Origin of the sequence: Flavobacterium urocaniciphilum (assembly GCF_900110615.1) — a bacterium.
In the GTDB taxonomy this organism is placed as follows: domain Bacteria; phylum Bacteroidota; class Bacteroidia; order Flavobacteriales; family Flavobacteriaceae; genus Flavobacterium; species Flavobacterium urocaniciphilum.
This window is the reverse complement of the sequence record NZ_FOEI01000003.1, coordinates 1-115,343: the sequence shown is the minus strand read 5'-3', so window position 1 is coordinate 115,343 and position 115,343 is coordinate 1. Positions and strand designations below refer to the sequence as shown.

The window sequence follows — 115,343 nt, the reverse complement described above, 5'->3', positions numbered from 1 at the left end:
AGAACTCAAAACAAAAAATGGCCCGATTTTTCTATTGGTTATACTAAAGGATTTGGAAATTTAAAAGGAGTAACTACATCTAAAAATTTTAATGAATCGTTTGAAACGGCTTTAAATTTTAGGTTTTTAAAAGATTTTGTTTTTGAAATTAATTACGATAACTATATAACAAAAAACAATAACAATAATAAAACCTATTTTGAAATAGCTAATTCTTCTTTACGATACAACAAAAAAAATAGTCCTTTAACTTTTGAAATTTTTGTAAATAATATTTTAAATACGAAAATAAAAAACAACATTAGTATATCAGATTATATTATTTCTGAAAACAAAACCTTCATTTTGCCAAGAATTGTAATGTTATCATTAACTTATAAATTGTAAATCAAATTATAATAAAAAAACCTGTTACATTCTTGTAGTGTAACAGGTTTTTTTATTTGGAAAATCATCCAAAATCTTAATTTCAAATTAAACTAAAAAACGCTATCTTTACCCTCAAAAGTAAATTTTGACCAGTAGTTCCAATTAAGGAGCGATCAATATATATATTATGGCATGTACAAGTTGTTCAACCTCAGACGGGAGTTCTCCGAAGGGGTGTAAAAATAATGGGACTTGCGGCACCGATAGCTGCAACAAATTAACTGTTTTTGATTGGTTATCTAATATGCAATTACCTGGAGGACAAGAGCCTTTCAATTGTATTGAAGTTCGATTTAAAAACGGTAGAAAAGAATTTTTTAGAAATACTGAAAAATTAACTTTAAGCATTGGCGATGTTGTTGCTACTGAAGCACAATCAGGTCATGATGTAGGAATTGTTTCTTTAACAGGTGAATTGGTGCGTGTTCAAATGAATAAAAAAGGTACCAATCCTGATTCTGAAGTGCCAAAAGTATACAGAAAAGCGACTCAAAAAGACATCGATATTTGGCAAGATGTTCGAAACAAAGAAGAAGCTATTCAGGTTAGAGCACGTGAAATTGCGATTACATTGAAGTTAGAAATGAAAATTTCTGATATTGAATTTCAAGGTGATGGATCGAAAGCAACGTTCTATTATACAGCTAGTGATCGTGTCGATTTTAGACAATTGATTAAAGAATATGCAAGCGAGTTTAAAATCAGAATTGAAATGAAACAAGTAGGTTTCCGTCAAGAAGCTGCCCGTTTAGGAGGTATTGGTTCTTGTGGAAGAGAATTATGTTGTTCGTCTTGGTTAACCGATTTCAGAAGTGTAAATACTTCAGCAGCTCGTTATCAGCAATTATCCTTAAATCCGCAAAAATTAGCAGGTCAATGTGGTAAATTAAAATGTTGTTTAAATTATGAGTTGGATACGTATTTGGACGCTTTAAAAGGGATGCCCGATATGGATACCAAAATCTTAACTGATAAAGGCGATGCGTATTGTCAAAAAATAGATATTTTCAAAAATTTAATGTGGTTTTCATACGCTAACGCGCCTGCTCATTGGCATGTATTGAAATCAGATCAAGTAAAAGAAATTGTTGCTTTAAACAAACAAAACAAGAAAATTGCTCAATTAGAAGATTATGTTGAGGAAGTTTCTACTTTAAATATTGAAAAGAAATTTGAAAATGTGGTAGGTCAGGATAGCTTAACGCGATTTGATCAGCCAAAGAAAAAATCAAATAACAATAAAAGAAAAAAGAAACCGTTTAAGAAAAATGAAAAATAATTTTTTAATCAAATCCTTTTTTGGTTTGTTTTTTGTGTTAGTGTCTTGTGATGAAAAACAAGTTTTTGACGAGTATAAAGAATTCGACGGAGCTTGGAAAAAAAATCATAAAGCAAGTTTCACTTTTGAACAAAAAGATACCACTGGCGTTTATAATTTATTTTTAAACATTCGAAACAATAACGACTATCCTTATAATAATTTATTTGTAATTGTTTCTATGAATCAACCCGATGGTAAAGTATTAGTGGATACGTTGGAATATGATATGGCATATGATGATGGAACGCTGATGGGAACTGGTTTTTCAGATATTAAAGAAAGTAAATTGTGGTACAAAGAAAATTATAGTTTTCCAAAAGCAGGAAAATATACTATCGATATAGAACATGCTGTTAGACAAACTGGTAGAGTAAAAGGTCTGCAAGATTTACCAGGTGTTACCGAATTAGGATTAAGAATTGAAAAAAGATAAAACAATACAATAATATGGCAACAAATAATAGTCAAGTCAATTATTCAGATTACGTAAGAAAATTTTGGAAACTATTTTTATATAGTTTTGGAGGTGTAATTTTATTTTTCTTATTAGCATCTTGGGGATTTTTTGGTAAAATGCCATCCTTTGATGAATTAGAAAATCCAGATACTAATATTGCTACTGAAATCATTTCTTCAGATGGCGTTACATTAGGAAAATTTTATAAAGAAAACAGAACACCTGTAAAATATCAAGATTTACCAGATCATTTAGTAAAAGCATTAGTAGCTACTGAAGATGAGCGTTTTTATGAACATTCTGGTATTGATGCGAGAGGAACTCTTAGAGCCATTTCAAGTTTAGGAAGAAGCGGAGGAGCAAGTACCATTACGCAACAGTTAGCCAAAAATTTATTCCATGGTGAAGGTTCTAAATTTTTACCTTTCCGTATCATTCAAAAATGTAAAGAATGGATTATTGCAACAAAACTAGAACGTCAATATACGAAACAAGAAATTATTGCATTATATTTAAACAAAGTAGATTTTGTAAATAGTGCGGTTGGTATTCGTTCGGCAGCTAAAATTTACATGAATAAAGAACCAAAAGATTTATCAATAGAAGAAAGTGCTTTATTTGTGGGAATGTTGAAAAATCCAGCCTTATTCAATCCAACAAAAGAAAAAAGAAAAGAAAAAGTATTAAACAGACGTAATACGGTTTTTGATCAAATGGTTAAAAATAAAGTGATTACTAAAGAAGTAGCTGAAGCATTAAAAAAACGTCCTGTTAAAATTAACTTCAAACCTGAAAGTCACGCAGAAGGTACTGCCACTTATTTTAGAGAATACTTACGTGAACATTTGAAACCTATCATCAAAAAAATTGAAGAAGAAAAAGGGGAAGAAATTGATTTATATACTGCTGGATTAAAAATTTATACTACAATTGATTCTCGTATGCAACAGTATGCTGAAGAAGCGGTTGAAGAGCATTTATCGAATTTACAACCAGAATTTAATCGTCGTCAGAAGAAAAATCCAACGGCACCCTTTTTAGATATCACTCCAGAAGAAACGCAGAAAATCATGAATCAAGCCATGAAAAACTCTGAAAGATGGCGAGTAATGAGTATCAATGGAAAGTCGGATGCTGAAATCAAACAATCTTTTGAAGTTCCAGCAAAAATGAAAATCTTTACTTGGAAAGGAGAAAAAGATACAATTATGAAACCGATTGATTCTATTTTGTATTACAAACATTTCCTTCAAACAGGTATGATGGCTATGGAACCACAAACTGGTCATGTTAAAGCGTGGGTGGGTGGTATTAATTACAAATATTTCCAATACGATCACGTTGGACAAGGAGCTCGTCAAGTTGGTTCTACATTCAAACCATTTGTTTACGCAACAGCAATCGACAGATTAGGAAAATCGCCATGTGATATGATTATGGATTCGCCATTCACGATTTTAAAAGGTGATAATAATGATAAAGATTGGACACCAAACAACTCAGACGGAAAATTCAGAGGATTGGTTTCTATGAAAAAAGCATTAGCTAATTCTATCAATACAGTTTCAGCTCGATTAATTCACGAAGTTGGAGCACCAGCGGTTGTGGATATGGCTAAAAATTTAGGAGTAACTGCTAAAATACCAAACCGTCCAGCAATTGCATTAGGTGCGGTTGAAATTACAGTAGAAGAAATGGTTGCTGCCTTCAGTACTTTTGCTAATGAAGGAGTTTATATCAAACCACAAATAATTACTAAAATCGAAGATAAAAATGGTGTGGTTATTTATCAACCTGTTCCAGAATCTCATGATGTAGTAAATAAAGACGTAGCTTATACAATTATTAAATTAATGGAAGGAGTTACCGAATCGGGTACAGGTTCACGTTTACGTTGGGCTGCATCAGCACCGTCTAACTTTTTAACAGGTGTACCTTACAATATCAAAGGACCAGTTGCAGGAAAAACGGGAACTTCTCAAAACAATTCAGATGGTTGGTTTATTGGAATGGTTCCAAATTTAGCAGCCGGTGTTTGGGTAGGAAATGAAGATCGTTCAGCCCATTTTGAAGCAACAAGCATGGGACAAGGTGCTACAACTGCCTTACCAATTTATGGTATTTTCATGCGAAAATGTTTAGCAGATAAAACGCTTAATGTATCCACAAAACCTTTCGAAAGACCAGCAAATATGTCTATAAAAGTAGATTGTGCACCAGAACCAACAAGAGTAATTGATTCAACTGCTACCGATTCAACCGCAGCTCCAGTTGATGCACAACCTGATACAGATGGATTAGATAATCTATAAATAAATTATGATTTCAAGAAAAGTAAACAACGTACAACAAGCTCTTGAAGGAATTCAAGACGGACAAACAATCATGCTAGGAGGTTTCGGACTTTGTGGCATCCCAGAAAATAGTATTGCAGAATTAGTAAACATGAATGTTACTGATTTAACTTGTATTTCTAATAACGCAGGAGTTGATGATTTTGGATTAGGATTACTTTTACAAAAACGTCAAATTAAAAAAATGATTTCTTCTTATGTAGGTGAAAATGCCGAATTTGAAAGACAAATGCTTTCAGGTGAATTAGAAGTAGAATTAACGCCACAAGGAACTTTAGCTGAAAAATGTCGTGCTGCTCAAGCTGGAATACCAGCATTCTTTACGCCAGCAGGTTACGGAACTGAAGTAGCTGAAGGGAAAGAAACTCGTGAATTTAACGGTAAAATGCACGTAATGGAATTGGCTTATAAAGCTGATTTTTCTATTGTAAAAGCATGGAAAGGTGATGAAGCTGGAAATTTAATATTCAAAGGAACAGCACGTAATTTCAACGCTTGTATGGCAGGTGCTGCCAAAATTACTATTGCTGAGGTTGAAGAATTAGTGCCAGCAGGAACGTTAGATCCAAATGAAATTCACATTCCTGGCATTATGGTAAACCGTATTTTCCAAGGTGAAAAATTTGAAAAGAGAATTGAGCAACGTACAGTAAGACAAAAATAATTAGCCAATTGGTCAATCTGCCAATGAGAAAGTTTAAATCGGCATATTGAAAAATTGAAAATTGACACATTAAAAAAATGGCATTAGATAAAAATCAAATCGCAAAAAGAATCGCACAAGAAGTTAATGATGGTTACTATGTAAACTTAGGAATCGGAATTCCAACTTTAGTTGCCAATTATGTTAGACACGATATTTCGGTTGAATTTCAATCGGAGAATGGTGTTTTAGGTATGGGTCCTTTTCCATTTGAAGGAGAAGAAGATGCTGATATCATCAACGCAGGAAAACAAACTATTACAACTTTACCGGGAGCAAGTTTTTTCGATTCTGCTTTTAGTTTCGGAATGATTCGTGCACAAAAAGTAGATTTAACTATTTTAGGAGCTATGGAAGTTGCAGAAAATGGAGATATTGCCAATTGGAAAATTCCAGGTAAAATGGTTAAAGGAATGGGTGGTGCAATGGATTTAGTAGCTTCAGCTGAAAATATTATCGTTGCCATGATGCATGTTAATAAAGCTGGAGAATCTAAAATCCTTAAAAAATGTACACTTCCATTAACAGGTGTTGGTTGTGTGAAAAAAGTCGTTACTGAGTTAGCGGTTTTAGAAATCACTCCAAAAGGTTTTAAATTATTAGAACGTGCACCAGGAGTTACAGTAGAAGACATCATTAAAGCTACTGAAGCTGATTTAATCATTGAAGGAGATATTCCAGAAATGAATATTAATTAATTCAAATTGAAATAGAAATTATAATTTAAACCTGATAGTTTTTTAAATCTGTCAGGTTTTTTCAAAATAGTATGAGAGCAAAAGTTATTTTAAAATCAGGTAAAGAAAAATCAATACTAAGACGTCATCCATGGGTTTTCAGCGGAGCAGTTTATGGCGTAACACAAGAATTAAATGATGGAGAATTGGTTGATGTAGTCGATGCTCAAAATAATCATTTAGGAACAGGTTATTTTAGTGATAAAGGAAGTATTGTTGTTCGATTGTTAACGTTTGCTAATGAAACTTTTTCTGATACTTTTTGGAAAGAGAAATTTCAATCGGCTTGGTTTTTACGAACTCAAATTTTAGATTTTGATGTAACCAATGCTTTTCGTGTTATTCATGGTGAAGGTGATGGAATTTCGGGTTTAATCATCGATTTTTATAATAACAATTGGGTTATTCAAGCGCATTCAACTGGTGTTTTTCTTCAAATGGATAAAATTGCAGAAGCGATTCAAACTAGTTTCCCTGATAATTGTGATACTATTTATTGTAAAAGTTCGGGCACCTTACCAAATACAGGAACGGATTATTTCTTATTTGGTTCCAATTCGGAAACAGTTGCTAAAGAAAATGGTATTTTATTTTCAGTAAATTGGGTGGAAGGTCAGAAAACAGGTTTCTTTTTAGACCAACGAGACAATAGAAAATTATTAGCCGAATTCTCAAAAGGTAAAAAAGTTTTAAATACTTTTTGTTATACTGGAGGTTTTTCTATTTATGCGATGAGCGCTGGAGCAGAACTAGTCACTTCAGTAGATATTTCTCAGAAAGCTGTAGATTTAGCTGCAAGTAATATGGAATTAAATTTTCCTAATTCGAATCATAAAGCGGTTGCCGATGATGTGTTCAACTTTATGAAAGAAAACCATCAGATATACGATGTAATTGTTTTAGATCCACCAGCATTTGCAAAAAGTATTAAAAGTAAGCACACAGCAACTCAAGCGTATAAACGTTTAAATATAGCAGGTTTAAAAGCGTTAGCACCTAATGGAATTTTATTTACGTTTTCTTGTTCTCAAGTCATAGATGATGTGTTGTTTTATAACACAGTAGCAGCAGCTGCCATTGAGACCGGAAGAAATATTCGTGTGTTACACAAATTAGAACAAGGTCCAGATCATCCAACCAATATTTACCATCCAGAAGGACATTATTTAAAAGGATTAGTATTGTTTGTAGAATAAGATTATAGTTCTTAAAAAAGTATTTTACAACTTGTTTTTAAAATAAAAAAGCCTTCAAATACTTGAAGGCTTTTTTATTCTATAATGGTAAAAATTATTTACTTAAAACTATTTTCTTAGTTGTTTTAGAAGAACCATTTTCAATTGTAATCATGTAAACACCTTCAGATAAATCTGAAATATTTAATTGATCAACTGAACTATTCATTTCTTTAGTAGTAATCATTCTTCCTTGAATATCGTATAATTTAATTACCGATTTGTTGTCTAAAACAATAGATCCTAAATCAATATTAATGATTCCAGAAGTTGGGTTAGGATAGATTTTTAATTCTGATAACATATTATCTTCTATAGAAAGAGGAGGTGTAATACTACAAATATTTAATTTAACAGAATTAACTACTCCACCGTCTCCATTATAAGCATCAACTACAGTTAATGTCCAAGTACCTTGTGCATTTAAACCGTTAAATGTCGATAATGATTCAAAAGGAATAACGTTACCAGTTAATGCTGGTGCTGTAGATGTACATAAAACTGGATCACCAGAATCGTCCATAACACAATTAACATTATCATTATCACCACAAGGCTCACTTAATAAAGTAATTACAGGGCTACCAATAGATGCTGGACCTGTCAAATATACTTTGAAGTCTTGAATATACGTGTGTGTAATATTTAATTCAACATTAATATCTCCAATTGTTAAAGAAGATCCTACAGTTACTGGAATAGTTGCTGTTGCATTAGCAGTTGTAGCGATTGTTGCATTTGAAAAATCTGTAGCTGTAAATACATTTCCACAAGATAAAACTCCAGTTTGGAATCTATAAACTGTAGCAGAAGCAGCCGGCGCATTTCCACATCTGTTTGTAGGTAATACTCTCCAATAATAATATGTTTCTTGACTTAAACCTGATACGATATATGAAGTATTTAATGTATTTACATCTAAAAATAATGTTGCAAATGTAGGTGATGTTGAAACTTGTAAATTATAATTTTCAGCATTTGTATTTGCATTCCAAGTTAAATTAACTGTTGTTGCAACAGTTGTTTGGTTATTTGTTGGTGTATTTAATGCAATAGCACTAAATGTATTACTATAGATGTTTAATTGTCTTGTTCTTGTTTCAGACTCAGTTCCATTATTACCAACAATTCCAACATTATATGAACCAGGAGTTACATTTGTTAAGTTTGAAATAGTCATTGTTACAGGACCATTAGAATTTCTAGATGTCGGTGAAAAAACAGCAGTTGCTCCACTTGGTAAACCAGTTGCAGAGAAAGTTGTTGTCATTGCACTTGATTGCGTATAGTTAAAAGTATATACAGCATTTTGATTAGCACATACAGTTAAATCATCAGAAGTTGGAACTAATGCAAAAGTTGAAGTTAAACCTGTTATAACTAAAGAGTAATTTTGTTTTCCTGTTACTAAATTTCCTTTATGAGTAATTGTAATCGTATAATCACCGTTTGCAACTGGACTATCAATTTTAACTAATTCTACATTATCAATTGCATTATCTTGTGTTCTGATTGCATCTGCAGTTATATCATCATTTAATTTCCAAGGGAAATAAGTAGTTGCATTTCTGGTAATTCTAATATCTAGGTCATTAACTAATGCTTTTGTTAAATCATTTGCAGCTCTTTCACCATTATTAGGATCACCTGGAACGTCTGTCCATGTAATTGAAGCAGCTAATGGAGTAGTTCCTAAAGCTTTAACGTTCATTGTAAAAGATTGACCTTGATTTAAATTTTGTTCTGAAATCCAAGCTGACAAACCGTTTCCAGTAATAGCTTGAGCAGCAGCTTTGGCATTTAATAATCCCCATCCAAAAATTGCATCTGGACCAATTGTACCAGCATCATCTGCAGTATGACAAGCTAAACCTTTTAAGGTAGCAGCTTTCATGAATTTTGTAGTTAAATTATTATAATGTTGTTGTAATAATATTAATGTACCTGCAACGTTTGGAGATGCCATAGACGTTCCTGTCATTGAAGTAGTTGCTGTATTTGAAGTACTAGTTGTAGAAGTTAAACCTGTACCATTTCCTGTAATATCTGGCTTAATTCTTCTGTCATCTGTTGGACCTTGACTACTTGAAGTATTTATTGCTACTGCAGCAGTTAAATTTCCAACCGCATCAACAGAAGCGTCTTGTGCATTAGCAACTATTAAATTATTTTTTGCTGTTTTATTTCCTACTAATTTATCATAACCATAAGAGATAGGTTCAGCATTGTTTTGATTAAGACCATCATTACCTGCTGATACTACCATTAAATAATATGGTGATAAATATGCAATTTCATCCCAATTTGCAGCGTCTTGACTATATGTTCCAATATACCATGCAGGTAATGTTGTACCAGATTGGCTTGTAACGGGAACACCATAAGAATGATTTGAAACTAACATACCTTCTAATACTTCTGAAAGTACTTCAGATTCATCATCTGTCCAATCAAAAGTTCTTCCTGTTGCTTGATATGCCATACCTCTAATTGAAGTAGGACCATCAGCTAAAACAGTTCCTGTTACGTGAGTGGCATGAGCAACGTATGTTGTTCCACTAGGATCATCGATAGATTCAACTCTACCTCCGAAATAATTATGTGTTGTTCTAACTTTTCCACCGTCCCAAACACGAGCTACCATTCCTTGTCCGTTTAGATTTAATCCTAAACTTCCTCCAGTATTTAATTGTAAAGCTCTTGTTGATTTTGCCGCAGCTTGATTTTCAGTAGCAAAATAAATTGGATAGCCATCAGGAGTTAATTTCATCAATTGATGAAAATTTCCTTCTTTATCAGTATAACTTAAAGGTATATTGTTAACTAAAGCATATTGATAAGCTCTTGCTTTTTCACTTGCTTCTAATTCTTTAAATTCAATTGATCTCTTTTTAATTAAATCAATATCATAATCTTTGGTTATGTTTTTAACATCTTTAGAAGATTGAGAAAATCCCATAAATCCAATGCTAAAAATAAATAACGATAAAATTTTATTTTTCATTTTTTAACTATTTTGGTTGTTTTTATGTAGTTAGGCGAGCAAATATATTGTTTTTTATCTTAAATTCAACATATTTTAATGCATAACCATTAATATTAACAATTGTTATTCAATTATTTACAAATTAAACAATTGCTTTTTTAATAAAATCTCAAAATATTTTTATGTTATAAATTTGCAAAGAAATCGTTTCCTTTATCATCTGTAATAATAAAAGCAGGGAAATCCTTAACTGTAATTTTACGTACAGCTTCCATTCCTAATTCTTCAAAATCTACCACTTCAACAGATAAAATATTTTCTTTTGCTAAAATGGCTGCAGGTCCACCAATAGATCCTAAATAGAAACCACCGTATTTATTACAAGCATTCATAACCTCTTTACTTCTATTACCTTTTGCTAACATTACCATGCTTCCTCCAGCTGCTTGGAATTCATCTACATAAACGTCCATTCTTCCTGCTGTTGTTGGCCCGAAACTTCCTGAAGGCATTCCATCTGGTGTTTTCGCCGGACCAGCATAATAAACTGGATGGTTTTTGAAATATTCTGGCATTGGTTTACCAGCATCTAACAATTCTTTAATTTTTGCATGAGCAATATCACGTGCAACAATTAAAGTACCATTTAATTTTAATCTTGTTTTAATTGGGTATTTCGATAATTCTGCTAAAATTTCCGACATTGGTTTATTCAAATCTATTTCTACAGCTGGCTCTAAATGTGGAGCAGTAGCTGGTAAAAACTGACCTGGATTGGTTTCTAATTGTTCTAAGAAAATTCCATCTCTCGTGATTTTTCCTTTAATATTTCTATCTGCCGAACAAGAAACTCCCATACCAACCGGACAAGAAGCAGCATGACGTGGTAAACGAATAACGCGCACATCATGTGTTAAATATTTTCCTCCGAATTGTGCTCCAATATGACTTTCTTGACAAATTTGTTGCACTCTTTTTTCCCATTCTAAATCTCTAAATGCTTGACCAGCCATATTACCAGAAGTTGGTAAATTATCATAATAACCAGCTGAAGCTTTTTTAACAGTAGCTAAATTCGCTTCTGCAGAAGTTCCTCCAATAACAATTGCTAAATGGTAAGGCGGACATGCAGATGTTCCTAAATCCATGATTTTTTCACGGATAAATTCTTCCATCGATTTATCATTTAACAACGATTTTGTTTTTTGATATAAGAACGTTTTGTTTGCAGAACCACCACCTTTTGTTAAAAACAAAAATTCATAAGAAGCTCCTTTTTTTGCATAAATGTCTATTTGTGCAGGAAGATTAGAACCTGAGTTTTTTTCTTCGAACATTGAAATGGGTACAATTTGCGAATAACGTAAGTTTTTATTGGTATAGGTATTGTAAATTCCTTTCGATAACCATTCTCCATCATCAACACCTGTGTAAACATTTTCTCCTTTTTTAGCAACTACAATTGCTGTACCTGTATCCTGACAAGATGGTAATTGACCTTCCACTGCTACTGCAGCATTTTGTAATAAATTATAGGCAACAAATCGGTCGTTGTCTGTAGCTTCAGGATCTTCAATAATATTTCTTAATTTCTGTAAGTGCGCTGATCGTAACATGAATGAAACATCATCCATAGCTTCTTGAGCTAGTAATTCTAACCCTTTTGGATCTACGACTAAAATTTCTCTATCTCCTAATTGCTCTACTTTTACGTAGTCTGAAGTTAATTTTTTGTATTGTGTATCGTCTTTTAAAATTGGATACGGTTCTTGATATAAAAAGTCCATTGTATAGTGTGTTTATAAATGTAAAGTTACGGATAATTTTAAAAAAATCTTTATGAGTTATAAACTCTTAGCGGCTTTGTTTGAGTTAATTATTTCACAAAAAACCAACTTGCCACTGCAATTGCTGTAATAACACAAATTAGGTCAACTAATAACATGGTTGCTAATGTATAACGAGTGTTTTTCACATTAATACTTCCAAAATAGACAGCAATTACATAAAAAGTTGTTTCGGCACTACATTGAAAAATAGAGCTTAAACGACCCGTTAATGAATCTGGTCCAAAGTTATTCATCGCATCTATCATAAAACCACGAGAACCACTTGAACTAAATGGACGTAACATGGCAACGGGTAAAGAATCTGTAATTTCTTTTGAAACATTTAAATTTGAAAAAATATAAGAAATTCCATTGCTCATCATTTCAAATAATCCACTATTTCTAAAAAAAGAAATGGCCGCTAACATTCCTAATACATAAGGGAAAATAGTTACTCCTGTTGTTAAACCATTTTTTGCTCCTGAAACAAAAGCATCAAATATGGTGGTTTTTTTCTCAACAAATTTCTTTTCTTTTAGAAATGCATAGGTTAATGTAATTCCAATAATGGCAATTAACATAATAGCAGATAAGTTAGAAGTAAAGAAATTCTTTTCCACTAAATTTAAACCGTTGATGTAAAATAATAAACCAACTATAGATGCAATAATAGACATTAATCCAACTAATAAAGTGGCACTTTTAAAATTAATACGTTGTCTAATTCCAACAATTAATAATGCTGCAATTGTACCAATAAATGAAGTAATGATACATGGTAACATTACATCAGCAGGATTAGCGGCATTTGCTGCTGCTCTATATCCAATAATAGATGTTGGTATTAAGGTTAAACCCGCAGCATGTAAACACATAAACATAATTTGTGCATCACTAGCCTTATCTTTTTCGGGATTCAGTTCTTGTAAACTTTCCATGGCTTTTAATCCGAATGGTGTGGCTGCAGAATCTAAACCTAAAAAGTTAGCCGCAAAGTTCAACGTCATGTAGGAAACCGATTCGTGATTTTTTGGAATTGAAGGGAAAATTTGAGCAAAAAATGGACTTAGTTTTTTAGCTAAATATTCTGACGCTCCTGAAATAATTAATAATTCCATAAGTCCACAAAAGAAGGCTAAATAAGCCATTAACGGTAAGATAATATCAAATAAACTAGCTTTACAGGTTGGTAATAAACCATCCGATTTTTGTACGCCACTAAATACTTTAACCGTTTTGTTTTTAAACACATAAGTTGTGTCTGGGTTTAAAGTATCTAAGTCAACTTTATATGTTTTTTCTTCTGCTTTTAGAATTGAATCTTGTAATGGTTTGGGATATTCATTTAAGAATTTTTCAGAGATAAGAATAGGATCGTCTTTTTTTCCGTTTAAAACATAATCGATAGAATAATATTGTGAAGAAAATAATCCAACTATTATGAATAGAATTGATGAAATAAAAATTACTAACCAGAATCGACTTAATACCATTTTGCTTTTTTTTGTAAATGTAAGATTAAAATATTTTATTACAAAAAGCTAAAAATATGTCGTTTTATCTTTTACCTAAGAATTTTTGAAGTAGAGCAGTTGTAGAACTATCGTGTGATTTCACTTCATTATTTTCAATTTCATCTAAGATTGAATTGGCTAATTTTTTACCTAATTCAACACCCCATTGATCATAACTATAAATATTCCAAATGATACCTTGAACGAAAATTTTATGTTCATACATTGCAATTAAAGAACCTAAATTTTCTGGAGTTAATTGGTTGATTAATATGGTATTAGTTGGTTTATTTCCTTCAAATGTTTTGAATGGAAGTAATTCTTTTATATCTGCTTCTGATTTTCCTAATGCTAAACATTCTGCCAAAACTTCATCACTACTTTTTCCCATCAATAACGCTTCGGTTTGAGCGAAAAAGTTCGACATTAATTTGTTATGATGATCTTTTTCGTTGTGTAACGGCTTAATGAAACCAATAAAATCGGTTGGAATTAATTTCGTTCCTTGATGAATTAATTGGAAAAAGGCATGTTGCGCATTAGAACCTGGTTCACCCCAAATAACGGTACCAGTTTGGTAATTCACGGGAAATCCATTTCTATCAACAGATTTTCCATTACTTTCCATCATACCTTGTTGTAAGTAAGGTGCCAGTTTATGTAAATATTGCGTATAAGGAACAATTGCTTCGGTTTCAGCTCCAAAAAAATTATTGTGCCAAACACTTAAAAGTGCTAAAATTACGGGTATGTTTTGATTGAAATCGGATGTTCTAAAATGCACATCCATTTTATTTGCACCGGATAATAATTTTTCAAAATTATCATATCCAACGGCTAAACTAATGCTTAAACCAACGGCACTCCATAATGAAAATCTTCCACCAACCCAATCCCACATAGGGAAAATATTTTCAGAAATTATTCCAAAAGAAACAGCTTTTTCTTCATTAGAAGTCACCGCAACAAAATGTTTGGAAATGTCTTTTTCAGAAGCATTTTTTAAAAACCATTTCTTAATAGTTTCTGCATTTGTTAAGGTTTCTTGTGTCGTAAATGTTTTTGAAACAATAATGAAAAGTGTTGTTTCTGGATTTACTTTTTTAAGAATTTCTTGAACATGATCACCATCAATATTCGAAACAAAATGTACATTTAAATTGGTTTTGTAGTATTGTAATGCCTCTACAACCATGTCTGGTCCTAAATCGGAACCACCAATTCCAATATTAACTACATCTGTAAAGGTTTTTCCTGTATAACCTTTTGCATTACCCGATAAAACAGTTTCAGTACATTTTTGAATTTTCAATTTTGTATCGAAAACTTCCGGAATAATATTAATTCCATCAACAAAAATTTCTTCTGTTTTAGTAGCTCGTAAAGCTGTATGAAGAACTGCTCTGTTTTCAGTTTCGTTAATTTTTTCACCAATGAAATAACTTTCAATGGCTTTTTTTAAGTCCACTTCATTTGCCAGTTCCAATAATAAATAAATCGTTTCTTTTGTCCAATTGTTTTTAGAAAAATCTACATAAAAATCATTCCATTCAATGCTAAAATTCGTTACTCTATTTTCATCTTTAAATAAATCTTTAGTAGATTGAAATTCAATTTCTGAAAAATGAGCTCTTAATTTTTGCCAAGCAGCAGTAGAAGTTGGATTAATTTTATTTAGGTTCATTGGATTACTCTTTAAAAGTTTTGGCTGTCGTGTCGTCTAGTTCTTTTTTTAAAGGTGCAATTGTAGCTAAATATTTTTCTTTTTGTTTTTTGGTCATGGGTTCTGAAGAGGGTAATTTCATGCGTAATGGATCCACTTGAACTCCGTTTTTCCAAAAACGATAACATACGTGTGGACCAGTTGCTAAACCTGTACTACCTACTTTTCCAATGATTTGACCTTGTGTTACACTTTGTCCTCTTCGTACTAAAATTTTAGACATGTGAAGATATTGTGTAGAGTATTTTGAGTTGTGTTTTACTTTTACAAAGTTTCCATTTCCGGAAGTATAACCGGTTGCTTCAACTACTCCTGAAGCAGTTGTTTTAATAGGTGTTCCGTGTGGTGCTGCATAATCCGTTCCATTATGAGCTTTCCATTTAAATTGTACGGGGTGAAATCTACGAGCCGTGAATTTTGAAGTTAATTTGAAATAATCTAAAGGCGCTTTTAAGAACATACTTTTAGCACCAGAAGCCTTTTCATCATAATATTCTACTCTTTTTTGATTTTCATTTAACTTATAAGGAAAAGCATAGATTTTTTTTCCTTTGTATTCGAAATAAGAAGCTTCCACTTTATCCACTCCAAGATATTCCCCATTTTCAAAGTATTTTTCTTGAATGGTTACGGCAAATTTATCGCCTTTCTTTAGTTTGAAGAAGTCGATAGAGTATTTATAAATTTGAGCTAATTCGTTGGCTAAAGCAGCGCTCACTCCATTTCTGGATAATGTTTCAGATAAAGAACCATCTAATTCTGCAGCTATAGTGCGTCTTTTTAAAATTGTTGGACGTTTTTTGATTTCCACTTTAATGGAATCTCTTAAATCGACAACTAAATAACTTGTTTTGTCTTGAACGTAAACGAAAGCTTTTAAATTCTTTTTATTTTTTTTGTCTGAAAAGGTGATAAATTCTTTTCCAGCACGAATGTTTTTGATGTTGAAAGAATCTTTAACTTTTTCAGTAATATCAAATAATTTTAAACTATCGGGTAGGGTATATCCTTCTAAAATAGTACTAAAAGTATCGCCTGATTCTAAAGTGTCTTGCACCACAGTAAAATCATTAAAAATAAAACCATATTCTTTAACAATAGGTTCTTTTTTAACGGCAATCTTAGCTACTTTTTCAGACTTTTCTTGTTGACACGAAAAGCCAAGTACTAGTATTAGTAAATATAGTATATACTTCAAACTTTAATTTTTTGTAATTATTCTTCTCCCCAATTATCTAATTCTTCTTTTGTCCAAAGTTGTGGAAAGAAAATTCTGCGTTGGTATTTTGGCAACATGTATTTTTTCCAATCACTACCACCAGTTGCTTCATGACTACCTGGTACGCTTTCAATGTATTTTTTCGCAGCATTAAAATGTCCCATAACCCAAGTAATGTTTACGGTTTTATCATAATGACGCATTGCGGCAACTAAATCTGGATTTTTTTGATCAGCTTCTGGTAATTGTTTGAATTTTTGCCAAAGATTTATATTGCTGTATTCTTCCATAAAACTTAAAAATTCTTTTTTGTATTTACGTTCGAATTCTGCTAATAAATAAGATTTTTCACCTGTGTGATAATCTTTTCCAGCTGCTTGCCAATATAAATGATCTAATATTTCAGAGTATGAGGCGTTTTTATCAAAAGAGGCTCTAAATCTAATATCTACTAGGTTAATTAAATCTGTAGATCCAAATTCAATCATTCTATATTGTGCACTTTGAAATCCACTTGCTGGAGTTAAAGTGTTTCTAAATTTCAGATATTGCTCTGGTTCCATACCGTCTTTCATGATGTCGAAAGAAGTAGTAAGCATATCAAAATAACGACTAATTCTGTTTAATCGTTCAGTAAAAAATGCTGTGCTTGGTAATGCTGTATGGCAAAGTTGATCCATTTCCCAAAGGATCATTTTGAACAATAATTCATTAACCTGATGATACATGATAAATACCATTTCATCCGGTAAAGTTGAACGCTGAATTTGTAAATTTAAAAGGGCATCTGTTTGGATATAATCCCAATACGTAATTGGTTTAGCCCAAAGTAAACCTTCTAAATGTGTTTCTGTTTTTTGATTGATTTTTTCAAACTTTTCTTCTAAAAGCTGAATTTTTTCCTCAATATTATTTTGCAAAATAATTAGTTTTTAAATTTTATTGGATGCTTCAATCCTTTATATTCTTCAATATCTGCCTTTAAAGAACCAACTGCTAAACTTGCTTTTACACGGATAGGAATACGGTTGTTATCGTCTGAAATCCAAACGGTTAAACTTTCTTCTTCCTTAAAAACACGACCAGCTTGCACGTAGGGTCTAAAAATCATGCAATTTATTTTTCCAAATTTAGAGTTTATATTTTCTCTACCAATGAATTTTAGCTTAAATTTTGTTGTTTCTTCATCAAAAAACATATCAATTGTGATAGATTCACCAACATTTAACTTGTCAATTCTTGGGTGATTTCTTAAATAATAAAAAGATGATACTATATCTTGTACATTTTCAGGAACAGAAAATGTTTTTTCGGTTTTATTTTTATAATCTTTTACAAGTACAGTATTGTTAGCTTGATTGAAATATCCTTGTTGGTTTTTTTTGTAACCACCTTCATTGATATTTCTTATAAATACATAAGGTTTGTTAGTTTCTTTATCGAAATAACTTTCATAGTTATCCACCACTTTAAACATTAGTTTGGTCATACCTGTAGTATAACCTTTACCAATAACATGGTGCATTTTTTTACCATTTAGCTCTGCGTCTTTTACCTCAAGAGTGGCATAACCTGCATTTACTAAACCATAATGTATTCTTAATTTGAAAAATTCCCCTACATTATAAGCATCTACTTGACCCATATCAAAAGAGCTTGATAGTACGAAAACCGCTAGAAGTAATATAATTCTTTTCATTTTTTACTGTTTTTCTTTGAAGAATACAATTATTGTTCCAAAGTTACAAAAAACAAAAAACCCAGTCAAACGATATGACTGAGTTTTTATGCTATTAACCAACCAAAAACTATAAATTATGAAAAACTTATATACAAATGAGACTACTACCCCTCATTTGCACTGCAAAGATATGTTAAGATTTTGTGGTTTATTTAAAGAAAAATCAACTTTAACACTTTTAACAGAAAAAAACGCAAAAAAACAGGTCAAAATTTCACAATATTAAAAAATATTGAACTTTTCTTAAAGATTAAGCAATGAAAATTTTTAACTTATTGGTTTTTAAGTATTTAAATTTGATAAAAAATTCAGTTTTTTTGTCAAATTCTTCTTGTTTCTGTTGGTTTACTAATTTAAATGTAAAAAGCACTTGAAATTCAAGTGCTTTTTTGTGTTTTTTATAATGTACCTCTTAAGGCTTGTTCTCTTTCAATTGATTCAAACAATGCTTTGAAGTTTCCAGCTCCAAAACCTTTGGCACCCATTCTTTGAATAATTTCGAAGAATAAAGTTGGTCGGTCTTCAACTGGTTTGGTAAAGATTTGTAATAAATAACCTTCTTCATCAGCATCAATCATGATTCCTAATTTTTGAAGTTCATTAATATCTTCTTTAAATTTCGACATATGATCTTTTAATCTTTCAGGAATAGCATCATAATAGGCTTGAGGTGGTGTACTTAAAAATTCTACACCTCTTGAACGCATATCGGCAACTGTTTTGATGATGTCATCAGTAGCAACTGCAATATGTTGAACGCCTTCATCTTCATAGAAATCTAAATATTCTTCAATTTGAGAACGTTTTTTACCATTAGCCGGTTCGTTAATTGGGAATTTAATTCTACCATTTCCGTTACTCATTACTTTCGACATTAATGCAGAATATTCTGTAGTAATTTGTTTGTCGTCAAAGGATAGGAAATTTACAAATCCCATTACGTCTTCAAACCATTTAACCGCTTCATTCATTCTGTTCCATCCGGTATTACCAACCATATGGTCTATAAATTTTAAACCAACTGGCTCTGGATTGTAATCAGATTTCCACTCACTGTATCCTGGTAAAAAGATTCCATTATAGTTTTTACGTTCTACAAAAATAAATACTGTTTCACCGTAAGCACCATAAATTCCAGCACGAACAACTTCACCGTTTTCATCTTTTTCAACAACAGGCTCAAAGTACGATTTTGCACCACGATTTGTAGTTTCTTCATACGATTTACGTGCATCTTCTACCCATAATGCAATTACTTTAACACCATCACCATGTTTTTTTACATGTTCCCCAATTGGAGAATTACTATTTAGCGCAGTTGTTAAAACTAATCGGATTTTATCTTGTTTTAAAACATAAGATGCTCTGTCTTTAACTCCTGTTTCTAATCCTGCATACGCTAAAGATTGGAAACCGAAAGCTGTTTTATAAAAATGGGCAGCTTGTTTAGCATTTCCTACATAAAATTCTACATAATCTGTACCTAATAAAGGTAAGAAATCTTGTGCGCCTTCAAATATTTTTTCTAAGCCGTATTCGACTGATTTTATTTCGTTACTCATAATATTTTAATTTTTAATTTGTCAATATGGCAATTTGCCAATTGAAGTTATACAATAATTGCCTTATCGGCTAATTAATAAATTGGCTAATTAATCAAGCCAAGATTGGTAATATTGTTCATCTGCAATTTTCATTGCATCTTCTGTAACCATTAATGGTTTAAACGTGTCTACCATTACTGCTAATTCTTGTGTATCCACTTTACCAATACTTCTTTCTGTTGCTCCTGGGTGTGGTCCGTGAGGAATTCCAGCAGGGTGTAAAGATATGTGTCCCGCTTCAATATCATTTCTACTCATGAAATCACCATCCACATAATACAATACTTCATCACTATCAATATTACTATGATTGTACGGAGCTGGAATTGATTCTGGGTGATAATCGTATAATCTTGGTACAAACGAACAGATTACAAAAGCATCTGTTTCAAACGTTTGGTGTACTGGAGGCGGTTGGTGAATTCTACCTGTAATTGGTTCGAAATCGTGAATTGAAAACGCATATGGATAATTGAAACCATCATATCCAATTACATCAAAAGGATGTGAAGCATAAACCATTTCGAAGATTTCATCTTTCTTTTTTACTTTGATGATGAATTCTCCTTTTTCTGCATACGTTTCTAATTCTTCCGGACGACGAATGTCACGCTCACAAAATGGAGAATGCTCTAATAATTGTCCGAACCAGTTTCTATAACGTTTTGGAGTATAAATTGGACGGTGTGATTCTACAATAAACAAACGGTTATTATCGGTATCAAAATCCATTTTATAAATCATTCCACGAGGAATAACTAAATAGTCACCATATTTGAAATCAAGATTTCCATACATAGTACGTAATTTTCCTGTTCCTTTATGGATAAAAATTACTTCATCAGAATCGGTATTCTTATAAAAATAATCAGAAGTTAAATTTTTAGGTGCGGCTAATACAATATGACAATCTGAATTGGTTAAAACGATTTTTCTACTTTCTAAAAAATCATCTTGTGGTTCTACTTGAAAACCTCTTAATCGGTATGATTGAATATTGTTAGCTTTTGCGATTTTTGGTGCAACCGAATATTGTTTACGAATTTCTTTAACCATTGTTGGTCTGAATTCGTGATATGAATTCGTTGACATTCCATCGAAACCAATTGTTCCGAATAGTTGTTCATAATACAAATCGCCGTTTGGTTTACGGAATTGTATATGACGTTTATGAGGAATTTTTCCTAATTTGTGATATATTGGCATTTTATTATTTTTTAATTAGACAATGTTAAAATATGTCGATGTGCCAAAAAGTAATTTTACCCATTAAAATAATTGGTAAATAGGCACGCTAAAAAATACTCATTCAGGATTTCTCTTGATAAGGAACTTTAAGTGTGCTAATAAATCTGTCCAAAAGATTTTCATTACTACAAATATCGGAAAAATTTTAGATAAAAAAAAACGGCTACAAATTGCAGCCGTTCTTTTATATATTATTCTTCTTTGTTGTTTAGTTTTGAGTTGCGTTTTCCGTATAAGAAATACACTAAGATTCCAATAGCTAACCAACCTAAAGATAATAATTGAGCTTCTTTACTTAAATTAATCATTAAGTAAGTATTAATTAAGATTCCACACACAGCAATAACTGGTAATGCTGGAACTTTAAATGTACGTTCAATATTTGGTTGTTTTACTCTTAAAATCCAAACAGCAATACAAACCATAGTAAAGGCAAATAAAGTACCGAAACTTGTCATATCTGCTAATTTGTTAATTGGTGTAAATGCAGCAACAATTGAGATAAATCCTCCTAAAATCATTAAGTTGTTTTTTGGAGTTCCAGATAATGGGTTTACTTTAGAGAATACAGAAGGAATTAATCCGTCTTTAGACATTCCTAAGAAAATTCTAGATTGACCCATAATCATAACCATTAATACTGAAATTAAACCTACTGTAGCAGCAATTGTAATGATATATCCAGCCCAAGCTTGTCCAGCAATATCAAAAGCATAAGCAACTGGTGCTTTAATAGCTTCTGGATATTTTCCAAGTGGGTTAAAGTCTTCGTAATTCATCATCCCAGTTAATACTAAAGAAACTAAGATATAAAGTAAAGTACATACTAATAGAGAGGCAATAATTGCGAATGGTACATCTTTTTTAGGATTAATTGCTTCACCAGCTTGAGTTGAAACCGCATCAAAACCAACATAGGCAAAGAAAATGGCTGCCGCTCCTGAAATAATACCACCAATACCATAGGCTTTATGTGTTCCCGCTTTGTCTACAATTTCAGTTGCAGCAGGGATGAATGGATCCCAGTTGTCCAAATTTACAAAGAATACACCAGCAAGAATTACGAAAATAACGGCAGATACTTTTAAAAGTACGATAAAGTTATTCGCATTTGCAGCTCCTTTTGTACCTCTAATTAAAATAGAAATTACAAATAATACAATTAAGAAAGCTGGTAAGTTCATTGAGAATCCTTCTCCTGTGTAACTTGCAGGATCTGCAGTTAACCATTCTGGTAATTTAATACCAAACATTTTGAGAAGTTTATTGAAATATCCGGACCATGATACCGCAACGGTCATGGAACCCATGGCATATTCTAGAATTAAACCCCAACCAATAATCCAAGCGAAAACTTCACCAATTGTTCCATACGCATACGCATATGCAGAACCTTCTACTGGTAAAATTGAAGCAAATTCAGAATAACATAAAGCAGCAAATACACATGCAATTCCTGCAATAACAAATGAAATAGCTAACGCTGGTCCTGCATGATAGTAAGCACCTGTACCTGTAAGTACAAAGATACCACCACCAATAATTGCACCAATTCCGATCGCAGTTAAGCTCCATTTACCTAGAACTCGTTTTAATTCACTTTTTTTCATATCGGCCTCAAAGGCAGATACAGGTTTAACTCTCCAAATTGACATAATATTATTATAGTGTTTAGTTAATTAATTTTTTCAAGTTCCAAATATAGGTTATTTCACACGAAATAACCAAATGAAAACTTTTTAAAAAACAAATCCAACATTTACCCAAAAATAATCGTTATGAGTTTCGGGCGACCACGAATATTTTAGTTCAATTGGGCCGATAAGTGTTTCTAAACCATAACCTAAAGCAAAACCAGTTAATGATGGTTTGTTTAACCAAGTTTTAGTGGAATTAAAAATAAAATTTCCAACGATAGATGCGTTGTATGTAAAGTTAACGTGGTTTTTTTTGTAGAATTCGTAATCCAATGTTCCGGTTGCTTTTACAAATGAATTTCCACTCACACTTAAATAATCATATCCATATAAAGAATGAATGTTATTAGTGTCTTTAAATCCATATCCTCCCAAAACAAAATCTAAATAAGGTAGAGAGGAGTGACCAATTTTAAAACCTCCTTCATTTTCAATGATAACGGATAGTTTTTTTATGGGTTGAAAAGCAATTCCCATATCTGCTTTTCCAATAGACATCTCATCAAATTGATTGGTGTAATCAGAAGAGTTAAAATAATAGTTGAACAATCCTTTAAAATACCATCCTTTACTTGGAAAGTATTTATTATCAAAGGTATCGTGATTTAAAAACCCGAATAATGATAAATAATTGCTATTTTCTATTACAGAATTTGTATCGGGTAAATTATCAGATTCAAGTTTTAAATTTTGAAATTCAATTCCACTTCCAATAAGATATTTTCTTAAGAAAATCGTTTGAATAAAAACTCTATTGGTTAGCGATGAATAATCTAAATTGATTTTATCGAAACTACTATTATTTAAAAAATTCTGAATTGAAAAAGCGGTGTTTACATTTTTGTTAAACTTGTTTAAAGTAGAACTTACTCCAAAACTGAAATAATACCCGTTGTCTATTAAATAGTTAAAGTCGTATCTGAAATTATCTCCCAAAATAAAATCAAAAGAAACCATATCGTTTTTAGAAAATAGTTTTTTATGGGTAATGTTTAACAATCCACCACTTTTATATAATCCATCATAATGCAAAGAAAATTTTAAATAGGTATTAATTTTATTTTCTCTTAAATTGATGAAAATATCTTTATCGTTAAATTGATATTTTACCGAACTAAAGTTTTGTGTTCCATTTAAATTTTGAATTCCGTTTTGAAATTCTTTAAAACTGATTTTCGAATTTGGTTTGAAACGTAATTTACCCAGAATATAAGCTCGAGTATATTTTTTTAAATCGGTAAACCCAATATTTCCAATAAAAATAGAATCTTTTGTGGCATTTAATTTAGGTTTTGAATAATTTGGAGTTTGTAACGCTTGTAATTCTGCAAGAAAATCTTTTGCAGCAGATTCACCATTATTGATAATTTTTTTCCCATCGTTAAACGACAAAACAGAAAATCCTTTTATCTCAGGTTTGATGTAAATATCCGTAAGCTTGCGCTTATTTTCCATTTGTCCTTGTGTGTTGAAATTGGATATTTGTCCAAAAATAGTAGTCACACCTTGTAATTCACTTCTGGTTTTTAAAGCGTCCTGAACATCAACACCAATAACAATATCGGCACCAAGTTCTCTTAATTTTTCTACGGGATAATTATTGGTTACGCCACCATCAACAAGCAATCTTCCTTCTAATTCGATGGGATAAAACAAACTCGGAATCGATCCACTTGCCACTAATGCTTGCGGTAAAATGCCTTTATCTAAAACGACTTGTTCACCCGTTTCAATATCGGTTGCCATACAGAAAAAAGGTATAGGTAGTTTTTTAAAATCTCTAATATTTCTGGTATGATACGTAACTTGCGATAGGAAATTAAAATTGTACAATCCTTTTGAAAAGGCATTAGGTGTTTCTAATTTAAAATTTCGAAACGGCAAGGATAGTGCGTAAACATCGTCATTTTTTTTATTAAAAAGTAATTTGGATTTTCTTGGAACATTGTCTTGAACTAAATCGTCTATGTTTACTGTTTTAAAAATGGAATCTAATTGTTGTCCGGTGTAACCTGAAGCATACAATCCGCCTACAATAGCTCCCATACTGGTTCCTCCAATATAATCGATTTTGATTCCCAATGAATCGATAACTTTCAACACGCCAATATGTGCCAATCCTTTTGCACCTCCACCAGAAAGAACCAATCCAATTTTTGGTTTTTTAAGGGTGTCTTGAGCCTGAGTTGTTAAAGTTCCAAATAATAAGAGCCAGGTAAAAAGTAATAAATAAGAGAATTTACTACTAGAGTAGTTCACTTGGTTCTTTTTACATTTTCCTTGATTCTTAAACATTATTGTTGTTTTTTGTAAAATTCGATAATTTTTTTTGCTTTTGAAAGTCCAATTATTTCAGAAATTTCTTTTTCAGTTGCTTCTTTCAATCTTTTCACACTTTTGAAATGAGAAATTAAAGCAATCATTGTTTTTTCTCCAATTCCAGGTATGCTTTCAACAGAAGAATTTAAAGCCGATTTACTTCTTTTATCTCGATGATGTGTGATGCCAAATCGATGTGCTTCGTTTCGTAATTGTTGAATGATTTTCAAGGTTTCACTTTTCTTATCTAAATACAATGGAATAGGATCTTCAGGATAAAACAATTCTTCCAAACGTTTAGCAATTCCAATAATGGCAATTTTTCCTCGTAACCCTAAATCTTCCAAACTTTTTAACGCCGAAGACAATTGACCTTTTCCACCATCAATAATGATTAATTGAGGAAGTGGTTCTTTTTCGTCTAGCAATCTTTTGTATCTTCTATAAACAACTTCTTCCATAGAAGCGAAATCATTCGGACCTTCAACGGTTTTGATATTAAAATGGCGATAATCTTTTTTGCTTGGTTTACCATCTTTAAAAACGACACAAGCAGAAACCGGATTGGTTCCTTGAATATTTGAATTATCAAAACATTCTATATGTCGAGGTTCCACAGAAAGTCGTAAATCTTTTTGCATTTGCGCCATAATTCTATTTGTATGACGATCTGGATCTACAATTTTGATTTGTTTCAGTTGGTCTAGTCGATAATATTTGGCATTGCGTTCCGACAGGTTTAATATTTCTTTTTTATCTCCTAATTTCGGAACTGTAACTTTTATTGTTTCACCTAAATCCAATTCAAAAGGTACGATAATTTCTTTAGATGTCAAATGAAATCGTTCACGAATTTCAACAACGGCTAATTCTAATAATTCTTCGTCAGTTTCATCTAATTTTTTCTTTAATTCCAACGTATGAGAACGAATAATCGCTCCGTGGGAAATCTGTAAGAAATTAACATACGCCATCGTTTCATCGGAAACAATTGAAAACACATCAATATTAGTAATCTTCGGATTTAAAATGGTCGATTTTGCTTGATAGTTTTCTAAAACATCAATTTTATCTTTTATTTTTTGAGCCTCTTCAAACTTCATTTCAGAAGCCAGTACTTGCATATGATTTTTAAAATCTTTTAAACTTTCTTTGAAATTTCCTTTTAAAATTTCTCGAATCGCTGTGATTTGTGTTTGATAATGTTCTTGTGTTTCATAGCCTTCGCAACCACCTTTACAATTTCCAATATGATATTCTAAACACACTTTATATTTACCCGATTTAATATTGGCGGGAGATAAATCGAAAGTACAGGTGCGTAATGGATACAATTCTTTAATTAAATCTAACAATGTGTTTACCGTTTTGAAACTAGTGTAAGGCCCAAAATATTCCGAACCGTCTTTCACCATTTTCCGAGTTGGAAAAACTCTAGGGAAAGCTTCTTTCTTGATACAAATCCACGGATATGTTTTATCATCTCGCAATAAAACATTGTATCTAGGTTGTAAGGTTTTAATTAAATTGTTTTCCAACAACAACGCATCTGTTTCAGTGGGAACAACAATATGTTTGATAGTCACAATTTTTTTTACTAAAACCGCCGTTTTATTGCTTTCGTGGTTTTTAGTAAAATACGATTGAACACGTTTTTTTAAATTTTTCGCTTTACCAACATACAATATTTTTCCATCCTTATCATAATATTGGTACACACCAGGATTATCAGGTAAGGTTTGAATTTGTAGTTCTAAAGGTGTTGGCATTATAGTAGCGGTATTCTATTTTGTGAATAGTTTATTTAACTAAGTGTGTAAAACAAAAGTAACAAAAATCTATTGATTTGTTATGAACTTATTTTTACTATTTTAGCAAAAAACATAATTTGAGGAATGCCTACAGAAATGACCATTTTTAACGAAACAATTTTACCCGGAGAAAGCAAAACCATTAACATGCAAATTGCCAAATTGCATTCGATGACGGATATTGAAATTCCTATTATTGTTGAAAGAAGTAAAGTGGCAGGTCCAACCGTTTTATTAAGTGCAGGATTGCATGGTGATGAAATTAACGGAACTGAAATTGTTAGACAAATTATTGTAAATAAAATCAATAAACCTAAATCGGGTACCGTAATTTGTATGCCGATTATCAATATTTTTGGTTTTCTAAATCAAACCAGAGAATTTCCCGATGGTCGCGACTTAAATCGTGTTTTTCCTGGTAGTAAAGAAGGATCATTGGCGAGTCGTTTTGCTTATTATATTTTGAAAGAGATTATTCCACATGTAGATTATGCGATCGATTTTCATGCTGGTGGTGCGCAACGATTTAATGCTCCTCAAATTCGAATTGTACCTAATAATGAAGAATTAAAAAAACTATCAGATGTTTTTGGTGCACCATTTACCTTGTATTCTAATAATATTTCGGGTTCATTTAGAAGTTCTTGTGATGAAATGGGTGCAAAAATGCTTTTGTTTGAAGGTGGAAAATCAATTGATATTAATGAAGCCGTTATTGTAGAAGCACTTGAAGGAACCAAACGTTTTTTATCACATTTAAAAATGTTACAAAAAAAGCATGTGTGTTCACAACCGAATGATACCATTTACATTAAAAAATCGGATTGGATAAGAGCACCATTTTCAGGAATGTTTCATGGCTTAAAAACCATTGGAAGTTACGTGGAAAAAGGCGAATTAATTGCCACCATTTCAGATCCTTTTGGAAAAGTGGAACACAAAGTAAAAGCACCACATAAAGGTTATTTAATTAATGTGAACGATGCGCCAGTTATATATCAAGGTGACGCTATTTTTCATATTTCTACCATTTTAGAAGAGTAAAAGTTAAATTTGAAAACCTAACATTTATCATATTTTATCTCCGTTTTGCCGCCTAGATTTGTCAAAAAATATTAGGTATGCAGTATTGGAAAAAATTAACTCCGCAACAAAGACAAACAAGAATAGATGAAGCTTTAGTTCAAAATGTAAATTTTGCAACGGATGCCACACTTGGTTTTCCTGCTTCTCGATTAGATAGCAAAGTATTTTATGAAGAAGCACCGTTTTTGCGTGATGCTCCAACTATTAGAGCCTTTGTAGCGAATCCGAATAATATTGGTTGCCATACTTTTGGAACTTCTGAAAATGCTTTTTATGGAACACAAGAAATTGAAAGAGAAGTTTTAAGTGTTTTGGCTGTTGATGTTTTTAAATGCAAACCAAATGAATTTGACGGTTATATTTCTCCAGGAGGAACCGAAGCCAACATACAAGCAATATGGGTTTTTAGAAATTATTTTATGCATAATTTTGATGCTAAACTTCATGAAATTGCCATTTTAGCTAGCGAAGACACGCATTATTCGATTCCAAAAGCTTCAAATTTATTACAAATTGAATGGATTTCAATTCCGGTTGATTTTAATTCAAGAGAAATTCAAAAAGAACAATTAGATTTTCTTGTTTCTGAAGCTAAAAATAAAGGTGTCAAGTATTTTATAGCTGTTTCCAATTTAGGTACAACGATGTTCGGTTCGGTTGATAATCCAAACGATTATATTGAAGTTTTAGAAAAACATCAAGTTTCATTTAAATTACATATTGATGGTGCTTATGGCGGATTTGTTTATCCGTTTAGCAATGAAAAATCGGAAATCAATTTCAATAATCCTAAAATAAGTTCGATTACCATTGATGCGCATAAAATGTTGCAAGCGCCCTACGGAACTGGAGTTTTTATTTGTAGAAAAGGCTTAATTGAAAATGTTTTAACCAAAGAAGCAGAATATGTAGAAGGTATGGATTTAACATTATGTGGAAGTCGTTCCGGAGCCAATGCAGTTGCCGTTTGGATGATTTTAGCTACTTATGGTCCGCATGCCTGGTTTGAAAAAATTAGTATCTTAATGATGCGAACACAATTTTTAACCAAAGAATTAAAGAGTTTGGGGATTGAATTTTACAATTGCCCATTTATGAATATAGTTACAATAAAAGCAGAATTTATTCCTGAAAGTATTGCTCATAAATATGGTTTAGTTCCACAACAACACAATGAAAACAATAAATGGTATAAAATTGTTTTGATGGATCATGTAGAAGTCGAACATTTAACTAACTTTATAGACGAATTGAAAGCGTCTAAAAATGACTAAAAAAGAATTACGACAAAAATATAAAGCGTTACGAAAACAACTTACAGATTATGAAGTTGAAGAATATTCTTTAGAAATTGCCAACCAACTGATACATTTAGACATTTGGAATCGAAATTTCTACCATCTATTTTTGCCTATTGAAAGTCAGCATGAAGTTGATACCGAATTTATTTTACAAGTTTTAGCCGGAAAAGATAAAGATGTAGTTGTTTCAAAAAGCGATTTTGAAACGAGAGAAATGACACATTTTTTATTAACCGATAATACCAAAATTAAAAAAAACGAATACGATATTCCAGAACCTGTTGATGGTTTAGAAGTTCCAGTTTCTAAAATAGATGTGGTTTTTGTTCCCCTTTTAGCCTATGATGTAAATGGAAATCGAGTAGGTTATGGAAAAGGATTTTACGATAAATTTTTATCTGAATGTCAACCCAATGTCTTAAAAATTGGTTTGTCTTTCTTCGAAGCGGAAGAATTAATTTCTGACGTTTTGCCTACTGATATTCAACTAGATATTTGTGTTTCACTTACTACAGTTTATAATTTTTAATGTAAAATTGAAGTAAGATTACATATATTTTCTTACATTTGATTTTCTAACTAAACAACTATAACTATGACAGAAACTATTCAATCTATTCATTCTACGTTAGCGTACGCTGTTTTAGCGGTATTAATAATTGCCGTAATTAATGCTTTTGTTGGACTTTCGTCTAAAAGAAATTTTAAACCAAGCGATAGAAGTTTGTCTTTAGTTGCTTTAATTTTTAGTCACATTCAATTAGTGGTTGGTTTAATTCTTTGGGCTGTTTCACCATTAGGAAAAGAAGCGATGAGTCAAATGAGTAATGCAGCTATGCGTTTAACCGCATTAGAACATCCATTAGTAAATATTATTGCTATTGTTTTTATCACTATTGGTTGGAGCAAACATAAAAAAGAAGAAAGCAGTAATGGAAAATTCAAGAAAATCGGAATTGGATATGCTATAGGATTGATATTATTACTGTCGAGAATTCCTTGGTCGAATTGGTTGGCATAATTTTTGAAAGTCAAAATAAATCTGAAAGAAGTAAGTGAAAATTTACTTCTTTTTTAATCTTATATAATAATGAAGATGAAAAAATTTATTTACATATTACCGCTTTTAGTCGTGTTGTTTTTCCAGAAAGAGAATTTTAAAATTTTCCCTTCTCAAGAAAAGCCAAAAGCAAAAGTTACTGATACTATCAAGAAAGATTCGGTTGTTGAAAAACTAGAAATGTATCACAAAGGAGCACACGCTTCGTATTATGCAAATAAATTTAATGGAAGAAGAACCGCAAGTGGTACGAAGTTTAATAATAACGACATGACTTGTGCTCACCGAAAATTACCTTTCGGAACGAAATTGAAAATAACGGGCGTTAAAACAAAAAAAGTAGTTTACGTAACCGTAACGGATCGTGGACCATTCGTTAAAACTAAACATATTGATTTAACAAAAGCCGCTTTTGATAAAGTAAAACCAAAAGCATACGGCGGACATATAGAAGTTGATATTGAAATAGTAAAAAAATAAAAAAAAGCCTTTTACCAAGTTGTAAAAGGCTTTTTGCTTAAATAAGCATTATAAAATCGTTCATCGTTCGTTACTTCTTCATCTAACCATTCAGGTTTGTCAAAAACTTCATTTTCATGCGATAATTCAATCTCTGCCATTACCAAACCTTTGTTTTCTCCTTCGAAAATGTCCACTTCATAAGTATGATTTCCTATTGGAATTAAATACCTAGTTTTGTCAATCACACCCGATTCACACAATAAAATTAACGCTTCTGCTTCTTTAACATCTATTTCTTTTTCCCATTCAAAACGAGTGGTGCCCGAGTCATTTCCTTGACCTTTTATGGTTATAAATCCTTTTTGATCTTTGATTCTGATTCGAACCGTTCGTTCCGGATTAGAATTTAGATATCCTTGAACAATTTTTTGGGTTTGTTTCGCTTCAGCTATAAAATCTAAAGAATTGACTAAAAATTTGCGTTCTATTTCTTGCATGATGTATCAAATATTATGACTCAAATGTAAGTAAAAAAATATTTTTTTCAGTAATTTGTATTGTTATGGAACAGGTACCACTTCGAAAAATTATTCACATTGATATGGATGCATTTTATGCGTCTGTAGAGCAATTGGACAATCCTGAATTAAAAGGAAAACCAGTAGCTGTTGGCGGTAATGAAGTTCGTGGTGTAATTAGTGCAGCAAGTTATGAGGCACGAAAATTTGGAGTGAGAAGTGCCATGAGTGGTGCTCAAGCTGCTCGATTATGTGCCGATTTAATTTTTGTGAAACCGAATTTTGATCGCTACAAAGAAGTATCGAAACAAATTCGAAAAATATTTCATGAATATACCGATTTGGTGGAACCGCTTTCTTTAGATGAAGCGTATTTGGATGTTACGGAAAACAAAAAAGGAAATCCGAGTGCGACATTAATCGCTAAAGAAATCCGACAAAAAATATTTGAAACTACAGGTTTAACTGCTTCGGCTGGAATTTCCGTTAATAAATTTGTAGCAAAAATTGCTAGTGATTTTAACAAACCCAACGGACAAAAAACCGTCAATCCGGATGAAGTAGAAGCATTTATTGAAGTATTAGATGTGAAAAAATTCTATGGAATAGGAAAAGTCACCGCCGAAAAAATGTACCAATTGGGTATTTATACGGGAACCGATTTAAAATCTAAATCAATAGAATATTTGGAAGAACATTTTGGTAACAGTGGAAAAGCGTACTATAATTTATCGCGAGGCATTAGTTTTAGTCAAGTGAAACCCAACAGAGAAATGAAATCTATTGGTGCCGAACGAACTTTTTTTAAAAATCTTTCTTCCGAAATTTATATGGAAGAACGTTTAAATAATATTGCTGAAGAGATTGAACGTCGCATTAAAAAATACAAAATTGCAGGTAAAACCGTAACATTAAAAATTAAATATTCCGATTTTACCTTGCAAACTCGTAGTAAAACGTTGCCTTATTTTATTTCCGATAAAGGCTTGATTTTCGAAACCGCAAAAGAATTATTGTATCAAGAAAAACTCAAAGATTCTGTCCGATTACTCGGAATTTCATTAAACAATTTGAACACACATCAAAAGAAATTTGTGGTGTATCAATTAAAGTTTGAGTTTTAACTTATTGAAAAATTTCCGTTTCCATAGAAACTCGAACCACGTATTCAATTAATTGTCCACTTGAAGAAACGCCTCTGCCGCCCATTGCTTTACCATAGGTTTCAAATTCATTTCTTTCAGTAGAAAATCGTTCTTCATTTGCGCTATTATTGGTGGAAATATTTACAATAGAACTGATTTCAACATTAGCACTTTTGGCTAACCTTTTAGTAATTTCAATCGCATCTTTAACCGCTAAATCTTGTGCTTGTTTCATCAATTCTTCAGAATTTGTGTTGAAATAAGCAATGGATTGAATTTTATTGAATTTGGTTTTTAATAATTCTTCCGTAAAATTTTGCATTTGATTTAAATCTAGCAAAGTGAAAATAATTTTCTGAGACGATTCAAACCCTACAAATACTTCTTTGGCTAATTTGCTATCCCATTTAGAAATTTTATTGGTTGAAATTAAACTCGTTTTAATTTGTGTAGTGTCTTTTACATAATTTTTTATCAAAGTTTTTACTAATGATAACGTTTTCTGATTTTCGTTTACCGCTTCACGTAAAGTTGGTTTAACATGATCTAATTCTAGTGTAATAATAGCTGCATTAGGAAATGCTGTCACTTTCCCTAAACCATTAACTCTTATTGTGCTTTTTTGTTGGGAAAATCCAAAACCAATGCTAAATAGTGCAAATATTGTAAAATAGTAAATTGTTTTTTTCATGTTTGTTGATGATTAGTTAAATAGTAAAAATAACGCTTAATTTAAAAAAATAGTATTACAAATAAATAATTTCTTTTAACAACATAAATCGTCTATCTTTGCAGATTATAAAAGAAGTAAAAGAACATTTTAAATTTAAATAAAAGTTTGTTGAAGAATGAATTTTAAATTTTAAATTTTGAATTTTGAAAAATAACAAATGAAACACATTAGAAATTTTTGCATCATTGCACATATCGATCACGGTAAAAGTACCTTAGCGGACAGACTTTTAAGTGCTACGCAAACCGTTTCTGCCAGAGAAGAAAAAGCGCAGTTATTGGATAATATGGACTTGGAGCGTGAGCGTGGAATTACCATTAAGAGTCACGCTATTCAAATGGAATATACTTACAAAGGAGAACAATATGTTTTAAACTTAATTGATACTCCAGGACACGTAGATTTTTCCTATGAAGTTTCTCGTTCTATTGCCGCTTGTGAAGGAGCATTATTAATTGTTGATGCTGCACAAAGTATTCAAGCGCAAACCATTTCAAATTTATATTTAGCGTTAGAAAACGACTTGGAAATTATTCCAGTTTTAAATAAAGTAGATTTACCTTCAGCCAATCCGGAAGAAGTATCAGATGATATTATCGATTTATTAGGTTGTGATTTGGAAGATATTATTCACGCTTCTGGTAAAACAGGTTTTGGTGTTGAAAATATTTTAGCCGCAATTATTGAAAAAATTCCAGCGCCAAAAGGAAATAAAGACGAACCTTTACAAGCCTTAATTTTCGATTCACATTATAATCCATTCAGAGGAATTGAAGTAATTTACCGAGTGGTGAATGGTGAAATTAAAAAAGGTCAGAAAATTAAATTCATGGCTACTGGGAAAGAATATTATGCGGATGAAATTGGAACATTAAAATTAAATCAAGTTCCTAAAAATGTTGTTTCTGCTGGTGATGTTGGATATTTAATTTCTGGAATTAAAGAAGCAAAAGAAGTAAAAGTTGGTGATACAATTACTGATGCGGTACAACCAACTACCAATATGATTACAGGTTTCGAAGATGTAAAACCAATGGTATTCGCCGGAATTTATCCTGTTGACACGGAAGATTATGAAGATTTACGTGCTTCAATGGAAAAATTACAATTGAACGATGCCTCATTAGTTTTTGCTGCAGAAAGTTCGGCTGCTTTAGGTTTTGGTTTCCGTTGTGGATTCTTAGGAATGTTACACATGGAAATTATTCAAGAGCGTTTAGAACGTGAATTCGACATGACAGTTATTACAACGGTTCCTAACGTTTCGTATTTAGCATACACTAAAAAAGAACCGGATACTCCAATTATTGTAAATAATCCAAGTGATTTGCCAGACGCTACAAAATTAGATAGAGTAGAAGAACCATATATAAAAGCAACTATCATTACAAAAGCAGATTTCGTAGGAAACGTTATGAGTTTATGTATTGAAAAACGTGGACAAATTACAAATCAAACCTATTTAACTACTGAGCGTGTTGAATTAAATTTCGATATGCCTTTAGCGGAAATTGTATTCGATTTTTATGATAGATTAAAAACCGTTTCTAAAGGTTATGCTTCTTTTGATTATCATCCGATTGGAATGAGAGAATCGAAATTAGTAAAAATGGATATCTTATTAAACGCAAATCAATTAGATGCTTTATCGGCTTTAATTCACGCAGATAATGCATACAACATTGGTAAAAAAATGTGTGAGAAATTACGCGAGTTAATCCCACGTCAACAATTTGAAATTCCAATTCAAGCATCTATCGGTGCAAAAATTATCGCCAGAGAAACCATTAAAGCGTTACGTAAAGATGTAACTGCAAAATGTTATGGTGGAGATATTTCTCGTAAACGTAAACTATTAGAAAAACAGAAAAAAGGTAAAAAACGTATGCGCCAAGTTGGAAATGTAGAAATACCACAAGAAGCTTTCATGGCTGTATTGAAATTAAACGATTAAAAATCAATAAGTTCAGTTTATAATAATGATTCGTAGATAGTAGTTTTACGAATCATTATTTTTTATATATTGAGTGTCTTATGAAAGGATACATTATGAAAAAGATTTTATATATATTAATGCTTTGTGCTTCGGTTTCATTCTCTCAAACCATAACCGTTGATAATACTACAAATTCACCCACAGATTTAGTAAATTTATTATTAGGAAATTCATGTGTAGCCGTTTCCAATATTTCAATTTCATCCAATCAATCAGTTGGATATTTTAATAATAACGGCTCTTCATTTCCCATTAATCAAGGGATTATTTTACGAAGTGGAAATATTTTAAATACACAAGGTTTATATACTGACACCAATTTAAGTACTACAGCTTCAGGCGGTGGAACAGATGCTTTTTTACAAAATTTAAGTAATACTAGTAGTGGTACTTCAACAGCATTAACGGATTTATCTTATATTCAATTCGACTTTATTCCGATTTCTTCTTCATTTAGTTTTGATTTCTTATTTGCTTCTAACGAATACGGACAATTTCAATGTTTATCTAATGATATTTTTGCTTTTGAATTAACAAATTTAGGAACAGGCGTAACTACAAATTTGGGTGTTATTCCAGGAACTTCAAATCCGGTAACGGTAAAAAATATTAAGAATTCATTATATAACAATACGTGTAGTTCTACTAATCCTTCACTTTTTGGTGTTTATAATGTTAGTAATCCGGCTGCTTCAACGTTAAACATGCGTGGACATACCGTTGTTTTAAATGCATCTTCAGCGGTAGTTCCAAATACTTCGTACAGATTGAAATTGGTAATTGCCGATTATGGAGATTCCGATTTTGATTCAGCCGTATTTATTTCGGGAGGAAGTTTTACCAACACTTTAAACCTTGGAGCAGATCAAACGATTTGTGCAGGTAATACAGCTGTTTTAGATACTCAATTAGATAATACGTATACATATCAATGGTATCAAAACGGAAATCCAGTAGGTGGAAATACATCAACTTATACGATTAACGGACCAGGAACGTATACTGTTGAAGTTACTAAAGGTTCTTGTTACTTAACAGATACTATTGTTTTTAATGATTTATCGGTAACGAATCCAATAAATTTACAAACATGTAATACGGGTGCGCCTAATTATACGTTTGATTTAACAACCAATAATGAAACGCAATTAGGAATTGATAATTCGACTTATGACGTGTTTTATTATGCCTCTCCAGCTGATGCTGCAGCTAATATTCCAATTGCTTCTCCAAACAATTTTTCAACGGTTGCAGGTCAAACTATTTATGTGAAAATATTTAATACTGTTACCAATCAGTTTTGTGATGCAGTATATCAATTTGATTTGATAATTAGCGCAACCGTAAATGCAACACAACCTGCCGATGTTGAACTATGCGAAACTGCCGGTAGTACTTTTTACTTTTTAGCCAACTTAGATTCGGATGTGTTAAACGGTCAATCTGGATATACGGTTTTATATTATACCTTTCAAGCTGATGCTATCGCTGGAAATGGGGCAACAATTACAAATGTAGATTTACCAAATGGAACTTCAACAGTTACAGTTTGGATTAGAATGCAAGACAGCACAAATCCATCTTGTTTTGATGTAACTAGTGTAGATATTATTGTTCATCCCTTACCAATTGTAGATGATATTGCAGATGTTGTGGAATGTAGTAGCTATGTGTTACCTGTTATCACCAATGGAAATTATTTTACTGGTCCGAATGGTACAGGAACACAATTAAATGCAGGTGATACAATTGATATAACAAATACCTATTTTATTTTCATCGGTCCTGATGCAAATGGTTGTACAAATGAATCTTCATTTAATGCTTATTTTGTAGATGAATACGAACCTACATTAGACAATTGTGGGTCATTTACGATTCCAAATCCTCCTTATAATATTGGGGCTTTTTACACTGCTCCTGGCGGTCCAACAGGAACAGGAACTTTAATTCCGGTAGGTACAACCTATACAAACACAACTCAAACAAGTATCGTACAAACGGTTTATTTTTATGCTGAGGTAAACAATGTATTTTGTAGAGATGAACAATTTGATATAAACATTCATCCAATTCCATTAGCTGATGATCCGGTTGATGTAACGTATTGTAATTCATATGTTTTACCATCTTTAACCAATGGTTTCTATTATTCGGGAAGTGGTGCAACGGGAACGCAATATTTTGCTGGTGATGCCATAACAACTTCTCAAACAGTTTATGTTTATAATTCAAATACTTTTACTGATGTTAACGGGAATCCAGGTTTTTGTGTAATTGAAAATCCGTTTCAAGTAAATATTGTTGATACAACTGTATTTACTAGTATATCTAGTTGTGTGAGTTATGATTTACCTCCAATTTCTTTTGGTGGATATTTTACAGCTCCAATGGGTGGAGGAACGCAATTAGACCCAACCATTCCAATTACAACTTCACAAGTGGTGTATTATTATGCGAATACCTCTTTATTGCCAAATTGTACAGATAATTTAAATTATAATATCACTATTAATCCGTTACCTGCAGTTGATACTATTCCATCAGGAACTCATTGTGGTGAATTCATATTACCAACATTAACAAACGGATCTTATTTTATGTATTCAGGTGGTCCTAGTGCAATTGGTCAAGTGCCATTAAGTGCGAGTCAAATTATCGATTTAACGGGGAATAATTTAGCCCCTGGAACGTATTATATTTACGCTGGTCCGGATGCCAATTCTTGTGTACAAGAAAGTAGTTTTACTATTTCTATTACCCCACTACCAATAGTTGATGAATATATTAATCAAGTTCTATGTAATCCGTATTCAATTCCAGCTCCAACAGTTGGTCAAATTTATACAGATGCTGGTGGTCCAACTGGAACAGGTGTTTTAGTTTCACCTACTGATGTTTTTAATGCCGATCAGAGATTTTATTTATACTACCAAGATCCAGGAACAGGTTGTATTGTTGACAAACCTTTCGAAATGTATTATAATGGAATTAACTTGCCAGATTATCCAAATGTAAATGTTTGTGATTCGTATACTTTACCGGTTTTAACTCATGTTCCTCCTGAACCTACTACAAATTATACAATCGGATATTTTTATAATAATGACGGTACAAACCCAGTACCTAATGGAACGGTTTTCACACCTTTAACTGCTAATCCAATTTCAGTTTTTGTTTATGCTGTTAATAATGGACGATTTGGTGTGAGTTGTGTTGAGGTAGATGAAATTGTGATTACAGTTTCTGAAACTCCTAATTTATCAACTTTGGCGTTGGTGTTCGATCCTGAAGAATGTGGAACATATGTGTTGCCTAGTTTGCCTCCAGTTCCATACACTATTGGATATTTTTCTCAGCCAAATGGGGTAGGACCAATTACTGATTTAAGTATTGAAAACACAGGGACAACTTCTCAAAATTACACGTATTATGTTTATGCAACAGCTACAAATAATGCTAATTGTAATGACGAACAAGCCTTTAGTTTTACTGTTCATCCATTATTAAATTTCCCTATAAATGATGGTTTAATTTGTGTAGATCCAATTACGAATATTGCTTTTGATTCTTATACGGTTAATACAGGATTAAATCCAGCTCAGTATACAGTAAATTGGTATTTGAATGGGACATTAGTAAGTACTGGTCCAAGTTATAGTGCAACCGCTGCAGGAACCTATACTGTTGAGTTTATCAAATTATTTCCAGATGTTGGCGCAAATTGCAATTATAATACTTCAACTTTTAATGTTGTAGCTTCTAGTCCGGCTGTGGCTAATTTTACAGTAAGTGCAGAATTTGATTCCAATACAACCTTTATAACTGTAAATATTACAGACGGATTAGGAAATTATTTATATCAATTAGAATATCCTGATGGAAGTACAACTGCTTTTCAATCGAGTAATACATTTACCGATTTAGAATCAGGAGAATATTTTGTGAATATTTATGATATGTTAGGTAATTGTTCACCCACAAGAGTTGGTCCAATTTACATTGTGAATTATCCTAAGTTTTTCACTCCAAATGGAGATGGTGTAAACGATTATTGGAACATTTATAATTTAAGTTTTTCAAATGATGCTATCATTTCAATATTTGATCGTTATGGTAAATTGATTAAACAAATTACGCCTTCAAGTATTGGATGGGATGGAAAATATAATGGAAAAGATTTACCTTCAACAGATTATTGGTTTTCGGTAGAATACACTTCGCAAAGCAATAATAAAGCGATATTTAAATCGCATTTTACGTTGAAGAGATAATAAGATAAGCGTAGATTAACTTCTGCGCTTTTTTATTTTCAATATGTTAATGCATGATAATTTCTACAAATTGATCCACAGATAAAGGTTTGTTGAATAATTTCTTTACATAGGTATTTTCATTTGCTTTTTTTAAATCGTTTGGATCTAAAGTAGAAGAAAGCATATAAATTTCTGTTTTATTTTTTAGTTCTTCTGAAAGCGCATCATAGTTATTTAGAAATTCAAAACCATCCATTCCAGGCATTTTAATATCTAATAAAATGATCAAATGTTCAATAGAATTATAATTAATGGCATTCAACCAATCCATACCTTCTTTACCATCATTAACCACATGGTAATGAAAATTTTCAAACGTTTTTTTTAACAATTTAGTTGTTATCAGTTGATCAATTAAATTGTCTTCAATTAATAATATGGATGCATTAGTTTGCATAATTTAGAGGTAATAAAATTGTAAAAATTGTTCCTTGATTTATTTGTGAACTTGCCGTAATTGTTCCTTTTAAAACTTTTACTGCTTCCATTGTAATGTATAGTCCTAAACCAGAGCCTATATTGCGATTGGTTCCAAAAAACATGTCAAATATTTTTGGTAAATTTTCTTTCTCAATACCTAATCCATTATCTTTTATTTCAATTTTACACCAATCATTTTCCTTACTGATATTGATTTCTAATTTTTGCTCTTTTTTATTTGGGTCGCTATATTTATAGGCATTTGATATTAAATTATTGAAAATTATTTTTAATCGTAGCCCATCACTCACTATCTCTTTTATTCCTATGTGTTTTTCTATTTTTAAATTTTTTACATTTTCTGAATAATTATTTTGTTGTAGAGAATCGTCAATTAATTGGTTTAAGTCTATAATTTCTAACGATTTATCCGTTCTTTTATTACGTGAATAATCAATAATGTCTATGATAAAACGATCTTGTTTGTTTATGGTTTCTTCCATTAAATCAAAATAATATCTGATTTGTGTTACATCCTCTTCGTCTTTGGCAATTTGAACTAATCCTTTTAAAGATGTTAACGGCGAACGCAAATCGTGAGAAGTGCTATATACAAATCGATCTAATTCTTGATTGGCAACTATCAGATTATCGTTTTTTAATTTTATTTCTTTGGCCGATTCTAATAATTTCTTCATGGTTAAAGAAAAATAAAGCCCAACACAACTTATGATTATCAAGATGAAAAAAATATTAGCAAATATTAAATAGCTTTTGGTTTTCCATGAACCTTTTACCATAGCGTCTGTGAAATTTCTTTCAACAATTGTAAATTTTTCACTAATTATTTCAATTTTTTGTAGTAAAGTGGTTTTTTCAACTTCTGTTAAATTTGAAGCGATTATATTGTTTCGAACTTCTCTTCCAAGTAACGTTAATTCTTCTGATAATTTATTTGCATTCGCCCATAATCCAAATGCTTCCGAGAACAATGTAGTGCTGTGAAACTTTTTAAAAAGCCAAATAATATCATCCAAATCTTCTTCTTTATCTCTGGCTGCTCGAAGTCCAACTTTTACTAATTCATCATCTGGATTAACATTTAATTGTTCAAATGCAAGTTTAGCACCATCTATGACTTTTATTTCTCTTAAATAAAACTCCCAATATTTTTTGTTATTAGTATGTACATACATGATAAGATACCGTACTGCATCTTTCTGTGCTTTAGAATATTGAGATTCGCCTGTAACGTATGCTCTATTGGCAGATAAAATTCTAATGGTAGAATAATTTAATAGTATAAGCGAAGCACATGAGAAGAAGATGATCCCAAAAAGTAAGTATATACTAGGATATTTTATTTTATCTTTCAATTTTTGATTCATTAGTTTTAAGTTTTAATCACTAACATGTCGAATCGCCTTTGCTTTTAAAAGGAATGCTAAAGGAAATTAATAAAATAAATTTTGGGTCATTTGCGAACTCTAAATTACTAATTTTTAATCACATAGCAAAAAAAATTAATAAAAACATTCTGTCAAATTTTTAGAAATAAAAAATCCCAAATTCATCATTTTGACGGAATTTGGGATTTTTAATATTTGGAATTTTAGTTGTTATTCTATTTCAGAAATACGTAACGTATTTACCATTCCTTTATTGGCTATTGGCATAGCAGCTAAATTTACAACCATATCGCCTTTTTTCACATATTCTCTTTCTTTACAAATTAAGTTGATATCATCAATTGTATCATCTGTACTGGTAAACTTATCGTAATAAAACGCTCTAACACCCCAAAGTAAATTCAATTGAGTTAAAATGCGTTTGTTAGATGTAAATACTAAAATAAGTGCGTGTGGTCGCCAAGCAGAAATTTGGAAAGCCGTATAACCACTATTTGTTAAAGTAGTAACCGCTTTTGCGTTTATACTATCTGCCATTAGCGCTGCATGAAAACAAATTGATTTCGTAATATATCTGTTGTTTCTTTTATTTGGAGCGTTATGAGGAACCGTAATTAATGGTGAATCCTCAACACTTTCAATAATACTTGTCATGGTTTGAATAACTTGAACAGGATAACTTCCAACAGAGGTTTCTCCAGAAAGCATTACAGCATCGGCACCATCCATAACCGAATTGGCTACGTCATTTACTTCTGCTCTAGTTGGAGTTAAACTCGTAATCATGGTTTCCATCATTTGAGTTGCCACAATAACAGGTATTCTCGCCAATTTAGCTTTTAAAATTAATTTCTTTTGAATTAAAGGAACTTCTTGTGCTGGAACTTCAACTCCTAGATCTCCACGAGCAACCATTAAACCGTCGCAAGCATTCACAATTTCGTCAATATTATCAACCGCTTCTGGTTTTTCAATTTTGGCTACAATTGGAATTTTATGATCCGAATGTTTTTCAATTAAATCTTGTAAATCTTTAATGTCTTCTTTCGTTCTAACAAAAGAAAGTGCCATCCAATCAACTTGGTTTTCACAAGCAAAAATAGCGTCTTTAATATCTTTTTGAGTTAAAGCCGGTAATGAAACTTTAGTATTTGGTAAGTTAACTCCTTTTTTAGATTTTAAAGGTCCGCCTTGTACAACTTTACAAACAACTTCATCTTTTTTATTAGTTTCAACAGCTTCAAAAATTAATTTACCATCATCTAATAAAATTCTTTCACCTGGATTAACATCCTTTGGAAATTCTTTGTAATTCATATAAACTCTTTCCGCAGTACCGGCAACATCTTCAGCCGTTTGGAAAGTGATAATATCTCCAGGATTAACTACTACATCTTCTTTCATTACACCTACTCTCAATTTAGGACCTTGTAAATCGGCTAAAATTGAAGTAGTGTATCCAAACTCTTCGTTTAATCCTCTAATGATGTCAATTCTTTCTTTTACATCAGTATAATCGGCATGAGAAAAATTAATTCTGAATACATTTACACCAGCGTCAATCATTTTTTTAATTACTTCTCTCGTACTACATGCTGGACCTAATGTGGCAACAATTTTTGTTTTTTTATTTGTATGCATTTTTAAAAAATTAAATTGTTTATCGATTTTATTTTGTCTGTTTCTACTTTATATACAGTTGAAACATCTTTTATTTTACTTATTTTATTTATTATTTCCTGACTATTAAAACTAAAATCTACATTATCAATTTTTAGTAAAAAATCGGTAGTTTTTAACTCCGGAATTAAATTCATCGTAATCGTATCTTCTACAAAGAAACCAATATTAGAATTATTAGAATAGAAATTCGTTTTATTTTTTATTAAATCCCAAGTTAAATCTTGTTTATCATCTTCGAAACAAAACCTGGAAAACTTTCCAATCCCATCGTTTGATTTGATGGTTATGTCGTTTTCATTTTTCGACAATAATAAATTTAAATTAGCATTAATTAAAAAAGTTAATTTAAAATCTTTTAAAGTTGTGTGTATGGCAATGAGTTCAAAATCATTTGAATCAAAATCATCTAATGTTAGTTTAAGATTTGCCATTAAATTTTAAATTATCTTGTAAAGATAGGATTAAAAAATCGGTAAAAATTATTGCTTTTTCTCAATTAAATCTTGTAAAGCAAAAAAGGCTCTTTTAGAAGCTGTTTCTTCAGCTTTCTTTTTAGATGTCGCTCTTGCTTTACTCACAACTTCTTCGTCAATGAATAATTTTACGCCAAAATATTTTATTCCTTCTTTACCATTGTCTTCAAAAACATCAAATCTAAATGATTTTTTTTCTTTTTGACACCATTCAATGATTAAGCTTTTGTAACTAATTACTTTTCCTTCTAAGCGTTCGATATTTACATATTGCTTGATGATTTTTTCATGAATGAATTTTTCACAATATTCAAATCCTTTATCTAAATATATCGCACCAATAAAGGCTTCAAAAATATTTCCATGAATATTATCACCAAAATGAGAAGGATTTACTTTGCTTTCCACAAATTGAACCAATTTAAAATCTCTTCCTAATTCATTCAAATGCTCTCTACTTACAATTTTTGAGCGCATTTTAGTTAAATATCCTTCGTCTCCAGTTGGAACTTTATTGTATAAATGAGCAGCAATTACACTGCCTAACATCGCATCGCCTAAAAACTCCAAACGTTCATAACTAATTGGGTTTCCTTTTTCGTCTAATTTGTTGGCAGAACGATGAGTAAAAGCCTTTTCGTAATATTTTAAGGTATTTGGTTTGAACCCTAAAATTTGGCTTATTTTTTCAAAAAAAACCCCATCTTGATTAGAAGAAGGGGATTTTTTCAATATTTTTTTTAATATGCGACGCATATGTTACTCTTCTAATTTTTTGAATAAAACACAAGCATTATGTCCACCAAATCCAAAAGTGTTACTCATGGCAACTTTAATTTCTCTTTTTTGAGCTTTATTCAATGTTAAGTTTAATGATGGATCGATGTTTTCATCAACCACACTATGATTAATAGTTGGAGGAATAATTCCGTTTTTAATTGCTAAAATAGAAGCAATTGCTTCAATAGCACCAGCCGCTCCAAGTAAGTGACCTGTCATTGACTTAGTAGAGTTGATGTTAATGTTTTTAGCATGATCACCAAAAACTGCACTAATCGCTTTTAATTCGGCAACGTCACCAAGTGGAGTAGAAGTTCCATGCGTGTTGATGTGGTCTACTTCTTCTGGTTTCATCCCAGCATCATTTAAACAGTTTTGCATAACTGCAATAACTCCAATTCCTTCTGGGTGTGGAGCAGTTAAATGGTAAGCATCAGATGATAAACCACCACCACCAACTTCACAATATATTTTAGCACCACGTGCTTTTGCATGTTCGTATTCTTCAAGAATTAAAGCTCCAGAACCTTCACCTAATACGAAACCATCTCTAGTTGCGTCAAATGGTCTTGATGCTGTTTCAGGAGATTCGTTTCTAGTAGACAAGGCTTGCATTGAGTTAAAACCACCCATACCTGCAATTGTTACTGCAGCTTCAGAACCACCAGACACAATAACATCACACATTCCTAAACGGATATAGTTGAAAGCATCTACTAAAGCGTTAGCTGAAGAAGCACAAGCTGAAACAGTTGTATAATTTGGACCCATGAAACCATTTCTCATAGAAATATGTCCAGGTGCAATATCAGCAATCATTTTAGGGATGAAGAAAGGATTGAAACGTGGAGTTCCGTCACCTTTTGCATAATTTAATACTTCTTCTTGGAAAGTTTCTAAACCTCCAATACCAGCTCCCCAAATAACTCCAACTTTATATTTGTTAAGTTTTTCTAATTCTAAACCAGCATCTTTAATAGCTTCATCACTAGCTGCGATAGCATATTGCGCAAATTTATCTAATCTACGCGCTTCTTTACGATCCATATAGTTTTCAATATTGAATCCTTTAACTTCGCACGCAAACTTAGTTTTATGTTTTTCAGTGTCATAATAAGTAATTGGCGCAGCACCGCTTTTTCCGCTAATTAAAGCATCCCAATATTCTTGAATGTTGTTACCAATTGGAGTTAAAGCTCCAAGACCTGTTACTACTACACGTTTTAATTGCATAAATTTTTTTTTAGTTATATAGAAAAACCCAATGTGTCTAATTTTTAATAAATGAGAAACATTGGGTATTACATAAATGTTTTTTATGTGAATGATTGTAATACAATCAATGTTTTTACAAATCTAAACAAAGATTTTTAAAAACAGAAACAAAAATAACAACATCCGTATAAAAATAAATTTACACGGATGAATGGTTATTATTTCTTAGCTTCTTCGATGTAAGAAATTGCTTGACCTACAGTAGCAATGTTTTCAGCTTGGTCGTCTGGAATTTGGATATCAAATTCTTTTTCGAATTCCATAATTAGCTCAACAGTGTCTAATGAATCAGCACCTAAATCGTTTGTGAAGCTTGCTTCTGCTACAACTTCGTTTTCGTCAACACCTAATTTGTCCACGATAATCGCTTTTACTCTTGATGCAATGTCTGACATAATCTTTTAATTTTAATTTAATTTGTTGGCAAAAATAAAAAACTTTATTTTAAAACAACATTTATTGTTAATAAATATGACCACGAATGTATAAAAAATTCTTTCAATAGCCTAATTCTCTATCTTTTTCTGTTAAAATATTTTTTCTATTTATGCGTTTAAACCTATTTGAATTGCTATTTTTGTGTCAAAATAAGGTAATTTGTTATTATAACAAGTTGAAAAAATCAATTTACATGAAGAAGATTGTACTTTTTGCTTCCGGCAATGGTTCTAATGCAGAAAACATAATGGCACATTTTGATAAATCAAGTCAAGGAACTGTAGTCGGTGTGTTCACTAACAATCTGCATGCCAAAGTATTAGATAGAGCAAAAAAGTTTAATGTACCCACTTTTGTATTTAATAAAGCAGAACTTTTAGAAGAAACTGTTTTAAACCAATTACATGAATTACAGCCCGACTTAATAGTATTGGCAGGTTTCTTGTTAAAATTCCCAACTCATATCATCAATGCGTTTCCAGATAAAGTAATTAATATTCATCCTGCCTTATTGCCAAATTATGGCGGAAAAGGAATGTATGGAATGCATGTGCATCAAGCGGTTTTAAATAATAATGAAAAAGAAACAGGTATTACGGTTCATTATGTAAATGAACATTATGATGAAGGTGCTTTCATTTTTCAACAAAGTGTCAATATTGAAAGTTGTACCACTGTAGAAGAAATTGCACAAAAAATTCACGAATTAGAAATGGAACATTTTCCAAAAGTAATAGCAGAATTGTTATAAGGTTAGACTTCTTAGAAAGTCAAACCGGCAAAATTTTCTTAATTTTAAATTTAATTAATCGAACAATCTAATAATCTAAATAATCTAATAATCTAATAATCTAACATGTCTTACCAAGTTCACATATATACTGACGGCGCGGCAAAGGGAAATCCTGGTCCGGGTGGTTATGGTGTAGTTATGGAAATGGTAGGCACGCCTTATAAAAAAGAGTTTTACGAAGGATTTAGACATACTACTAATAATCGAATGGAATTGTTAGCAGTTATTGTTGGTTTAGAAAAATTAAAAAATCCGAAAACAAATGTTTTAGTCGTTTCCGATTCCAAATATGTAGTTGATGCGGTTGAAAAAGGTTGGGTTTTTGGTTGGGAAAAGAAATATTTCAAAGACAAAAAGAATCCCGATTTGTGGATGCGATTTTTAAAAATATACCGAAAACACAATGTAAAATTTATGTGGATTAAAGGTCATAATAACCATCCTCAAAATGAACGTTGTGATCAATTAGCTGTAATGGCTTCGCAACAAGAAAAACTAAACATTGATACTTATTACGAAACAGAAGAACAGAAATTGATGTAAAAAAAAATACCTGATTTTTTAAATCAGGTATTTTTTTAAGATACTGAATCAACACTTCGACAAGCTCAGTGTGACAGTTCGTGAAAATTTTATTCTTCTTCGCTTAAAGCATTCCAGCCTCTAGCTTTTAATTCGATTTTTGTGTTGGCACGAGTTACTAAATGAATGCCTTCGCTTTCTGCAACCATATGTCCGATTACAGTAAAGTTCGGATTACCTTTTATTTTTTCGAAATCTTCCATTTTAATAGTGAACAATAATTCATAATCTTCTCCACCATTTAAGGCAATTGTAGTAATGTCGATATTGAATTCTTCACACGTATTGATTAATTGCGGATCTACCGGAATTTTCTCTTCATATAAATTACAACCTAACTGACTTTGTTTACAGATGTGCATTATTTCAGAAGATAAACCATCAGAAATGTCAATCATTGCCGTTGGTTGAATTTCCAATTGTTCTAAAATTCCTTTTACGTCTGTTCTAGCCTCAGGTTTAAGTTGACGTTCTATTAAATACGTATAATCGTCTAAAACGGGTTGATTGTTTGGGTTAACTTGAAAAACTTGTTTTTCTCTTTCTAAAACTTGTAATCCCATGTATGCCGCACCTAAATCGCCAGAAACCACTAATAAGTCAGTTTGATTTGCGCCATTTCGATAAGCAATATCGTCTAAATTTGCTTCTCCGATAGCAGTAATACTAATAATTAATCCTTTTTGAGAAGAAGTGGTGTCGCCACCAATTACATCAACTTCATAAGCATTTGCGGCTAACGTAATTCCTTCAAAAAGTTCTTCCAAAGCTTCTAATGGGAATCGATTTGAAACAGCAACAGAAACCGTAATTTGAGTTGGAGTAGCATTCATCGCACAAATGTCTGAAATGTTTGCCACAACCGCTTTATAACCTAAATGTTTTAAAGGCATATAGGCTAAATCGAAATGTACACCTTCAATTAATAAATCAGTTGAAACAACAGCTTTTTTATCTTTAAAATCTAAAACAGCAGCATCATCTCCAATACTTTTTAGTGTACTTTCTTTAGAGATTTTAAAATGTTTAGTTAAGTGGTTTATAAGTCCAAACTCACCTAAACTTGCAATACTGGTTTTCTTCTGATTTTTATCTTCTAACATGAAATTAATTTTTTGCAAAGATAAGTAATTAACTGAAAACTGAATATAGAGTATTATTTGGTAAAAAAGGAAGATTAAATATTGAAAAAGTTAACCTTTAAATAACGAGAACAATAATGTAAGTTAACGTGCCGATTTTAGTTTTGTCTCGTTAAGTAATTCAAACTTTTAATTAGTAGTTTTTTGTTTGTATGTACTATAACGATTTGGTTGTGTTTAGGTAATTCCTATTTTCATTTATTGCGAGAGTTAGTAATCGGAATAAAATAAATGAAAAGTACAAAAGGCTGGGTTCTCCAGCCTTTTTTTATTTGTTTAACTCTTGAAGTTTATCATAAATTAAAGAAGATTCATAGCCTTTGCGAAGTAAAAAGTCGACAAATTTTTTATTTTTTTTAGGTCCTTTTTGTTCTTTAATGGATGCCCAATTTTTTTCAGCGAGAGTGTGAAAGTTTTCTAAATAAATATCGTTTGGAATTTCTTTTAAGGCAATATCTATATTTCTTTTGGTAATTTCTCTGAATTTTAATTCTTGAATAATTCGGTTTTTGCCCCAGCCTTTATAATTGTGTTTTCCTCTAACAAAACTTTTAGCAAATCGTTCTTCGTCAATAAATTTGTGTTCAATAAGATGGATGATAATTTTTTCTTTGGCTTCCGGAATTAAAAAAAATGAATTGAGTTTTTGCTCTACTTCTTTATGACAACGGTCTTGGTACGAACAGTAGTATTCTATTTTGTCGTAGATTTCTTTCAAGGAAAAAGCGTTTTTGCTAGTTTTCAATTCTTTAACAATTTAATAATGTAGAAAATATTTCATTATACAAAAATAATACGTTATCTTTACGGGCTTTTTTTTAAGCAACCCAAATTTAATTAAAAAATTAAGATATCTATGAAATTACGTTTGTTAATTTTTACTTTGTTGTGCTCTGTTGTGAGTTGGGGGCAGACTAATCCTGTTGCTCAGGTGTTACCTTATTCTCAAAACTTTGCTTCATTTACAGGTGCTACAACTGCTTATCCATCTGGTTGGCAAGGTTGGACAATTGCTGGAAGTTTAGCAGCAACATATCCAACGACTGCGCCAAATGGTAATCAAGCTTTAGCTGGAACTACAAACACATCTACAACAGCCCATGTAGGTGATTTTAATGGTAAATTAGGTATTATGTCAACAGGTTCTGCAATGAAAACAATCTGTTTGTCAATAAATACAACATCAAATACAAATATTCAAGTATCATTTCTTGCAGCAACCCAAAGAACTGAAAATACAAGACAAAATGAATTAGGACTTCAATATAGAATTGGAAATACAGGGACATTTACTGATGTTGCGGCTTCTGGATATTTGAATCAGATGACACCTACAAATACTACTGGAACTACTTCAGTTAATCCATTAACAATTAATTTAACACTACCAATTGCCTGTGAAAATCAAGCAGAAGTTCAATTAAGATGGTTGATTAGAGATGTATCAGGTTCAGGAAACAGACCTGGTTTTTCTATTGATAATGTAAGTGTTACTGGTACAACTTCTTCAAATACTATCACAACAAGTTCAATAACAGGAAGTCCTTTTTGTGTAACAACTAACGGCGGCACAGCGGTATCAGTGCCGTTTACTAGTACTGGTACATTCACTGGTAATACCTATACAGCACAATTATCAAATGCAGCAGGTAGTTTTGCTTCTCCAACAAATATTGGTACTTTAGTAAGTAACGCGAATTCTGGAACTATTTCTGCTGGAATTCCAGCAAATACACCAACTGGAACTGGATATAGAATAAGGGTAATTTCTAACGGACCTGCTGTAACTGGAGGTAATAATGGTTCAGATTTGACTATAAATTTAGGCTCTGTTACAATTGCGCCTACAACAACTCAAACAATTCCAGTTGCTACTAATGGAACATTGCTTACAGCAACTGAATAAGCAGGAGCAATTAGTAGACAATGGTATATGAGTACCACTAATGGTGGACCATATACATCTGCAATACCTGGTGCAACTACAACAACTTATACGCCAAATTTTGCTATTGTAGGTACCTATTATGTTGTTTGTGAAACTACTTATTGTGGAGGTTCTCTAACTTCAACATCGGGTCAGGTTCAAATAAATGTTGTTAATCCTCCTTCTAATGATTTGTGTTCAAGTGCAACTTCATTAACAATAAATGCAGCTCCAATTTCTGGAAATATAACAAGTTCTAGTGCAACGGCAGGATTAGGTTATGGTCCTACTAAAAAAGATGTATGGTATTCTTTTACACCAAGTTGTACTGGAACCCATACAATAACTGTTACGGGTTATACAGGAGATATTGATGTTGATGTATTTACAAATTCATGTCCGGCATCTGGAACAGGGACTTTTACTTCTCATGGCTCAGGAACATCTGAAATAATTTCACAAACATTTACAAATGGTGTAACATATTATGTTCGCGTTTTAGCATGGGACACTACTGCTGAAACGACTGCTTTTACTATAGGAGTTGTTTCAAGTAATGGTTTGTCAATTACAAACTCTGGAAGTCCAGCTACAGGAAATGTTTTAACGAACACTACGTCAGTTTTATTTGGATTTGATGTTACGCCAACTTCGTGTACTACTAGTTACGATTTAACAAATGTTACAATTACTAAAACAGGTACATCTACAACTGCAGATTTATCAAACATTAGAATTTATTTTGATGCAGATGGTAATGGAGTTGTAAATGGTGGAGAGAGTTCTGTTTCAGGAGCAGGAATTTCATTAGCAAATACTATGAATTTTACATTAGTGGGACAAACTGGATTATCAGTGATAAGAAAATATTTGTTAGTAGCTGATGTTAGTGCAAGTGCCACTTCAGGAAGAACATTTACCGCTTCCTTAGCTTCGGCAGATTTAACAGCTACTACAACTCCTAGCGGTGCTGTATCAGGAACTGCAGTTGGTAATACTCAAACAATTATTGCGCCAGATGTAGCTTTTTCAGTTGTTTCAGCAACTGTAAGTGAAGATGGTGTAGTTTATAATTTACAAGCTGTTAGTAGTATCATTGGGTCTCATACTGTAAATATTTATGTTTCAGGTGGAACTGCAATTAATGGTACTCAATATAATTTTGTTCCAGTTACAGCAACATTTGCATCTTCAACGACTTTTACAACATCTGTCACTATTAATGACAATAGTACATGTGATGGAAGTACAAATGTGATTTTTGGATTAAATAGTAATGTTAACTGTCAAATAGGAACTAATAATACTTTACAGCTATCTATTTATGATAATGAACAAGTTAATAGTACATTAAAATCTTTGAGTTTTGAAACTACAGATGATTGGTCATATACTACAACCGGAACAGGAGCAACAAATACAACTACAAATAAATATTTTGGTACCAAATCATACAGAATGGATGGAGCGGGAAGTTTAACAACTAGTAACATGTCTTTAGCAGGTTATTCAGATGTAACTTTAACTGTTGCATTTGCATCATTTGGTGTAGATTCTGGAGATGATTTATTTTTAGATATTTCTTATGATAATGGAGTGACTTGGACAGGTACGGGAAGTATAAAATTAGTTGATGGATTTAGTAATGCTGGAATTAATATGGGTAGTACAAATGCTTTAGATCCTACAACTGTAGCCACAAATCCATGGATTGTTAATGTGCCTTCAAGTGCTACTCAAATAAGTGTTAGATTAAGATCTGTAGGTATTATTGCTGGAGAATATTATTTTATAGATAATATAATTTTAAAAGGAAATCAATGTGTTATTCCTTGTGTACCAACACATACCGTAACATCTTTTACACCAACTTCGGGACCTGTTGGGACAGAAGTTACTATTAATGGAACAGGATTAACTGGAACTACAGTTTCATTCTCTGGTATTAATGCAACAATAGTTTCAAATACAGGTACTCAAATTGTAGCACTAATTCCAACAGGTGCAACAACTGGAATAATGTCAGTAAAAGACAGTCAACCTTGTACTATTGATAATGCTTATACAATTATTACTAAAGAAAACTCTTCTTGTGAAGGATCTGCAGCTATTACAGATTTAATTATTTATGATATACACGATGAAAAAACGGGTTCGGGTGGATTCATTACTTTATTCAATGGAACAGCTGCCCCTGTTAATTTAGCAAATTATACACTATGGAGAACTTCTACACATGATGATGGAAATGAAATAGATTATGCTAATTTAACTGGTACAATTGCTTCAGGAGCTTTAGGTATTTTGAAAGTTTCTGCAGGAAGTTGTGGGCCTGCTTCAACAAATGGAACTATTGATGGTGGATTTAATGAAAATGATGGAATTCAATTAAGAAATGCAGCTGGAACGGTTGTAATTGATGATGTTGATACTTATCCAACAGCGCCAGGTTATTATATGGTTAGAAATAATGGAGCATTACTTGCAAGAACTTCTTATGTGGCTGCAGATTGGTCTACAATTCCTTTAGCAGCAGGCGAATGTTATCCTAGTGCTGGATTGACATTGCCTTCTACTGGAGCGCCTCCAGTTGTAACTACTCATCCAACTTATGTGCCATCTTGTGGAATAACTTCTGCTGTTTTAACAACAGCAGGAACTGAAGGTTTTGCAGGTGGTTTAGGTTTGGCTTATCAATGGTATTATGCGGCTCCTGGTAGTGTTACATGGACTGCTGTTACAGATGGAGGAATTTATAGTGGCGCAACTGCTGCTACTTTAAATATTTCAAATATTACAGGAGTAATAAACTATCAATATTATTGTCAAATTAGAGAAAATACTGCAACTTGTTATAGTGCTACAAATGCTATAAAGATTACAGATACAAATGCCTCTACTTGGGACGGTACAACTTGGATTGGAGGTACGCCAACAATTTCAAAAGCTGCCATAATTGATGGAACGTATGTAACAGGTACTAATGGAGATTTCAGTTGTTGTAGTTTAACAGTGAATGCGACAAAATCATTAACCATATCTTCAAATGGGTATGTTGAAGTTCAAAACAACGTAACCAATAACGGAACATTAAATATCTTAAATAATGGTTCGTTAGTACAAATTGATGATGCTGGTACAAATACAGGTAACATCAACATGGAGCGTATTGCAAATATTCGTTTACAAGATTATGTGTATTGGTCGGCTCCTACATCAAGTGCAGCTGGAGCGGCTAATTTCCCAATAACAAGTGTTTCGCCAGCAACTCCAACAAGTGTAATTTGGAAATGGGATCCAGTTGGGGCTAATTATAACGGTGGTTTAGGTATGTGGATTAACACTACAGAAAACATGATTAAAGGTAAAGGATATATTGTTAGAGGTCCATCTGGAATAAGTAATTCAACAACCACTCCTTTAAACGTTAACTTTATTGGTGTTCCTAATAATGGAGTTATTCCTTTTACAATACAAAGAGGTAACGACTTAAATGCTGGTACTCCTGGTCCGAATGGTGTTATGAGAACAGTTAAAGATGATAATCATAATTTAATTGGAAATCCATACCCATCTGCTATTGATGCCGATTTGTTTATTGATACGTATGGAAATCCAGCAAAACCTGCTTTTTATGCAGATATCGAAGGCTCTGTTAGAATTTGGTCTCACAACACTTTACCTTCATCATCAATTGTTGATCCTTTTTATGCGGATTATCAATCGAATTATACGGCTAATGATTATATTATTTATAATAGTTTAGGTTCTCAAACTGGACCAGCTACATTCAATGGTAAAATTGCTGCAGGTCAAGGATTTTTTGTAATAATGAACGATGGTGCTGCAGGTACTAATACAATAAATTTCAAAAATTCTTTAAGAAGTAGAACGTTTAACAATAGTCAGTTTTTTAGAACAAATTCAAATGTTGCACAATCAGGTAATGGTATAGAAAAACATAGAATTTGGTTAGATTTAGTGTCTTCAAATAATTCTGTGGTTAGAACTTTAATTGGATATGCAAATGGCGCAACTAACCAAAAAGATAATGTTTTTGATGCAATTGCTGATTCTAAGAATAGTTATAATTTATATTCTGTTTTAGATAATGAAGTGTTAACCATTCAAGGTAGAACATTACCGTTTGATGTTAATGATAAAGTACAATTAGGTGTTGCTGCTCCAGCTTCTGGAACATATAAAATTGCTATTGCAACTGCTGATGGTATTTTTAGTAATGTAACTGGAAATCAAAAAGTGTATTTAGAAGATACAGAACTTAATGTAATTCATGATCTTACAAGTAGTCCTTATCAATTTACAATTGCCCAAGGGAAAAATAATACCCGTTTTGTGTTGCGTTATACTGAATCTACATTATCAAATGAGTTAATTTCTTTTGATGAAAATGATATTAACGTGTATTCAGATGATCAAATACATATTAATTCTAAAAATGAAACTATTCAAAAAGTAGATGTATATGATACATTAGGTAGATTGATATTTCAAAACAAAGATGTAAACAACAACAATTTAAATGTTGCTATTATGGAAAATAACATTCCATTAATTGTTAAAATCAGTTTAGAAAATGGCGCAATAGTTTATAAGAAGATTATACATTAATTAATAAATATATAAGAATTTAACAAAAAAGGAGTGATTATTTTCGCTCCTTTTTTGTTTTTTATATAAAAATCAATATATTTGATATCTTAACCCAAAACTAAAAGTAGTGAAAAAAAAAGTACTCTTTTTATTTATCATTTTTTCTACGTTAACCTATGCGCAAAAAAATGACAGTTGGACTTTAGTTGACAAATTCAAAGTAAATCCTTCTGAAAAAATTAGAAAATCTAATTTACCATCAGACTATAAACTTTATACGTTTGATTATGTTTCTTTTGTTCAAAAATTAGTAAATGTTCCACAAAGGGATACATTTACAGGTGTGTCAAATGTAATCGTTTCTATTCCACATCCAAATGGAGAAATTGTAACGTACAGAATCGTTGAAGCTTCAACTTTTGAACCTAGTTTACAAGCTCAATTTCCTGAGATTCGTTCCTTTGCTGGACAAAGTGTAAAAAACCCAGGAGATGTCATTCGTTTTAGTGTTTCTCCATCAAATGGAATAAGCGCAATTATTCGCTCTGTAGATTCGGAAGACACTTTTATTATCGATCCTTTTTCTTTAGACAATAAAACATTTATCGTTTTTGCTAAATCTAAAGCATCAAAAAGCGGTTCATTCAATTGTTCTACTGTAGATGCTGTTAGAGAATTTGGTCCTTCTGTTGACAAAGCTGGAAACAATAATGTAGTGCTTAATAATGCAGATGATGCTAAATTAAGAGTTTTTAGAATGGCTCAATCTTGTACGGGTGAATATGCTAATTATTTTGGAGCTACAAGTTCAGCACAAGTAGCTTTAGTTATGGCTGCATTTAATGCAACATACACAAGATGTAATGCTGTTTTTGAAATGGATTTTAATTGTACTATGCAATTAATTGCTAATACAACTTCTGTAATTTATTATAATCCTGCAACAGACCCATATTCAGATTCTGCAACAGGAGCTGGTGGAGCATGGAATAATGAATTAGGAGCAACTCTTCAATCTGTTATTGGAAATGCAAATTACGATATTGGTCACTTATTTGGAGCTGATGGTGGTGGTGGAAATGCAGGTTGTATCGGTTGTGTTTGTTCTGCAGATAATTCTAAAGGTAAAGGATTTACTTCTCCTGCAGATGCCATTCCAGAAGGAGATACTTTTGATATCGATTATGTAGCTCACGAAATTGGACATCAATTAGGAGGTAACCATACCTTCTCAATGAGTACAGAAAATAATTCAGTTAATATGGAACCTGGTTCTGGTATCACTATTATGGGTTATGCTGGTATTACAGGTGCAACAGACGTTGCAGCGCATTCTATTCCAATTTTTCATGCTGGTTCAATTCAACAAATTACAAATAATATAAAAGGAAAAACTTGTCCGGCAATTGTAAATATTGCCAATGCAGTACCAGTTCCTTCTGCTCCAGCTACTAAAACATTACCAATTGGAACTGCTTTTAAATTAACTGGAACAGCTACTGATGCAAATGCTGGAGATGTGTTATCTTATTGTTGGGAACAAGTTGATGACGCTACAACTGTTGGTGCTGCAGCTTCATACCCATCTGGAACAAAAACGAATGGTGCCAATTTTAGATCATACATGCCAGAAAATGCTGGTACTCGTTATTTTCCTAGATTGGTAGATCATTTAGCTAATGGTGTTGCAGGTAATCAATGGGAAGTTGTTCCAACTATCAATAGAACTTTAAATTTCAGATTAACAGTTAGAGATAATAAACCAGGTGGTGGAAATAATGAAAGTGTAAATACGGCTGTAACTTTTGATGATACAAAAGGACCTTTTACGGTTACTTCTCAAAATACTTCAGGTATTAATTATACGCAAGGTTCAACACAAACAGTAACTTGGACGGTTAATAGTACAAATACTATGACAGGTGCTGCTAATGTAAATATTAAATTATCAACAGATGGTGGTTTAACGTATCCAACAATGTTATTGGCAAATACACCAAATGATGGTACTCAAACGGTTACTATACCAAATGTATTTGCGCCTTATTGTAGAATTTTAATTGAACCAACTGGAAATGATTTTTATGCTATAAATACTACTGATTTTGCTATTGGTTATTCTATTACTACAATTTGTACAGATTATACAAGAACATTAACTACAGGAAATATAATTACTGATCAAAATCCTTTAGCGTATCAAAACTTTGTATTAAATATTCCTCTTAATGCTGTTATTTCTGATGTAAATGTAACATCAAATGTTACTCATGGAAGAAGAAATCAATTATATGCAGGAATTAATAGTCCAGCTGGAACTTTTGTTCCTTTATTTCAGGATGGTGGATGTAATAATGCTATTTCAGATTTAGTTGGAACTTTTGATAGTGAATCAGGTACAGCGGCTGGTTGTGGTGCTGATAATAATTTTGGAACGATGCAACCTATTTCAACTTTACAAGTTTTAAACGGACAAAATGCAAACGGAAATTGGTTATTCAGAGTGGCGGATGTTACAGCTGATACAAGGGATGGAGTTTTGAATAGTTTTACATTTACAATTTGTTATAAACAAGTTGTAGAAACTCCTGTTGCTTGTGGTGCAATTACTTCTACTTGGAATGGAACATCATGGTCTAATGGTGTACCAGTAAGAAATGTAGCAGCAATTTTTGCAGGAAATTATACATCAACTGCAGATTTAGAAGCTTGTTCAGTAACTGTTAACACAGGTGTAAATGTAACTTTTGTTGCCGGACATACTTTAATTGTTGGAAATGGAGTTACTGTAAATGGTACAGGTACTTTAACAATAAATAATAATGCTGCTTTACGTCAAATTGATGCGAATGCTGTTAATTCAGGTAATATTATTGTAAAAAGAAATTCAGCGGGTATGGTTCGTTTAGATTATACAGCTTGGTCTTCACCAGTTTCTGGTCAACAATTACAAGCGTTTTCTCCAAGTACATTACCAAATAGATTCTACGAATATTTATATACAGGTACTACAACTCCTACAGCTTACCAAGTTGCTACAGCTACAAATAATTTTACAAAAGCTAAAGGATATATGATTCGTGCCGCTAATGATTGGCCAACTACATCAACTGTTTTTAATGGTCAATTTACAGGTGTTCCTTATAATGGAGATACTACTGTTAGTTTAGGAAAAGGATATAATTTATTAGGAAACCCGTATGCTTCACCAATGAATGCAACAAAATTCTTAGATGATAATCCTTCTACTGTTGGAGCGTTATATTTCTGGACACATACAGCACCTGCAGTTGGTGGTGTTTATCCTGTAAATAATTATGCTTCATTTACAAAACTTGGAGGTACAGCTTCTGCAGCTGGAGGAGCAGTTCCAAACGGAACTATCCAAACTGGTCAAGGTTTCTTTGTTTTAGCATACGATTTTGGTACAGCTAAGTTTACAAATCTTCAGAGAGTAAATGCTTCTGTTTCTACTCAATTCTTTAGAAATTCAAATAATGAAGTTGTTGAAACGAGTTCAGATCCAAGTAGAATTTGGTTAAACCTAAACGATGCAACAAATAACTATAACCAAATTTTAGTAGGTTATATGAATGGGGCTACAAACGGAATCGACTTTGCTATTGACGGAGAAGTGTTAGATAAAGAAAGTACAATGTTATACAATGTTATCAATGATACAGAATATGTAATTCAAGGAAAAGGATTGCCTTTTGCAAATACAGACGAAATTGCTTTAGGGTTAAAAGCAACTACAGCTGGAACATATAATATTTCATTAGAAAATGTAGATGGTTTATTTACAAGCCAAGATGTTTTCTTAAAAGATAATGTTACAAATATTACACACAACATTAAACAAGCTCCTTATGAGTTTACAACAACTGAAGGTGTATTTAATAACCGATTTAAATTAGTATTTACAAATACTGTTTTAGGAAATGATACATTTATTTCTGATGAAAGTGTTGTAGTATTTACACAAAATGAAGAATTGAAAATTAATGCTACACAAGAAATTGCAAGTGTTGAAGTATTTGATGTTTTAGGAAGAAACATTTACAATAATAAAAATGTAAATGAAAAAGAATTGAACATAACTTCAATCGCAAATAGAAATCAAGCCTTATTAGTTAAAATTACTTTTACAACTGGTCAATCAGTAACAAAAAAAGTAATTAAATAATATATTAGCTTTTAACATTAAAATCTCGATTCTGATATTTTCGGAATCGAGATTTGTTGTTTCTAACACATTATCGATCTTTTTTGTTATTAATCGATTTTTTAATACATTTGGAAACCAAAACCCAAATTATTATAAAATGAAAAAGAATTTACTCTTTTTATTAATCATTTTTTCTGCAATTACATATGCGCAAAAAAAGAGATTCAATAGACCATTTGCCCCAGTGCAAGAGCTAACTCCTTCAGGGCACATTAGATGTTACACTAATGAAAATGAAGCGGCATTACTAACAAAATATCCAGAAAGACAAACTAAAGAAGAGTTTGAAGCATGGATTGCACCTATCGTAAAAAAAATCAAAGAAGATAGAGAGAGTGGAAGAAATGTACAAGTCGTATATAATATCCCAGTAGTTATTCATATTGTACACAATGGTGATGCAATTGGTACAGGTGAAAATATTACCGATGCACAAGCTATTTCTCAAATTACGGTTATGAACCAAGATTATAGAAGAATGGCTGGTACTCCTGGAGGAGCTAATTCAACTGGTTTAGCTGTCGATTGTGAAATTAATTTTTGTTTAGCACAAACAGATCCAAATGGTGTTGCAACAACTGGAATTGTTAGACATAATATTGCTCCATATTCAAATAATGTTGCCAATACTGCAGGTGGTGCCGATTGGGAAACTAATGCTGATGTTGAGGCTATGAAAGCAGCAACAATTTGGGACCCTAACAATTATTTAAATATGTGGACCATTCGTCCAGGTGGATTATCACTTCAAAATGGAGGATTATCAGGATTGTTAGGATATGCGCAATTTCCAAGTTCTTCTGGATTAACAGGTTTAGCTGCAAATGGTGGTGCTGCCAATACAGATGGAGTTGTAGCAGGATATGATGCAATGGGAACCATTGCTCTAAATGATGGAACATTTATGTTAAACCCAACTTATAATTTGGGTAGAACAATGACACATGAAGTAGGTCACTGGTTAGGTTTACGTCATATTTGGGGTGATGATGCTTGTCCAGCATCTGGTGGAAATGTGGCAACAAATGAAGATTTTTGTGCAGATACACCCGCTGCTGCAGATGCAAATTATTCATGTACAGTCGTAAATTCTTGTACAGCTATTGCAGGTAATGATATGATTCAGAATTATATGGATTATACCAATGATTCATGTATGGATACCTTTACAGCTGATCAAAAAGCTAGAATGGTTGCCGTTATGACAAATTCTCCAAGAAGAAATACATTAAATGCTTCAACGGCTTGTCAGGCACCAACACCAATTATCCGTTTTACAAACCCTACCGGTTCAATAAATGAAAATACAAATTGTAGTTATACTGATGTAACATTTCCAGTTACAATTGGAAAAGCACCTTCTCAAAATGCAATTGTTACTTTTAATATTACAAGTGGTACAGCAACGCAAAATACAGATTACCAAATCGTAAATAATACAGTAACATTCCCAACAGGTTCAACAGCATCACAAAATTTAACTGTTAGAGTTTTCCATGATGGAATTGTTGATCCAAATGAAACAATAAATGTTTTACTTACATTAAATGCAAATGGTGGTAATGCTGTATTAAATGATTTAGCAAAAACAATGACAATTACTATTGTTGATAATGATTTTGCACCTACAGCTACTCAAAATAACGTATTAATTAATGAAGATTTTGAAGATGCAACAGGATGGACTTTAGTAGATACTGATGCTGATACTTGGGGATTGGTAGGAGGTACAGATGGTATTGGAACTGCTCCAAATACATTAGTTGGTACTGCAGCCTATTCAGAAAAGAGTAGAACATATTTAGGGGGAACAGGAAATGCTTCACCAAATAATTATTTTGTAAGCCCTCAAATAACTATACCAGCAGGTGCGACTTCAGCTACTTTAACATATATAGTTGCTGGATACGGAGCTAATGCGGGTAATTATTCTGCTTATTTTACAACTACATTAAATCCAACAACAGAAGCTCAAATTACTTCAGGTACAATTATTCAAGCAGCTACTACAATTTCTGCTAATAGTTCAGTTTTACAAAACATTAACATGACATCATATGCTGGTCAAACTGGACATATCGTATTTAGACATAGTAATGTTGGTGGTGCTTCAGGTTTATTATTGTTAGATTCAGTTAATTTTAATGCAATAACAAATACAAATGTTCAAACTGAAATTAATACAGGAACACCTTACACAGGAACAGTAAATGCTACAGGAACTTTCCATGTTTATGATACTAATAAAATAGTATTGTCTTCTACAAATAACGGAACATTTAATTATGGATGTGTAAACGTAACGGTTAATAGAAGTCAAACTTCTGTTGGAGCAGGTTCAGCTTCATTTATTGATACGAATGCCGCGAACAGAATCATGCCTAAAACGTATAATATTACATCTGGAAATGATACGACAACAGGTAATTATACAGTTACTTTATATTGTACAAATGCTGAAGTTACAGCTTGGGAAACTGCAACAGGTAAATCAAGAACGGCGTTACAAATGATCAAAGTAATTAATAATCCAATTTCAATAATTAACGCTTCAAATTATACTAATTATACTATTGAAGAAAAAGCCGTAACAATCGGTTCATTTGGTTCAAATATAACATTTACGGCTACATTTAATTCAAATATGTCTGGAGGTTATGCTTTAGGACCAAAAACTGGAATTGTTTGTGGAGATTTAACTTCAACTTGGAATGGATCTGCATGGTCTAACGGAACGCCAGGAAAAGTAACTGCGGTAACTTTTGCTGGAACGTATAATTCTACTGCAGATTTAGATGCTTGTTCAGTAACAGTAAATACTGGTGTGAATGTAACTTTCAATGCAGGTCATACATTAATCGTTGGAAATAATGTAACGGTTAACGGAACAGGTACATTAACAATTAATAATAATGCAGCTTTACGTCAAGTAAATAATAGTGCTAATACTGGAAATATTATAGTAAAAAGAAATTCAGCAGGAATGGTTCGTTTAGACTATACTGCTTGGTCTTCACCAGTTTCTGGTCAACAATTACAAGCGTTTTCACCAGGAACATTAGCTACTAGATTTTATCAATATTTATATACAGGTACAACAACACCAACAGCTTATCAATCAGTAACTCCAACAACAAATTTCGTTGCAGGTAAAGGATATATGATAAGAGCTTCGAATACTTGGCCAGTAACGTCAACAGTATTTAATGGTCAATTTACAGGTGTACCAACAAACGGAAATGTTTCACAAACAGTTGGTATTGGTTATAACTTATTAGGTAATCCATATGCGTCTCCAATCTCTGCCAATGCATTTTTAGGAGCTAATACTTCTATACCTACTTTATACTTCTGGACACACACAGTTCCGGCAAGTGGCGGGGTTTATCCAGTAAATAATTATGCTTCTTATACTACGTTAGGTGGTACAGCTGCTGCTGCTGGTGGATCGGTTCCTAACGGAACAATTCAAACTGGTCAAGGTTTCTTTATTAGAGCTACTGCTGCTGGTAATGCAAACTTTACAAATACGCAACGTGTTAATGCTTCGGTTTCTACACAGTTTTATAGATCAAATGGGAATGTAGTTAATACAGATGAAACGGAAAAACACAGAATTTGGTTAAACCTAAACGATGCAACAAATAACTATAACCAAATCTTAGTAGGTTATATGAATGGAGCAACTAACGCAGTAGACAATGCTATTGATGGTGAAGTGTTAGATAAAGATAATTCGATGATTTATAACGTAATCAATGATTCAGAATATGTAATACAAGGAAAAGGATTGCCTTTTTCAGATACAGATGAAATTGCTTTAGGGTTAAAAGCAACTACAGCTGGCACATATAATATTTCATTAGAAAATGTAGATGGTTTATTCACAAATCAAAATGTTTTCTTGAAAGATAATGTTTCTAATATTACACACAATATCAAACAAGCTCCTTATGAGTTTACAACAACTGAAGGTGTATTTAATAACCGATTTAAATTAGTGTTTACTAATACAGTTTTAGGAAATGATACATTTGTTTCAGATGAAAGCGTTGTAGTATTTACTCAAAATGATGCTTTAAAGATTAATACTACTCAAGAAATTGCAAGTGTAGAAGTGTTTGATGTTTTAGGAAGAAACATTTACAATAATAAAAATGTAAATGAAAAAGAATTAAACATAACTTCTATTGCTTCTAGAAATCAAGCCTTATTAGTTAAAATTACTTACACAACTGGTCAATCAGTAACTAAAAAAGTAATTAAATAATTACAAGAATTATCATTTTAAATCTCGATTCTGAACTTTTTCGGAATCGAGATTTTTTTTATGCTTAAAATTATCATAACAATTTTTAAACTTCAATCGGAATAACTATCTTTGCGGCTTATTTAAAACGAAGACAATGAGTAAATTATTAATTGTAGGAACAGTAGCTTTCGACGCTATTGAAACACCTTTTGGAAAAACAGATAAAATTTTAGGTGGAGCCGCTACTTATATCGGTTTGTCTGCTTCATTTTTTAATGTGGATTCAGCAATTGTTTCTGTTGTAGGTGAAGATTTCCCACAAGAACATTTAGATTTATTAACAAGTAGAAATATTAATATTGACGGAATTGAAATCGTAAAAGGTGGAAAAACATTCTTTTGGAGTGGAAAATACCATAACGATATGAATTCTCGTGATACGTTAGTTACTGAATTAAACGTATTGGCAGATTTCAATCCAGTAGTTCCTCAAAATTATAAAGATGCTGAAGTGGTAATGTTAGGAAACTTACATCCAATTGTTCAATCTTCAGTTTTAAATCAAATGACTGTTAAGCCAAAATTAGTTGTTTTAGATACAATGAACTTTTGGATGGATTGCGCTTTACCAGAATTATTAGACGTTATGAAACGTGTTGATGTAATTACAATCAACGATGAAGAAGCACGTCAATTATCTGGAGAATATTCTTTAGTAAAAGCGGCAGCAAAAATCCATACTATGGGTCCAAAATATGTAGTTATCAAAAAAGGAGAACACGGAGCTTTAATATTCCATAATAAAGATGTATTCTTCGCGCCAGCATTACCATTAGAAGAAGTTTTCGATCCAACAGGAGCAGGAGATACTTTCGCAGGTGGATTCTCTGGATACATTGCACAATCGGAAGATACTTCTTTCGAAAGCATGAAAAACGCCATTATTCATGGTTCAAATTTAGCCTCTTTCTGTGTGGAAAAATTCGGAACAGAGAGAATGGAAAACTTAAACAAAGAAGACGTTTACGCACGTTTACAGCAATTTAAGTCATTAACACAATTTGACATCAAATTATAAGAACAAACTATGCCTCGAATTTTCGGGGCATTTTTTATACAACAACTAATAAATAAACTGATTCTGAACTCGTTCGGGATAAACAACACAACAACAACTATGAGCGACGCTATTAAACACGAATGTGGAATTGCATTACTTAGATTATTAAAACCATTAGAATACTATAAAGAAAAATATGGTACAGCTTTTTACGGAGTAGAAAAAATGTACCTTTTAATGGAAAAACAACACAATCGTGGACAAGATGGTGCTGGTTTTGCGAGTATCAAATTTGATGTAAAACCAGGTCAACGTTACATCAGTAGAATTCGTTCGAATCAAGCACAACCAATTCAAGATATTTTTACTCAAATCAATTCAAGAATTTCAGACGAATTAGCTAAAAACCCAGCCTATCAAAACAATGTAGCGTTACAAAAAGAACATATTCCTTATGTAGGAGAATTGTTTTTAGGGCACGTTCGTTACGGAACTTTCGGAAAAAATAGTATTGAAAGTGTTCACCCTTTCTTACGTCAAAATAACTGGATGCACAGAAATTTACTTGTAGCGGGTAACTTTAACATGACAAACGTTAAAGAATTATTTCAAGACTTAGTAGATGTAGGACAACATCCAAAATTAATGGCTGATACCGTTACAGTTATGGAAAAAATTGGGCATTTCTTAGACGATGAAATTACCGATTTGTATCTAGATTGTAAAAATGAAGGGCTTTCAAAACAAGAAGCTTCTCCAGTAATTGCAGAACGTTTAAACATTGCTAGAATTTTAAGAAGAGCTTCTAAGAATTTTGATGGTGGTTATGCAATGGCCGGACTTCTAGGTCATGGTGATGCGTTTGTAGTTCGTGATCCAAACGGAATTCGTCCAGCATTCTATTATCAAGATGATGAAATTGTAGTTGTTGCTTCAGAACGTCCAGTTATTCAAACAGTATTTAATGTTGCATTTGATGATGTTAAAGAATTAGAAGCTGGTGATGCGATTATCATTAAGAAAAACGGAAACGTTCAATTTGAAAATATTAGAGAAGCTGGTGAGAAAAAAGCATGTTCATTTGAAAGAATTTATTTTTCTCGTGGAAGTGATGCTGAAATTTATCAAGAAAGAAAATTATTAGGTAAATATGTATTTCCAAATGTATTGAAGGAAATAGATAACGACATTCATAATTCGGTATTTTCTTTTATTCCAAATACAGCAGAAACGTCGTTTTACGGAATGGCAGAAGCGGCTCAAAAATTCTTAGACGATCAGAAAGTAAAAGATATTATCGCTCAAAGAAATACGTTAGATGAGGCCGGTCTTAATGCTATTTTAGCAGAAAAAGTTCGTACTGAGAAAATTGCCATCAAAGATGTTAAATTAAGAACGTTTATTACAGAAGATAGTAGTAGAGACGAAATGGTTTCTCATGTGTATGATATTACTTATGGTGTAGTAAAACCAACCGATAATTTAGTTATTATCGATGATAGTATTGTTCGTGGTACAACGCTAAAACAAAGTATCATTAAAATTTTAGATCGTTTAAATCCGAAGAAAATTGTAGTAGTTTCATCTGCTCCTCAAATTAGATATCCAGATTGTTACGGTATCGATATGAGTACAATGGAAGGATTTATTGCTTTCCGTGCCGCATTAGAATTATTAAAAGAAACAAATCAATATCATATTGTTGACGAAGTTTACAAAAAATGTAAAGCGCAACAAGGATTAAAAGATACAGAAGTTGTTAATCATGTAAAAGAAATTTATGCGCCGTTTACCGATGAACAAATTTCAGATAAAATGGCTGAAATGTTAACATCAAAAGGTATTAAGGCTGCAGTTAAAATTATTTTCCAAAAAGTGGAAGATTTACACAAGGCTTGTCCGAAAAACCTAGGTGATTGGTACTTCACAGGAAATTATCCTACACCAGGTGGAAATAGAGTTGTGAACACAGCTTTCATTAATTTTTATGAAGGAAATGGTGAAAGAGCCTACTAAAAAATGCATTTCATCGAGTATTTTAGCTGTATAACAATTTTTTTAAAATATTTAACAAAGTCGCCATACTTTAGCCTTACCAGAAAATTAGTAGGTTAAGTTTTATGGTAGATTTGGGGCAAAAAGGGTGAAACAATGTTTCACCTTTTTTATTTTACATACTTCTTAAAGCATTGATTTATAAGCAAAATACCTCTGTAACACTTGTTACGCTCTAGCAATTAATATGCGCTTAAATTTGTGTCATAATAAATACAATTATGATCAAATTAAATAAAAAGTACCTGTTTTTGTTTTTGTTCTTTTCCTATTATGGGTTTAGTCAAGATACACTTATGATATCTAAAAGTGATCTTTCTTCTCTAATTGAAAAAAATAATTTACAAGTCAAAATCGCTCAAAAGAATATCGAATCTGCTAAAGCCGATTACATTCAATCAAAAGCCGTTTTCTTTCCAAATATAAATGTTTCTCATACTGGGATTTCTACAACCAATCCTTTAATGGCTTTTGGATCTAAATTAAATCAGGAAATTTTAACAGCCTCTGATTTCAATCCGGCCTTATTAAATGATCCAGCAAAAACGCAAAATTTTGCTACAAAAGTAGAAATTCAACAACCTATAATTAATGTTGATGGTTTTTATGGCAGACAAGCGGCTAAAGCTAAAATGGAAGCTTTTCATTTGCAATCGGAACGCACTAAAGAATATCTAGAATTAGAGGTTTCAAAAGCCTACATGCAATTACAATTAGCCTATAAAGCAGTTAGTGTTTTAGAAAAAGCAAATGAAACTGGAAAGGCAAATTTAAAATTAGTGGAAAATTATTTCAAACAAGGATTGTTGCAAAAAACAGATTTGTTAAACGTGCAAGTTCGTGTAAATGAAATTACTAATCAATTGCAATATGCAAAAAGTAATGTTCAAAATGCTTCCGATTATTTAGCATTTATCTTAAATGAAGATACTCAAGGTAAAACGTACAAACCGACTGAATTATTAGACAATAAAATTGCAATTGAAGAATTACAAGTAAATCTATCAGAAAACAGAAAAGACATTCAAGCATATTCGAAATCTTCTGAAGCGTATTCGTTTATGCTTAAATCTTCTAAAATGAATTTTTTACCTAGATTAAATGCTTTTGGAAGTTATGAAATGTACGATAAAACCATTTTTGGTACTTCGGCAAGTGGTTATTTAGTAGGTGCACAATTGTCTTGGAATGTTTTTGATGGTTTCAAATCTATTGGAAAATACGAAAAAGCTAAAGCTGAATCTTTAAAAGCCGAAGCAGAAAAAGAACAATACAAGAAACAAAGTCAGTTAGAATTAAATAAAACCAACAGACAACTTAAAGATGCTGAAAACAAAGTTAATTTATCGCAATTAGCCTTTGAACAATCTCAAGAAGCATATAGAATTCGACAAAATAGATTTGCTCAAGGATTAGAAAAAACAACCGATTTATTACAATCAGAAACGCAAATGATTCAGAAAGAATTAGAATTATTGCAAGCCGTATTTGAATATAATTTCACAAAACAATACTTGCAATTTTTAACTAAATAACAATTTAAAATAATTGAAATCAGAAAATATAATTTTATGAAAAATACAATATTACTATCCTTAATCAGTTTATTTCTAGTTTCTTGTGGAAAAGAATCGAAGGAAGTTAAAAATAATGATCCTGCTATATTAGTTGAAGTAAACGGATTATCTACCAATAATTCAGAATTCATTACTGCTAGTGGAAAAACAGAAGCCGAAAGTAGTGCCAATTTAAGTACGAGAATGATGGGTTATGTAACCAAAGTACATGTAAAAACAGGTCAGAAAGTAGCTGCTGGGCAATTATTAGTAAGTATTAATAGTACCGATTTACAAGCTAAAAAAGCACAAGTTGATGCTTCCATTTTACAAGCAACTGCTGCTTATAATAATGCTAAAAAAGACTACGATAGATTTACAGTTTTATTCAGTCAACAAAGTGCTTCTCAAAAAGAATTAGACGACATGACTTCTCGTTATGAAATGGCTAAAGCAAGCTTAGCTGGTGCAAAACAAATGAGAAATGAAGTTATGGCTCAATTTTCTTATTCAAACATTACGGCTCCTTTTTCTGGAGAAATTACCAATACGTTTGTAAAAGAAGGTGATATGGCAAATCCTGGGATGCCTTTAGTAAGTGTTGAAGGTGTTTCAAGAATGCAAGTTACTGCAATGGTTTCGGAAAGTGATATTAATCAAATTAAAAACGGAATGCCGGTTAAAATTTTAGTTAAATCTTTAAATAAAGAAGTTGCTGGTAAAGTTTCAGAAGTAAGTGGTTCAGCTAAAAACACAGGTGGTCAATATTTAGTAAAAGTAACTTTAAATGGTAACGATACATCAATTTTATCAGGAATGTTTGTAAATGTTCAATTTCCAATCGCTAATAAAGTTGCAAAAGAAAATACAATCAAATCAGATAAAGTAATGGTTCCTGAAAGTGCTTTAGTGAAACACGGTCAACTTACTGGAATTTATACAGTAGCAAATGATAAAACCGCTATTTTAAGATGGATTAGAATAGGTAAAACCTACGGGAATCAAGTTGAAGTTTTATCAGGTTTAACATCCAATGAACAATATATAGTTTCTGCTGAAGGAAAATTGTATAATGGTGCTAATGTGAGTGTTAAATAATCAGTTTTAATGTCTTAACATTAAATTCTTAAACAAAAAAATCATGCAAGAAGGTATATCAGGTAAAATTGCCCATTTTTTCATAAATTCTAAATTAACCATTTTATTAATGGTCGGATTGATGATAATTGGGGTATATAGTTCGTTCTTAATTCCTCGTGAAGAAGAACCTCAAATTGCTATTCCAATGGCAGATATTATGATTGGATATCCAGGTGCTAGTCCAGCTGAAGTTGAAAGTCGTGTTATCAAACCTTTGGAAAAAATATTATCTAATGTAAAAGGTGTAGAACATTTACATAGTATGGCTATGAATGGTCAGGCTATGATTATTGTTCAATTTTATGTAGGTGAAGACATAGAACGTTCGTATGTAAAATTATATGATGAATTAGCTAAAAACGAAAATATTTTCCCAAAAGGTGTTTATAAACCTATGGTTAAAACCCGTTCAATTGACGATGTTCCTATGATGGGATTAACACTTTGGAGTGAAAAATTAAACGATTTCGAAATTCGTCAATTAGCAGAAGAAGTAACTTCTGAAATTGAAAAAGTAAAAGATGTTGCCATTACGAAAGAAATTGGTGGTAGAACGCGCGAATTAAAAGTTGTTTTAGACAAAGATAAAATGGCTGAAAACGGAGTTGATGCTCTAGGAATTATGCAAATGATTCAAGCCAATAACGGAAGTTCGCAATCGGGTAGTTTTGTTTCAAATGATAAAGAATTTTTACTTACAACGGGTGAATTTTTATCTACTTCTGAAGATGTAGAAAATTTAGTAGTGGGTGTTAATGCGAATATGCCGGTTTACTTAAAACAAGTAGCGAGTATTCAAGACGGACCATCTACTCCAAGAAGTTATGTGTCTTTCGGATATGGAAAAGCAAATGAAAAATATGCTAAAAACAAATCGGAATATCCTGCTGTTACTATTTCAATTGGAAAAGTAAAAGGTGCGGATGCCATGCAAATTGCAGATAAAATCATTGCCAAAATTGAAACGCTTAAAAAGACTTTAATTACAGATGATGTTCATGTTGAAATATCTAGAAATTATGGTGAAACAGCATCGCACAAAGTAGGTGAATTACTTACACATTTAGGTGTCGCAATTATTGCAGTAACGCTTTTAGTTATGTTTGCAATGGGTTGGAGAGGCGGATTAGTCGTTTTCTTCTCTGTTCCATTAACGTTTGCACTAACATTGTTTGCCTATTATATGTTAGGGTATACTTTAAATAGAATTACACTTTTCGCATTGGTTTTCGTAGTGGGTATTGTAGTAGATGATAGTATTATCATTGCCGAAAATATGCATCGCCATTTTAAAATGAAACGACTGCCCTTTAAAGATGCTGCTATATTTGCCATTAACGAAGTTGGAAACCCAACGATTTTAGCCACTTTTACAGTAATCGCAGCAATTTTACCAATGGCCTTTGTATCGGGTATGATGGGACCTTATATGAGTCCGATGCCAATTGGAGCTTCAATAGCAATGTTATTGTCTTTATTTGTTGCTTTAACGGTAACTCCTTATTTAGGTTATCATTTATTACACGAAAAAGAAGAACAAGAATCTAAAGCAGAACAAGGTTTAGAAACATCTTGGATTTATAAATTATACAATAAATTAGAACGTCCATTTTTAGAGAATTCTACCAAACGTAGAATGATGTTAGTGATAACTGTTGTATTGTTAGGCGGATCTGTATTAATGTTTTTTACAAAATCTGTTTTGGTAAAAATGTTACCGTTTGATAATAAAAATGAATTCCAAGTGGTTATTGATATGCCAGAAGGAACAACTTTAGAAAGAACGGCTGCTGTTACTCAAGAAATCGCTCAATATTTAACTACAGTTCCTGAAGTGGTAAATTATCAAAATTATATTGGAACATCTGCACCCATTACCTTTAACGGTTTGGTTCGTCATTACGATTTACGTGGTGGAAGTAATATGGCTGATATTCAAGTTAATTTATTACACAAAGAAGATAGAGATTTACAAAGTCACGATTTAGCAAAAGTAGTTCGACCAGAAGTTCAGAAGATTGCAAAAAAATACGGGGCAAATGTAAAAGTTATTGAAGTACCACCAGGACCACCTGTATTATCAACATTGGTTGCAGAAATTTACGGACCAGATTACAACCAACAAATTGAAGTTGGTAATCAAGTAAAAAACATACTAAATAAAACTACAGATATTGTGGATATCGATTGGTATGTAGAAGACAATCAAACGGAATATAAATTAGAAGTAGATAAAGAAAAAGCAATGTTAAACGGAATTGCGCCTCAACAAATTGTTGGAAATCTAACGTATTTGTTAAAAGAATATCCGGTTTCAAATTTATATGATGAAGATTCAAATAACAGTGTCGGAATTGTTCTTTCTTTAGATGATAAAGACAAAACGTCGCTTCAAGATATTCAAAATCTTAAGATAAAAGGAAGTCATGGAAATGTGGTTCCGGTTTCCGATTTAGTAAAAGTAAAAGAAGATGTTTTACAAAAAACGATTTATCGTAAAGATCAAAAACGCGTTGTTTATGTAACGGCTGATATGGCCGGTGAATTAGAAAGTCCGGTTTATGCTATTCTTGGTATGAATGAAGAATTGCAAAAAATGAAATTACCAGCAGGCTATAAAGTAAACGAATTATACATGGAACAACCATCTGATGAAAGTGATTTTACTGTAAAATGGGATGGTGAATGGCAAATTACTTTAGAAGTATTTCGCGATTTAGGAATTGCTTTTGGTGTAGTAATCGTAATTATCTATATGTTAATTGTTGGATGGTTTCAAAATTTTAAAACACCAATTGTTATGATGTTGGCTATTCCACTTTCTTTGGTAGGAATTGTTTTCGGACATTGGTTGTTAGATGCTTATTTCACAGCAACTTCTTTTATTGGTATGATTGCTTTAGCAGGAGTAATGGTACGAAATTCGGTCTTGCTTATCGATTTCATTGAGATCAGATTGAACGAAGGAATTCCTCTAAAACAAGCCATTATTGAAGCGGGTGCGGTAAGAACAACTCCAATTTTGTTAACAACAGGAGCGGTTGTAATTGGAGCCGTAATCATATTGTTTGATCCAATTTTCCAAGGTTTGGCAATTTCACTTGTATTTGGCGCAATTGTTTCAACTATCCTTACGCTAATTGTAGTTCCAATTATTTATTACATCACCGAAAGAAAAAAGTGGGAAAATAAGATTGAAAATAATTAAAATTAACCTTACTGTTATACAGCTTTAGGGTTACTAAATTAAATAATTATGAAAAATAGAATCATTAGAGCAATAGCAGGGAGTTTCATACTTATAAGTATCGTTCTTTCCCTTTATGTAAATCAAAATTGGTTATGGTTTACAGCATTTGTAGGTTTTAATCTATTACAATCTTCTATTACAAAATGGTGTTTGATGGAAGATATTTTAGATAAATTAGGAGTAAAAGATTAATAATAAGCCGTTCTGACAAATTACAGAACGGCTTTAATTTTTAAATGTTTTGTAACTATAGTTACAGTCGTCCTTTACATATTCATGTAATTTTATATTTCGATTAAATAAAAACAATATTAAGTTGGTTTAATTTTTCTATTAAAGTCGATTTTAATACAAATAATTAATTTAAAAACTATGTTAGAACTTATTAAACAGCCTTGGCATTGGGCAATTGCTGGAACACTTATTGGATTATTAATTCCCATTTTATTATTGTTAGGTAATATTAAATTAGGCGTTTCGTCTTCATTAAAACATGTTTGTGCCATTTGCATTCCTAAAAATATTCCGTTTTTTAACTATGAATGGAAAAAGGAAATTTGGAGTTTGTTTTTTGTAGTTGGAATTGTTTTAGGAGGTTTTATCGCTTCAGCATTTTTAGCCAATCCAAATGATATTATCGTTTCTCAAGATACTAAAAACGCTTTGCAAGAATTTGGTATTACAAATTATTCTGAGTTAATGCCTGTTCAAATTTTTTCAATAGAGAATATTTTAACATTAAAAGGACTTGTATTTTTTGTAATTGGAGGATTTTTAGTTGGTTTCGGAACTAGATATGCTGGAGGTTGTACAAGTGGTCATTCTATTTTAGGATTGTCAACGTTACAATTGCCTTCTCTTATTGCCACGTGTTGTTTTATGATTGGTGGAATTATTGTTACCAATTTAATCATGCCCTTAATTTTTAAATTCCTTTAATCATGAAAAATTTAAAATATTTATTCGTTGGAATCGTATTCGGAATAATTTTTATAAAAGCTGAAATTGTAAGTTGGTTTCGTATTCAAGAAATGTTTCGTTTTCAATCTTTTTATATGTTTGGATTAATTGGAACGGCTGTTGTAGTAGGGTTTTTATCTATTTTAATCATTAAAAAATTAAAATTGAAAACAATCGACAAGCAACCAATTACAATTGAGAAAAAAGAAAGTAATAAAGGTCAAATTTTTGGCGGATTATTATTCGGAATGGGTTGGGCGTTAACAGGAGCTTGTCCGGGTTCCATTTATGCTCAATTTGGTGCTGGTTTTTTAGTCGTAGGTGTTGTGTATTTAAGTGCCGTTTTGGGTACTTGGTGCTATGGTTACTTTAAAGATAAATTACCACATTAAAATACAAAAAGCCGTTCTAAGATAAATAGAACGGCTTTATAATTTTAGTTTAAAAATAGTTTATACTACTTTTAAAATATAATAGTTTTTCTTTCCTTTTTGAAGTAACACGAATTTATCTCCAATTAAATCGTTTTTAGAAATTACATATTCTTCCGTTACTTTTACTTTGTTCACTGATATAGCATTGTCTTTTAACGCTCTTCTTGTTTCGTTACCTGATGATAAAAATCCAGATTTAACAAATGCATCAACAATTGGGTAACCTGCTTCAATATCAGCTAATGAAACTTCTGCTTGATCTAAACTTTCGAAAACATCGGCTAACGTTTTTAAATCCAATTGTTTTAAATCGTCAACCGTAGGTTTAAAAAAAGCTTGAGAAGCAAAAACGGCTTTTTCATGTTCTTCCGCACCGTGAATCATAACCGTTAATTCTTCGGCTAATTTTTTCTGTAAAGCACGTAAATGTGGTGCTTCAGCATGTTCCGCTAATAAAGCGTCAATGGTTTCTTTATCTAAGAACGTGAATATTTTAATATATCTTTCTGCATCAACATCTGTAGTGTTAAACCAAAACTGGTAAAATTCATATGGAGAAGTTTTATCAGCATCTAACCAAATATTTCCTTTTTCCGATTTTCCGAATTTAGAACCATCTGCTTTTGTAATTAACGGACAAGTCATCGCGAAAGCTTTTCCTTCTGTTTCAGAATCAACATTCATTCTTCTGATTAATTCTGTTCCAGTAGTAATATTTCCCCATTGATCACTTCCACCCATTTGTAATAAACAATTGTGGTGTTTGTGTAAATGGTAAAAATCGTATCCTTGAATTAATTGGTACGTAAACTCTGTAAAACTCATTCCTTCACCTTCTCCAGATAAACGTTTTTTAACCGAATCTTTACTCATCATGTAGTTCACGGTAATACGTTTTCCTACTTCACGAACAAAATCGATAAAAGAAAACTCTTTCATCCAATCGTAATTGTTAACTAATACAGGAGCTTGTGCATCTGTTGCATCGAAATCTAAAAAGCGAGATAAAACGCGTTTAATTCCTTCAACATTTTTATTTAAAGTCGCTTCGTCTAATAAATTTCTTTCAGCCGATTTTCCTGATGGATCACCAATCATACCCGTAGCACCACCAACTAAAGCGAAAGGTTTGTGCCCAAATTTACGTAAGTGCATCAATAAAATAATAGGCACTAAACTTCCAATATGTAATGAATCTGAAGTTGGATCAAATCCAATATAAACAGCTGTTGGTTCTTTTAAAAGTTGTTCTTCTGTTCCTGGCATAGCATCGTGTACTAAGCCTCTCCATTGTAATTCTTGGTATAAATTCTTCATTATTATTTATTTTTTTTCACCCTCAGCATCTGGGTCTTCATTATTTTCTAATACATCCATGGTTAACTCCTTCAACTCTTGTTGGTTGGCAATACTTCTGTTTAATGATAAAACCAAACTTGGTAATAAAATTAAATTGGTTAGCATACCAAATAATAAAGTAATTGAAACCAAACCACCTAAAGCTACTGTTCCTCCAAATTCCGATAAAGTAAATACCGAAAATCCGAACAATAATACAAAAGAAGTATAAAACATACTTGGACCTTCTTCATCTAAAGTAGAGAAGATTGATTTTTTAATTTTCCAATTATTGCGAATTAATTCTTGGCGATATTGGGCTAAGAATCGAATCGTATCATCAACCGATAAACCAAACGCAATTCCGAATACTAAAATAGTAGAAGGTTTAATCGGAATTCCTAAATATCCCATTAATCCAGCCGTAGCAAGTAATGGTAATAAATTCGGAATTAACGCTACAAAAATCATTTTCACCGAACGGAATAAGAAAAAGATTAAAGCGGCTGTTAAAGCTAATGCAAAAATTAACGATTCAATTAAATTGTCTAATAAATAACCAGTTCCTTTTTGGAATAATAATGCTTTTCCAGTTATAGTAACTGTAAATCTTTCTTTTGGAAATAACTTATTAATTCGGTCTTGTAATTTTTCTTCAACTTCAATCATTTCATCTGTCCCAATTTCTTTCATAAAAGTTGAAATTCTTGCATAACGACCCGTATCATCTACATAACTTTTCAGCGGATTGTTTTTACTATCTTTTGATGAATTTTTTATATATGGTAAAATAAAAGCTTGCTCTTGTGAATTTGGTAAATCATAAAAAGCTGGATTCCCGTTATAATACGCTTGCTTTGAAAATTTTACTAAGTTCACAATTGAAACAGGCTTTGAAAGTTCTGGAATCGCTTCAATTTCTTGTTGCAATTCATCCATTTTCTTCAAAGTAGAAGCTTTCATGACACCTTTTTTACGTTTCGTGTCAATTAAAATCTCTACGGGTAAAACGCCATTAAATTCTTTTTCAAAGAAACGAATATCATCAAAGAAAGCTGTTTTTTTAGGCATGTCTTCTAAGATACTTCCAGAGATTTTCATTTTGTACACACCAATGATTCCGATAATTAAAATTCCTACTGCAACTGAATAAACTTTTACATTATGGTATTTTACTTGGTCGATGATCCAGTTTTTAAAGTTTACCAAATATCCACGTTCCAAATGCTCTAAATGTTTTGCTTTCGGAATTGGCATGAAACTGAAAAAAATTGGAATCACAAATAAACTCAGAATGAATAGTAACATAATGTTAACTGAAGTTACAATTCCGAATTCTTGTAATAATTTATTATCCGTAATGATAAACGTAGCAAAACCAACTGCTGTTGTTACATTCGTAATAAACGTTGCGGTTCCAACTTTCGTTAATACACGTTGTAAACCTTTTGCTTTGTTACCGTGAGCACGAGCTTCTTGGTGGTATTTATTGGTTAAGAAAATACAATTCGGAATTCCAATAATTACAATTAATGATGGAACTAAAGCCGTTAATACCGTAATTTCATAGCGTAACAATCCTAATAATCCGAAAGACCACATTACTCCAATCATTACGACAAAAACTGCCATTAAAGTAGTACGGAACGAACGGAAAAAGAAATAGAAAATTAACGATGTTACTAATAATGTCGCACCAATAAACAAACCAATTTCGCTAATAATTGCTTTGGCATTTAGCGTTCTGATGTAGGGCATTCCAGATACTTTGATGTCGGTTTTAGTCTTGGCCTTAAATTCATCAATGGCTGGAATTAACTTATTTAAAACGAATTCTTTACGATCTGGTTTGTTTACAATATCTTTTTTTACATAAATAACGCTTCTTACAATTCCACTTTTTTTATTGAACAATAAGCTTTCGTAAAAAGGCATTTTGTTTAATAAATCGTGTTTTTTGTTATTTAGATAAGCAGCATCAGCTATTTGAGTGGGATCGATAAATTTTTGAGTTTGAAACGTTTGTAACGAATCATTTTTTTTCAAATCTAAAATCTCATTAAACGACAAAACATTTTCAACTTCTTTGTTTTTCGCAATAGAAGCCATCATGTTGTTCCAAGCTTTAAAAGTTGCTGGTTTAAAAACGTCCTCACTTTTTACAGCAAATACAATAACGTTGCCTTCTTCACCAAACTTCTTTAAAAAGTCAGTGTAAGCAATATTATCTTTATGGTCGTTTGGTAAAAGATTCGCTTCAGTTTGGGTAAAACGGATGTATTGCCATTGCGTAGCCATAAAAATGGTAAAAGCAACGATTAATAAAATTACCCAATGTCTATTTCTTAAAAGAGTACGCGCTACAAAATTCCAAAAACTGGTGTTTAGCCACTTCGTCATGATATAAATTTAGTGTGCAAAGGTAAGAATTATGATGAAATATAGTCTTAAAATGAGTTAAAAAGATGGTTTTTTTAACCATATAAGTCATATAAGTTTTCAAGTTGACAAGATTGATAGTGTTTATTTTAACTAAATCCCCAAATTCAACGTAAAGGATAATTTTATCGCTAAATTTTGGTCGAATTTTGGTAATTGATACGGACCATATCGGTAATACGTAGACAATCCGAAGCCTTTGAAGATATTTTGCAATTCGAAACCAGATTCATAAAAACCTTTTTCCATCGTTTTAAACACAATACCTTGATGATTTTCTGGGTTGGATAAATTACCAAAGGCGAGTTTGGTTCCTAGTACTAAAGTAGGTTTGATGCTTTTCGAAATCATCCATTTGTTAAAATGATGTTTAATTTGAAATAGCGAATAGCGATCCGAATAAAATTCATTGAAATACATAGTTTCAAACGATGTTTTATTAGCGAAAGTAATGCGTCTTAAAATCGCTTCTTTATCTAAATTGTTCGGAGAAACACTATATAAATGGGAAAGTGGAGCATTCCCTAAACTAATTCCTGCTTGTAGTAAAAAAGTGGTTTTTCTACCCGATAAATGTTTTTTCTCAAAATTTATACGAGTGTCAATTTTAGTAAATTCAATATTGTCACTCATCAAATCCGGAATAGCTTGTGCAATTTGTAAAGTCACTTTTGGAAACCCTTTTTCAACTTCTAAAATTTCTTCAGGCGCTTGTAAAAATTTACTTTTTGGCGACCATTCTAAACTTAAAGTGGCTAGCGTTAAACTGTAAATATCATAAGTTGTTTTCGGAGTAACGAATTCGTAATTGAACAACGGATTAATTCGAGAACGATTGATGTTAAATATGGTTTCGACTTTAGAAATAAATTTCGATTCAAACGTAAATTCATACGATTGATGGTTGTAAAACGTAGAAATATTAAACGGTCGTGGATCGTATAATTTGAATCTCTTATTATCAGCTAATAAAGATAAATCGGCAAATTCGGTTATGTCGTCTGTAAAGGAACCCGTTATCCAAGTGTCGGTGTTTTTTGAAACTCGGAACGAACTTCCAAACTGACTTTTAAAAACTCCGTCTTTGGTTCCGTAAGCACCATATCCAAAAATTTTAAAATAAGGTGATAAGCGGTTATTAGTAGACAGTCCAAGTCCTAAACGGAAACCTTCATAATTATTATATTTGAAAATATCACGCGCTCGAACATCTAAAAATCCAAAAGGAATTTGTCCGTTAATTAGCTTTTTTCCAAAATAAATTTTCTTTTCAATTTTGGTGGCAGTTACTAAACTATCTAATGTTTGATAGGTATGTTGAGAACGAAAATCAATACTGTCGTTAGCAATCGCATTGAAAAAAACCGGATTGGCTTTGGTAGCACTTTTATCAATTTGAATTTGATAATGTTGTTTTTTTTGTTTTTCAGAAAAATTATAATCAGAATAATTTCGGTTTATTTTTACGAATATATCACTTGAATAGTCAAACTTTTTTCGAGATGAACCATTGGTCATGTTTTCAAATTGAATGGTTTCCCCTAAAAAATCAATATTGTGTTTCCCTTTCCCTTTGGTAATCCATAAACTCTGCGAAACCGGAAACCACGATTTTCCATTATTAAACCATCCAAAAATAGTTTCTGTTTTGACATTGATGATACTGTTGATGTAAAAATTACTTTTAGTGATAGAAAAAGATTGTAAATGAACGGTAACAGAACCCGTAATTTTATTTTTAAATATGTTCTTTTTAGATTCAAATTGTAATACAATTTCTTTACCTTTTTTAGTTTGAATGGTATCGACAATTTCGAATTTGTATTTTTTGGAACCTTCAGCAGTAAAAGGGTTTTGAAAAGTAAATTGTAATATTTTCAATTGTTTTTTACTCAAATCAAAAGGCATGAATTCCTGTCCCAATAATTCGTAAACCGGTTGCTTTAACCCAGCCATTTTTAACCCAATAATATTTTCTTTTTTCTTGCCTTTAAGTACAGAAATAGTGGAAACTTTCTCGGTTTGATAAATGTGTTGTTTGGTAATTAGTTTTTTGAATTTATAACTAGAAGAATCAATTACAAATTTTGTTTTTTTCTTGTTTTTGAATAGCGTATCTATTGAACTAGAAATAGAATCAGGATGTGCAGAAATGATGGCTTTTTCGTAAAAAGAATAACTAAAATCTAACGCTTTTAAATTATTATTATTCTGAATTCGGATAATATTACTTAGTAATTTTTGAGTATTTTCATCTTGTTTTATAGTATTCTTCTGAGCCAAAGCTCCAAAAGAACACATGAACAAAACCCAAAATAATATCCTCATTTAGTAGTAAATTTAAAGCAAATATACAGATAATAAAAAAAGCGTTCAATTTCTTGAACGCTTTAATAGTTTTTTAACTAAAATTATTTCGCTTCGTTGAAACGTCTTGTAACTTCGTCCCAGTTAATTACATTGAAAAAAGCTTCAACGTAATCAGGTCTTCTGTTTTGATAGTTTAAATAATACGCGTGTTCCCAAACATCTAAACCTAAAATTGGTGCACCACCGCAACCAATTCCTGGCATTAATGGATTGTCTTGGTTTGCTGAAGAACAAACTTCAACTTTTCCACCTTTTTGCACACATAACCAAGCCCATCCAGAACCGAAACGTGTAGCAGCAGCTTTAGAAAATTCTGCTTTAAAATTGTCAAATGAACCATAAGCAGCATCAATTGCAGCAGCTAATTCACCTGTTGGTAAACCACCACCATTTGGCGACATTACTGTCCAAAATAAGTTATGATTGTAAAATCCACCACCGTTATTTCTAACGGGCATGTTATTCATATCTAAATTAGCCATAATTGCATCGATAGAATGATTTTCTAAATCTGTTCCAGCAATTGCAGCATTTAAATTTGTTGTATAAGCATTATGATGTTTTGTATGGTGAATTTCCATAGTTCTCGCATCAATATGTGGTTCTAATGCATCGTATGCATAAGGTAATTGTGGTAATTCAAAAGCCATGATATACTATTTTAAATGATTATTATTTTTTTCAAATTTATAACTTTAACTTTGAAAATAAAAATTTACAAGGCATAAACGAAATTGATTTAACACATAGATTCATAGATTTTTTTGATTATAGTGAAGATGCTTCGCTTGTAAAAGGGCTATGTTCTTGAATTCAAAATTGTAGCCACGAATTCTCGAATTTTTTCTGTTCCTTTTTTAATTTTATTCGAATAATTATCGACTATGTCGATTAATAATTTTTTTAATGATATTTTTACATTCGTGAATTCGTGGCTAAAAAATAAATAACATTTCCATTTATGGCATTTCAATTGTATAACGCTTCAGCAGGTTCTGGAAAAACCTATACTTTAACAAAAGAATATTTGAAGATTTTGTTAAAAGCTCCTTCTAATGATGCCTATAAAAAAATTCTAGCGATTACGTTTACGAATAAAGCTGTAGAAGAAATGAAAAGCCGAATTGTAGAAAGTTTAATTGCTTTTACAGAAGATGAGGTTTCAGATAAAACATTAGCTTTCATGCAAGAAATTGCTTCTGAAATCAAACTTGATGTGCATTCTATACAAGTAAAATCGAGAAAAATATTAAAAAACTTAATTCATAATTATGCTGCTTTTGATATTTCTACGATTGATAAATTTACCCACCGAATCATTCGAACGTTTACGCACGACTTGAATTTACCTACGAATTTTGACGTAACACTAGATACAGATGAATTACTAAAAAATGCCATTGATGTTGTTGTTGCTAAAGCAGGTGAAGACGAACAATTGACCAATATTCTTGTCAATTTTGCTAAAAACAAAGCAGATGACGATAAAAGTTGGGATGTTACAGTCGATTTATATAAGGTTTCTAAGTTAATTTTAAACGAAGAACATTTTTTTAATTTCGGAAAATTAGCCGATAAAACGGTTGATGATTTTGCTAAGATTTCAGAAAAAATAAAGCTGAAAGTTGAAAACAATAAAAATGTAATTAAAGAAAATGCAAAACTTATTTTAGATGATTTTACAGCAAATAATTTAACGAAAGACGATTTTGATAGAGGAACTTTTTTTAATCATGTTGTAAATTTATTTCAAGAAAAAGCTTCTGATTATGATTTTGTAAACGATAGAGAAATTAAAGAATCATCGAAATCAAAACAACCAGAAACGGTTAAATTTTTAAGTAAATCTTGGAAGTTAAAATTAGCTTTGATTTACCGTGCAAAACATGAAAATGCCTTATTTGATTTGATTATCAAAAACATGATTCCGTTGTCGTTAATTAAAGTCATCTATAAAGAATATAAAAAGCTACAAGAAGATCAAAATGTGTTGTCTATTTCCGATTTCAACACCATCATTCATGATGAAATAAAAGACCAACCTGCACCATTTATTTATGAACGTTTGGGCGACAGATACCGTCATTATTTTATTGACGAATTTCAAGATACTTCGCAATTGCAATGGGAAAATTTTATTCCTTTAATTGATAATGCATTGGCGAGTGAAGATTTAGATGGAACGCAAGGTTCGTTAATGATTGTGGGCGATCCAAAACAATCTATTTACCGTTGGCGCGGTGGAAAAGCAGAACAATTTATCGATTTAAGTAATTCAGTAAATCCGTTTTCAAACAAAGAAAAATCCGTTAAAAATTTACCGAAGAATTACCGAAGTTTTTCAGAAGTTATCCAGTTTAACAATCAGTTTTTTCAATTTCTTTCGGATGAATTTGCAAACGAAGATTATAAAAAATTATATCTAAATACTGCTATGCAAGAAGTGAATACGAAGCAAGGCGGATTGGTTTCAATTAACTTTTTAAATGATGATATTGAAATTACTGAAGAGATTGCCGATGACGAATCCATCACAGAAAAAGACAAACAATATTTATCTAAAACGTTAGAGATTATTCAAAAATCTATTGCTAATGGTTTTGATTATTCGGACATCGTTTTACTAACTCGAAAAACGAGAAATGGTGTTTTGTTGGCCAATTTCTTAACGGAAAAAAACATACCAATTATTTCTTCCGAAACATTGTTAATTCAAAATGCTTCGGAAGTAAAATTCATCATAAACTTTTTAGAATATTTAGACAGTGCGAATAATCAGGAATCGAAAATAAATTGGTTGTATTTTGTTGCAAAAGAAAAAGTGGCTAAAAATGATATTCATGAATTTATTGTAAAAGCTAAAGATTTATCGGAAACGGATTTAGAACACTATTTGGCTCTGTATGATTGTTCGATTTCTTTTGAAAATTGTAGAAAAAAATCATTATATGAAGCAGTTGAAAATATTGCTCATGTGTTTTTAAAAGAAAAAACAACCATTTCATATGTGCAGTATTTTCTCGATTTGGTTTTGGAAAGAAATGTAAAATTTCAAACGAGTATTGCCGATTTTCTTGATTATTGGAAGAAAACTGGATTTCAAAAAAGTATACCGTCACCAGAAGGAGAAAAAGCGATTCGAATTATGACCATTCATAAATCGAAAGGATTAGAATTTCCTGTGGTGATTTATCCGTTTGCAGACGACGATTTGAAATCTCGCGGTAATGATGTTTGGATTCCTTTAGAAGACGAAAGTATCGATTTACCACAAGCATTAGTGAGTCAGAATAAAGCGTTAGAGAAGTACAATGAAGCGACGAATGAAATTTACCAAACGAAAACACAAGAAGAAATTTTAGATACTATTAATGTATTATATGTTGCCTTAACACGTGCTGAGGAACAATTGCATATCATAAGTAGTTATAAAATAATTAGTGGAGGAAAAATTTCAACTTCTAAAACATTAGCAACATATTTCATAAATTTCTTAGAACAAAATGCTAATTTTTCAATTGAACAAAAAGAATATGTATTTGGAAATGCCAAACGATTATCACAACCAAAATCCTTTTCAAATAATAAAGCAGAAATACATACGGTAGAACATGCTTTGGATTTTTCTTCCATAAAAATTGCAAAAAAAGAAGCATTAATGTGGGGAACTTCACAACAAGATGCGATTGAGTTTGGAAATATTTTACATCAGATATTATCGTATATCATTAAGCCAAACGATGTAGAAGAAGCTATAACTAAAAGTTTGGAGGAAGGTTTGATTCAATTTTCAGAAAAAACTATTTTCGAAGAAAAGATCAAGCAAATTATTCAGCATCCAGAATTAGAAGCTTTTTTCAATCCGAATTTTACTGTTTTTACAGAACACAATATTATTTCTCCAAATGAAATTAATTTAAAACCAGACCGTTTGGTTCTTCATAATAATGAAGCTTATTTAATTGATTATAAAACGGGTGTGCCAGAAGAAAAGCATAAAAAGCAAATAGAAAACTATGTGCGAGTTATTGAAAAAATGAATTTAAAAGTGAGTAAAAAAGTACTACTATATATAGGAGAAGAATTAAAAATTATACATTTGTAAAAAATAATTAAATTAAAGGTTTCAACATCGAACCTAAAACCATAAACAATAAACACAAATCATGTACGGTAAAATTAAAGAGCATTTACAAAACGAATTAAATGTTATTGAACAAAACGGATTGTATAAAAAAGAAAGAATTATTACTTCGCCTCAAGGTGCTGAAATAATTGTAAATGGAGAAACAGTTTTAAATTTCTGTGCGAATAATTATTTAGGATTATCATCTCATCCTGAAGTAGTTCAAGCGGCAAAAGACGCATTAGATTCTCATGGATTCGGAATGTCTTCTGTTCGTTTTATTTGTGGTACTCAAGATATTCATAAAAAACTAGAAGCAGAAATTGCTGATTTTTATGGAACAGAAGATACTATTTTATATGCTGCAGCTTTTGATGCAAATGGTGGTGTATTCGAACCTTTATTAGGTGAAGAAGATTGTATCATTTCTGATAGTTTAAATCATGCTTCAATTATCGATGGTGTTCGTTTGTGTAAAGCGGCGCGTTACCGTTATGATAATAACAATATGGAACAATTAGAAGAACAATTGATTAAAGCTACAGAAGCTGGTCATCGTTTTAAATTAATTGTTACGGATGGTGTGTTCTCAATGGACGGATTAGTAGCGCCTTTAGATAAAATTTGCGATTTAGCAGATAAGTATGATGCTTTAGTAATGGTAGACGAATGTCATGCAGCTGGTTTCATAGGCGCATCTGGTAAAGGAACATTAGAAGCTAAAAATGTCATGGGTCGTGTAGATATTATTACAGGAACATTAGGTAAAGCTTTAGGTGGTGCAATGGGAGGTTATACAACGGCTAAAAAAGAAATTATTGAAATCTTACGCCAACGTTCACGTCCATATTTATTTTCAAATTCATTATCTCCTGCAATTGTTGGGGCTTCTTTAAAAGTATTTGAGTTATTGAAAAAAGACAATTCATTAAGAGATAAATTAGAATGGAATACGAATTACTTTAAAGAAGGGTTACGCAAAGCTGGTTTAGATTTTATTGATGGCGATTCTGCAATTGTTCCAGTTATGCTGTATGATGCAAAATTATCGCAAATTATGGCAGATGAATTATTGAAAGAAGGAATTTATGTAATTGGATTTTTCTTCCCAGTAGTTCCAAAAGAAAAAGCCCGTATTAGAGTACAGTTGTCTGCTGCGCATTCTAAAGAACACTTAGACAAGGCGATAGCTGCCTTTACATTAGTGGCAAAAAAATTAAATATTATTCAGTAATTTAGCATTAATTAACTTTTAATTAGGAAAAAAAGCACAAAAGTTTTGTGAATTACAAAAAACATATTACTTTTGTTCATATTATAACGCATTGTAATTAAATTTAATAAAAAGTATGAAACATCTTAACAAACTATTTGCTGGGGCGTTATTGTTGGCTGGATTATCAGCTAATGCTCAAGACAGCACAAACCCATGGGCTATATCTTTTGGTGTAAACGCAGTTGACACTAAAATAAGCATGAAAGGGAATGATCACCTAAGATTTGAAGAATTGTATAATCCACGTGGTAACTTTAACATTGTACCTTCTGTATCTTATGTTAATGTTGCAAGAAATGTTGGAGGAAACTTTAGCTTTGGGTTAACAGGGTCTTTTAACAAAATTTCAAAATGGGTAGAGCATGTACCTGGAACTGAGAATACACACGTTGTAGTAAATCCTGGAGATTTAAACTACTACGGAATTGATGGAGCAATTTCTTACAGCTTCAAAGATTTAATCAAATCTAAATGGTTTGACCCAAGTTTAAATTTAGGAGGAGGTTACACTTTCTTTGGTGATGCTTCTGCTGGAACAGTAAACGGAGGATGGGGATTAAACTTATGGTTTGCTAAAAATGTAGCATTATCATTAGGATCTACTTTAAAATATGGTTTCGATGACAACAGAGTTCCAGATATGGACGTTCCAACTCATATTTTCCACCATGCAGGTTTAAAATTCCAATTTGGTGCTAAAGATACTGACGGAGACGGAATTATCGACAAAGAAGATGCTTGTCCAGATGTACCAGGATTAGAGCAATTCCAAGGTTGTCCTGATACAGATTTAGACGGTATCCAAGATTCTGCTGATGCTTGTCCAAATGATTTCGGAACAGTTGAAATGAATGGTTGTCCTGACCAAGATGGTGATACAGTTGCTGATAAAGATGACGCTTGTATCGATGTACCTGGTTTACCAGTGTTAGGTGGATGTCCAGATGCTGATGGTGACGGTGTTGCTGATAAAGATGACGCTTGTCCTACAATCAAAGGAGAAAAAGCTAACAAAGGTTGTCCATGGCCTGATACAGATGGTGACAAAGTTTTAGATAAAGACGATAAATGTCCTACTGTTGCTGGTACTGTTGCTAACAACGGATGTCCAGAAGTATCAGAAGATACAATGAAAAAATTAAATGATTACGCTAAAACAATCTTATTCGATACAGGAAAATCTTCTTTCCAAAAACAAACTTTACCTGTATTAGAAGCTATGGCTGCTATCTTAAAAGAGTACCCAACTGCTAAGTTTGCTTTAGAAGGTCACACTGATTCTGACGGTAAAGATGCTACTAACTTACAATTATCTAAAGATAGAGCAGCTGCTGTTAAAAATTACTTAATTGAAAAAGGAATCGCTTCTGACAGATTAACTTCTGAAGGTTACGGAGAAACTAAACCAGTTGCTTCTAACAAAACTAAAGCTGGTAAAGCTCAAAACAGAAGAGTAGAAGTTAAATTAGTAAAATAATTTTTCTCTAACAATATTCTTAAAAGGCCTCAATTTATTGAGGCCTTTTTTTTATCTTTATTGCCATGGAGGCAACTTTTTTATCTCAATTAGCTAATGAATTATTAATCAATAGTTCTGAATCTTTATATCAAACAACAATTGTTTTACCGAATAAAAGAGCTAAACTTTTTTTAATAGAAGAATTAAAAAAACAATCAAACGAAACCTTTTTAGCACCTCAAATAATTAGTATTGAAAGCCTAATTGAAGAAATAGCTCAATTAAGAGCTTTAGAAAATATTGAACTCCTATTTGAATTTTATATTGTTTATCTTGAACTAACAGAACAATCAAAACAACAAGATTTTGAACGATTTTCAAGTTGGGCTATCACTATACTACAAGACTTTAATGAAATTGATCGTTATCTAGTTAATCAAAATGAATTATTTTCTTATTTATTGGACATTGAACGTATTAAGCATTGGACACCCAATATAAATAATCAATCTGCTTTAGTAGAAAATCATTTAGAATTTTGGAAATTATTACCAACTTATTACGATACATTCACTCAGCATTTACTCCTTAAAAAAGTTGGTTATCAAGGTTTATTGTATCGAAAATCAGCAGAAAATATTGTAAGTTTTACAAAACAATTAGAAAACAAATCATATGTATTTGCCGGATTCAATGCATTGAACAATGCTGAAGAAACTATTATTAAACATTTATTGGAAAACAATAAAGCAAAAGTTTATTGGGATATTGATGCTGTTTTTCTAAAAGATGAATTTCATGATGCTGGTTTATTCTTAAGAAGGATTAAAAAAACTTGGAAACATTTTGAATCAAATCCATTTAATTGGGTAATGAATGAATTTTCTAAGGAAAAAAATATTGAAGTTATTGGTACTCCCAAATCAATTGGACAGGCCAAAATTGCAGGTAAAATAATTGAAAAAATAGCACAAGAAAATTCTTCATTACAAAATACTGCTGTAGTATTAAGTGAAGAAAATATTTTAATTCCACTATTAAATTCATTACCAGCTGAGGTTGAAAATTTAAATATTACAATGGGTTATCCAAGTAAAAATAATCCTGCACAAATATTAATTTTCAAGTTATTCAATTTGCATTTAAATGCTCAAAAAAGAAATCAAAAGCAAAGTGTTTTCTATTATAAAGAAGTATTGGAAATTTTAAATAATCCATTAGTGGTTTCGAGTGTTAATGCCAATGAAGTAGTTAAAATCATCAAAAATTCCAATTTAACCTTCATTACTGAAAAGCGTTTAACAGATTTGTTTACTAGATACAATCTTCAAAACAATGCTTTAGTTTCATTATTGTTTTTTGATTGGCAAGGTTCAATTACTCAAATTCTTGATAAATTAAAGGCAATTTTAATTTTTATAAAAGAGCATTTGAATAATCAAAACGAACAAGATAAAGTAACCAAAGCTTTTGTTTTTTCTATTTATAACATCATTATAAAGATTTCAAATTATTACGAAACCTATCAAAACATTGATACTTTAGAAATTCTTTTTTCAATCTATAAACAAGTAATCGATCAAGCGCAAGTTTCATTTGAAGGTGAACCTTTACAAGGTTTACAAATTATGGGAATTTTGGAAAGTCGTGTGTTAGATTTTGAAAACGTAATTATTACTTCTTTAAATGAAGGAAAATTACCTGGAGGAAAATCAAACAATTCTTTTATTCCATATGATGTTAAATTAGAAAAAGGATTGCCAACTTACAAAGAACGTGATGCTATTTTTACATATCACTTTTACCGTTTGTTACAACGTGCCAAAAATATATACTTACTTTATAACACCCATTCTGAAGGTATTGATGCTGGAGAGAAAAGTCGTTTTATTACTCAATTAGAAATTGAACATTTACCTAATCATCATTTCAAAAAAGTGTTTTACAATGCGATTAAACCGGATACGATTTATCAACCAATTGAAATTGTAAAAACAGAATCCATTTTAAATCGACTAAAAGAAATAGCAACTGTTAAAGGTTTTTCGCCTTCGGCATTAACGAATTATTTACGAAATCCGATTCAGTTTTATTATCAACGTATTTTAGGTGTTCGTGAAAATGAAGAAGTAGAAGAAAATGTAGCGGTGAATACTTTAGGAACAATTATTCACGAAGTATTAGAAAAAATGTATCAACCTTTTGAAGGAAAAAATATTCAAATTAAAACGGTTGATATTGAAAATATGATTCAAAATATCGAAGCATATACATTGGAAAAATTCATTGAAGTTTATAAAGAAGGTGAAATTAAAAAAGGAAAGAATTTAATTGCTTTTGAAGTCGCCAAACGTAATATTTATAACTTCTTACTTCAAGAAAAACTAAATCTTGAAAATGGAGACGAATTGTTTATTCTTTCGTTAGAAAAAGAACATGCTGCAGAAATAACACATCCCAATTTACCTTATCCTATAAGGATTGCGGGTAAAGTCGATCGTATTGAATTGCGAAATAACACGATTCGTATCATCGATTATAAAACGGGTAAAGTTGAAGCCAAAAAATTAAAAATTGCCACTTTTGAAGGGTTAACATTGGATTTAGCGAATGATAAAATCATTCAATTATTGTGTTATGCGCTAATGTTTCAAAAAAGTGAATGGAAAGGTAATTATAATGTAGAAGTAGGAATTATTTCTTTTAAAAATATGAAAGCTGGCTTTTTGCCTTTTACATTTGGAGCTCCAAGAAGTAAAGATGTTGAGACGGTTATTACTCCAGAATTTTTAGAATTATTCACAGAAGAATTAGTAATTTTAATTCAAGAGATTTTAAATCCTGATGTTTCTTTTAAGGAAGTAATTTAATATTTTCTGCCACGAATTCTCGAATTTTTTATTTTGTAACTTTTGATTCGTATCGACTTTGTCGATAATTATTCGAATAATTATCGTTGATTTTTATTTAATATTCGTCAATTCGTGGCAAAAAATAAAACTCTAATAATTTGCTAACTTTTTGGTTACATTTTCAAAAACCCAACTAAAACTTTCTCCAATTCTGCTTGGTTTTCGAGGTGACTCATATGTCCGTCGTTGAAAGTTACCAATTGAACTTTTGTGCCTTCCACTTGTTCTACATTTTCTTCGTAATTTAAAACAGGATCTTTTTTTCCTAAGATTAACATAATTGGATACGGCGCAAAATGTAAAATCACTTCACGATCTTTACGCAATTTCATGCCTTCTTGAGCCGCAATAATTCCTTGTAAAGGAGTTTGTAACGCTTCTTCACGAACCCATTCAATTTGTTCAATCAGTTTTTCACGGTTTTCTTCCGAAAATAAATTCGCAATACTCATTCGAACCGCTGCTACATAATTTTGTTTGACCGCTTTTATCGCACGAGTTCGGTTCGCAATGCGTTCGTCGCTATCCGCACGAGAAGTCGAATTTAGCAACACCAAACCTTTCATAAATTCTGGATACAATTCGGCGAAAGCCAACGCTACATAACCACCCATCGAATGTCCAACAAAAATAGCTTTTCTAATTTTTAAATCGGTTAAAACATGATGAACAGCATCAGCCATATCTTCCATACTGTGCACATAACCCAAACAATCGGTTTGACCATGACCTAATAAATCAATACAAACCACACGATTTTTTTTAGCTAAAATAGGCGCCAAATACTTCCACATGGTACTGTTTTCCAAAAAACCATGTAATAGAACTACAGTCGTGCCTTTTCCAGTATCGGTGTAGGCGATTTTTGTGTTTTTAAAAAATGTTTGTTTGTAGTTCAAAGTTTATTGTTTGTTGTTGAATAATTTATCTTGCAAAAGTAAGATTTAACCGCAAAGGACAAAAAGATTTTCGCAAAGTTCGCAAAGTTTTTCCGATTCGTTTTATTTTACAAAATGATCAAAAACTACTTTTACTAGACAAATAAGAATAAAAAAAACGGTTTACGAAAGTAAACCGTTATATCTGACCACTAAAAACTGACCACTGAATACTGAATTAAGAATTCATTATCGATTCAATTTCATCCGCTTCAATCGGAATATATTTCATTAAATTAAATGGTGCTCCAGTTGGCTGAATAACCACATCATCTTCTAAACGAATACCAAATCCTTCTGCTGGAATATAAATTCCTGGTTCCACCGTGAAAACCATATTTGCTTGCATAGGTTCATGTAATAATCCGTAATCGTGTGTGTCCAAACCTAAATGATGCGACGTTCCGTGCATGAAATATTTTTTATAGGCTGGCCAATCCGGATTTTCATTCTGAACATCTGCTTTGTCGATTAATCCTAAACCTAATAATTCTGATGTCATTACTTTACCAACTTCCACATGGTATTGTTTCCATAATGTTCCAGGAACTAACATTTTTGTTGCTTCGTTTTTCACATTTAAAACGGCATTGTAAACCGCGCGTTGTCTATCTGTAAATCTTCCTGAAACCGGAATCATACGAGTTAAATCTGAAGAATAATTAGCATATTCTGCACCAACATCTAATAAAATTAAATCACCCGCATTACAAACCTGATTGTTCTCAATATAATGTAAAACATTCGCATTATTTCCAGAAGCAATAATTGGAGTGTAAGCAAAACCTTTCGAACGATTGCGTAAAAATTCATGCGCTAATTCGGCTTCAATTTCATATTCAGTCACACCAGGTTTTACGAAATTTAATAATCTTCTAACTCCTTTTTCGGTAATATTACACGCATTCTGAATTAAATCTAACTCAATTTGGTCTTTTACCGAACGTAAACGTTGTAAAATTGGATTCGATTTTTCTACTTTATGTGCAGGATATTCATTTTTCCACCATTTGATGAAACGATCCTCACGTGTTTCTGTTTCTACAGCAGCACGATAATGTTCGTTTGTGTTGATGTACATCGTATCAGCATACATCATTACTTCTTTCAATACTTTATGAAAATCTTGTAACCAATACACCGATTTAATTCCAGCTACTTCAAATGCTCTTTCTTTTGTAAGTTTTTCACCTTCCCAAATAGCAATATGTTCATTTGTTTCTTTTAAGAATAATATTTCTTTTAAATGCTCATAAGGTGCATCAGGAAATAATAATAAGATACTTTCTTCTTGATCTACTCCCGATAAATAAAATATATCTCTATGTTGTGCAAATGGTAAGGTACTATCAGCAGAAACCGGATAAATATCATTGGAATTAAAAACAGCAACTCCGTTTGGCTTCATTTGAGCCATAAAGTTTTTTCTGTTTTTAATGAAAAGTTCACGATTAATTGGTAAATACTTCATTGTGTCGTAATTTTTAAATATAAGATTTCAAAAATAATAACTTTCAAAGGAATACTTATCAAAATATTCTGTTAATTTTGAAGAAATCAATTTATCAAATATGAAAAAATTAGTTGTTTTAGTTTCTTTTCTGAGCGCATTCTTCTCTTTTGCTCAAGTGAGTGAATTTCAATCTGTAAAATTTCAAAATATTGGTCCGACTATCATGAGTGGCCGAATTGTCGATTTAGCGGTAAATGATGCCAATCCAACTGAATTTTATGCGGCTTATGCAACTGGAGGTTTATGGTATACGAACAATAACGGAATAAGTTTTGAATCGGTAATGGATAACGCACCAACGCAAAATGTGGGTTGTGTAGCAGTCGATTGGAAATCGGGATTGATTTTAGTTGGAACAGGTGAAGTAAATTCGTCTCGTTCTTCCTATGCTGGAATTGGAGTTTTAAAATCAACGGATAAAGGAAAAACATGGACCAATATTGGTTTTCCAGATAGTCATCATATTTCGAAAATTTGGATCAACCCGAATAATAATAATGAAATTGTAGTGGGTGTTTTAGGACATTTATATTCAAAAAATGAAGAACGCGGTGTTTTTAAAACAACAGATGGTGGAAAAACATGGACAAAAACCTTATTCATCAATGAAGATACTGGAATAATTGATATCAGTTTCGCGCCAAATAATCCAAAAATAATGTTTGCGGCTGCGTGGGAAAGAGAACGTAAAGCGAATAATTTTAAAGGCAACGGAATTGGTTCGGGAATATATAAAAGTGAAGATGCAGGAACCACTTGGAAAAAAATTGATGCCAATTCTGGATTTCCTAGTAACGCTGGAATAGGTAGAATTGGTGTAACTTCTTTCAATGAAAATATTGCTTATGCCATTGTAGATAATCAAAATTTAAAACCAAATGCAAAAGCTGAAAAAGCAAATGTTCCTAATACGAATTTAGCCGAAACAGAAGTAATCGGTGCAGAAATTTATAAAACAATTGATGCTGGTAAAACATGGAAAAAAACACATGATACATTTATTAATGATGCGTTTTATTCGTATGGTTATTATTTTGCTGATATTACTGTAGATGCATCTAATGAAAATAGATTATATATATCTGCTGTTCCTTTGATTTTTTCCAATGATGGTGGAAAATCATTTGAAACAATTGATAAAGATAATGTTCATGCAGATCACCATGTATGTTGGGTGAATCCTAAAAATCCAAATCATGTTATCAATGGAAATGATGGAGGAGTTAATATTACTTACGATAATGGTAAACATTGGGTAAAATGCAACAACCAAGCCGTTGGACAATTTTATACGGTAAATGTTGATAATAAAGAAAATTATGAAGTTTATGGAGGTTTGCAAGATAATGGTGTTTGGGCTGGTCCAAATGATTATGAATCGAATCCTGAATGGTTACAAAACGGAAAATATCCTTATGAATTTTTAAGTGGAGGAGACGGAATGCAAGTCCAAATAGATACTAGAACCAATAATTTGGTTTATACTGGTTCTCAGTTTGGTGCTTATTTTAAAATAGATAGAAAATCTGGTAAAAGAGAATACATTACTCCAAGAGCTGATAAAAAAGAAGAGCCTTACCGATTCAATTGGCAAACTCCTATTTTACTATCTCAACACAATCAAGATATAATTTACTTTGGTGGACAATATTTGTTTAGGTCCATGAATCAAGGAAAAGATTGGGAGAAAATATCTACTGATTTAACTAATGGAAAAGTTGAAGGGAACGTACCTTTTGGAACTATTACTTCAATTGCTGAAAGTAAGTTTAAATTCGGGCAATTAGTAGTTGGAACGGATGATGGAAATATTCATGTGACTAAAAATGGTGGGGAAAATTGGATGAAAGTTTCAAGTAGTTTGCCACAAGGATTATGGGTTTCTCGTGTACGATTTTCCAACTTTAAAAAAGATAGAATGTACATCACTTTAAACGGGTATAGAAATGATAATTTCACTACGTATGCTTATGTTTCTGAAGATTTAGGTTCAACTTGGAAATTATTAACGCAAAACTTCAATCAAAATGCGGCTAACGTAATTTTAGAAGATTCTGAAAATGAAAATATTTTGTATTTAGGAACAGATAATGGATTGTTTATTTCGATAGATGGTGGACAAACTTGGCAAGATTTTTCAAATGAGATTCCTAATGTGGCAGTTCATGATTTAGTCATTCAAACTAGAGAAAAAGATTTAATTGTAGCTACTCATGGTCGTTCTTTGTATAAAGTTAATATTGCTAATATTCAGCAAGTTAACGATGCAATAAAGAAAGAAAGATTGGCGTTATTTGCTTTAGAAGATGTTTTTTATTCTAAAAATTGGGGTAATAAGCCATACACTTGGGCTAAGGAAAATGTTCCAAATATTGAACTTTGGTATTATTTAAAAGATCAAGCAAATACAATTTTGACAATAAAAAATAAAGACGGAATAATTGTTTTGAATAGACAAGCTAAAGCTGAAAAAGGCATGTTAAAACTAGATTATGATTTAAGTATTGATGAAAAAACTAAATTAGCTTTAGAAAAGAAAGATTCAAAATTAAAAATTACACCAGCTTCAAATAAAAAATGCTATTTACCAGTTGGAAAATACACAATTGAATTAGAGGCAAATGGTAAAAAAGTAACCCAAACATTAACCATAAAAGAAAGAAAATGAGAGTAAAAATTTTAATTCTATTAGCGTTATCTTTTATCAATTTTTCATGTACAGACGAAGATGATACTCAAAATATAGAACCGCAATTGATAATCAAATTCAAGTTCGATCCTACGCAAGTTCGATTGAATAATATCGGACAGCCATCTACGGTTGCTGCTGGAAATGCAGCTCAATCGCCCATTTTTAACAGCATAAGTGCACATTATTTAGAGTTTACCCCAAATGCTTTAACGCAAGTAGGACAAGGCGCCATTTTATATACTGGTCCATCAACTACTTTAGGTGGAGCCAATGCAATAGATTTTAGTCAGGCTAAGATAGTAGCACAAGGAGAGGCCTTTTTAACTATTCCTTTAAAAAACCTACCTGTTGGAACGTATGAATATGTAAGGTGTTCGTTATCCTATCAAAACTATAATATAAATGTTTTAGCTAGCGGAAATAACTATGTTGGAACTTTGGCAAGTTTTGTAGGTTATAATAATTACATCACCACACATAGTATAGGTAGTAATGTGTTTACAGTTAATGATGATAAATTACAAGGGTATTGGGCTTTTGGAATTCCATCAGTTGGCTATTACACTTCTGGTCAAACTGCAGCTGGAGCAACAACTGTTCCGAATCCAATTGCGGCTACTTCTCCAATTCCTGCAGGATCATGTTTAGTAACCGGAAAATTTTTAAATAATTTTGTAGTTACAGGTAATGAAACTAAAAATGTAGAAGTTGAATTATCGTTATCCATTAACAATAGTTTTGAGTGGCAAGAAGTCAATGCTGACGGAAAATTTGAACCATCTGCAGGTGAAAATGTGGTCGACATGGGTTTAAGAGGTTTAATTCCTAGTTTTTCTATTGTTAATTAATAGCTAAAGTACTGAATTTCAACAAAAGTTAAATTCATTTAAAATCATTATAAATTATCTTTCAAAGGTTGTAAGTGTTACTTATAACCTTTATTTTTGCTAACATTATTAAAACACAAATTAATTTTAACTATAATTATGGCAAAATCAGCATTTTTAAAGTCATCTATTGCAAAAAAATACTGGATGGCACTTACTGGATTGTTCTTATGCTTGTTCTTAGTTGGGCATTTAATAGGAAATCTTCAGTTGTTTAAGTCTGGTTATGAAGGTGCATTACAATTCAATAAATATGCATTGTTCATGACAACAAATCCGTTAATTAAAATTATGTCTTACGTGACATACATTTCAATTTTATTTCATGCAATTGACGGTATTTATTTAGCAATTCAAAACAAGAAAGCGCGTCCTGTTGCATATGCAATGAACAATTCAAGTGCAAATACTTCTTTTTCTTCTAGAAATATGGCTGTATTAGGAACTTTAGTTCTGTTTTTTATCGCAACACATATGATTAATTTCTGGGCTAAAATGAAATTTGGAACTGGAATGCCTTTATTAGTTAAGGAAATTGTTGATCCTAATGTTGGAGCAAAACAATATATGTTAATTGCTACTCCAGAATCTCCACAACAAAACGTACCAGTTCAAGGTCCAGTTTTTGATAACAATATTTTGAAAAAACAACCAATTGCTGATATCTATATCGATGGAAATAAAATTGTTAACAAAAAGAATAATGATGTATTATTTGAAGGTTATAAAGACTTACATAAATTAACGATTTCTTTTTTCAAAAGTAAAGCAAGATTATTTAATGTAATTCCAAATGAAGGTTTAGTGTTTACAATTTTTTATGTTTTATCAATGGCAATTTTAGGATTCCATTTATGGCATGGTTTCCAAAGCGCATTCCAATCATTAGGAATAAACAACAAGTTTACGCCTGCTATTAAAACATTTGGTAAATTATTCTCTGTAATTGTACCAATCTTGTTTGCAATTATTCCAGTTTACATTCACTTTATTTTAAAATAAAAATATATGGCATTAGATTCTAAAATTCCTCAAGGTCATATTTCAGAAAAATGGACCAATCATAAGAACAATCTTAAATTGGTTGCTCCAAATAACAGACCAAAAATCGATGTAATTGTTGTAGGAACAGGTTTAGCAGGTGCTTCAGCTGCTGCTTCTCTTGGTGAAATGGGTTACAACGTAAAAGCTTTTTGCTTCCAAGATTCTCCACGTAGAGCACACTCAATTGCTGCTCAAGGAGGTATTAACGCTGCAAAAAATTATCAAAATGATGGAGATAGTACGTACAGACTATTCTATGATACAATTAAAGGTGGTGACTACCGTGCGCGTGAAGCAAACGTTCACCGTTTAGCAGAGGTTTCAGCAAATATTATCGACCAATGTGTAGCTCAAGGTGTACCTTTTGCTCGTGATTACGGCGGATTATTAGACAACCGTTCATTCGGTGGAACACAAGTACAACGTACTTTTTATGCTGCTGGACAAACTGGTCAACAATTATTATTAGGAGCGTATTCTGCATTATCTAGACAAATTGGTTTAGGAAATGTAAAAATGTATAACCGTCATGAAATGCTTGATTTAGTGCAAGTAGATGGTAAAGCTCGTGGAATTATTGCTCGTAATTTAATTACTGGTGAATTAGAAAGACATTCAGCGCATGCGGTTATTATTGCTACTGGTGGTTACGGAAATGTATATTTCTTATCTACAAATGCAATGGGAAGTAACGTAACTGCTGCGTGGAAAATCCATAAAAAAGGAGCACATTTTGCAAACCCTTGTTATGTACAAATTCACCCAACATGTATTCCAGTACACGGAACAAATCAGTCGAAATTAACGTTAATGTCTGAATCATTACGTAACTCGGGTCGTATTTGGGTTCCTGCAAAAATTGAAGATGCAGAAGCAATTAGAGCTGGTAAATTAAAGCCAACTCAAATTGCTGAAGAAGATAGAGATTACTACTTAGAAAGAAGATATCCTGCTTTTGGTAACTTAGTACCTCGTGACGTAGCTTCTCGTGCGGCTAAAGAGCGTTGTGATGCTGGTTACGGAATTGAAGCAAACGATACAAATGAAGGAGTTTATTTAGATTTCGCTTCTGAAATTATCAGCAAAGGAAAACAAGCTGCATATACTCAAGGGGATCATAATCCATCAGATGCTAAAATTCAAGAATTAGGTAAAAAATGGGTGGAAGAAAAGTACGGTAACTTATTCACGATGTATGAAAAAATTACTGACGAAAATCCATACGAAACACCGATGAAAATTTATCCAGCAGTACACTATACAATGGGTGGTGTTTGGGTTGATTATAACTTAATGTCATCTATTCCAGGATGTTTCGTTGCAGGAGAAGCTAACTTCTCTGATCACGGAGCTAACCGTTTAGGAGCTTCTGCATTAATGCAAGGTTTAGCGGATGGTTATTTCGTATTACCATACACAGTTTCTAACTATTTAGCAGACGAAATCAGAACAGGAAAAATCTCTACTGATTCACCAGAATTCGTAGAAGCTGAAAATGCAGTTCGCCAATCTATCGATCAGTTCATCAATAATAAAGGAACAAAGTCGGTTGATTATTTCCACAAAAAACTTGGTTTAATTATGTGGAATAAAGTTGGTATGGCTAGAAATGAAAAAGGTTTAACAGAAGCAATTGAAGAAATTGGTAAATTAAGAGAAGAATTCTATAACGATGTATTTGTTCCAGGTGCTGCGAATGAATTCAATCAAGAATTAGAAAAAGCTTTACGTGTTGCTGACTTTATGGAATTAGGTCAATTAATGGCAAAAGATGCTTTATTACGTAAAGAATCTTGTGGTGGACATTTCCGTGAAGAATATCAAGATGCTGAAGGTGAAACATTACGTGATGATGAAAACTTCGCTTATGTTGCTGCTTGGGAATACAACGGAAGCGACGCAAGTAAATCAGTACTTCATAAAGAAGAATTGAAATACGAGTTTATCAAAATTGCTGCTAGAAATTATAAATAAGAAATTATGGCTACGAAAAAAAATATCAATATAAACCTAAAAATTTGGCGTCAGAAAAACGCTAAAGAAAAAGGTAAAATGGAAACATACAAATTGGATAATGTTTCTACAGATAGTTCATTCTTAGAAATGTTAGACCAATTGAATGAGCAATTAGTAAATAACCAACAAGAACCTGTTGCATTTGATCACGATTGTCGTGAAGGTATTTGTGGAATGTGTTCGTTATACATTAACGGTAGAGCGCACGGACCAGATACTGGAACAACAACTTGTCAGTTACACATGCGTAAATTTAAAGATGGGGAAACGATCTTTATTGAACCATGGAGAAGTAAAGCCTTCCCAGTTGTAAAAGATTTAGTTGTAGATAGAAGTTCTTTTGATAGAATTCAACAAGCAGGTGGTTTCGTTTCTGTAAATACTTCAGGGAATACGATTGATGCGAATGCAACTCCAATTAACAAACAAGATGCAGATAAAGCTTTCGAAGCAGCAGCATGTATTGGATGTGGAGCTTGTGTAGCAACTTGTAAAAACGGTTCAGCAATGTTATTTGTTGGAGCTAAAGTTTCTCAATACGCTTTATTACCACAAGGTCAAGTGGAAGCCACACAACGTGTTTTAAACATGGTACGTCAAATGGACGAAGAAGGTTTCGGAAACTGTACCAATACTGGAGCTTGTGAAGTAGAATGTCCGAAAGGAATTTCTTTAGAAAATATCGCTCGTATGAATAGAGAATATTTAAAAGCAAGTATGAAATAATAAATTTCAAATAAAATTTAAGAACGCAATCAATTTTGATTGCGTTTTTTTATAGCTTTACATTTATGAAAACAGCACTTATCCAAACCCATTTAATTTGGGAAAATCCTGAAGCAAATAGAAGCTTATTTGAAGATAAAATCAATTCTATTTCTGATACAATTGACTTAATTGTGTTGCCTGAAATGTTTACTTCTGGTTTTACCATGAATCCTTCAACTGTGGCTGAAACAATGGAAGGTAAAACAATTTCTTGGTTAAGAGAAATGGCAAAATCTAAAAATTGTGCCATTACTGGAAGTTTAGTAATTCAAGAAAATAATAATTTTCACAATCGTATGGTTTTTGTTTTTCCAACCGGAGAAGTGCAACATTACGACAAAAGACATTTGTTTACCTTGGCGGGTGAAGAAAAGGTTTACACCGCTGGAACTGAAAAATTAATTGTAGAATATAAAGGTTGGAGAATTTGTCCTTTGGTTTGTTACGATTTGCGTTTTCCAGTTTTTTCTCGAAATACAGAAAATTACGATTTATTAATTTATGTTGCGAGTTGGCCTCAACCACGCATTAACGCTTGGGATATTTTACTAAAAGCACGTGCTGTTGAAAATTTATCGTATACTATTGGTGTGAATCGAGTAGGAACAGACCAAAATAATTTAGAATACAACGGTCATTCTCAAGTAGTGGATGAATTAGGAAATTATGTGCTTTCGCCACAAGAAAACGATGAAATTTTCATAGTAGAATTAGATAAAAATAAAATGCTAGAAACTAGAAATCGTTTGAATTTTCTAAATGATAAAGATAATTTTCAATTAATTTAATTTGTCACACTGAGCTTGTCGAAGAGTTAATCCAAAACCAATTCCTGATCCACATCCCAATTGGCTCTAACATCAATTAAACCTTGGAAATATATCATTTCTTCTGGTTGCAGTTTTAATTTGAAGTTACCGGTATCCCAAGTTTTATTTCCGTTATCATCATAATATAATCGAACGGTATATTGACTTGGTTGAATGGCTTCAAAGTACATTTCCGTTTCTTTAGTACAAACTTTCTCTCCAATAACTTCTCCAGAAGTATTTACAATTTCAACAACATAAGGAAATCTTTTAATGTTGGTAAAACGCAATTTTAAATTTCCATAATCGCTAATTTGATTTTTAGAAAACTCAAATTGTAAACTATCATTTTTAATATAATAGTCATCTTCAAGTGCGCCTGGTAATAGTTGTAAGGTGTATTTTTCGTTTTCTTCAGGTTTAAAATCGAATTCAATTTTTTGTTCTAAATCAATAATTTTAGTTGAAAAAGGCACTAAAGAAGAATCTTTTTTTCTTAAGAAAATCTTATTTTGATTAATGCTTTTTATAGGTGTAGTAGTTCTTAAAGATACTTTTTCAGAGAAGCTAGTGTTTCTTAATTGATTTAATGTAATTTTTAAAGAATCGCTTACTTTTAAAGTCTTTAGTTTTAACATATACTCTTTTTCATAATTGTCCGATTTAACAATCACGCTTAAAGAATCTTTTGCATTATTCGGAATGAAAACTTGTAAGGTGTCAGCTTTTTTATTTTCAGGATTAGTGAATTTTAATGGTGTTTCAATATTGTTTTTTTTAGTGAAAAACGAAACATTTTTAGCATTTCCTTCATAACCTACATAAAGTTTGTTGTTTGATTCTTGAGTAGGTACATATGTTTTTAGGTCACTTTTTTCTGAAAATAATTTTAAAGTATAATTGTTTTCAGAAGGTATTTTTATTTTTTCTTTTAAAAAGGCAATTTTTTCAGATTTAGATTGAAAGGTATTGTTGTTGTTTTTATCTTTTAATGCCACCAAATAATATTCGCCATCTTTAAGGTTTTCAATTTTAAAATTGGTGTTTTTTTCTAAAGTATTTGTGACATAAATAGGCTTTTGTTTGTATACCAAAGAATCGTTAAAAGTATTGGCTTCATAAAGCATAACAGAAACAAATTCGTCTGTTTTGTTCTCATAAGCATCTTTTATTGTTCCAGAAATAGATAAAGAATCTACATAAGCTCCTGTAGAGAATACATATTTAAATTGTGAATACGGAATACCTTCATTATAATCCGTAATACTTTGTCCGAAATTAAAACTATACGTTGTATTTGGTTTTAATTCTTCATTTAAAGTAATTGATATGAACTTACTTGCACTTCCTTGTGGAATTATGGTTGGAGCTTTCTCCATAGGTGGAGAAATGATTAATTGTTTGTTGATGTCTTTAACTTTAATATATTCACTAAAGTCAATTCTAATTTTATTACCAGTAAAATTTGTGTTGAAATTTTTTGGGTTACTTTTTACAATAACGGGAGCAATAGTGTCTTTTGGTCCGCCTGTTATTGTACCTCTTTTGGCACAACTAATAAATAATATAGAGAAAAAGGCAAGTAAAAATATTATTTTTTTCATTTGTGTTAATGCATTTTATCGGTAATTATGCAGTCACTTTTTTTAATAAATTGAAATTTTCAAAACAAATATTAATTAAAGTGATTACAAAAATTCTAAGGAAATTTAATACTGCAAAGTAACAATTATATTCACTTCAATCATAACTATTTAAATAAAATTTATGATTGTGAAAAAGCTATAGTTAGTATACTCACTTTAGCATTTTCAATTTTTAATAATTCTCTAGCGCAGGATTCAAGTGTAGCGCCAGTTGTAAATACATCATCAATTAATAAGAAATGTTTGTTGTTTAAATTCTCATAATTTTCAATTGCAAAAGCATTTTTATTGTTTTCTAATCGGTTTTCTTTGTTTTTGCTGGTTTGAGATTTTAGATATTCTCTTTTAATTAAAACATTGTCTAAAACCGATATGTTTAAATTTTCGCCAATAGCATTGCAAAATGTGGTAACTTGATTATATCCACGTTCGTGAAATCTTTTTTTGTGTAATGGAACTGGAATTATATAATCAACAGTTTCTGAAATTTTATGATTTTTGAGTTCTTGAGCGTATATATTTCCTAAGAGTGTACCTATTTTTTGTTGATTTCTATATTTTAAATTATGAATCAAGTTTTGTGCAACACCTTTTTTGTTAAAATACATCATTGCTACTCCAAATTCTATTGGTATTATGCCTTTAAAAACACGTGTCAATTCACTTTCTTTTAGTAAGTTATGCTGTGTTAAAGGCAGTAAATGCAGGCATTTAGTGCATATTGTAGATTCGTTATTTATTAATAATTTCGCACAACCATTGCAAAAATCGGGAAACAATACGTTTAACAGATTTATGTGTATTTTGTCGAAAAAATTTAACATATTTTAAAAAATATTTTAGATTTAAATAAAAATTAAATAATCGGAAAAAAATTACTTTAATGCGTTCTAATAAGAATAATAAATATAAGTTTATTACACTTGTGTTGTCAGTTTTTTTATTGATAGTGCTTTTTAAAAGTTATAAAGATAATAAGCAAGCTAATGAACTTCAAAACTCCTTGAAACAAGAGAGTTTATTAACTCAAAATCAATTATCTGAAATATTAAACAAATATGATTCACTAAATTCTATATACAATAGTGCGGATGAGTCATTTTCTAAATTGAATATTAAATCAGAAGATAAAATTATAAATAAATTTGAAGATATAACACAAATTAACTTACAAATTTTAAAAATAGAAGATTCTATTAAATTACTTAAAAATAAACTAAAAGAATACGAAAGTTTACGTGTAAAATTTACACCTAAAACGGAAGTGTTTAATATTGTTGAGAAATCTAAAAGTGATGCAAAATTTGAAGTTACAAATCTACAAGTTAAAGGTGTAAAATTCTTAAATGAAAATGCTTCTCCTAAAAAATCAAATACTATTGAACAAATTAGAGTTTGTTTTACATTAGATAAAAATGTAAATATTGCTAGTGGAGAAAAAGAGTTTTTTATACAAGTAGTTAATCCTAAAAACGATATCATTTCTGTAAACAATTTAACGTATGAAAAAGATAATGTTATTTTGAAATACAGTAAGATGGCAAAGTTTACTTACAGCCAAAAAATTACAGATGTTTGTAGTTATATCGACTTAGAGAAAAACAAAACTTTAAAAGGAAAATATATTGTAAATCTATATTCTGGAATCAATAAAATTAGTTCTACTATTTTCAATTATAATTAATTAGAATTTCCTTTTAAAATTCCTTTCCTATTTTTACTTTTGCAACATGGCAAAACAAGAAGACTTATTTAAGAATGTAGTTTCGCATGCAAAAGAATATGGATTTATTTTCCCTTCTAGCGAAATTTATGACGGTTTAAGCGCAGTATATGATTACGCGCAAAATGGTGTCGAATTAAAGAAAAACATTAGAGATTATTGGTGGAAATCAATGGTGCAAATGCATGAAAACATTGTAGGTTTAGACGCTGCAATTTTAATGCATCCAACAACTTGGAAAGCATCGGGGCACGTTGATGCATTTAACGACCCATTAATTGACAACAAAGATTCTAAGAAAAGATATCGTGCCGATGTTTTAATTGAGGATTATGCCGAAAAATTAAACATCAAAGCACAAAAAGAAATCGAAAAAGCAAGAGTTCGTTTTGGTGATGCTTTCAATGAACAAGAATTTATTTCAACTAATCCTCGTGTTGTAGAATACCTTTCTAAAAAGAACGAAATTTTAGCGAGAATGGCTAAAAGTTTAGATGCTGGAGATTTAGACGATGTAAAACTTTTAATTGAAGAATTAGAAATCGCTTGTCCGGATTCAGGTTCTAAAAATTGGACAGAAGTACGTCAGTTTAACTTAATGTTCGGAACGAAACTTGGCGCATCTGCTGATTCTGCAATGGATTTGTATTTACGTCCAGAAACCGCTCAAGGTATTTTCGTAAACTTTTTAAATGTTCAAAAAACAGGTCGTATGAAAATTCCTTTCGGAATTGCTCAAACGGGTAAAGCGTTTAGAAATGAAATTGTTGCAAGACAATTTATTTTCCGTATGCGTGAATTTGAACAAATGGAAATGCAGTTTTTCGTGAAACCAGGTGAAGAAATGAAATGGTACGAATACTGGAAAACAACTCGTTTAAATTGGCATAAATCGTTAGGATTAGGTGCTGAAAATTACCGTTTCCATGATCATGAGAAATTAGCTCACTATGCTAACGCTGCTGCGGATATCGAATTCAATTTCCCATTCGGATTTAAAGAATTAGAAGGAATTCATTCGCGTACTGATTTCGATTTAAAAGCGCATGAACAATTCTCAGGTAAAAAATTACAATATTTCGATACGGAAGAAAATAAAAACTATGTGCCTTATGTAGTAGAAACTTCTGTTGGTTTAGACAGAATGTTCTTAGCCGTTTTCTCAAAAGCGTTACAAGAAGAAACATTAGAAGATGGTTCAACAAGAACAGTTTTACGTTTACCTTCTGTTTTAGCTCCAACTAAAGCTGCGATTTTACCTTTAGTAAAAAAAGACGGTTTACCAGAAATTGCAAAAGAAATTATGGAAGACTTGAAATGGGATTTCAATGTGGCATATGATGAAAAAGATGCAGTTGGTAGACGTTACAGAAGACAAGATGCTTTAGGTACACCTTTCTGTATTACTGTGGATCATCAAACTATAGAAGACAAAACAGTTACTATTCGTCATAGAGATTCAATGCAACAAGAAAGAGTAGCCATTGCAGATTTGAAAAACATTATTGAAAACGAAGTTTCAGTTAGAAACTGGTTGATGAAAATGTAATCAAAATATTAGGAATACAAAAAAGCCAAACTCTATGAGTTTGGCTTTTTTGTTGATTTTCTAATTAATTTTAACATTATTTACGGCAAAGCCCGAAAATTAATTTATTACGTTCGTTTAGTTTTGGAATCGTTATTTTTTAAAATTAAACATACATATTAAAATGGTGTTTCAAATACTAATACACCTGAAAAATATAGACCAGATTGGAATAAAGTTAAAAATGTTTTAAACGGAACACTGCCAAAATCTTCTTTAAGTTGTAATTTATCATGAAAATATTAAAAATTGTTTTGAAGAGCCTTTGTGCTGTATTAGTATATACTTTTTTATATTCGTTATTTTCCGCATTTAAAATTGATTTTATCAATTTTAAAATTCAAAAATTTGATTTTAATGAATTTTTTTCAGTTGGATTTTTATTGGGAATTTATTTAATTTTCAGTTATTTCATGGTGTTGGTTTTTTTAACTATTTTAATTATAGAAAAGTATAAGGTTCAACATAAAATTCATTTTCTGTTTTTGTTGAGTATAATTGTAACATTGTTTGGGTTATTAACTTTTGTGTTTGATACTAATTTTAGTAGTAATTCTATTTCTTTAAACCGTTTTTTGTATTCATGTTTGTCTATTTCAATAGTAGTTTATTTGCTTTTTGGAATTTTTAAAATAAAAGAAAAAATCGAATATTGATAAACTAAAAAAGCCAAACTCTACGAGTTTGGCTTTTTTTATTTGGCTTGTTGTAATTTTTCTAATCGTTCTAATATTCTTTTGTGAAGGTGTTTAAACTTTCTAACATCACCAGCATAATATTTGTTGTTTTCATGAAACGTTACACTGTCAATTTTATATTTTTTATAAATATAATCTTTATGATTAATGTTGTTGTTTTGAAGTATTTGTGGTGAATTAGCCTGCGCTGCTTGTAAAACGGCAACATCAAACAAAATGTTTTCCATCGTTTCTTCATCCAATAAATTTTTAGGTTTTTTTACTGGATTTTCACTACAAGCTAAAAGCGTGAATATAAATAAAACAACAATTTTTTTCATAAATAATTTATTCTCTATTAAATGTCAGTCTTTTACCTGCTAATACTTCTTTTACTTTTCCATTAGTATACACTAATTTTCCATTTACAAAAGTATGAGAAATTCTCGATTTGAAATTCGTGCCTTCTAATGGCGACCAACCGCATTTGTATAAAATGTTTTCTTTCATAACATTCCACGGCATGTGTGGATTCACAATTACTAAATCGGCAAAATAACCTTCTCTAATAAATCCGCGATTTTCAATTTTGAATAATTTCGCTGGATTGTGACACATTTTTTCTACAATCTTTTCTACCGAAATTTTTCCTTTCGCATAGGCTTCCATCATAACCACTAATGAATGTTGAACTAATGGCGCTCCTGATGGACAAGATGCATATTTATTTTGTTTTTCTTCTAATGTATGTGGAGCATGATCGGTTGCGATAACATCAATTCTATCGTCTAATAAAGCTTTCCATAAACCTTCTTGATCGGCTTTTGTTTTAACTGCAGGGTTCCATTTAATTAAAGATCCTTTTGTGTCGTAATCTTCATTAGTAAACCATAAATGATGTACACAAACTTCAGCCGTAATTAATTTTTCTTCTAATGGAATTTTATTCGTGAATAATTCGGTTTCTTTCGCTGTTGAAACATGGAAAATGTGTAAACGTGCTCCTGTTTTCTTCGCTAATTCAATCGCTTTTGATGACGATAAATAACACGCTTCTTCACTTCTAATCAAATGATGGTATTTTACTGGAATATCTTCTCCGTATTCTTCCGTATACTTTGCTAAATTCGCTTTAATAGTCGCTTCGTCTTCACAATGTACCGCAATTAACATTTTAGTAGAAGAGAATATTTTTTCCAATACTTCTTCATTGTCCACCAACATGTTTCCAGTTGAAGAACCTAAAAATAATTTAATTCCCGCTACATTTTTTGGATTCGTTTTTAAAACTTCTTCTAAATTATCATTCGTTCCACCCATCATGAAAGAATAATTAGCATAAGAAGTTTTACTAGCAATTTCATACTTCTGCTCTAATAATTCTTGCGTTACAGCATTTGGAACCGTGTTCGGTTGTTCGATAAAAGATGTGATTCCACCAGCAATTGCTGCTTTACTTTCAGATGCAATGTTGCCTTTGTGTGTTAAACCTGGTTCTCTAAAATGTACCTGATCGTCTATAACACCTGGCATTAAAAAAGATCCTTCAGCATCAACTATTGTACAATTTGGTTTGGCGCTAATACTTTCTGCAATTTGGCTGATAATATCATTTTCAATTAATACATCTCCTTCAAAGATGTTCCCTTCATTAACAATCTTAGCATTTTTAATTAAAAATGTGCTCATTTTATTCTATAATTTATTAAATATTTTTCTAATTCTTAACATGATAACGCCAATCACCGCTTCACGGATTATCGCTCCACTCATTTTGGATACCCCTAAAGTTCTATCGGTGAAAATAATTGGCACTTCTTCAATTTTAAATTTGTGAACAAATGCGCGATATTTCATTTCAATTTGAAACGCATAACCCACAAATTTTATTTTATCAAGGTTAATTTTTTCCAAAACATTTCTTCGGTAACAAATGAAACCTGCAGTGGCATCATGAATTTTCATACCCGTAATCATTTTTACATACACCGAAGCGAAATACGACATCAAAACTCTGTTTAATGGCCAGTTGACAACATTAACACCTTTTGAATATCTAGATCCAATAGCAACATCTGCGCCGTTTTTACAAGCTTCAAACAGTTTTTCTAAATCATTTGGATTGTGTGAAAAATCGGCATCCATTTCATAAATATATTCATAGTTATGTGATAATGCCCATTTGAATCCATGTACATAAGCGGTTCCTAAGCCCGATTTCTTTTTTCGAACTTTTAAAAATAATTTATCCGGATATTGTTGTTGTAATTCGGTAACTTTTTGAGCAGTTCCATCAGGTGAATTATCATCCACAACTAAAACGTGAAAATTTGATTCTAATTGAAAAACCGCATGAACAATGCGTTCTATGTTTTCTATTTCGTTAAATGTAGGTATAATTACTATTCCTGCTTGCATGTCTTGAATTTTACATTGCAAAATTAAGTTTTTTTTACATTTAATATCTTAATAATTATATAATTAATTCATAGTTGTTTTTTTTGTTACTTTTGCGTTATGATTACACTACAATTATCCGAAAGAGTTTTAGTAAATAAAGATTGGGCAACCGTATTGTTTGTGTTGGCTATAGCCCTTATTGCCATTAACAAAAGTGTGTTTTCGGTACGATTTAACGAATTTATTAAATTAGGATATTCCGATAAGTATAATAAAGTATATAAAGACACCAATAACTTATTAAACTGGTTTACCATTTCCATGTTTTTTATTCAATTGATTTCTTTCTCCTTCTTTATATTGTTGTTGTTAAGTTTCTTCAATTATACTCAAACGGATAATTACATTACTTATATTCAGATTGTTACCTTTCTTTTTGTATTTGTTTTGTCTAAATTTTTGATTGAAAAAATTGTAGGAACAGCCATAGATTCTGAAAGTTTAGTGGATCAATTTAATCTGATAAAAACCAATTATAGAGCTTTTTTAGGATTTATTTTGTTGCCAGTTAACATAGTTTTGTATTATAATCAGACTCCAATTAAAGAAGTTTTTTACGTTATTCTCTTTGTTTTCCTGATGTATAACGTGTTTACATATTATTTTTTGGTTAAGACTTATCAAAAAATGATCATCGGTAAATTGTTTTATTTTATTTTGTATCTTTGCACACTTGAAATAGCACCGTACTATTTTATGTATTATTGGGTAACAAAAAATTAGGATTTGTTAAATATGTCAAATTTGAAAGTTAAAACGATTTTGGTTTCGCAACCAGAACCGAAAGTGGAGAATTCTCCTTATTATGATTTGCAAAATAAATTTAAGGTTAAAATTGATTTCAGACCATTTATACATGTAGAAGGTGTTCCGGCTAAAGAGGTTAGAGTTCAAAAAATTGATTTAAACAATTATACTGCAATTATATTTACGAGTAAAAACTCGGTAGATCATTTTTTCAGAGTAGCTGAAGAGATGCGCTATAAAATTCCAGAAGATTTAAAATATTTTTGTCAATCTGAAGCAGTTGCTTTTTATTTACAAAAGTATGTGGTATACAGAAAACGTAAAATTTATGTAGGACAAAAAGAGTTTGCTGATTTAGCACCTCTTATCAAAAAATATAAAGACGAGAAGTTTTTATTACCTAATACAGATCAATTAAATGCAGATGTTCCTCAAACTTTAGATGGATTAAAAGTAGAATGGAAGCAAGGTATTTTTTACAGAACTGTAATGAGTGATTTATCTGACTTAAAAGATGTGTATTATGATGTATTAGCATTTTTTAGTCCAACTGGAATTAAATCTTTATTCAAAAATTTCCCAGATTTCGAACAAAACAATACACGTATTGCTGTGTTTGGAACAACAACACAAAAAGAAGCGTTGGATCATGGTTTAAGAGTTGATATTATGGCTCCAGCACCTGGTACACCTTCAATGACAGGTGCATTAGAAAAATATGTAGCTGAAGTAAATAAAGGAAAATAAAAAATTACTTAATATTAAAAAAGCGTTCTGAAAGGAACGCTTTTTTTAGGTCTTAACTTTAAGAATAAAAAAAACGCCTTGAATTTTCAAGGCGTTTTTTTATTGTATGATTACAGTATTATAATTGAGGACCTGCTTGAACTAAAGCGGCACCTTCTGCATTATCTGTATACTGAACGAAGTTTTTAATAAATCTTCCAGCTAAATCTTCTGCTTTTGTTGCCCATTCTGAAGCATCAGTATATGTATTTCTTGGATCTAAAATATTTGAATCAACATTGTTTAATGAAGTTGGAACTACAAAGTTAAATGTTGGTACAACTGTTGTTTCTGCATTTTCAATAGAACCGTCTAAGATAGCATCAATAATCGCACGCGTATCTTTAATAGAAATACGTTTTCCAGTTCCATTCCAACCTGTATTAACCATATAAGCTGTTGCATTGTGCTCTTCCATTTTCTTAACTAATTCTTCACCATATTTTGTTGGGTGTAACGTTAAGAATGCTTTTCCGAAACAAGCTGAAAACGTTGGTTCTGGTTGCGTAACACCTCTTTCAGTTCCAGCTAATTTAGCTGTAAATCCTGATAAGAAATAGTATTTAGTTTGTTCTGGAGTTAACTTAGATACTGGAGGCATAACTCCGAAAGCATCAGCCGTTAAGAAGATTACTTTATTAGCATGACCAGCTTTAGAAACTGGTTTAACAATATTGTCAATATGATAAATTGGGTAAGAAACACGAGTGTTTTGTGTTACAGAACCATCTTTGAAGTCGATTTTTCCGTTAGCATCAACCGTAACATTTTCTAATAATGCATCACGACGAATGGCGTTAAAAATATCTGGTTCATTTTCTTTACTTAAATCGATAGTTTTTGCATAACATCCACCTTCGAAATTAAATACTCCATCATTATCCCATCCGTGCTCATCGTCTCCGATTAATTCACGTTTTGGATCTGTAGATAAAGTGGTTTTTCCTGTTCCAGATAATCCGAAGAAAACAGCAACATCACCATTTGCAGCTTTGTTTGCAGAACAGTGCATTGAAGAAATTCCTTGTAATGGTAAGTAGTAATTCATTAAGGCAAATAATCCTTTTTTCATTTCACCACCATACCAAGTACCACCAATTAATTGGATTTTTTCCGTTAAATTGAAGGCAATATAAACTTCAGAATTTAATCCGTGTGCTGCATAATCTTTGAAAGATGTTTTAGAACCATTCATTACTACGAAATCTGGCTCACCAAAATTCTTTAATTCTTCAGCAGTAGGGCGAATGAACATATTTGTAACAAAATGTGCTTGCCAAGCTACTTCCATGATGAAACGTACTTTTAAACGAGTGTTTTCATTTGCACCACAAAAAGCGTCAACTACAAATAATCTTTTTTCAGATAATTGAGAAACAGTTGTTTCTTTTAAGGCATTCCAAGTATCTGTTGAAATTGGTTTGTTATCGTTTGCCGCTTTGTCAGAATTCCACCAAATAGTGTTTTCTGTAGTACTGTCTTTAACAATGTACTTATCCTTAGGAGAACGGCCCGTAAACTCACCTGTCATAACATTAACAGCACCTAGTTCTGTTAATTGACCTTTTTCATAACCTTGTAAGCTGTCGCTTAACTCTTCATTGTATAATAAATCGTACGACGGATTATGAACTATTTCTTTAACATTTTTGATTCCATATTTTTCTAACGAAATCGTATTCGTTGATTGAGCGTATGTATCCATAAAATAATAAGTTATGTTGCTTTTGTTTGAATTGCAAAATTAAAAAATAAATTGATAAAATGACTATTTGCGTTATTTTTTAGTCAATATACTGTAAAATAAATAACCCCAAGATGAAATTAGTAATAATCCACCTATCGGAGTAATTGGTCCGAATATTTTAGATTTAATTCCAGTTAGACTTGAAGTTGTTAAAATATAAATCGAACCAGAAAAAAATAAGACACCAATTAAAGTTAAATAAAATACAATTGCTTTTTCTTTTAGTGTAATAATACTGCTCATGCCTATAAATAAAAGGAATATAGCATGATATATTTGGTATTTTACACCAGTTTCAAAAGAGTTTAATTGTTCTGGGTTTAAGGTTTTTTTTAATGCATGAGCTCCAAATGCTCCTAAAATAATAGCAGTAAATCCCAATACACAAGCGGTTAATAATATCTTTTTTTCCATTATTTTGTTTAAATGATAAGGCAAATGTATTAAACTTAAGTGTTACTTTTTTCATAAAATCGGATAATAATTTTTTATAAATACAACATTTTACTACCTTCGTGTGATATAACACAATAATGAGAAAAATATTAATTATCGGTGCTGGTAGATCGGCATCATCACTTATAAAGTACTTATTAGATAAATCAGAAGCAGAAAACTTATTTGTAACAATCGGTGATTTATCTGAAGAATTGGCAAGAAAAAAAACCAATAATCATAAAAATTCTAGAGCAATTGCCTTTGATGTTTTCAATGAAGAGGACAGAAAAAGAGAAATCCAAAATGCAGATTTAGTCATTTCCATGTTACCTGCTCATATGCATATTGAGGTAGCAAAAGATTGTGTTGCCTTTAAAAAACATATGGTAACCGCATCTTATATAAGTGACGAAATGCAAGCTTTAGATGAGGAAGCAAAAGCTAATAATATCGTCTTAATGAATGAAATTGGTCTTGATCCTGGTATCGACCATATGAGTGCCATGAAAATTATGGACGAAATAAGAGAACAAGGCGGTAAAATTAAATTATTCGAATCTTTTTGTGGGGGTTTAGTTGCTCCTGAAAGTGATGATAATTTATGGAATTATAAATTTACTTGGAACCCTAGAAATGTTGTTTTAGCAGGTCAGGGTGGAGCGGCAAAATTTATACAAGAAGGTACTTATAAATATATACCTTATCATAAGTTATTTAGAAGAACTGAATTTTTAGATGTGGAAGGTTTTGGAAGATTTGAGGCTTATGCGAATAGAGATTCATTAAAGTATAGAGAAGTTTATGGCTTAGAAGATGCTAAAACATGTTATCGTGGAACTATCAGAAGAGTTGGATATTCTAAAGCTTGGGATGTATTTGTTCAATTAGGAATGACTGATGATACTTATATTATTGATGATTCTGAACATATGAGTTACCGTCAATTTGTGAATTTATTTTTACCGTATCATCCAACAGATTCAGTAGATATTAAATTAAGATTACAATTAAAAATTGATCAAGATGATATAATTTGGGATAAAATTGTAGAATTAGATATCTTAAATAATGAAAAAATTGTTGGTCTGAAAAACGCAACACCCGCTCAAATTCTTGAGAAAATTTTATCTGATAAATGGACGTTACAACCAGAAGATAAAGACATGATTGTAATGTATCATAAAATTGGATATAAAATTAATGGTGAGAAAAAACAAATTGATTCTACCATGGTTTGTATTGGAGATGATCAAACGTATACAGCCATGGCGAAAACGGTAGGTTTACCTGTTGCAATTGCAGCAGTTAAAATTTTAAATGGAGATATTACCTCACCAGGTGTACAATTACCAACTTCTAAAGAAGTATACCAACCTATTTTAAAAGAATTAGAAGAGTATGGTGTAATTTTTAACGAATATGATGTTCCTTATTTAGGTTATAAAAATTTATAATGTAAATTTTAAATATAATTCTTAAATTTAATCCGAAACTGTAATGAGTTTCGGATTTTTTATTTAAAAATATAAGTAATGAAAGTAAATCACTTACAAATTGAAATAGATGATTTGATATTAAGAGGAGAATGTCCAGTGGACATTCGGTAAAAAATTAGTTATTTATGTAAATGTTATTTTAATTTATTCCTATGAAAGTAAATCACTTACAAATTGAAATAGATGGTATAGACAAAGAAATTCTTCGTAATTTAATGGAAGATGCCCGAAAACCAATTCTTCAAATTGCAAATAAATTAGGTATTTCGGGTGCGGCTATTCATCAACGATTAAAAAAATTAGAACAAGCTGGAGTAATTTCAGGATCTAAATATGTGGTAGATAATAAAGTGTTGGGTTATAAAACCATGGCTTTTATTGGTATTTATTTAGATAAAGCATCTAATAATACCGAAACGGTTAAAGAGTTGAAGAAAATTCCTGAAGTTTTAGAATGTCATTATACCACTGGAAATTGGAGTATCTTAACGAAAATAATTTGTAGAGATAACGAACATTTGATGCAATTGTTAAACAATAAAATTCAAAGGATTAATGGAGTGTCACGTACTGAAACGTATATTTCTTTAGAACAACAAATCGAAAGACAAATCCAATTGTAAAATATTTATATTAAAAAAAAGAGTGTCAACTTTGACACTCTTTTTTCATTTTAAATAAGCATTATAATTAACTAACTACTTTTTTATTATTATAAACTCACTACGTCTATTTTGAGCATGTTCTTCTTCAGTACATTCTGTACAAGCCACTTTTGGTTGTGTTTCTCCCATTCCTTGACCTGTAATTCTGTTTTTAGCAATACCTTTTGAAATGATGTATTGAACGGTAGATTTTGCTCTTCTGTCTGATAAACGTAAGTTGTAATTATCCGCTCCTCTACTATCCGTGTGTGATCTTGCATCGATTACCATGTTCGGGTATTCGTTCATTACTTGAACTAACTTGTCTAACTCAGCAGCTCCTTGCGCGGTGATGTTCGATTTGTTGTATTCAAAGTAAATTGGTTGTAAGATTACTTCTCTATCGGTAATGATTGGTTTAATTGGTGTTAAAGCAACATCTACTTTAAAATCTAATCCAACTGCATCCTCTGGAATTTCAACATTAAAAGTTTCATTTTCATAACCTGATTTTGAAACTTGACCTAAATATTTTTTAATACAAGTTAAATTTGATGAAGTTTTTCCATTAAAATCAGTTGTATTATTTGATATTTCTTTTTGTTTTGAATCTAATAATACAACAATTGCACCTTCCAATTCTCTTCCAGTTTCTTTATCTTTTACGACAGTAATGGCGTTGAAATTACATATTGCGTCTGCTTGGTAAATATCATCGTTTCCGTCTCTGTTACTAGAAAAATACCCAACATTCTTTACTAAGTTGTATGAAAAGGCAAAGTCGTCTTT

82 protein-coding genes (1 of these 82 running past the window's edge) are annotated in these 115,343 nt (G+C 31.5%); 45 read left to right on the top strand and 37 right to left on the bottom strand.

Going from position 1 to position 115,343, the window contains the following annotated elements:
* The 7 genes from BMY86_RS07305 to BMY86_RS07275 form a co-directional block, all read left to right on the top strand.
* Window positions 1-387, top strand: the final stretch of a protein-coding gene (locus BMY86_RS07305; RefSeq protein WP_091467096.1) for a carboxypeptidase-like regulatory domain-containing protein. The gene continues 2,274 nt to the left of window position 1, outside the view; only the last 387 of its 2,661 coding nucleotides appear in the window; its start codon lies beyond the left edge, outside the window; its stop codon occupies window positions 385-387.
* A gap of 169 nt (window positions 388-556) precedes the next feature.
* A complete protein-coding gene (locus tag BMY86_RS07300) occupies window positions 557-1,708 on the top strand; it encodes a PSP1 domain-containing protein (RefSeq protein ID WP_091467092.1) in 1,152 nt (383 codons plus the stop codon).
* On the top strand, window positions 1,698-2,183 hold the full coding sequence (locus tag BMY86_RS07295) for a gliding motility lipoprotein GldH (RefSeq protein WP_091467489.1): 486 nt from the start codon (window positions 1,698-1,700) through the stop codon (window positions 2,181-2,183). The genes BMY86_RS07300 and BMY86_RS07295 overlap by 11 nt, the downstream gene beginning before the upstream one ends.
* A 14-nt stretch (window positions 2,184-2,197) precedes the next feature.
* Window positions 2,198-4,519 carry a penicillin-binding protein 1A gene (locus BMY86_RS07290; RefSeq protein WP_091467090.1) on the top strand — a complete coding sequence of 774 codons (2,322 nt, stop codon included), beginning with the start codon at window positions 2,198-2,200 and terminating at the stop codon, window positions 4,517-4,519.
* A 7-nt stretch (window positions 4,520-4,526) separates the two neighbouring features.
* On the top strand, window positions 4,527-5,225 hold the full coding sequence (locus BMY86_RS07285; RefSeq protein WP_091467088.1) for a CoA transferase subunit A: 699 nt from the start codon (window positions 4,527-4,529) through the stop codon (window positions 5,223-5,225).
* A 77-nt stretch (window positions 5,226-5,302) separates the two neighbouring features.
* Window positions 5,303-5,962 (top strand): CoA transferase subunit B, encoded by a 660-nt coding sequence (locus BMY86_RS07280; RefSeq protein ID WP_091467084.1) that lies wholly within the window; start codon window positions 5,303-5,305, stop codon window positions 5,960-5,962.
* Window positions 5,963-6,033: 71 nt separating this feature from the next.
* Complete coding sequence (locus tag BMY86_RS07275; RefSeq protein WP_091467082.1) at window positions 6,034-7,197, top strand: class I SAM-dependent rRNA methyltransferase; 1,164 nt, start codon at window positions 6,034-6,036, stop codon at window positions 7,195-7,197.
* Between the two features lie 94 nt (window positions 7,198-7,291).
* Here the strand turns inward: BMY86_RS07275 and BMY86_RS07270 are convergent, their stop codons facing one another.
* The 12 genes from BMY86_RS07270 to uvrC form a co-directional block, all read right to left on the bottom strand.
* Window positions 7,292-10,240 (bottom strand): S8 family serine peptidase, encoded by a 2,949-nt coding sequence (locus tag BMY86_RS07270; protein ID WP_091467079.1) that lies wholly within the window; start codon window positions 10,238-10,240, stop codon window positions 7,292-7,294.
* A gap of 167 nt (window positions 10,241-10,407) precedes the next feature.
* The gene (locus BMY86_RS07265; RefSeq protein ID WP_091467077.1) at window positions 10,408-12,009 is read right to left on the bottom strand and encodes a fumarate hydratase; all 1,602 of its coding nucleotides are present in this window, start codon (window positions 12,007-12,009) and stop codon (window positions 10,408-10,410) included.
* A gap of 89 nt (window positions 12,010-12,098) precedes the next feature.
* Window positions 12,099-13,544, bottom strand: a complete 1,446-nt coding sequence (locus BMY86_RS07260) for a nucleoside recognition domain-containing protein (protein WP_091467074.1) — start codon at window positions 13,542-13,544, stop codon at window positions 12,099-12,101.
* A gap of 64 nt (window positions 13,545-13,608) precedes the next feature.
* Window positions 13,609-15,249, bottom strand: a complete 1,641-nt coding sequence (gene pgi, locus BMY86_RS07255) for a glucose-6-phosphate isomerase (protein ID WP_091467071.1) — start codon at window positions 15,247-15,249, stop codon at window positions 13,609-13,611.
* 4 nt (window positions 15,250-15,253) lie between these two features.
* Window positions 15,254-16,486, bottom strand: a complete 1,233-nt coding sequence (locus BMY86_RS07250; protein WP_091467067.1) for a M23 family metallopeptidase — start codon at window positions 16,484-16,486, stop codon at window positions 15,254-15,256.
* A 17-nt stretch (window positions 16,487-16,503) separates the two neighbouring features.
* The gene (locus tag BMY86_RS07245) at window positions 16,504-17,433 is read right to left on the bottom strand and encodes a tryptophan 2,3-dioxygenase family protein (protein ID WP_177177151.1); all 930 of its coding nucleotides are present in this window, start codon (window positions 17,431-17,433) and stop codon (window positions 16,504-16,506) included.
* Complete coding sequence (locus tag BMY86_RS07240) at window positions 17,433-18,206, bottom strand: DUF3108 domain-containing protein (RefSeq protein ID WP_091467062.1); 774 nt, start codon at window positions 18,204-18,206, stop codon at window positions 17,433-17,435. The genes BMY86_RS07245 and BMY86_RS07240 overlap by 1 nt, the downstream gene beginning before the upstream one ends.
* A gap of 440 nt (window positions 18,207-18,646) precedes the next feature.
* Window positions 18,647-19,810 carry a 4-hydroxyphenylpyruvate dioxygenase gene (gene hppD / locus BMY86_RS07235; RefSeq protein WP_091467059.1) on the bottom strand — a complete coding sequence of 388 codons (1,164 nt, stop codon included), beginning with the start codon at window positions 19,808-19,810 and terminating at the stop codon, window positions 18,647-18,649.
* A 90-nt stretch (window positions 19,811-19,900) separates the two neighbouring features.
* The gene (locus BMY86_RS07230; protein ID WP_091467056.1) at window positions 19,901-21,058 is read right to left on the bottom strand and encodes a homogentisate 1,2-dioxygenase; all 1,158 of its coding nucleotides are present in this window, start codon (window positions 21,056-21,058) and stop codon (window positions 19,901-19,903) included.
* Between the two features lie 233 nt (window positions 21,059-21,291).
* Window positions 21,292-22,755 (bottom strand): APC family permease, encoded by a 1,464-nt coding sequence (locus BMY86_RS07225; protein WP_091467053.1) that lies wholly within the window; start codon window positions 22,753-22,755, stop codon window positions 21,292-21,294.
* 84 nt (window positions 22,756-22,839) lie between these two features.
* Window positions 22,840-25,092 carry a patatin-like phospholipase family protein gene (locus BMY86_RS07220; RefSeq protein WP_091467050.1) on the bottom strand — a complete coding sequence of 751 codons (2,253 nt, stop codon included), beginning with the start codon at window positions 25,090-25,092 and terminating at the stop codon, window positions 22,840-22,842.
* Entirely contained in the window at window positions 25,092-26,885 is a 1,794-nt protein-coding gene (gene uvrC, locus BMY86_RS07215) for an excinuclease ABC subunit UvrC (RefSeq protein ID WP_177177144.1), read from the bottom strand. The genes BMY86_RS07220 and uvrC overlap by 1 nt, the downstream gene beginning before the upstream one ends.
* Window positions 26,886-27,023: 138 nt before the next feature.
* On the opposite strand from uvrC, the gene BMY86_RS07210 reads away from it, so the two are divergent.
* The 5 genes from BMY86_RS07210 (at window position 27,024) to BMY86_RS07190 (ending at window position 30,854) form a co-directional block, all read left to right on the top strand.
* Window positions 27,024-27,971 (top strand): succinylglutamate desuccinylase/aspartoacylase family protein, encoded by a 948-nt coding sequence (locus tag BMY86_RS07210; RefSeq protein ID WP_091467487.1) that lies wholly within the window; start codon window positions 27,024-27,026, stop codon window positions 27,969-27,971.
* 77 nt (window positions 27,972-28,048) lie between these two features.
* Window positions 28,049-29,287, top strand: a complete 1,239-nt coding sequence (locus tag BMY86_RS07205) for a pyridoxal-dependent decarboxylase (protein WP_091467044.1) — start codon at window positions 28,049-28,051, stop codon at window positions 29,285-29,287.
* A complete protein-coding gene (locus tag BMY86_RS07200; RefSeq protein ID WP_091467041.1) occupies window positions 29,280-29,843 on the top strand; it encodes a 5-formyltetrahydrofolate cyclo-ligase in 564 nt (187 codons plus the stop codon). Before BMY86_RS07205 ends, BMY86_RS07200 begins: the two co-directional genes overlap by 8 nt.
* A 66-nt stretch (window positions 29,844-29,909) precedes the next feature.
* Entirely contained in the window at window positions 29,910-30,335 is a 426-nt protein-coding gene (locus BMY86_RS07195; RefSeq protein ID WP_091467039.1) for a hypothetical protein, read from the top strand.
* Window positions 30,336-30,410: 75 nt separating this feature from the next.
* Complete coding sequence (locus tag BMY86_RS07190) at window positions 30,411-30,854, top strand: septal ring lytic transglycosylase RlpA family protein (protein ID WP_091467037.1); 444 nt, start codon at window positions 30,411-30,413, stop codon at window positions 30,852-30,854.
* Between the two features lie 11 nt (window positions 30,855-30,865).
* On the opposite strand, the gene BMY86_RS07185 is transcribed toward BMY86_RS07190, so the two are convergent.
* Window positions 30,866-31,333 carry a CYTH domain-containing protein gene (locus BMY86_RS07185; protein ID WP_091467035.1) on the bottom strand — a complete coding sequence of 156 codons (468 nt, stop codon included), beginning with the start codon at window positions 31,331-31,333 and terminating at the stop codon, window positions 30,866-30,868.
* A 65-nt stretch (window positions 31,334-31,398) separates the two neighbouring features.
* On the opposite strand from BMY86_RS07185, the gene dinB reads away from it, so the two are divergent.
* Window positions 31,399-32,478 carry a DNA polymerase IV gene (gene dinB / locus BMY86_RS07180; protein ID WP_091467033.1) on the top strand — a complete coding sequence of 360 codons (1,080 nt, stop codon included), beginning with the start codon at window positions 31,399-31,401 and terminating at the stop codon, window positions 32,476-32,478.
* Between the two features lies 1 nt (window position 32,479).
* Here the strand turns inward: dinB and BMY86_RS07175 are convergent, their stop codons facing one another.
* Window positions 32,480-33,190 carry an SIMPL domain-containing protein gene (locus BMY86_RS07175; RefSeq protein WP_091467031.1) on the bottom strand — a complete coding sequence of 237 codons (711 nt, stop codon included), beginning with the start codon at window positions 33,188-33,190 and terminating at the stop codon, window positions 32,480-32,482.
* A gap of 199 nt (window positions 33,191-33,389) precedes the next feature.
* Between BMY86_RS07175 and lepA the strand changes: the two genes are divergently transcribed.
* Window positions 33,390-35,186 (top strand): translation elongation factor 4, encoded by a 1,797-nt coding sequence (lepA, locus tag BMY86_RS07170; protein WP_091467029.1) that lies wholly within the window; start codon window positions 33,390-33,392, stop codon window positions 35,184-35,186.
* A gap of 95 nt (window positions 35,187-35,281) precedes the next feature.
* Window positions 35,282-39,502, top strand: a complete 4,221-nt coding sequence (locus BMY86_RS07165) for a T9SS type B sorting domain-containing protein (RefSeq protein ID WP_177177143.1) — start codon at window positions 35,282-35,284, stop codon at window positions 39,500-39,502.
* Window positions 39,503-39,548: 46 nt separating this feature from the next.
* Here BMY86_RS07165 and BMY86_RS07160 read toward each other — a convergent pair whose 3' ends face one another.
* From BMY86_RS07160 to BMY86_RS07130, 7 genes are all read right to left on the bottom strand, one after another.
* Window positions 39,549-39,941, bottom strand: a complete 393-nt coding sequence (locus tag BMY86_RS07160) for a response regulator (protein WP_091467023.1) — start codon at window positions 39,939-39,941, stop codon at window positions 39,549-39,551.
* Window positions 39,931-41,352: a sensor histidine kinase gene (locus BMY86_RS07155; RefSeq protein WP_091467021.1), complete on the bottom strand. Its 1,422-nt coding sequence runs from the start codon at window positions 41,350-41,352 to the stop codon at window positions 39,931-39,933. The genes BMY86_RS07160 and BMY86_RS07155 overlap by 11 nt, the downstream gene beginning before the upstream one ends.
* A gap of 231 nt (window positions 41,353-41,583) precedes the next feature.
* Window positions 41,584-43,014 (bottom strand): pyruvate kinase, encoded by a 1,431-nt coding sequence (gene pyk / locus BMY86_RS07150; RefSeq protein ID WP_091467018.1) that lies wholly within the window; start codon window positions 43,012-43,014, stop codon window positions 41,584-41,586.
* A 2-nt stretch (window positions 43,015-43,016) separates the two neighbouring features.
* Complete coding sequence (locus BMY86_RS07145; RefSeq protein ID WP_091467015.1) at window positions 43,017-43,487, bottom strand: IPExxxVDY family protein; 471 nt, start codon at window positions 43,485-43,487, stop codon at window positions 43,017-43,019.
* A 48-nt stretch (window positions 43,488-43,535) separates the two neighbouring features.
* Complete coding sequence (gene rnc, locus BMY86_RS07140; protein WP_091467012.1) at window positions 43,536-44,285, bottom strand: ribonuclease III; 750 nt, start codon at window positions 44,283-44,285, stop codon at window positions 43,536-43,538.
* Between the two features lie 3 nt (window positions 44,286-44,288).
* The gene (fabF, locus tag BMY86_RS07135; protein ID WP_091467010.1) at window positions 44,289-45,542 is read right to left on the bottom strand and encodes a beta-ketoacyl-ACP synthase II; all 1,254 of its coding nucleotides are present in this window, start codon (window positions 45,540-45,542) and stop codon (window positions 44,289-44,291) included.
* Between the two features lie 200 nt (window positions 45,543-45,742).
* Entirely contained in the window at window positions 45,743-45,979 is a 237-nt protein-coding gene (locus BMY86_RS07130) for an acyl carrier protein (RefSeq protein WP_002988156.1), read from the bottom strand.
* Window positions 45,980-46,215: 236 nt separating this feature from the next.
* Between BMY86_RS07130 and purN the strand changes: the two genes are divergently transcribed.
* Complete coding sequence (gene purN, locus BMY86_RS07125; protein WP_091467008.1) at window positions 46,216-46,773, top strand: phosphoribosylglycinamide formyltransferase; 558 nt, start codon at window positions 46,216-46,218, stop codon at window positions 46,771-46,773.
* Between the two features lie 105 nt (window positions 46,774-46,878).
* Window positions 46,879-47,358 carry a ribonuclease HI gene (rnhA, locus tag BMY86_RS07120; RefSeq protein WP_091467005.1) on the top strand — a complete coding sequence of 160 codons (480 nt, stop codon included), beginning with the start codon at window positions 46,879-46,881 and terminating at the stop codon, window positions 47,356-47,358.
* Between the two features lie 89 nt (window positions 47,359-47,447).
* Here the strand turns inward: rnhA and thiL are convergent, their stop codons facing one another.
* Together thiL and BMY86_RS07110 are read right to left on the bottom strand one after the other, a co-directional pair.
* Window positions 47,448-48,500, bottom strand: a complete 1,053-nt coding sequence (thiL, locus tag BMY86_RS07115) for a thiamine-phosphate kinase (protein WP_091467002.1) — start codon at window positions 48,498-48,500, stop codon at window positions 47,448-47,450.
* A gap of 307 nt (window positions 48,501-48,807) precedes the next feature.
* Window positions 48,808-49,257 carry a regulatory protein RecX gene (locus BMY86_RS07110; RefSeq protein ID WP_245745616.1) on the bottom strand — a complete coding sequence of 150 codons (450 nt, stop codon included), beginning with the start codon at window positions 49,255-49,257 and terminating at the stop codon, window positions 48,808-48,810.
* A 138-nt stretch (window positions 49,258-49,395) separates the two neighbouring features.
* On the opposite strand from BMY86_RS07110, the gene BMY86_RS07105 reads away from it, so the two are divergent.
* The 12 genes from BMY86_RS07105 (at window position 49,396) to BMY86_RS07050 (ending at window position 73,973) form a co-directional block, all read left to right on the top strand.
* Window positions 49,396-50,445 carry a hypothetical protein gene (locus tag BMY86_RS07105; RefSeq protein ID WP_091466999.1) on the top strand — a complete coding sequence of 350 codons (1,050 nt, stop codon included), beginning with the start codon at window positions 49,396-49,398 and terminating at the stop codon, window positions 50,443-50,445.
* Between the two features lie 27 nt (window positions 50,446-50,472).
* Window positions 50,473-55,098, top strand: a complete 4,626-nt coding sequence (locus BMY86_RS07100; RefSeq protein WP_091466996.1) for a lamin tail domain-containing protein — start codon at window positions 50,473-50,475, stop codon at window positions 55,096-55,098.
* A 109-nt stretch (window positions 55,099-55,207) separates the two neighbouring features.
* On the top strand, window positions 55,208-59,266 hold the full coding sequence (locus tag BMY86_RS07095; protein ID WP_091466994.1) for a reprolysin-like metallopeptidase: 4,059 nt from the start codon (window positions 55,208-55,210) through the stop codon (window positions 59,264-59,266).
* 139 nt (window positions 59,267-59,405) lie between these two features.
* The gene (locus BMY86_RS07090) at window positions 59,406-63,578 is read left to right on the top strand and encodes a T9SS sorting signal type C domain-containing protein (RefSeq protein WP_091466992.1); all 4,173 of its coding nucleotides are present in this window, start codon (window positions 59,406-59,408) and stop codon (window positions 63,576-63,578) included.
* A gap of 136 nt (window positions 63,579-63,714) precedes the next feature.
* Window positions 63,715-64,638 (top strand): PfkB family carbohydrate kinase, encoded by a 924-nt coding sequence (locus BMY86_RS07085; protein WP_091466990.1) that lies wholly within the window; start codon window positions 63,715-63,717, stop codon window positions 64,636-64,638.
* Window positions 64,639-64,737: 99 nt separating this feature from the next.
* A complete protein-coding gene (locus BMY86_RS07080; protein WP_091466987.1) occupies window positions 64,738-66,636 on the top strand; it encodes an amidophosphoribosyltransferase in 1,899 nt (632 codons plus the stop codon).
* 335 nt (window positions 66,637-66,971) lie between these two features.
* Complete coding sequence (locus BMY86_RS07075) at window positions 66,972-68,210, top strand: TolC family protein (protein ID WP_394332565.1); 1,239 nt, start codon at window positions 66,972-66,974, stop codon at window positions 68,208-68,210.
* A 36-nt stretch (window positions 68,211-68,246) separates the two neighbouring features.
* Window positions 68,247-69,329 (top strand): efflux RND transporter periplasmic adaptor subunit, encoded by a 1,083-nt coding sequence (locus BMY86_RS07070; protein WP_091466982.1) that lies wholly within the window; start codon window positions 68,247-68,249, stop codon window positions 69,327-69,329.
* A 43-nt stretch (window positions 69,330-69,372) separates the two neighbouring features.
* A complete protein-coding gene (locus BMY86_RS07065) occupies window positions 69,373-72,579 on the top strand; it encodes an efflux RND transporter permease subunit (RefSeq protein ID WP_091466980.1) in 3,207 nt (1,068 codons plus the stop codon).
* 48 nt (window positions 72,580-72,627) lie between these two features.
* Window positions 72,628-72,813 carry a YgaP family membrane protein gene (locus tag BMY86_RS07060; RefSeq protein WP_091466977.1) on the top strand — a complete coding sequence of 62 codons (186 nt, stop codon included), beginning with the start codon at window positions 72,628-72,630 and terminating at the stop codon, window positions 72,811-72,813.
* A 180-nt stretch (window positions 72,814-72,993) separates the two neighbouring features.
* Complete coding sequence (locus BMY86_RS07055; protein ID WP_091466974.1) at window positions 72,994-73,560, top strand: YeeE/YedE family protein; 567 nt, start codon at window positions 72,994-72,996, stop codon at window positions 73,558-73,560.
* Between the two features lie 2 nt (window positions 73,561-73,562).
* The gene (locus BMY86_RS07050) at window positions 73,563-73,973 is read left to right on the top strand and encodes a YeeE/YedE thiosulfate transporter family protein (RefSeq protein ID WP_091466971.1); all 411 of its coding nucleotides are present in this window, start codon (window positions 73,563-73,565) and stop codon (window positions 73,971-73,973) included.
* A 60-nt stretch (window positions 73,974-74,033) separates the two neighbouring features.
* Here BMY86_RS07050 and tyrS read toward each other — a convergent pair whose 3' ends face one another.
* From tyrS to BMY86_RS07030, 4 genes are all read right to left on the bottom strand, one after another.
* On the bottom strand, window positions 74,034-75,332 hold the full coding sequence (gene tyrS / locus BMY86_RS07045) for a tyrosine--tRNA ligase (protein ID WP_091466968.1): 1,299 nt from the start codon (window positions 75,330-75,332) through the stop codon (window positions 74,034-74,036).
* 6 nt (window positions 75,333-75,338) lie between these two features.
* Complete coding sequence (locus BMY86_RS07040) at window positions 75,339-77,753, bottom strand: efflux RND transporter permease subunit (protein WP_091466966.1); 2,415 nt, start codon at window positions 77,751-77,753, stop codon at window positions 75,339-75,341.
* 132 nt (window positions 77,754-77,885) lie between these two features.
* Window positions 77,886-80,120, bottom strand: a complete 2,235-nt coding sequence (locus BMY86_RS07035) for a DUF5686 family protein (RefSeq protein WP_143065618.1) — start codon at window positions 80,118-80,120, stop codon at window positions 77,886-77,888.
* An 83-nt stretch (window positions 80,121-80,203) separates the two neighbouring features.
* Window positions 80,204-80,812, bottom strand: a complete 609-nt coding sequence (locus BMY86_RS07030) for a superoxide dismutase (RefSeq protein WP_091466961.1) — start codon at window positions 80,810-80,812, stop codon at window positions 80,204-80,206.
* Window positions 80,813-81,123: 311 nt separating this feature from the next.
* On the opposite strand from BMY86_RS07030, the gene BMY86_RS07025 reads away from it, so the two are divergent.
* From BMY86_RS07025 to BMY86_RS07010, 4 genes are all read left to right on the top strand, one after another.
* The gene (locus BMY86_RS07025; protein WP_091466958.1) at window positions 81,124-84,267 is read left to right on the top strand and encodes a UvrD-helicase domain-containing protein; all 3,144 of its coding nucleotides are present in this window, start codon (window positions 81,124-81,126) and stop codon (window positions 84,265-84,267) included.
* A 61-nt stretch (window positions 84,268-84,328) separates the two neighbouring features.
* The gene (kbl, locus tag BMY86_RS07020; protein WP_091466955.1) at window positions 84,329-85,522 is read left to right on the top strand and encodes a glycine C-acetyltransferase; all 1,194 of its coding nucleotides are present in this window, start codon (window positions 84,329-84,331) and stop codon (window positions 85,520-85,522) included.
* Window positions 85,523-85,637: 115 nt separating this feature from the next.
* On the top strand, window positions 85,638-87,041 hold the full coding sequence (locus BMY86_RS07015; protein ID WP_091466952.1) for an OmpA family protein: 1,404 nt from the start codon (window positions 85,638-85,640) through the stop codon (window positions 87,039-87,041).
* A gap of 65 nt (window positions 87,042-87,106) precedes the next feature.
* Window positions 87,107-89,893, top strand: a complete 2,787-nt coding sequence (locus tag BMY86_RS07010; protein ID WP_091466949.1) for a PD-(D/E)XK nuclease family protein — start codon at window positions 87,107-87,109, stop codon at window positions 89,891-89,893.
* Window positions 89,894-90,048: 155 nt separating this feature from the next.
* Here the strand turns inward: BMY86_RS07010 and BMY86_RS07005 are convergent, their stop codons facing one another.
* Window positions 90,049-90,834 carry an alpha/beta fold hydrolase gene (locus BMY86_RS07005; RefSeq protein WP_091466946.1) on the bottom strand — a complete coding sequence of 262 codons (786 nt, stop codon included), beginning with the start codon at window positions 90,832-90,834 and terminating at the stop codon, window positions 90,049-90,051.
* A 217-nt stretch (window positions 90,835-91,051) separates the two neighbouring features.
* Window positions 91,052-92,344 carry an aminopeptidase P family protein gene (locus BMY86_RS07000; protein ID WP_091466943.1) on the bottom strand — a complete coding sequence of 431 codons (1,293 nt, stop codon included), beginning with the start codon at window positions 92,342-92,344 and terminating at the stop codon, window positions 91,052-91,054.
* Window positions 92,345-92,444: 100 nt separating this feature from the next.
* Between BMY86_RS07000 and BMY86_RS06995 the strand changes: the two genes are divergently transcribed.
* The 6 genes from BMY86_RS06995 (at window position 92,445) to BMY86_RS06970 (ending at window position 100,581) form a co-directional block, all read left to right on the top strand.
* Window positions 92,445-95,054, top strand: coding sequence for a VPS10 domain-containing protein (locus tag BMY86_RS06995; protein WP_091466940.1), 2,610 nt, complete (start codon window positions 92,445-92,447; stop codon window positions 95,052-95,054).
* On the top strand, window positions 95,051-95,926 hold the full coding sequence (locus BMY86_RS06990) for a hypothetical protein (RefSeq protein ID WP_091466937.1): 876 nt from the start codon (window positions 95,051-95,053) through the stop codon (window positions 95,924-95,926). Before BMY86_RS06995 ends, BMY86_RS06990 begins: the two co-directional genes overlap by 4 nt.
* A 138-nt stretch (window positions 95,927-96,064) precedes the next feature.
* Entirely contained in the window at window positions 96,065-96,967 is a 903-nt protein-coding gene (locus BMY86_RS06985) for a succinate dehydrogenase cytochrome b subunit (RefSeq protein WP_091466935.1), read from the top strand.
* Between the two features lie 6 nt (window positions 96,968-96,973).
* Complete coding sequence (locus tag BMY86_RS06980) at window positions 96,974-98,983, top strand: fumarate reductase/succinate dehydrogenase flavoprotein subunit (RefSeq protein WP_091466933.1); 2,010 nt, start codon at window positions 96,974-96,976, stop codon at window positions 98,981-98,983.
* Between the two features lie 6 nt (window positions 98,984-98,989).
* Window positions 98,990-99,751: a succinate dehydrogenase/fumarate reductase iron-sulfur subunit gene (locus BMY86_RS06975; protein ID WP_091466931.1), complete on the top strand. Its 762-nt coding sequence runs from the start codon at window positions 98,990-98,992 to the stop codon at window positions 99,749-99,751.
* A gap of 65 nt (window positions 99,752-99,816) precedes the next feature.
* Complete coding sequence (locus BMY86_RS06970) at window positions 99,817-100,581, top strand: amidohydrolase (protein WP_091466928.1); 765 nt, start codon at window positions 99,817-99,819, stop codon at window positions 100,579-100,581.
* 26 nt (window positions 100,582-100,607) lie between these two features.
* Here the strand turns inward: BMY86_RS06970 and BMY86_RS06965 are convergent, their stop codons facing one another.
* Together BMY86_RS06965 and BMY86_RS06960 are read right to left on the bottom strand one after the other, a co-directional pair.
* Window positions 100,608-102,206, bottom strand: a complete 1,599-nt coding sequence (locus BMY86_RS06965) for an Ig-like domain-containing domain (RefSeq protein ID WP_091466926.1) — start codon at window positions 102,204-102,206, stop codon at window positions 100,608-100,610.
* A 161-nt stretch (window positions 102,207-102,367) separates the two neighbouring features.
* On the bottom strand, window positions 102,368-103,072 hold the full coding sequence (locus tag BMY86_RS06960) for a ComF family protein (RefSeq protein WP_245745615.1): 705 nt from the start codon (window positions 103,070-103,072) through the stop codon (window positions 102,368-102,370).
* A gap of 59 nt (window positions 103,073-103,131) precedes the next feature.
* Between BMY86_RS06960 and BMY86_RS06955 the strand changes: the two genes are divergently transcribed.
* Together BMY86_RS06955 and BMY86_RS06950 are read left to right on the top strand one after the other, a co-directional pair.
* Complete coding sequence (locus BMY86_RS06955) at window positions 103,132-103,932, top strand: hypothetical protein (protein WP_091466924.1); 801 nt, start codon at window positions 103,132-103,134, stop codon at window positions 103,930-103,932.
* A 46-nt stretch (window positions 103,933-103,978) separates the two neighbouring features.
* Entirely contained in the window at window positions 103,979-105,520 is a 1,542-nt protein-coding gene (locus BMY86_RS06950) for a glycine--tRNA ligase (RefSeq protein WP_091466922.1), read from the top strand.
* Window positions 105,521-106,253: 733 nt separating this feature from the next.
* Here the strand turns inward: BMY86_RS06950 and BMY86_RS06940 are convergent.
* Genes BMY86_RS06940 through BMY86_RS06930 form a run of 3 tightly spaced genes read right to left on the bottom strand, consistent with a single transcriptional unit; the run spans window position 106,254 to window position 108,654 of the window.
* Window positions 106,254-106,577, bottom strand: coding sequence for a DUF4296 domain-containing protein (locus BMY86_RS06940; protein ID WP_091466916.1), 324 nt, complete (start codon window positions 106,575-106,577; stop codon window positions 106,254-106,256).
* 7 nt (window positions 106,578-106,584) lie between these two features.
* Complete coding sequence (locus tag BMY86_RS06935; protein WP_091466914.1) at window positions 106,585-107,925, bottom strand: dihydroorotase; 1,341 nt, start codon at window positions 107,923-107,925, stop codon at window positions 106,585-106,587.
* A 6-nt stretch (window positions 107,926-107,931) separates the two neighbouring features.
* Entirely contained in the window at window positions 107,932-108,654 is a 723-nt protein-coding gene (locus BMY86_RS06930) for a polyprenol monophosphomannose synthase (protein ID WP_091466912.1), read from the bottom strand.
* Between the two features lie 99 nt (window positions 108,655-108,753).
* On the opposite strand from BMY86_RS06930, the gene BMY86_RS06925 reads away from it, so the two are divergent.
* Both BMY86_RS06925 and BMY86_RS06920 read left to right on the top strand, forming a co-directional pair.
* On the top strand, window positions 108,754-109,419 hold the full coding sequence (locus BMY86_RS06925; RefSeq protein ID WP_091466910.1) for a DUF4271 domain-containing protein: 666 nt from the start codon (window positions 108,754-108,756) through the stop codon (window positions 109,417-109,419).
* A gap of 21 nt (window positions 109,420-109,440) precedes the next feature.
* Window positions 109,441-110,190 (top strand): uroporphyrinogen-III synthase, encoded by a 750-nt coding sequence (locus tag BMY86_RS06920; RefSeq protein WP_091467477.1) that lies wholly within the window; start codon window positions 109,441-109,443, stop codon window positions 110,188-110,190.
* Between the two features lie 118 nt (window positions 110,191-110,308).
* Here BMY86_RS06920 and pckA read toward each other — a convergent pair whose 3' ends face one another.
* Both pckA and BMY86_RS06910 read right to left on the bottom strand, forming a co-directional pair.
* Window positions 110,309-111,934 carry a phosphoenolpyruvate carboxykinase (ATP) gene (pckA, locus tag BMY86_RS06915; protein ID WP_091466907.1) on the bottom strand — a complete coding sequence of 542 codons (1,626 nt, stop codon included), beginning with the start codon at window positions 111,932-111,934 and terminating at the stop codon, window positions 110,309-110,311.
* 72 nt (window positions 111,935-112,006) lie between these two features.
* A complete protein-coding gene (locus tag BMY86_RS06910) occupies window positions 112,007-112,390 on the bottom strand; it encodes a DUF423 domain-containing protein (protein WP_091466905.1) in 384 nt (127 codons plus the stop codon).
* Window positions 112,391-112,509: 119 nt separating this feature from the next.
* On the opposite strand from BMY86_RS06910, the gene BMY86_RS06905 reads away from it, so the two are divergent.
* Together BMY86_RS06905 and BMY86_RS06900 are read left to right on the top strand one after the other, a co-directional pair.
* Window positions 112,510-113,868, top strand: a complete 1,359-nt coding sequence (locus BMY86_RS06905) for a saccharopine dehydrogenase family protein (protein ID WP_091466903.1) — start codon at window positions 112,510-112,512, stop codon at window positions 113,866-113,868.
* A 194-nt stretch (window positions 113,869-114,062) separates the two neighbouring features.
* Window positions 114,063-114,533, top strand: a complete 471-nt coding sequence (locus BMY86_RS06900) for an Lrp/AsnC family transcriptional regulator (RefSeq protein ID WP_091466901.1) — start codon at window positions 114,063-114,065, stop codon at window positions 114,531-114,533.
* Window positions 114,534-114,608: 75 nt separating this feature from the next.
* On the opposite strand, the gene BMY86_RS06895 is transcribed toward BMY86_RS06900, so the two are convergent.
* A partial coding sequence (locus BMY86_RS06895) for an OmpA family protein (RefSeq protein WP_143065617.1) occupies window positions 114,609-115,343 on the bottom strand: 735 nt, incomplete at its 5' end.

What these genes read in the sequence shown, in the direction of transcription:
- BMY86_RS07300 (WP_091467092.1), top strand. Translation starts at nt 557, where the DNA reads ATGGCATGTACAAGTTGTTCAACCTCAGACGGGAGTTCTCCGAAGGGG.
- BMY86_RS07295 (WP_091467489.1), top strand. Translation starts at nt 1,698, where the DNA reads ATGAAAAATAATTTTTTAATCAAATCCTTTTTTGGTTTGTTTTTTGTG.
- BMY86_RS07290 (WP_091467090.1), top strand. Translation starts at nt 2,198, where the DNA reads ATGGCAACAAATAATAGTCAAGTCAATTATTCAGATTACGTAAGAAAA.
- BMY86_RS07285 (WP_091467088.1), top strand. Translation starts at nt 4,527, where the DNA reads ATGATTTCAAGAAAAGTAAACAACGTACAACAAGCTCTTGAAGGAATT.
- BMY86_RS07280 (WP_091467084.1), top strand. Translation starts at nt 5,303, where the DNA reads ATGGCATTAGATAAAAATCAAATCGCAAAAAGAATCGCACAAGAAGTT.
- BMY86_RS07275 (WP_091467082.1), top strand. Translation starts at nt 6,034, where the DNA reads ATGAGAGCAAAAGTTATTTTAAAATCAGGTAAAGAAAAATCAATACTA.
- BMY86_RS07270 (WP_091467079.1), bottom strand. Translation starts at nt 10,240, where the DNA reads ATGAAAAATAAAATTTTATCGTTATTTATTTTTAGCATTGGATTTATG.
- BMY86_RS07265 (WP_091467077.1), bottom strand. Translation starts at nt 12,009, where the DNA reads ATGGACTTTTTATATCAAGAACCGTATCCAATTTTAAAAGACGATACA.
- BMY86_RS07260 (WP_091467074.1), bottom strand. Translation starts at nt 13,544, where the DNA reads ATGGTATTAAGTCGATTCTGGTTAGTAATTTTTATTTCATCAATTCTA.
- pgi (WP_091467071.1), bottom strand. Translation starts at nt 15,249, where the DNA reads ATGAACCTAAATAAAATTAATCCAACTTCTACTGCTGCTTGGCAAAAA.
- BMY86_RS07240 (WP_091467062.1), bottom strand. Translation starts at nt 18,206, where the DNA reads ATGAAAAGAATTATATTACTTCTAGCGGTTTTCGTACTATCAAGCTCT.
- hppD (WP_091467059.1), bottom strand. Translation starts at nt 19,810, where the DNA reads ATGAGTAACGAAATAAAATCAGTCGAATACGGCTTAGAAAAAATATTT.
- BMY86_RS07230 (WP_091467056.1), bottom strand. Translation starts at nt 21,058, where the DNA reads ATGCCAATATATCACAAATTAGGAAAAATTCCTCATAAACGTCATATA.
- BMY86_RS07225 (WP_091467053.1), bottom strand. Translation starts at nt 22,755, where the DNA reads ATGTCAATTTGGAGAGTTAAACCTGTATCTGCCTTTGAGGCCGATATG.
- BMY86_RS07220 (WP_091467050.1), bottom strand. Translation starts at nt 25,092, where the DNA reads ATGTTTAAGAATCAAGGAAAATGTAAAAAGAACCAAGTGAACTACTCT.
- uvrC (WP_177177144.1), bottom strand. Translation starts at nt 26,885, where the DNA reads ATGCCAACACCTTTAGAACTACAAATTCAAACCTTACCTGATAATCCT.
- BMY86_RS07210 (WP_091467487.1), top strand. Translation starts at nt 27,024, where the DNA reads ATGACCATTTTTAACGAAACAATTTTACCCGGAGAAAGCAAAACCATT.
- BMY86_RS07205 (WP_091467044.1), top strand. Translation starts at nt 28,049, where the DNA reads ATGCAGTATTGGAAAAAATTAACTCCGCAACAAAGACAAACAAGAATA.
- BMY86_RS07200 (WP_091467041.1), top strand. Translation starts at nt 29,280, where the DNA reads ATGACTAAAAAAGAATTACGACAAAAATATAAAGCGTTACGAAAACAA.
- BMY86_RS07195 (WP_091467039.1), top strand. Translation starts at nt 29,910, where the DNA reads ATGACAGAAACTATTCAATCTATTCATTCTACGTTAGCGTACGCTGTT.
- BMY86_RS07190 (WP_091467037.1), top strand. Translation starts at nt 30,411, where the DNA reads ATGAAAAAATTTATTTACATATTACCGCTTTTAGTCGTGTTGTTTTTC.
- BMY86_RS07185 (WP_091467035.1), bottom strand. Translation starts at nt 31,333, where the DNA reads ATGCAAGAAATAGAACGCAAATTTTTAGTCAATTCTTTAGATTTTATA.
- dinB (WP_091467033.1), top strand. Translation starts at nt 31,399, where the DNA reads ATGGAACAGGTACCACTTCGAAAAATTATTCACATTGATATGGATGCA.
- BMY86_RS07175 (WP_091467031.1), bottom strand. Translation starts at nt 33,190, where the DNA reads ATGAAAAAAACAATTTACTATTTTACAATATTTGCACTATTTAGCATT.
- lepA (WP_091467029.1), top strand. Translation starts at nt 33,390, where the DNA reads ATGAAACACATTAGAAATTTTTGCATCATTGCACATATCGATCACGGT.
- BMY86_RS07165 (WP_177177143.1), top strand. Translation starts at nt 35,282, where the DNA reads ATGAAAAAGATTTTATATATATTAATGCTTTGTGCTTCGGTTTCATTC.
- BMY86_RS07160 (WP_091467023.1), bottom strand. Translation starts at nt 39,941, where the DNA reads ATGCAAACTAATGCATCCATATTATTAATTGAAGACAATTTAATTGAT.
- BMY86_RS07155 (WP_091467021.1), bottom strand. Translation starts at nt 41,352, where the DNA reads ATGAATCAAAAATTGAAAGATAAAATAAAATATCCTAGTATATACTTA.
- pyk (WP_091467018.1), bottom strand. Translation starts at nt 43,014, where the DNA reads ATGCATACAAATAAAAAAACAAAAATTGTTGCCACATTAGGTCCAGCA.
- BMY86_RS07145 (WP_091467015.1), bottom strand. Translation starts at nt 43,487, where the DNA reads ATGGCAAATCTTAAACTAACATTAGATGATTTTGATTCAAATGATTTT.
- rnc (WP_091467012.1), bottom strand. Translation starts at nt 44,285, where the DNA reads ATGCGTCGCATATTAAAAAAAATATTGAAAAAATCCCCTTCTTCTAAT.
- fabF (WP_091467010.1), bottom strand. Translation starts at nt 45,542, where the DNA reads ATGCAATTAAAACGTGTAGTAGTAACAGGTCTTGGAGCTTTAACTCCA.
- BMY86_RS07130 (WP_002988156.1), bottom strand. Translation starts at nt 45,979, where the DNA reads ATGTCAGACATTGCATCAAGAGTAAAAGCGATTATCGTGGACAAATTA.
- purN (WP_091467008.1), top strand. Translation starts at nt 46,216, where the DNA reads ATGAAGAAGATTGTACTTTTTGCTTCCGGCAATGGTTCTAATGCAGAA.
- rnhA (WP_091467005.1), top strand. Translation starts at nt 46,879, where the DNA reads ATGTCTTACCAAGTTCACATATATACTGACGGCGCGGCAAAGGGAAAT.
- thiL (WP_091467002.1), bottom strand. Translation starts at nt 48,500, where the DNA reads ATGTTAGAAGATAAAAATCAGAAGAAAACCAGTATTGCAAGTTTAGGT.
- BMY86_RS07105 (WP_091466999.1), top strand. Translation starts at nt 49,396, where the DNA reads ATGAAATTACGTTTGTTAATTTTTACTTTGTTGTGCTCTGTTGTGAGT.
- BMY86_RS07100 (WP_091466996.1), top strand. Translation starts at nt 50,473, where the DNA reads ATGAGTACCACTAATGGTGGACCATATACATCTGCAATACCTGGTGCA.
- BMY86_RS07090 (WP_091466992.1), top strand. Translation starts at nt 59,406, where the DNA reads ATGAAAAAGAATTTACTCTTTTTATTAATCATTTTTTCTGCAATTACA.
- BMY86_RS07085 (WP_091466990.1), top strand. Translation starts at nt 63,715, where the DNA reads ATGAGTAAATTATTAATTGTAGGAACAGTAGCTTTCGACGCTATTGAA.
- BMY86_RS07080 (WP_091466987.1), top strand. Translation starts at nt 64,738, where the DNA reads ATGAGCGACGCTATTAAACACGAATGTGGAATTGCATTACTTAGATTA.
- BMY86_RS07075 (WP_394332565.1), top strand. Translation starts at nt 66,972, where the DNA reads ATGATATCTAAAAGTGATCTTTCTTCTCTAATTGAAAAAAATAATTTA.
- BMY86_RS07070 (WP_091466982.1), top strand. Translation starts at nt 68,247, where the DNA reads ATGAAAAATACAATATTACTATCCTTAATCAGTTTATTTCTAGTTTCT.
- BMY86_RS07065 (WP_091466980.1), top strand. Translation starts at nt 69,373, where the DNA reads ATGCAAGAAGGTATATCAGGTAAAATTGCCCATTTTTTCATAAATTCT.
- BMY86_RS07060 (WP_091466977.1), top strand. Translation starts at nt 72,628, where the DNA reads ATGAAAAATAGAATCATTAGAGCAATAGCAGGGAGTTTCATACTTATA.
- BMY86_RS07055 (WP_091466974.1), top strand. Translation starts at nt 72,994, where the DNA reads ATGTTAGAACTTATTAAACAGCCTTGGCATTGGGCAATTGCTGGAACA.
- BMY86_RS07050 (WP_091466971.1), top strand. Translation starts at nt 73,563, where the DNA reads ATGAAAAATTTAAAATATTTATTCGTTGGAATCGTATTCGGAATAATT.
- tyrS (WP_091466968.1), bottom strand. Translation starts at nt 75,332, where the DNA reads ATGAAGAATTTATACCAAGAATTACAATGGAGAGGCTTAGTACACGAT.
- BMY86_RS07040 (WP_091466966.1), bottom strand. Translation starts at nt 77,753, where the DNA reads ATGACGAAGTGGCTAAACACCAGTTTTTGGAATTTTGTAGCGCGTACT.
- BMY86_RS07035 (WP_143065618.1), bottom strand. Translation starts at nt 80,120, where the DNA reads ATGAGGATATTATTTTGGGTTTTGTTCATGTGTTCTTTTGGAGCTTTG.
- BMY86_RS07030 (WP_091466961.1), bottom strand. Translation starts at nt 80,812, where the DNA reads ATGGCTTTTGAATTACCACAATTACCTTATGCATACGATGCATTAGAA.
- BMY86_RS07025 (WP_091466958.1), top strand. Translation starts at nt 81,124, where the DNA reads ATGGCATTTCAATTGTATAACGCTTCAGCAGGTTCTGGAAAAACCTAT.
- kbl (WP_091466955.1), top strand. Translation starts at nt 84,329, where the DNA reads ATGTACGGTAAAATTAAAGAGCATTTACAAAACGAATTAAATGTTATT.
- BMY86_RS07015 (WP_091466952.1), top strand. Translation starts at nt 85,638, where the DNA reads ATGAAACATCTTAACAAACTATTTGCTGGGGCGTTATTGTTGGCTGGA.
- BMY86_RS07010 (WP_091466949.1), top strand. Translation starts at nt 87,107, where the DNA reads ATGGAGGCAACTTTTTTATCTCAATTAGCTAATGAATTATTAATCAAT.
- BMY86_RS07000 (WP_091466943.1), bottom strand. Translation starts at nt 92,344, where the DNA reads ATGAAGTATTTACCAATTAATCGTGAACTTTTCATTAAAAACAGAAAA.
- BMY86_RS06995 (WP_091466940.1), top strand. Translation starts at nt 92,445, where the DNA reads ATGAAAAAATTAGTTGTTTTAGTTTCTTTTCTGAGCGCATTCTTCTCT.
- BMY86_RS06990 (WP_091466937.1), top strand. Translation starts at nt 95,051, where the DNA reads ATGAGAGTAAAAATTTTAATTCTATTAGCGTTATCTTTTATCAATTTT.
- BMY86_RS06985 (WP_091466935.1), top strand. Translation starts at nt 96,065, where the DNA reads ATGGCAAAATCAGCATTTTTAAAGTCATCTATTGCAAAAAAATACTGG.
- BMY86_RS06980 (WP_091466933.1), top strand. Translation starts at nt 96,974, where the DNA reads ATGGCATTAGATTCTAAAATTCCTCAAGGTCATATTTCAGAAAAATGG.
- BMY86_RS06975 (WP_091466931.1), top strand. Translation starts at nt 98,990, where the DNA reads ATGGCTACGAAAAAAAATATCAATATAAACCTAAAAATTTGGCGTCAG.
- BMY86_RS06970 (WP_091466928.1), top strand. Translation starts at nt 99,817, where the DNA reads ATGAAAACAGCACTTATCCAAACCCATTTAATTTGGGAAAATCCTGAA.
- BMY86_RS06965 (WP_091466926.1), bottom strand. Translation starts at nt 102,206, where the DNA reads ATGAAAAAAATAATATTTTTACTTGCCTTTTTCTCTATATTATTTATT.
- BMY86_RS06960 (WP_245745615.1), bottom strand. Translation starts at nt 103,072, where the DNA reads ATGTTAAATTTTTTCGACAAAATACACATAAATCTGTTAAACGTATTG.
- BMY86_RS06955 (WP_091466924.1), top strand. Translation starts at nt 103,132, where the DNA reads ATGCGTTCTAATAAGAATAATAAATATAAGTTTATTACACTTGTGTTG.
- BMY86_RS06950 (WP_091466922.1), top strand. Translation starts at nt 103,979, where the DNA reads ATGGCAAAACAAGAAGACTTATTTAAGAATGTAGTTTCGCATGCAAAA.
- BMY86_RS06940 (WP_091466916.1), bottom strand. Translation starts at nt 106,577, where the DNA reads ATGAAAAAAATTGTTGTTTTATTTATATTCACGCTTTTAGCTTGTAGT.
- BMY86_RS06935 (WP_091466914.1), bottom strand. Translation starts at nt 107,925, where the DNA reads ATGAGCACATTTTTAATTAAAAATGCTAAGATTGTTAATGAAGGGAAC.
- BMY86_RS06930 (WP_091466912.1), bottom strand. Translation starts at nt 108,654, where the DNA reads ATGCAAGCAGGAATAGTAATTATACCTACATTTAACGAAATAGAAAAC.
- BMY86_RS06925 (WP_091466910.1), top strand. Translation starts at nt 108,754, where the DNA reads ATGATTACACTACAATTATCCGAAAGAGTTTTAGTAAATAAAGATTGG.
- pckA (WP_091466907.1), bottom strand. Translation starts at nt 111,934, where the DNA reads ATGGATACATACGCTCAATCAACGAATACGATTTCGTTAGAAAAATAT.
- BMY86_RS06910 (WP_091466905.1), bottom strand. Translation starts at nt 112,390, where the DNA reads ATGGAAAAAAAGATATTATTAACCGCTTGTGTATTGGGATTTACTGCT.
- BMY86_RS06905 (WP_091466903.1), top strand. Translation starts at nt 112,510, where the DNA reads ATGAGAAAAATATTAATTATCGGTGCTGGTAGATCGGCATCATCACTT.
- BMY86_RS06900 (WP_091466901.1), top strand. Translation starts at nt 114,063, where the DNA reads ATGAAAGTAAATCACTTACAAATTGAAATAGATGGTATAGACAAAGAA.